The organism is Streptomyces sp. NPDC050535 (assembly GCF_044457665.1).
In the GTDB taxonomy this organism is placed as follows: domain Bacteria; phylum Actinomycetota; class Actinomycetes; order Streptomycetales; family Streptomycetaceae; genus Streptomyces.
Genome location: NZ_JBITHE010000001.1, coordinates 115343 through 230685 on the forward strand (window position 1 = coordinate 115343; position 115343 = coordinate 230685).

The following is a 115343-nucleotide window of genomic DNA, read 5'->3' on the forward strand; positions in this document are numbered from 1 at the left end:
TACCGCACCGGGGGCAGGGCGGCGACGAGAGTGGGGATGAGGGTGCGCGCCGTGCCGAGCACGGCGTTCTCGGAGAGGTCGAAGCGCAGTGGGTCGTTGACGGACGCGGCGATCGTGGCGACCCGCAGCCGGTCCGTCGGGCCGCTGTGTTCGGGCAGCGCGTCGACCGCGTGGCGGGCGGCGGTCACGGCTGCCTCCGGCGCGCTGAACAGGACGCCGGGGCGCAGCTCTCCGGTCCACAGCCACTCGGCGATCTCCTCGTAGGAGTGCCGTGCCGCCAGTTCCGTCGCGTCCACGCCGCGGTAGTAGTACCGGTCGTCTTCGATCAGGGTGATGCCGGTACGGACGGACAGCTCGCCGCCGGTGCTCGAACTCCCGCCGGTCTCCCGCCTGTTGCGCCGGGCGAGCGCGGCGACCTCCTCGGCGTCGAAGGTGCTCCCGCGGCCGCCGGGTTCGCGCCGGCTGCCGAGCTGGCCGCGGCTCACGTACGCGTACACGGTCTCGGGCTTCACTCCGAGCAGGTCCGCGGTCTCCCTGGTGCTGAGCCGCCGACCTTCGTGCTCTGGTGCTGCCGCTTCCTGATCCCTCATGTGCGCCACCGTATCCGTGGATCGATATATTGATTCAATCAATATTGACAGAGATTGAGTCAATCATGGACAGTCTGATCAAGTCCAGGGAGGAAACATGTCGATCAACCGGGCCGCGAACACCTCCGTCGACGTATCGCGAGGACTCGCGGGCGTCGTCGTCACCGACACCGCACTGGGGGATGTAAGAGGGCTGGAGGGCTTCTACCACTACCGCCAGTACTCGGCCGTCGAACTCGCGCGGACCCGCGGCTTCGAGGACGTCTGGTACCTGCTGGTCCACGGCGAACTGCCGGGCTCGGTGAGGCGCGCCGACTTCATGGGGCGGACCGCTGAGCTGCGCCGGCTGCCGGACGGGGTCCGGGCCGCGCTGCCGGCCATCGCTGAGGCGACCGGGCACTCCGGGCCGCTCGCCGGACTGCGCACCGCACTGTCGCTGCTGGGTGCCTCGCTGGGGTTCCGGCCGGTGTACGACATCGACGCCGGCCGGCGTCGCGCGGACACCCTCGCCGCCTGTGCGGCCGTACCTACGCTGCTCACCGCTCTGTACCGGCTGGGGCAGGGGCTGGAACCGGTGGAGCCGCGCGAGGATCTCGCGTACGCCGCCAACTATCTCTACATGTTGACTGGTTCGGAGCCGGACGCCGTGCGGTCGAGGGCGGTCGAGCAATACCTCATCTCAACCATTGACCACGGATTCAATGCATCAACATTCACGGCGCGGGTGATCGCGTCCACAGGGGCGGACGTGGCTGCCTGCCTGGTCGGTGCCGTGGGAGCTCTGTCCGGCCCCCTCCACGGTGGTGCCCCGAGCCGTGCCCTGGACACTCTCGACGCGATCGGCACCGCTGACCGTATCGACCCGTGGATCCGCGAGCGCGTCCTCGCGGGCGATCGCATCATGGGCTTCGGGCACCCCGTCTACCGCACGGAAGACCCGCGTTCGCGCATGCTCCGCGGGATCGCCCGGCAGTTCGGCGGCCCCTTGGTGGACCTCGCCGTCGAGGTCGAGCACCAGGTGGAAGCGATCCTGGCCGAGCTCAAGCCCGGCCGCGAACTGCACACCAACGTGGAGTTCTACGCCGGTGTGGTCATGGAACTGTGCGGCCTGCCCCGCGAGATGTTCACCCCCACCTTCGCCGCGGCACGGGTCGTCGGCTGGAGCGCCAACATCCTGGAACAGGCGGAGGACCGGAAGATCATCCGACCGGCGGCCCGGTATGTGGGACCGGTGCCGCCGGTGGCGGTGCCGGAGGATGCGTAATCGGGCGTCGTTTACGTTGTCGGTGGGGTACCGCGTCCCAGGTCAGTGAACGCCTGGTCGAAGATCCGGAACACGCGGCCCTCCGCGCCCTCTGGGGGCAACTCGCTCTTGTGGGCTCGCGTGGCGTTCCAGTATCGACAAAACGCCGCGCTGCTCAGCAAGTTTCGCGCATGCACCAACAGTTCGGCTTCTGTGTGGCTGCCCCAAGTGTGGGCCAGGACGAAGTGGCTGAACGTCAGGTTGGCGAAGAGATTCTGGCGCAGAGTCGACTCTGGCTGGCCCTGGAAGTCGTTCCATACCGGGGCCAGCGAAGGGTCGTCCATCACCATCTGAGTCAACTGCACATGCAAGGCACGCATATCCGCCTCCGCGCTGCGGTGCAGTTCGGCGCGGGAGGAGGAGAGCTCATCGCGCTGCAGAGCTAGTTCCTGGCGCTGCAGTCGCAACTCACGTTGCTGAAACAGGAGAGTGATGACCAGCAGCAGGAGGGCCAGCCCAGAGAACACGGCGCTCACGCCACCGAAGTAGTCCCCGATGGCGCTGCGTTCTGCCGCCTCGCGCGTTCCGCCGTTGGCCCGCTCCACACCACTGACGAGCCAGCCGCTTACCACTACGGACGCTGCGGCAACGAGGGCGATGCCGACCGCTGCCACCGCCAGCCACATACAGGCCAAGAGCATTGGGCGCCAGGAACCATGACGAGCCATCAGTCTCCCACCCCCAGATGTCCGAGCAATTCTTCCCGGATGGCGTGGAGAGAAACGAATGTGCGAACCCTGCATCTGATGGGGCCGTCTGCGCCGGACCTCCGGCGCAGACGGCCTAGGCTCAGTGGTCTGGAATGAAGGGCCTTGCGCAGATAAGAGTCCCCCGATCGACGACCACGATGACCTCGAACGGGCGAAGCTCTCGGACTTGCGGGTGCTGTTTCTGGACACCCACTGTCCGCTCGGCGCCGATTACCGCGAAGCGGCCGTCGCCTAGCTCGAAGACGTCAGGACAGGTCTCGCCGAGCATGCTGCCCCGCAGGTGTGGGGCCACTCCCACGCGCCGGGCTATCGACAGTTTTCTGGCGACCAACTTGCAGGCGCTCTTGCGCCCCAGGTGTACGGCCAACTCTGGGCTCCTATAGAAGTCAATTATCTGGGACGGAAAAAGCGGAGGGTATCCGCACTACTGCATAGCGTGACAAGTTACGTGCGCTGTGCAGCGAACTCCGAGGCTGGACTGTGGATGGTGTCGCGGCATCGGGCCTGGTAAGGGTCAGGCTTCGGGGATGTCGACCTTGGCCCGGATGAGGGTTTCCCGGCTGATCACGACGATCCGCTCGTATTCGGCGCGGGCAGCGTCGGCCGGGAGCTCGCTGTCGAGCCTATCGGTGGCATCTGTCCCGATGACGGCGAAGCTGCCGTCGTTGAGCTCGAAGATGTCGGGGCAGGTCTCCGCGGTGGCACTACCGCGTTCGCGTGGTGACGCACCGATGCGGCGCACGATCTTCAAAGGGGATCCCGGTCCTCTGGACAGTAGGGCTTTACGGCGAAGACAGGGTATTCCTTTGGGGTGGCCGGTGTTGCCGGTGTGACCATGGTGTAGCCCAACCGGCCCTATTCGGCGGGCGGTTCACCCACTACCCACCATTCCTCTGTGCTGGTCTCGCTCAGATCGCGCATGAGGCGGTCCACTAGGCGTCCCACCCGGGCTTCCTGTGAGGAGTGCGGGAGGCTTTCGCGATGATGCCGGGTGGCCTCCCAGTAGTCGCGAAAGATCCCGCTTTGGCAGATCACTCGAAGATGTCCATGCAGCTCCTGCGAGTTGACGTTTCCGGTTCGGTAGAGCTGCAACGTGTTTGTGTACCAGGCGTTGGCGAACAGGAACTGGCGTCGGAGGGTGGGCCTCTTTTCTGCAGGTTGGTCGCTGAAGTCCACGGTGCTCATTACGGCGGCTAGGTCGGGATCGTCCATGGCCCGGCTCAGCAGGTGAAAGTGCATACGCTGCTGCTCAACCCGCAGTCGCAGTTCGTTGTACTTGCGCTGCTGAGCGGTCAGGAGAGCGACGGCGCCTGCGGTGACGGCGAGCCCCGCGGTGACCGCGGAACCCCACCCCCGTATCCCAGAACTCTGTGTGACCATGTCAACCCCCGAATTAGGCGACCGTTTCGCCGGTCGTCGGTTGTGGGGCGACAGGGAGGACCGGCGAGCGGTGGGCGGCGCGCTGCCGTCTCCCAGTTTTGCTGAGCTGTGCTGATCGACAGGGAGGCGGAGAAGAGGCGCACGGAGGGATGTGCGGGCGGCGTTCACCGGCGCCATGTCCAACGTGTGCCCCGCGAGCGCCGCCAACAATCGTTCACTTCGCGGCGATTCCTCCCACTCGTATCCTGGGTCGGCATTCATTCCTCGTACGAGTGCCGGTGCGTGAGCCGCCCTCGTACGGGAGCCGTTCCCGAGCCGGTGCGTGCGCCGGTGTGAAAGAGGTCGCGCGTTGAGCCAGCCCAGTCCGCAGCCGATCCCCGGCGCGCAGTCGATGCCCGGCACGCAACCGCTTCCCGGCGTCCAGCCGATCCCTGCCACGAAGCCCGCACCCGGCACTCAACCCGCACCCGGCACTCAACCCACGTCCGGTACGCAGCCCGCACCTGCCACGCAGCCCACGCCCGCCACCCAGTTGGTCCCTGACGCGCACTCAACCTCCGGCACGCGGCCCACCGACGTGGAGACCGCGGCGCGGCAGATCCCGGTCATCGTCCTCGCAGGCTTCCTCGGCTCCGGCAAGACCACCCTGCTCAACCATCTGCTGCACCGCGGCGGAGGCAGCCGGATCGGGGCGATCGTCAACGACTTCGGCTCGATCGAGATCGACGCGATGGCGGTGGCGGGGGCGCTCGGGGACTCCACCGTCTCGCTCGGGAACGGATGCCTGTGCTGTGCAGTCGACGCGAGTGAGCTCGACGTCTATCTGGAACGGCTCGCTCGGCCCTCGGCCGGAATCGACGTCATCGTGATCGAGGCGAGCGGGCTCGCCGAGCCTGAGGAGCTCGTGCGGATGGTGCTCGCCAGTGAGCATCCGGGGATCGTGTACGGGGGACTCGTCGAGGTCGTCGACGCCGCCGAGTTCGACGGCACGCGGGAGAAGCACCCCGAGATCGACCGGCATCTCGCCCTCGCGGATCTCGTCGTCGTCAACAAGACCGACCGGGCGCCGGAGGGCGAGCGCGTGCTCCGAGTCGTCCGGGAACTCGCGGGCCGTGCCGCCGTCGTACCCGCCACCTACGGCCGGATCGACCCCGAGTTCCTCTTCGACCGCCGACCGACCGAGGAGCGCGTCGGCCAGCTCTCCTTCGACGATCTCCATGACCATGACCATGACCATGACCATGACCACGCCGGGCCCGACAGCCATGTCGTCGGCCACCTGCACTCCGCCTACGAATCCCTCTCCTTCACCTCCGAAGTCCCGCTCAGCCCCCGGCGGTTGATGGAGTTCCTCGACAGCAGGCCCGAGGGGCTCTACCGCATCAAGGGGTACGTCGATTTCGGTGTCCAGGACCGCGGCAACCGCTACGCCGTGCACGCCGTCGGACGGTTCCTGCGTTTCTACCCGGAGCCCTGGGCCCGCGCGGCCGGTGCCGGCGAACGGCTCACGCAGCTCGTCCTCATCGGCTCAGGCATCGACACGCCCGCCCTGGCCAAGGAACTGGAGGCGTGCAAAGAGGACGCCCCACACGCCGACGAGCACAGCATGTGGGGCGTCCTCCGCTACGTACAGGACACTCCCGTAGAGCCGGAGCAGCCGGAAACGGCCCTCTGACCTACACCGGACCCGCCACCACTCCCACCGTCTTCGCCAGGGACACGCCCGAGCCGTCACGGCGCGGGTCCATCTCCGGCAGCTCGGCCGGTGTGCCGTTCTTCTGCGAGGCGCGCGCCGGTGCCGGGCCCGCCCAGGCGAGCGAGAGGCAGTCCTCGCCCTTCAGGAACCGCTGGCAGCGCACGCCACCCGTGGCGCGGCCCTTGCGCGGGTACTGGTCGAAGGGAGTCAGCTTGGCCGTCGTCTGGACCGAGTCGTCCAGGGTGCCGCGCGAGCCGGCGACCGTGAAGACCACCGCGTCCACCGCCGGGTCGACCGCGGTGAAGGAGATCACCTTCGCGCCCTCGGTGAGCTTGATGCCCGCCATGCCTCCCGCGGCCCGGCCCTGCGGACGGACCTGGGACGCCTGGTAGCGCAGCAACTGGGCGTCGTCCGCGATGAAGACCAGGTCCTCCTCGCCCGTACGCAGCTCGGCGGCGCCGACGATCCGGTCGCCGTCCTTGAGCGTGATGACCTCCAACTCCTCCTTGTTCGAGGGATAGTCGGGGACCACCCGCTTCACGACGCCCTGTTCCGTGCCGATCGCCAGGCCCGGTGACGACTCGTCGAGCGTGGTCAGGCAGACCACCGTCTCCTTCGGCTCCAGGGTGGACAGGAACTCCGAGATCGGCGCGCCTCCGGAGAGGTTGGGCGCCGACGCCGTCTCCGGGAGCCGCGGCAGGTCGATCACGTTCAGCCGCAGCAGGCGGCCGGAGGAGATGACCGCGCCGATCTCACCGCGGGCCGTCGCGGGCACCGCGGAGATGATCAGGTCGTGCTTGGCGCGCCGGTCCTCCTCCGCTTCTCCGAAGGGGTCGCCATTGGCCGTACGGGCGACCAGGCCCGTGGAGGACAGCAGGACCCGGCACGGGTCGTCCGCCACCTGGAGCGGGACCGTCGCGGCGCTGGAGCCCGCGGACTCCAGCAGCACCGTGCGCCGGTCGGTGCCGAACTTCTTGGCCACCGCGGCCAGTTCGGTGGAGACCAGCTTGCGCAGCTCGGTGTCCGAGTCCAGGATGCCGGTCAGCTCGTCGATCTCGCCGTTGAGCCGGTCGCGCTCCGACTCCAGCTCGATGCGGTCGAACCTGGTCAGCCGGCGAAGCGGCGTGTCCAGGATGTACTGCGTCTGGATGTCGCTGAGCGAGAAGTGCTCGATCAGGCGCTGTTTCGCCTGGGCCGAGTTGTCGCTGGAGCGGATGAGGCGGATGACCTCGTCGATGTCGATCAGGGCGACGAGGAGACCCTCGACCAGGTGCAGCCGGTCGCGCTTCTTGGTGCGGCGGAACTCGCTGCGGCGGCGTACGACCTCGAAGCGGTGGTCGAGGTAGACCTCGAGTAGCTCCTTGAGACCGAGGGTGAGGGGCTGGCCGTCCACCAGCGCCACGTTGTTGATGCCGAAGGACTCCTCCATCGGCGTCAGTTTGTAGAGCTGCTCGAGGACCGCCTCCGGCACGAAACCGTTCTTGACCTCGATGACCAGACGCAGACCGTGCATGCGGTCCGTGAGGTCCTTCACATCGGCGATGCCCTGGAGCTTCTTGGCGCCGACCAGGTCCTTGATCTTGGCGATCACCTTCTCCGGTCCGACGGTGAAGGGCAGTTCGGTGACGACGATGCCCTTGCGGCGGGCCGTCACGTCCTCCACCGCCACCGTGGCGCGGATCTTGAAGGTGCCGCGGCCGTTCTCGTACGCGTCCCTGATCCCGGAGAGGCCGACGATCCGGCCGCCGGTGGGCAGGTCGGGGCCCGGGACGTGCTTCATCAGCGTGTCCAGGTCGGCGCCCGGGTGGCGGATCAGGTGGCGGGCGGCCGCGATGACCTCGCCGAGGTTGTGCGGCGGCATGTTCGTGGCCATGCCCACGGCGATGCCGGACGCGCCGTTGACCAGCAGGTTCGGGTACGCCGCCGGGAGGACGCCCGGCTCCTGCTCCTGGCCGTCGTAGTTCGGCGAGAAGTCGACCGTGTCCTCTTCGATGGACTCGGTCATGAGCGAGGTGGCGTCGGCCATCCGGCACTCGGTGTAACGCATGGCGGCCGGCGGGTCGTCGTTGCCGAGCGAGCCGAAGTTGCCGTGGCCGTCGACCAGCGGCAGGCGCATCGAGAAGGGCTGGGCCAGGCGCACCAGCGCGTCGTAGATCGACGCGTCGCCGTGCGGGTGGAGCTTACCCATGACCTCGCCGACGACGCGGGCGCACTTCACATAGCCGCGGTCGGGGCGCAGGCCCATCTCGTTCATCTGGTAGACGATGCGGCGGTGCACGGGCTTGAGGCCGTCGCGGGCGTCCGGCAGGGCTCGGGAGTAGATGACCGAGTACGCGTACTCGAGGAAGGAGCCCTGCATCTCGTCGACGACGTCGATGTCGAGGATGCGCTCCTCGAAGTCGGCGTCGTCATCGGGTCGCGGGGTCTTCGTGCTGCGGCGGGCCATCGCTGCTGCGGCTCCTTCACAGTCTCTGCCTGGGCATGAACGGGTTCTGACGCGCACCATTGTGGACCGCCGTACTGACAACGCGGACCACGACCCGTCTGTTGAGGGTCCCGGCGGGCCGTGCGGAGGGTCTCGCGCGGTGTCCGGGAAGCGCTCCGGGCGTACGAGGGCGGCCGGGAGTTCACCGCTCCCGCCTCGCGGAATCCGAACGCGATTCTCGCTCTCGGCGTACGAGGTGCGGGAACTTCGCCAGCGGTCCGCGCGCTTGCATACAGTGGCAGGACCGACAGGTAATCCGTAGTTTTCCGCGATCGAAGGGACGTACATGCCCATGGGTCACACGGCCACAGCTGAGGCAGGCTCCGGCGGGCTGACAGCGACCGAGCACCGCCTGGCCAACGGCCTGCGCGTGGTGCTCTCCGAGGACCACCTGACCCCGGTCGCCGCGGTGTGCCTCTGGTACGACGTCGGCTCGCGCCACGAGGTCAAGGGGCGTACGGGACTCGCCCACCTCTTCGAGCACCTGATGTTCCAGGGCTCGGGCCAGGTCAAGGGCAACGGTCACTTCGAGCTGGTGCAGGGCGCCGGTGGCTCGCTGAACGGCACGACCAGTTTCGAGCGCACCAACTACTTCGAGACCATGCCCACCCACCAGCTGGAGCTCGCGCTCTGGCTGGAGGCCGACCGCATGGGCTCGCTGCTCGCCGCGCTCGACGACGAGTCCATGGAGAACCAGCGGGACGTCGTCAAGAACGAGCGGCGCCAGCGCTACGACAACGTCCCCTACGGGACCGCGTTCGAGAAGCTGACCGCGCTCGCGTACCCCGAGGGCCACCCGTACCACCACACGCCGATCGGGTCGATGGCCGACCTGGACGCGGCCACCCTGGAGGACGCCCGCGCGTTCTTCCGCACCTACTACGCGCCCAACAACGCGGTGCTGTCGGTCGTCGGGGACATCGACCCGGAGCAGACGCTCGCCTGGATCGAGAAGTACTTCGGCTCCGTCGCGGGCCACGACGGGAAGCCCGCGCCGCGTGACGGCGCCCTGCCCGACATCATGGGCGAGGAACTCCGCGAGGTCATCGAGGAAGACGTCCCCTCGCGCGCGCTGATGGCCGCCTACCGGCTCCCGGAGGACGGCACGCGCGCGAGCGACGCGGCCGACCTGGCCCTGACCGTCCTCGGCGGCGGCGAGTCCTCCCGGCTCTACAACCGGCTCGTACGCCGTGACCGCAGCGCCGTGGCGGCCGGGTTCGGCCTGCTGCGGCTGGCCGGAGCGCCCTCCCTGGGGTGGCTCGACGTGAAGACCTCCGGTGACGTCCGGATCCCGGTCATCGAGGCCGCCGTGGACGAGGAGCTCGCCCGGTTCGCCGAGGAGGGCCCCACGGCCGAGGAAATGGAGCGCGCGCAGGCCCAGTTGGAGCGTGAGTGGCTGGACCGGCTCGGCACCGTCGCGGGCCGCGCCGACGAACTGTGCCGGTACGCCGTCCTGTTCGGCGACCCGCAGCTCGCCCTGACCGCCGTACAGCGCGTTCTGGACATCACGGCCGAGGAGGTCCAGGAGGTCGCCAAGTCCCGCCTGCGCCCCGACAACCGCGCCGTGCTGGTCTACGAACCGATTGCCGCTGAAGACGCCGAAAACGCTGAAGCCGCTGAAGACACCGACGAGGAGGCGGCGAAGTGACCGAGCTCGCCACCATGGAGTTCCACCCCCAGCCGCAGGCCGGCGAGGCCAGGCCGTGGGCCTTCCCCGCCCCCGAACGGGCCACTCTCGGCAACGGCCTGACCGTGCTGCGCTGCCACCGCCCCGGCCAGCAGGTCGTCGCCGTGGAGGTGCTGCTCGCCGCGCCGCTGGAGGCCGAGCCCGCGGGCCTCGACGGAGTCGCCACGATCACGGCGCGGGCCTTCTCCGAGGGCACCGACAAGCTCTCCGCCGAGGAGTTCGCCGCCGAGCTGGAGCGCTGCGGCGCCACGCTCGACTCGTACGCCGACCACCCCGGCGTACGTGTGTCGCTCGAAGTCCCCGTCTCGCGCCTCCCGAAGGCGCTCGACCTGCTCGCCGACGCCCTGAGGGCACCGGCGTTCGCGGACAGCGAGATCGAGCGGCTGGTGCGCAACCGGCTGGACGAGATCCCGCACGAGTCGGCCAACCCGGGTCGCCGCGCCGCGAAGGAGCTCTCCAAGGAGCTGTTCCCGGCCACCTCGCGCATGTCGCGACCGCGCCAGGGCACCGAGGAGACGGTCTCCGCGATCGACGCGGCGGCCGTACGCGCCTTCTACGAGAAGCACGTTCGCCCCGCCACGGCCACCGCCGTGATCGTCGGCGACCTCACCGGAGTCGACCTCGACGCGCTGCTCGCCGACACGCTCGGCGCGTGGACCGGCTCGTCCGCCGAGCCGCGCCCGGTGCCGCCGGTCACCGCCGACGACACCGGCCGGGTCGTCATCGTGGACCGTCCCGGCGCCGTCCAGACGCAGCTGCTCATCGGCCGGATCGGCGCCGACCGGCACGACCGTGTGTGGCCCGCCCAGGTACTCGGCACGTACTGCCTCGGCGGCACCCTCACCTCGCGCCTGGACCGTGTCCTGCGCGAGGAGAAGGGTTACACCTACGGGGTACGGGCGTTCGGCCAGGTGCTGCGTTCCGCGGCGGACGGCACGGGTGCCGCGATGCTCGCCATCAGCGGCTCGGTGGACACCCCGAACACCGGTCCGGCGCTCGACGACCTCTGGAAGGTGCTGCGCACCCTCGCCGCGGAGGGACTGACCGACGCCGAGCGCGACATCGCCGTGCAGAACCTGGTGGGTGTGGCACCCCTCAAGTTCGAGACGGCGGCGGCTGTCGCGGGCACGCTGGCCGACCAGGTCGAGCAGCACCTGCCGGACGACTACCAGTCGACGCTGTACCGGCAGCTCGCCGAGACCGGCACCGTGGAGGCCACCGCGGCCGCCGTGAGCGCCTTCCCGGTGGACCGCCTGGTGACCGTCCTGGTGGGCGACGCCGCGACGATCGAGGAGCCGGTCAAGGCCCTCGGAATCGGTGAAGTGACCGTCGTGGCGGCCGAGTAGGACCGAGCGGAGCGGATTTGATCAGTTCGCTCCCATGGGGGCCCAGGAGGCGGCAGAGCCTCCTGGGCCCCCATTTGTCCGTATTGGTAGAGAGGTTGCCTGTCTGCTCTGTGGCATGCGCTACAAAAGCCGTGTTCCGTTTGTCGATTGAAAGATGTCCCGTTTAGCGTCGGTCCGGCTGTTCGTCAGGCACTGCGCCGCGCCCGCGGCATCCGGACAGCCATCGCCTAATCCCCCTGTGGCGCGAGCCAGGGGAGCCGGGGACCCACACGCAGTCCCTGGGGTGAATCGGACGTCCTCTTCGGAGGTGGTCCGTAGGAGACCTTCCTGCTCCGAACCCGTCAGCTAACCCGGTAGGCGAGAGGGAAGGAAAGGATCAACCCCTACATGGCGTTCACCTGTGGCACAGGGAAGCACCGTCGCCCGAGCCGCGTGAAGCGCACGACCACGAACGCCATCGGCGTAGCGGCGCTCACCACCACCGGTGTCCTCGGCACCCTGGCGGTCCCGGCGCTCGCCGCGGACAACTCCGTCGAGCAGACCGGCCTCACCCGGGCCATCGCGATCGGTGACTCGATAGCCGACCAGATCGACGCGCAGGCCGCCGCCCAGCAGCACGCCGCCGACGAGGCCGAGGCGCTGCGGAAGGCCGAGGAGGAGCGCGAGGCCAAGGCACGTGCCGCCCGTGCCGCGGAGCGCAAGCGACTCAACACCTTCGTCACGCCGGTCAGCGGCTCGTACGTCTCCACCGGCTACAGGACCGGCGGCAGTCTCTGGTCCTCCGGCAGCCACACCGGCGTCGACTTCCACGCCGCGTCCGGCACCCCGGTCCACGCGGTCGGCTCCGGCACGGTCGTCACCGCCGGCTGGGGCGGCTCCTACGGCAACGAGATCGTCCTGAGGATGAACGACGGCACCTACACGATGTACGGCCACCTGTCGTCCATCGGTGTCTCCGTGGGCCAGACGGTGACCCCGGGTCAGCAGATAGCCCTCTCCGGGGCCACCGGCAACACCACAGGGCCGCACCTCCACTTCGAGGCCCGGACGACCGCCGAGTACGGCTCGGACATCGACCCCGTCGCGTACCTCCGCTCGCACGGCGTGAGCGTCTGATCCCGGTCCGGCGTCGACGTCCGGTCCTCGGCGCCGAGTGAACCTTTCACCGCTCGCTTACGTACTTCAGAAGGTCCCGGCTCGAACGAGCCGGGACCTTGTCGTTTCGAACGCCTTCCTGTCCAAAAAATATCCCTCGATTCCGGTCCGCCATCGGAAATTCCGAGTCTCTGCAATAGAGTCACTGGACAAGTGCCAATCGACGGCGTTTCACGGGGATTAAAGCGGAGGTCCGGTATGCGTGTTCCTGCGCACTCGGTATGCACGGCGATCCGTGACGACATCGTCGCGGGTGTCTACGAGCGCGGCAGCCGGCTCACCGAGGAACTGCTCGCGCGCCGCTACGGCGTCTCGCGCGTCCCCGTGCGCGAGGCCCTGCGCACGCTGGAGGCCGAGGGTTTCGTCCTCACCCGGCGGCACGCGGGCGCGTGCGTCGCGGAGCCGAGCGAGCAGGAGGCCGCGGACCTGCTGGAGATGCGCATGCTCCTGGAGCCGCTCGGGGCCGCGCGGGCCGCGCAGCGCCGCACCGAAGCTCACCTCAAGGTGCTCCGAGGCCTGGTCAGGCTGGGTCAGGAGCGGGCCAGGAGGGGCAACAGCGAGGATCTGCGCTCGCTGGGCGGCTGGTTCCACGAGACCCTCGCGCAGGCCTCCGGAAGCCCCGCGCTGACCTCCACGCTCGCCCAGTTGCGCCACAAGATCGCCTGGATGTACACGGTCGAGGCGCCGGCCAACCCGGCGGACTCCTGGGCGGAGCACGGCGGGATCGTGGACGCCGTCGCGCGTGGCGACAGCGAGCGGGCGCGGGCGATCACCGCCCTGCACACCGAACGCGCGACGGTCGCGCACCGGCTCCGGTTTCCCGGCGCGGGGGACCGGCAGGACCGTGTGAGGACTTCGCAACATCCCGTAAACATGACGGGCCTGCGGCATTAACATGAGCGCCGTATACAAAGAGGAGTAATTCGCGGGAGATTATTCATGCTGCCCGCGCAATGGAAATGCGAAGGGCCCACCCGATAATTCGGGCGGGCCCTTGCCGGTGTTTTCGAACGAGGAAAACGCCGAACCTCTGACGGTTTCGGGTCAGACCGTCTCGGGAAGCTCCTCGAGTCCCTCGGAGACCAGCTTCGCCAGACGGTCGAGAGCGGCGTCCGCTCCCTCGGCGTCGGACGCGAGGACGATCTCCTCGCCGCCCTGGGCGCCCAGGCCGAGGACCGCGAGCATGGAGGCCGCGTTGACGGGGTTCCCGTCAGCCTTGGCGATCGTCACAGGGACGCCGGAGGCCGTGGCCGCCCGGACGAAGATGGAGGCGGGGCGGGCGTGAAGGCCCTCCGCCCAGCCGACGTTGACGCGGCGCTCAGCCATGTGATGCTGCCCTTCAGATGTCTCAGGTTGTCTAGACCAGTGTCCCATAATGTCAAGCGTGCCCGGAGCGGGCCAGAGGGTGACAAACCCCTTGCTCCCGTCCCGGACCCGGCACCGGATCCCGGCCTGGATCCGGCTTCGGTTCCCCCCAAGACTGCCTCGCGCCGTTGTCAGACGCGAGCCGTACTGTGGGGCCCATGCAGACCTCGCCGGACCGGCACGAGTACCCCTCCCACTGGGAGGCGGACGTGGTGCTGCGTGACGGCGGCACCGCACGCGTCAGGCCCATCACCGTCGACGACGCCGAGCGCCTGGTCAGCTTCTACGAACAGGTCTCCGACGAGTCGAAGTACTACCGCTTCTTCGCGCCCTATCCGCGCCTGTCCGCCAAGGACGTCCACCGCTTCACGCACCACGACTTCGTGGACCGGGTGGGACTCGCGGCCACGGTGGGCGGCGAGTTCATCGCCACCGTGCGGTACGACAGGATCAACGCCGACGGCCGGCCCGCCTCCGCCCCCGCCGATGAGGCCGAGGTCGCCTTCCTGGTCCAGGACGCCCACCAGGGGCGCGGCGTCGCCTCGGCGTTGCTCGAACACATCGCGGCCGTCGCCCGGGAGCGGGACATCCGCCGGTTCGCCGCCGAGGTACTTCCGGCCAACAGCAAAATGATCAAAGTCTTCACGGACGCCGGTTACCAGCAGAAGAGGCACTTCGAGGACGGCGTCGTACGCCTGGAGTTCGACCTCGAACCCACCGACCGCTCGCTCGCCGTGCAGCGCGCCCGTGAACAGCGCGCGGAGGCACGGTCCGTGCACCGGCTGCTCGCGCCCGGCTCGGTCGCCGTCATCGGCGCCGGCCGCACCCCCGGCGGCGTGGGCCGCAGCGTCCTCACCAACCTCCGCGACGCCGGCTTCACCGGGCGGCTCCACGCCGTGAACAGGGCGGTCCAGGAGAGCGAGCTCGACGGAGTCCCCGCGTACCGCTCCATCGGGGACATCGACGAGCCCGTCGATCTCGCGGTCGTCGCCGTACCCGCGCCCTACGTCCCCGAGATCGTCGCGGAGTGCGGTGAGCACGGCGTGCAGGGGCTCGTTGTCGTAACGGCGGGGTATGCCGAAAGCGGCCCCGACGGACGGGAACGCCAGCGCGAACTCGTCCGCCAGGCCCGTACGTACGGCATGCGCATCATCGGCCCCAACGCCTTCGGGGTCATCAACACCTCCCCCGAGGTGCGCCTCAACGCCTCGCTCGCGCCGGAGATGCCGAGGCCCGGACGGATAGGCCTGTTCGCCCAGTCCGGGGCCATCGGGATCGCCCTGCTCTCCCGGCTGCACCGGCGCGGCGGCGGAGTCACGGGCGTGACCGGCGTGTCCACCTTCGTCTCCTCCGGGAACCGCGCGGACGTGTCGGGCAACGACGTCCTGCAGTACTGGTACGACGATCCGGACACCGACGTCGCCCTGATGTACCTCGAATCCATCGGCAACCCGCGCAAGTTCACCCGGCTCGCCCGCCGGACCGCGGCGGCGAAACCGCTGGTCGTCGTGCAGGGCGCCCGGCACGCCGCCACTCCGCAGGGGCACGCGGTACGGGCCACCCGGTTGCCGCACGCCACCGTGTCCGCGCTGCTCCGGCAGGCCGGGGTGATCCGGGTGGACACGATCACCGAGCTGGTGGACGCCGGGCTCCTGCTGGCACGCCAGCCGCTCCCGGCCGGGCCCCGGGTGGCGATTCTCGGGAACTCGGAGTCGCTGGGACTGCTCACGTACGACGCGTGCCTGGCCGAAGGCCTCCGGCCGTCACCGCCGCTGGACCTCACGACGGCGGCGTCGGCGGACGACTTCCGCCGGGCGCTGACGGGAGCCCTCGCCGACGACGGCTGCGACGCCGTGGTGGTGACCGCCATTCCGGCGGTGGGGGAGACCTCCGTGCGGGACGCCGCCCTGGCCGAGGCCCTGCGCGCGGCCACGGCGTCGGCCCCGGCCAAGCCGGTGCTCGTGGTGCACGTCGAACTCGGCGGACTCGCCGAGGCGCTGTCCGCCGCCGCGAGCACCGCACCACAGGCAGCCGCCCCGGCACCCGGCGCCGCCGGCAGCGCCGAGCCCCTCAGCCCGGCGGAACCCGCGCCCACCGCCGACAGCGACGAGTCCGGCTCCCGCCTCATCCCCGCCTACCCCGCCGCCGAGCGCGCCGTCCGGGCCCTCGCCGAAGCCGTGAAGTACGCCCAGTGGCGGCGGGACGCCGCCGAACCGGGCAGGGTGCCGGAGTTCGAGGACGTGGACGAGAAGGGCGCCGCCGAGCAGATCGACGCCCTCCTCGCGCGCGTGGAGGGCGTCGAGGGACTGACCCTCGACGCCGGAGAAACCCGCGAGCTGCTCGGGCGGTACGGCATCGGCGTACGCCCCGCCCTGCCCGCCCTCACCCCGGACGACGCGGCGCGGGCCGCGGGAGACCTCGGCTATCCGGTGGCCCTCAAGACCACCGCCCCGCACCTGCGGCACCGCGCCGACCTCGGCGGCGTCCGGCTCGACCTGGCGGACGAGGAGCAACTGCGCCGGGCGTACGCGGAGTTGACCGAGCTGTTCGGGAAGCCGGCGGAGCTGCGTCCGGTCGTACAGGCGATGGCACCGCGCGGGGTCGACACGGTCGTACGGGCCGTCATCGACCCGGCGGCCGGAGCGGTGCTCTCCTTCGGGCTCGCCGGGGCCGCCTCGGAGTTGCTCGGTGACACCGCGCACCGGCTGATTCCGGTCACGGACCGGGACGCGGGCTCGCTGGTCCGGTCGATCCGGACCGCACCGCTCCTCTTCGGCTGGCGCGGTTCCGCCCCGGTCGACACGGCGGCCCTCGAAGAGCTGATGCTGCGCGTGTCGCGGCTGGTCGATGATCACCCGGAGGTCGTCGCGGTGTCCCTGGAACCCGTGGTCGTCGCGCCGCAAGGCCTGAGCGCGCTCGGCGCCACCGTCCGGCTGGACCGCGCGCCCGTCCGCGACGACCTCGGTCCGCGGACGCTCCCCGTCTACTGACCTCCGCTGCCGGCCTCTGCCGGGTGGATCCGGATCTCCGCCCGGCAGACCCCCGCGAGCGGTGCCTCGCAGTCAGTGGGCGCCCGTAAGATGGACATCATGGCCAAGACCAGTACGACGACCCAGGGGCTGCGAGCGGCGATCGAGCGCAGTGGCTACTACCCGGCCCTCGTGGCCGAGGCGGTGGAGGCCGCGATCGGCGGCGACACCATCCGGTCGTACCTGGTTCATCAGGAGACGACGTTCGACACCAACGAGGTGCGCCGGCACGTCACGGTGCTCGTCCTCACGGGCAACCGTTTCATCGTGAGCCACACCGACGAGCAGGCCGAGGACACCACCTCACCGACGCCGTACGCCACGACGTCGACGGAGTCCGTGAAGCTCGGCCGTATCTCGTCGGTCGTCGTCAGCCGAGTCGTCGCCAACCCCGAGTCGTACGCACCGGGCACGCTGCCCCGTGAGGTCGTCCTCACCATCGGCTGGGGCGCCGTCTCCCGTATCGACCTGGAGCCCGCCGCCTGCGGCGACCCCAACTGCGAGGCGGACCACGGCTACACGGGCAACTCGACGGCGGACGACCTGAGTCTGCGTGTCAGCGAGGCCGGGGACGGCCCGGAGACGGTGCGCCAGGCTCTCGCCTTCGCGCAGGCCCTCTCCGAGGCGACCGCGGACGTCGCGCGCTGATGTCCCACCCGTTTCCCCCCGCCGCTCATGACCGAGGGCACTCGGTGCCCGCCCCTCCCGGTTCCGCCTGGGACCACCCGGAACCACTCGCCCTCGACTCCGCGCCCGTCCCCGAGTACGGCGTCGGTTCGCTCGCCGATCTGCTCCCCACCCTCGCCGCGGGCATGGACGTGCCCGGCATGACCGCCGCCATACCGGAACTGAGCGCCACCGACCGGAACTGCGTCTTCCTGATCGACGGTCTCGGCTGGGAGCAGCTGAAGGCGCACCCCGACGAGGCCCCCTTCATGACGTCGCTGCTGGCGTCCTCGCGCGGGGGCACGGGCCGGCCGATCACCGCGGGCTATCCGGCGACCACCGCGGCCTCGCTCGCCTCCGTCGGCACCGGCCTGCCGCCCGGCGCGCACGGCCTGCCCGGCTACACCGTGCGCAACCCCAGGACCGGCGAGCTGATGAACCAGCTCCGCTGGCAGCCGTGGACCGACCCGCGCGCCTGGCAGCCGTACCCCACGATCTTCCAGCTGGCCGACGCGGCCGGTGTGCACACCGCCCAGGTCTCGGCGCCCGCCTTCCAGAACACCCCGCTGACGAAGATCGCGCTCAGTGGCGGATCGTTCCACGGACGGCTGACCGGGGAGGAGCGCATGGACTTCGCCGCCGCCCAGCTCGCGGCGGGCGACCGCTCCCTGGTCTACACGTACTACGCCGAGGTGGACGGCAAGGGCCACCGCTTCGGCGTCGACTCGGACCCCTGGCGCGGCCAGCTGATGTACGTCGACCGGCTGGTCCAGCGCCTCGCGGAGCAACTCCCGCCGCGCGCCGCCCTGTACATCACCGCCGACCACGGCATGGTCGACATTCCCTTCGACGAGCAGCACCGCGTCGACTTCGACGAGGACTGGGAGCTGCGCGCCGGAGTCGCCCTGCTCGGCGGCGAGGGCCGCGCCAGGCACGTCTACGCCGTCCAGGGCGCCGAGGCGGATGTCCTGACCTGCTGGCGCGAGGTGCTCGGTGAGCAGTTCTGGGTGGCCTCGCGGGACGAGGCGATCGCGGCGGGCTGGTTCGGCCCGCGGATCGACGAGCGGGTGTACGCCCGGATCGGCGACGTCGTGGCCGCGGCCCATGACGACGTTCTGATCATCGCCTCCGAGCGGGAGCCGAAGGAGTCGGCCATGGTCGGCAACCACGGCTCGATGACCCCGGCGGAGCAGCACGTTCCGCTCCTGCAAGTACGTTCCTGAACCCCACTGCCCCCGTTGCCCGAAAGGTGCTCGACTCCCCATGCCCGAGCTGGTGTTCTTCTCCGGAACGATGGACTGCGGGAAGTCGACGCTGGCCCTCCAGATCGAGCACAACCGTTCGGCGAGGGGCCTTCAGGGCATGATCTTCACCCGTGACGACCGCGCGGGCGAGGGCAAGCTCTCCTCCCGCCTGGGTCTGGTCACGGACGCGGTGGAGGTGGCGGACGAGCAGGATCTGTACGCGTATCTCGTCGACCATCTCTCGCAGGGCGGCCGGGCGGACTATGTGATCGCCGACGAGGCGCAGTTCCTGGCCCCCGCGCAGATCGACCAACTGGCGCGGGTGGTGGACGACCTGGACGTCGACGTCTTCGCCTTCGGCATCACGACCGACTTCCGCTCCAAGCTCTTCCCCGGCTCCCAGCGCCTGGTCGAGCTGGCCGACCGGGTCGAGGTCCTCCAGGTCGAGGCCCTGTGCTGGTGTGGCGCGCGCGCCACGCACAACGCCCGCACCATAGGCGGCGAGATGGTCGTCGAGGGCGCCCAGGTGGTCGTCGGCGACGTCGACCAAGCGGACGACATCGGCTACGAGGTGCTGTGCCGTCGCCACCACCGCCGCCGGATGACGGCCGGCAGGTCCCACGCGGGCGCCCTGTCACCGGACGTACTGCCGATGACGTCGGCCTGAGGGCCTGGTCCTCCACGTCCTCCACGTCCTCCAGCTCCTCCGCGGCTGACCCGGCGCGGACGCGCGCGAGCGCCGGCCGACGCGTCTCGGAAGGCCGCGCGTCCCTTTTACGGGCATGGTGGAACGGTGACCGTGCTGGCTGTGCTGTTCGCTGTCCTGGGGGCCGCCAGTAACGCGGCCGGTACCGCCTTTCAGCGGAAGGCGGCGTCCACCGTGGCGCGCGGCGGTGGACTGCGCCTGATCCTCGAGCTGGCTCGGCGTCCGGCGTGGCTGATCGGCATCGCCGGGGTTGTCGCGGCCGCGGTCTTCCAGGCCCTGGCTCTGGTGAACGGGCCGCTGGCGCTGGTGCAGCCCCTGTTCATCCTGGAGCTGCCGTTGGCCCTGCTGATCGCCATTCCGCTGCTGCACAGGCGCCTCCCGGGTGCGGGCTGGTGGGCCGTCGCGGGTGTGGTCGTCGGCCTCGCCCTGGTTCTCGGCGCGGCTGCTCCCTCGGGGGCACGCGACCAGGCCCCCATGGTGAGGTGGATCCCGGCGCTGGTGCTGTGCCTGGGGGCGATTGGCGTACTGGTCGTCGTGGCCCGTCCGGGGCGTCCGCCGCTGTTCCGGGCGGCGGTGCTGGGATCGGCCTCCGCCATCGGCAACGCCCTGACCGCCGCGCTGCTGAAGTCGGCGACGGGCACGCTCGCCGACGACGGGTTCGCCGCGTTCCTCGGCACGTGGCAGACCTACGGCTTCGCGGTGACCGGCGTGAGCGCCGTCCTGCTGCTGGAGAACGCGTTGCAGGCCGGCGCCCTGGCTGCCTCGCAGCCCGCTCTGACCATCGGTGACGCGACGGTCAGCCTGATGCTGGGCATCACCCTGTTCGGGGAGACGGTCCGTACCGGGTGGTGGCTGCTCCCCGAGGCGATCGGGGCCGCGGCGATTCTGTGGGGCGTGCTGCGGCTGACCCGTGTGGTGCCGCACATCCGAGAGGTCACGGGGTAGCCGCTCACCTCACGGGCGGCCCGGCATCAGAACTCTTCGTGCACTTCGGGATCTCCGCCGATACGCCGCGAGGGTTGGCCGGAGACCGCGGCCATCTCGGCGGGAGTCAGCTCGAAACCGAAGATGTCGAGGTTCTCGCGCTGGCGACCGGGGTCCGCGGACTTGGGAATGGGGACCGCGCCGAGCTGCGTGTGCCACCGCAGTACGACCTGTCCCGGGGTCACGCCATGGGCCTCGGCGACCTTCACGACGGCGGGGGTGTCCAGCAGCTCGGTGCCGCGGCCCAGGGGACTCCAGCTCTCGGTGAGGATGCCCCTGTCCGAGTGGAAGGCCCGCAACCGCTCCTGCGGGAAGAAGGGATGCAGCTCGATCTGGTTCACACAGGGCAGGACGCCGGTCTCCTGCTCCAGCCGCGTGATGTGCTCCGGAGTGAAGTTCGAGACACCGATCGAGCGGACGAGGCCCTCCGCGCGGAGCTTGACCATCGCCTTCCAGGACTCCGCGTACTTGCCGACGCGGGGGAGCGGCCAGTGGATCAGATAGAGGTCCACGTACGCCAGGCCGAGACGGCCGCGGGACTCCTCGAAGGAGGCGAGGGTCTCCTCGTACCCGTGATGCCGGCCCGGCAGCTTCGTCGTGACGACGATCTCCTCGCGGGGGATGTCGCTGCGGGTGATACCGCGCCCGGTGCCGGTCTCGTTGCCGTAGTTGGTGGCCGTGTCGATGAGGCGGTAGCCGATGTCCAGCGCCTCGCCCACGGCCTTCTCCGCCTGCGCGTCATCCATCGGATAGGTGCCCAGGCCGAGGGCGGGGATCTTCGAACCGTCGTTGAGCGTGTGTCCGGGAATGCTGATCATGCTGGGTCCTTCCCACATTGCGGTGCGGTGCGTGCAGTATGTCGCTGCGCCGAGGTCCGGGGCTGGGCCGGGGCAGCCGGGCGGGGGACAACGCCCCGGCGACCCACCTTCCCGACGCCCCTCACGGAGACGGCGCACCAGCCTCTAGGCTGCGGCCGTGAACTACAGCGAACTTGAGGCGGACATACTCGAGTTGATCGTCGCAGCCGACGAAGGGAGCGTTCGCGCCTTCGGGGAGGAGACGGTCACCCGCCTCGTGCGGCCGGAGCTCCTCCGGTACGCCGATGAGGACGAGCTTGCCGAGGACGCCTGGGCGGCGCTCACGACCGCCCGCGAGAACGTCCTGACGATCAGCGCCGCCGACCTCGGCCGTGAGCTGTCGACCGTCTATGACGGCATTCTGGTCGACGACGATCTGGACAGAGGAGTCCTGACCGCCATCCAGGCGCTCGCGCACTGGCAGAGCTACCTGGAGCGCAACAGCCGCGGTGAGCTCTACGAGCTGGCCATCCGCTCGATCGAGGACGTCGACCACGAGGTCTCCGCCGACCTCGGCGACTTCCTCGCCACACCGCGGATGGCCGCGGAGTACGAGCGCATTCGTCGGCTGCTGGAAGCTCAGACGGGCGGCGGCGTCGACGGACGTACTGCCGATGACGCCTGAGACCGGCCCTCGGACCGCGCGTCCGTCACTCATCGCCCGTTCACCGGACGCTGTGGATCACGGAGAACAACGCGCCCTCCGGATCCGCCACCGTCGCCACGCGCCCGTACGGCGAGTCGTGGGCGGGCTTGAGGAGGTGTCCGCCGAGGCCCGTGACACGGGCGACGGTGTCGTCCACGTCCGCGGTCTCGAAGTACGTCATCCAGTGCGGGCCGCGGTCGCGTGGCAGGCCGTGGCCGACGCCGTGGATGCCGGCCACCGGACGGCCGTCGAGGTGCAGGGTCACGTAGTCGAAGTCGGCCGAGACGGCCGGCTCCGGTTCGTAGCCGAAGACCCCCCGGTAGAACTTGACGACGCTCTCGGTGTCGCGCGTCACCAGCTCGTTCCACGCGGGCGTCCCCGGTACGCCGGTGATGCCCGTGCCCAGATGGACGGCCGCCTGCCAGATGCCGAAGACGGCACCCGTCGGATCCGAGGCGATCGCCATGCGGCCGGCCTCGGCGGCGTCCAGCGGACCGACCCCCACGGTGCCGCCGCTGAGCCGTACCGTCTCGGCGGTCAGGTCCACGTCGTCCGAGGCGAGATACGGCGTCCAGGCGATCGGCAGATGACGGTCTGGCGGCAACTGCCCGATCCCCGCCACCTCGTGCCCGTCGAGCAGGGCACGTACGTACTGGCCGAGCTGATGCGGGCCCGGCTGGAACTCCCAGCCGAACAGCGCTCCGTAGAAGTCCTGGGTCGTGGCCATCCCGTGCACCATCAGGCTCACCCAGCAGGGTGCGCCGGGCGTGTGCCGGGCGTGCGTCGCGCCGTTCTGGCCGGCCGACCCCCGTGCCTCGGTCATCGTCACTCTCTTCTCGGCCCCTCGCGGTGGCCGGTCACCTTCCGCCTGCCCGCAGGCGTACCGCAGTCGTGTACCCATAAGCCCCGTGCCGATGTTCGCACCACCGGTCGCACCGTGCGTTCCGGCCGCGCCGTCGTTCGGCGGCCTACGGCCGGAGGATGCCCGATGAGCGGTTTCCCGTCCGTTTCCGCACCATTGCCACGTGGTGTCCATCGGCTGTACAGCATGTGCCCGGTCCTGTACGCCTCGTGATCGGACCTGCCCGGCGGGCACAGTAGCCCGGCCTGGACGAAGCGGCCACCCCGTGCGCAAGGATGGGGGCCATGAACGCCATCATCTCCGCCCCCGAGCTCGCGAGCGATCTGGCCGGTCCGAACCCTCCCGTCGTCCTCGATGTCCGCTGGCAGCTGGGCGGCCCGAGCCTGCGCTCCGACTACGAGAAGGCGCACATTCCTGGGGCTGTTTTCGTCGATCTGGATTCCGAACTCGCTGGTCCGGCGGGGGACGGCGGCCGTCATCCGCTGCCCGATCCCGAGGTCTTCGGCGCCGCGATGCGTGCCGCCGGGGTCTCGGCGGACCGTGATGTCGTTGTGTACGACGGCGGCCTCGGCTGGGGCGCCGCGCGTGCCTGGTGGCTGTTGGGCTATTCGGGTCATCCCGCGGTACGCGTGCTTGACGGCGGCCTGGCCGCCTGGAGCGGTCCGGTGTCGTCGGAGATCCCGGCACCCGCCGCCGGAAGCTTCGTGCCGGCGCCCGGCGCGCGGCCGGCGCTCGACGCGGACGGAGCGGCGGCGCTCGCCCGTACCGGCGTCCTGTTCGACGCCCGGGCCGGCGAGCGGTACCGCGGCGAGGTCGAACCGATCGACCCGGTGGGCGGCCACATCCCCGGCGCGGTCTCCGCGCCGACCACCCAGAACGTCACGGACGACGGACGGTTCCTGTCCGCCGCCGAGCTCGCCGACCGTTTCAAGTCCCTTGGCGCGACCGGCGCTTCCGAGGTCGGCGTCTACTGCGGTTCGGGCGTGTCCGGAGCCCACGAGGTACTGGCGCTCGCCGTCGCCGGCATTCCGGCAGCCCTGTACGCGGGTTCCTGGTCGGAGTGGACCAGGGACGGGAGCAGGCCGGTCGCGGTGGGACCCGACCCCCAGTGACGGCGAGGGGCCCGCGCCGGGTCGGCGCGGGCCCCATCGTCGTACGACTGCTCAGTCCTGCTTCTTCCGCCGTGTACCGAACACGATCTCGTCCCAGCTCGGGACCGCCGCGCGGCGGCCCGGGCGGACACCGTCGGCCTCGGCCTGGCGGTCGGTCGATCCGACGAGCCGGTCGCGGTGGCTGCCGACCGAGCGGGGCATGAGGACATCCGCGTAGGCGGAACCGGCACCGGCGGAGGCCGCGGGAGCCGGGGGCTCCTCGGCCTCGGGCTCGGGCTCGAGAGCGGGCTCCTCCGGGTCGGGCCGCTCCGTCACGGCGGGCCGCTCGGGCACCACCATGTCGCCCCGGAAGCTCGGCACCGCCTCCAGGAGGCTGGTGAGCGAGTCCCGCTCGGACTCCTCGACCGGCTCGGCGGACGGCGCGGGCAGGCCCGGCCGCTCCATCTGCCGGTCCAGGGCACGGTCCAGCGGCCTGTCCCGGGGCAGCCGCGCGATACGCGGCACGAACGGGAAGCTCGGCTCGGCGGCCGCCGAGAGGTCGTCGGACTCGCCGATCAGCGAGCGCGCCTCGTCGTCGACGGCCTGGACGAGCCGCCGCGGCGGGTCGTAGGTCCAGCTCGCCGAATGCGGCTCACCCGCCACCAGGTACACCAGCAGCACTTCCCAGGTGCCGTCGTCACGACGCCACGAGTCCCACTGGGCGGTTTCCTTCTCGGCGCCGCGCAGCGTCAGCCGCTCCTGCACGGCCTCGCCGAGCTGGGGTCCGGCGTTCTCACCGGGGCGGCGGACGGGGGTCTTCCTGGCACGCTCGGCCATGAAGGCGCGCTCGGCGAGGACGGGCCCCTCGAAGCGGCGCACCCGGTCGACGGGGATTCCGGCGAGCGAGGCAACCTCCTCGGCGGAGGCGCCGGCACGTATACGTGCCTGGATGTCTCGGGGGCGGAGATGGCTCTCCACCTCGATCTCGATCTGGCCGAGGCGGGGACGGTCGCCGCGAACAGCGGCGCGCAGACGCTCATCAATCGGAAGCGTGTACTCCGTGCTGTCCGCAGCCTTCAGCACCAGCCGTGTGCCGTCGTTAGAGACGGCCACGACACGCAGTTCCGGCATGGGGACCTCCCGGGTGGTGCCTGCCGACGTCACGTGCGTCGCTGCTTCCGCTAGTCGAGTGTGGCCTGCCCGGGTGCAGCCTGCCACAACCTTGCCCAGTTGCCCGGCGTGTCGGGCACAGGCCCGGGATCGCCGTTATGGCACGGTTACCTATTCGCAACGCTAAGTGACGAACTCCATCACCCTGTGCAACGAGCCCCCTCCCGGCGGTCCTGCAAGGCCCCGGACACCCTGGCGGGAGTCCGGACCCAGGGCTGGCAACAGTACTCCATTCGGGCCACTTGCGTGGATCGGCACGCCACCCAACTTCGGCCGTGCGGTGGTAGTTGGCCGACTTCCGCACGGTTTCCGTGACCATGAAAAGTGGCGCACTTCACGTAATCACCGCAAACGGAACTAATTACTTCGCCGGTACGTCCCCTTCTTGTGCGGTCAGACGATCCATTGGGTCAAGCCGATCAAGTACGGGAAAGGCAGGCAAGGTCCGGGAATGCGTGAAAAGCCGGATATCGGTGCGGAGTTGGATGTCCAGGAGGAGGCCGGCGGGAAACGACTGGATCTGAGCGTCCCGCAAGTGGCGGGCAGTGCGGTGGCCGCGGTGGTGGCCGCCAAACTCGCCTCCTACTTCGGGGTCTACGGGACGATGCTGGGCGCGGGCCTGGTCAGTGTGATCGCCACCTGCGGGGGCACGATCTTCCAGCACTTCTTCAAGCGCACCGGCGAACAGATACGCGACGTGAAGGTGCAGACCAGGCCGAGGTCCCAGCAGGTGTCGGCCGTCGGAGAGTTCACCGAGGGGACCGTCTACCGCGCGCGGGTCAGGAGCTGGAAGCGGCCGCTGGTCGCGGCGGCGCTCGTCTTCGGGGTCACCATGGCGGGCATCACCACCTACGAACTCGTGTCGGGCCGGAGTTTCAGCGGCGACGGCAGGGCCACGACAGTGGGTGACGCGATCGAGGGGAGCGGCTCCGACTCGACGCCGGAGCCCAGTACGCCACCCGCGTCCAGTACGACGCCGTCGGACGACCCCTCCTCCGCCGAGCCGTCCGGAGACAGCGACACCGGTACCGCCCAGGACGGGGAGAGTGCCGGTACGCCCACCCCGGCACCGAGTTCCAGTGCCACGCCGGAAGGCGGCGAGGACGCCGAGGGCGACCCGGACGGGAGCTCCACCCCCACTCCCGGCGGGACCACTACGACCCCAGCACCCTCCGCAAGTAGTCGTTCCCAAAGCGCCGATCCGGGTCAAGTCGATCCCTCAGCGCCGTGAACTCGCCGAAGCGCGGATAGACCTCGGCGAAGTAGTCCGCGTCGCGCGTATGCACCTTGCCCCAGTGCGGCCGGCCCTCGTGCGCGGTGAGGATCCGTTCGGCGGCGGTGAAGTACGCCTGGTAGGGGGTGCCCTTGAACAGGTGGACGGCGATGTACGCGGTCTCCCGCCCCGACGCCGTGGAGAGCGTGATGTCGTCGGCGGGCGCCGTGCGCACCTCCACCGGGAAACTCACCCGCAGGGACGACCGGTCGACCATCGTCTTCAGCTCGCGCAGCGTCTCGACGAGGGCCTCGCGCGGAACGGCGTACTCCATCTCCACGAATCGCACCCGGCGCGGAGAGGTGAAGACCTTGTACGGGATGTCGGTGTAGGTCCGCGCGGACAGCGCGCGACTGGAGATCTTCGCGATCGCCGGGATGCCGGCGGGCACGGCGCGGCCGAGCAGATTGGCCACCTGGAAGGCGCCGTTGGAGAGGAACTCGTCCTCGATCCAGCCGCTGATCCGCCCGACGGGCTTCTCGGGGCCCGCGCTGCGGTTGTTGCGCTTGGTGTTGCAGTTCCCGGTGTGCGGGAACCAGTAGAACTCGAAGTGCTCGTTCTCCGTGAACAGCTCGTCGAAGTCGGCGGTGACCCTGTCGAAGGTCATCGGCTCCTCGCGGGCCGTGAGCAGGAAAACGGGCTCCACGGAGAAGGTGATCGCGGTGATGATCCCCAGGGCGCCGATTCCGATCCGGGCGGCGGCGAAGACCTCGGGGTTCTCCTGCTCGGAACAGCTGAGGACCGAGCCGTCGGCGGTGACCAGCTCAAGGCCCTTGATCTGGGCGGCGATCGAGGCGGAGTCCCGCCCGGTGCCGTGCGTTCCGGTACTGGTCGCGCCGGAAACCGTCTGCTCCATGATGTCGCCCATGTTCGTGAGCGACAGTCCCTCGCGGGCGAGAGCGACGTTGAGACGCTTGAGCGGGGTGCCGGCCTCAACGGTGACGGTGCCGACATCGCGGTCGATCCGGCGGATACCGGTCAGCAGTTGAGGGCGGATCAACACGCCGTCCGTCGCGGCGGCGGCCGTGAAGGAGTGCCCGGCGCCGACGGCCTTCACCTTCAGACCGTCCTCGGCGGCGCTGCGCACGGCCGCGGTGAGCTCCTCCACGGAGGCGGGAGTGACCTCTCGTGCCGGACGGGCGGTGACCGTGCCCGCCCAGTTACGCCACGTTCCGCTCTTCCCGTTCGCTGTGCTGCTCATGGGTCCCTCCCCGATGCGGAACCGGCCTGTTCAGCCGGCGATACCCGAGGAAACCGACCGCGACCGCGACGGCCCCGGAAACCGCCGGAACCCCGTACCCGGCCTTCGCCCCGGCGGCATCGATCACCCAGCCGGCCACGGAGGAACCGAGCGCGACCCCGACCGCCAGTCCGGTGCTCACCCAGGTCATGCCCTCGGTCAGCTTCGCGCGTGGTACGTGCTGTTCGATGAGGGACATCGTGGTGATCATCGTGGGAGCGATGGACAGGCCCGCAACGAACAGCGTCACGGCCAGAAACGGCAAGTTTCCGACCAGTAGGAGGGGGATCATACTCACGGCCATCGCACATATGCCCAGCAGCCACCGACGTTCGGGCGCCCCCTTGAAGTGCAGCAGCCCGAAGACGGCCCCCGCCCCGCAGGAGCCCGCCGCGTAGATCGCCAGGACGATGCTCGCGGCGGCCTTGTGGCCCTGTTCCTCGGCGAAGGCCACCGTGACCACGTCGACGGCCCCGAAGATCGCTCCGGTCGCCACGAACGTCGCCACCAGGACCTGGAGCCCGGGTGCGGCCATCGCCGAGCCGCCGGTGTGGTGCGCGCGCGGATGCGGGGCGGGCTCGGTGCCGCGCTGGGCCGTCAGCCAGAAGACACCGACGGCGAGGAAACAGGCGGCGAGCAGCGGCCCGGCCTCCGGGAACCACACCGTGGACAGTCCGATGGAGATGATCGGTCCGAAGATGAAGCAGATCTCGTCCACCACGGACTCGAGGGAGTACGCGGTGTGCAGCTGCGGCGTCCCCGCGTAGAGGGCCGCCCAGCGGGCCCTGACCATCGCGCCCATGCTCGGGACGCAGCCGATGCCGGCCGAGCAGGCGAACAGCACCCAGTCCGGCCACTCGAACTTCGCCGCGAGGAGCAGCCCGGCGGCAGCCGTCAGCGCGAACAGTGTCACCGGCCGCAGCACCCGTCGCTGCCCGTGCCGGTCCACCAGCCGGGAGACCTGCGGGCCCATCACCGCGGCGGCCAGCGCCATAGTCGCCGACAGCGCGCCCGCGAGCCCGTATCGCCCGGTGAGCTGCGAGATCATCGTGACCACGCCGATGCCCATCATCGACAGCGGCATCCGGCCAAGGAAGCCCGCGGTGGAGAAGCCCTTGGAGCCTGGGGCGGCGAACAGGGCACGGTACGGGCTGGGCAAGGGGGGACTCCGGTCGGCTCGGCTCGGCCGCCCGGTCACCACGGGGGCCTGAATTCCGGTAAGGCGTGAATCTGGCCGATACAGCTTACGGGTGAGGTGACACTAACGCACTCGCTCGTGCCGTTCGGCACGTGGCCGCTGTCCGTCTGTCAGTCACGGGTGGCAGGATCGAAGGCATGCCAGATGCGCTCGATGCCCACCCCTACGACGCCCTGCTCCTGCTCTCGTTCGGCGGCCCGGAAGGCCCGGACGACGTGGTTCCGTTCCTGGAGAACGTGACGAGGGGCCGCGGTATCCCCAAGGAGCGGCTCAAGGAGGTGGGTCAGCACTACTTCCTGTTCGACGGGGTCAGCCCCATCAACGACCAGAACCGCGCGCTGCTCGACGCGCTCCGCAAGGACTTCGCCGACCACGCCCTGGACCTGCCCGTCCACTGGGGCAACCGCAACTGGGCGCCCTACCTGACCGACACCCTGCGCGAGCTGGTCGCCGAGGGCCGGCGGCGTGTCCTCGTCCTCGCCACCAGCGCGTACGCCTCGTACTCGGGCTGCCGTCAGTACCGCGAGGACCTCGCCGGGGCGCTGGCGACCCTGGAGGCCGAGGGTCTGGAGCTGCCGAGGATCGACAAGCTGCGGCACTACTTCAACCACCCCGGTTTCGTGGAGCCCATGACCCAGGGCGTCCTGAAGTCCCTGGCCGACCTCCCCGAGGACGTACGGGAGGGCGCGCACCTCGCCTTCACGACGCACTCGATCCCGGACTCCGCCGCCGACACCTCGGGGCCCGTGGAGGGCCATGGCGACGGCGGTGCCTACGTCAGGCAGCACCTGGACGTCGCCCGGCTGATCGTCGACGCCGTCCGCGAGGAGACCGGGATCGAGTACCCCTGGCAGCTCGTCTACCAGTCGCGCTCCGGAGCCCCGCACATCCCGTGGCTGGAGCCCGACATCTGCGACCACCTGGAGGAGCTGCACGGCGCCGGTGTCCCGGCCGTCGTGATGGCGCCCATCGGGTTCGTGTCGGACCACATGGAAGTCCTGTACGACCTCGACACGGAGGCCACGGCCAAGGCGGCGGAGCTGGGTCTGCCGGTGCGCCGATCGGCCACCGTGGGCGCCGACCCGCGGTTCGCCGCGGCGATCCGTGAGCTCGTTCTGGAGCGCGCCGCGACCGAGAGCGGGCGGCAGGTGACACCCTGCGCCCTGGGTGTTCTCGGCGCGAGTCACGACCTGTGCCCGGTGGGCTGCTGCCCGGCCCGCGCCCCCAAGCCCGCCGCCGCGGGCGCCGACAGTCCGTACGCCTGAGGAGCCCCGTGATCGACCCCCTGCACACCGAACTGCTCCAGCTCGCCCACCAGGCCGCCCGTAGCGCCGGTGAGCTGCTGCGGGACGGACGACCGGCGGACCTCACGGTCGCCGCGACCAAGTCCAGCCCGATCGACGTCGTCACCGAGATGGACATCGCCGCCGAGAAGCTGATCACCGACCTGATCGCCCAGCACCGCCCCGCCGACGGCTTCCTCGGCGAGGAGGGCGCTTCCACGGAGGGCACCAGCGGCATCCGCTGGGTCATCGACCCGCTCGACGGCACGGTCAACTACCTGTACGGCCTCCCGACCTGGGGCGTGTCCATCGCCGCCGAGCAGAACGGCGAGACCGTCGTGGGAGTCGTGGCGGCGCCGATGCGCGGCGAGACCTACCACGCCGTACGCGGCCGTGGCGCCCGGGCCACCGGAGCCTGGGTGGGCGAGCGCCGGCTGACCTGCCGTCCCTCACCGGACCTGGACCAGGCCCTGGTCTCCACCGGCTTCAACTACGTGACCGAGGTCAAGATCCACCAGGCCGATGTCGCCCAGCGGCTGATCCCGCTGGTCCGTGACATCCGGCGCTCCGGTTCGGCGGCGGTCGACCTGTGCGACGTCGCCGCGGGCCGCCTCGACGGCTACTACGAGCGCGGGCTGCACCCCTGGGATCTCGCGGCGGGAGACCTGATCGCCCGTGAGGCGGGCGCCCTGACCGGTGGGCGCCCCGGAGAGCGCCCCGGAGGTGATCTGGCGGTGGCGGCCTCCCCGGGCGTCTTCGAGCCCCTCCAGCGGCTCCTGGAGGAGTTCGGCGCCTGGCACGACTGACGGCGCGTACGACAGCACGCGCGGCAGGTGGGAACGGAGCGGGGCCCCGGCACTGGATCGATGCCGGGGCCCGCTCTCGTACGAATGAAGAATGGAGATGAAGAGCTGAAGAACTGATCAGACGCGAGTCGCGCCGACCTCCACACCGTGCTCGGCGGCGAGGCGGTGCAGGTCGTCGAGCTCGGCCTGCTCGACCTCCGCGAGGAAGTCGTCGCCTGTTTCGCGAGCCCGCGTCAGATCGGACTCGGTAGCCCTTATGCGCTGCAGAAGTCCTGCGGTGAAAGCGTCCATGCTGCGCCCCCTCGTCCTGGGTCGTGGGTCGGTGGCACGGGGGTGTGCCGTTCGGAAGGGGCGATCACGTCTCCAAGGGGTGCCCAGCGCTGCCCGGCTGGGCGGCGACGGTGCCGGACACCCACGCCCACTCTGCGGAAAGCGGATTGACGTACCACTGGGTGGCTTGCCACAAGCAGAGCGTGATCGCGGGGTGTAAAGCTGTCGTCCCCCCGCTCCCTTCCGTGGAAACCTCAACCGCACGAGAAAATCTGGCATTCCCAGGCGCTCTCACCCGCCTTACAGCCGACTTATGGCCGAAAAGGGCAGGATGGAGGTCTTACCCCACGACAGGACCCTGCCCGCGTGCGCCGAGGAGGCGCCGCGAGTGGACAGAGGAAGGACAAGCGACGTGCGCGTACTCGTCGTCGAGGACGAGCAGCTGCTCGCCGATGCGGTTGCCACCGGGCTGCGCCGGGAGGCCATGGCCGTCGACGTCGTGTACGACGGCGCGGCCGCCCTGGAGCGCATCGGCGTCAACGACTACGACGTGGTGGTCCTCGACCGGGACCTCCCCCTCGTGCACGGCGACGACGTCTGCCGCAAGGTCGTCGAGCTCGGCATGCCCACCCGCGTGCTGATGCTCACCGCTTCCGGGGACGTCAGCGACCGCGTCGAGGGCCTGGAGATCGGCGCCGACGACTACCTGCCGAAGCCGTTCGCCTTCAGCGAGCTGACGGCACGCGTGCGTGCCCTCGGACGCCGTACGAGCCTGCCGCTGCCGCCCGTCCTGGAGCGCGCCGGGATCAAGCTCGACCCCAACCGCCGCGAGGTCTTCCGCGACGGCAGGGAAGTCCAGCTCGCGCCCAAGGAGTTCGCCGTCCTGGAGGTGCTGCTGCGCAGCGAGGGCGCCGTCGTCTCCGCGGAGCAGCTCCTGGAGAAGGCCTGGGACGAGAACACGGACCCGTTCACCAACGTCGTGCGGGTCACGGTCATGACCCTGCGCCGCAAGCTCGGCGAGCCCGCTGTGATCGTCACCGTGCCCGGCTCCGGCTACCGGATCTGATCCACCGTGACCACGACCCCCGCGCCCCCCGCGGCGCCTCCGAAGCCCACGTGGGACCCGAGAAGGGTGGAACCACCGTTCCCGTGGCTGAGGCCGACCATCCGGATACGGCTGACGCTGCTGTACGGCGGCATGTTCCTGATCGCCGGCATCATGCTGCTGTCGATCATCTACCTGCTCGCCGCGCAGGCGTTGAACGTGGGCAGTGATCTGCCCTTCAGGATCGTCTCCGGCGGAGTGAGCAGCCAGAGCTGCAACTTCCCCTCGCAGCCCACGGCGACCGAGCTCAACAGCGCGATGAACGCCTGCGTCAACGAACAGCGCCAGCACGCCCTGGACGACCTCCTCAGCCGCTCGCTGCTGGCCCTGCTCGGCCTCGCCATCATCGCCTTCGCCTTCGGCTACGCGATGGCCGGCCGCGTGCTCGCGCCGCTCGGCCGGATCACCCGCACCGCGCGCGCGGTGGCAGGCTCGGACCTCTCCCGGCGGATCGAACTCGACGGCCCGGACGACGAGTTGAAGGAACTGGCGGACACCTTCGACGACATGCTGGAGCGGCTCCAGCGGGCCTTCACCGCGCAACAGCGCTTCGTGGGCAACGCCTCGCACGAGCTGCGGACGCCGTTGGCGATCAACCGCACGCTTCTCGAGGTGCACCTCTCCGACCCCGGGGCACCGACGGAACTGCAACAGCTCGGCAAGACCCTGCTCGCCACCAACGAGCGCAGCGAGCAGCTTGTCGAGGGCCTGCTGCTGCTCGCCCGCAGCGACAACCAGATCGTCGAGCGCAAGCCCGTGGACCTCGCCGAGGTCGCCTCGCAGGCCGTCGACCAGGTGCGCGCCGAGGCGGACGCCAAGGGGGTGGAGATCCGCGGGGAGCGCGCCCCGGCGGTCGTCCAGGGCAACGGCGTGCTCCTTGAGCGGATCGCCCTGAACCTCGTCCAGAACGCCGTCCGGTACAACGTGCCGGAGGACGGCTGGGTCGAGGTCACGACCGAGGTCCAGCACGGTCAGGCGGTCCTGGTCGTGTCGAACACGGGGCCGGTCGTTCCCGCGTACGAGGTCGACAATCTTTTCGAGCCCTTCCGGCGGCTGCGTACGGAGCGCACGGGCAGCGACAAGGGCGTGGGCCTCGGCCTGTCGATCGCCCGGTCGGTCGCCCGCGCGCACGGAGGGCATATCGTCGCTCAGCCGCGTGAAGGAGGTGGGCTCGTGATGCGAGTCACCCTGCCGATCTGAGACCATGTCGCCGACACGCGAGGATGTTCGCTTTGCGCGGAATTTTCTGGGCATACGTCCGGGAGGCTCGTGTGTGATCGATCACAAGGGCGAATTTCTGGCCATCTACTCTCCGTGATCAAGAAGACTGCCGGAAAGCCGGGAAAATCCGGGTTTTCGGGGGTCCGGATCACGGGAAGTACACGGTGGGACGCCTTTGAAGTGCGGCCTTCGGACCGTGTACGGTCCGCATCGCCATCCAAGCCGATCACTCTCGAGGTGTCCGGTTGGGTGTCGATTGAGTAACAGACCTTGATGTGAGGCAAAATCTCCGCCTCGGGTCGGGCACAAGTCCGGCCTCTCACGCGTTACGTGCGCTGAGACACCGCAGACACCCAGAGGGGGAGAGCGACATGGCAACGGATTACGACACCCCACGCAAGACCGACGACGACGTCGATTCCGACAGCCTTGAAGAACTGAAGGCTCGCCGGAACGACAAGTCGACGTCGTCTGTAGACGTGGATGAGTTCGAGGCAGCAGAAGGCCTGGAGCTGCCCGGCGCGGACCTCTCGAACGAAGAGCTGGCCGTCCGGGTCCTGCCCAAGCAGCAGGACGAGTTCACTTGCATGAGCTGCTTCCTGGTGCACCACCGCAGTCAGCTGGCCCGGGAGAAGAACGGCCAGCCGATCTGCCGCGACTGCGACTGAGGGGGGGTCGGCCGTGACTGGCTCGACCCCTCCCTGGAAGCGCCGCTCCTCCGGAGGGGGAGCGGACGAAGGGCCGTCAGACGGCTCTGAAGGCGTGCGTGACGACGAGCGGGGCTCTTCCGGACCAGGATCAGCCTCGCTCGACCCGGCGCCCGCCACGACGTCGGCAGGGGCTTCCTCGTCCGCCGGCGAACTGGTGCCCGCGGGCACCCCGGCGCCCGTGGCGAAGCGCCGTGCGGCCGCCGTCCGCGACGGAGTCAAGGAAGGCGTCCGCAAGGGCGGCAGCAGGGCCAGGGCAGGTCTGTCCTACCTCGCCGACCGCATCATCGACATAGCTCCGCGTATCCCCGTACGGGACCTCGCGGCCCTCCGTCGGCAGTTCCCCGGTCTCACCGCGGAACAGCTCGCGGACAAACTCGTCGCGGGCGCGGCCAACGCGACGTCCGCGGTGGGCGCCGGTATCGGCGCGGCCGCGATGCTGCCGGTGCCGCCCGCGATGCCGACGGAGATCGCCGCCGAGATCACCGGCGTCGCCGCGATCGAGTTGAAGCTGATCGCCGAACTGCACGAGGTGTACGGCGCACGGCCGCCCGGGAATCTGACGCAGCGCAGCACGGGCTACCTGAACTCGTGGTCCACCGAGCGCGGGATCGACGTCACGAAGGTGGCGACGCTCAACGCCGCTCTCGGCGGCCCGATGAAGCGTCAGCTGCGCCAGCAGATCATGAAGCGGATGGTCCGGGACCTGCCCAACCTGATGCCGTTCATGGTCGGTGCGGCGGTCGGTGCCGTCATGAACCGCCGTGACACCAGACGTCTCGCGGAGCACATCCGCAAGGACCTGCGGAAGACGCAGGTGCCGTGGGAGGCGCTGCCGGAGCTGCCTCCGCTGGACCGGCCCGCCGACCCCCTGCCCATGGGGGACGGTCCCAAGGAGCTCGGGAGCTGAGTTCGTCCCGCCGGGCCTGCGGCGACCGGTTTCCTAGGCCGCTGCCCGGGCGGCTACCAGTGCCGCCGCCAGGCGCTCCGGCTCCCGGGTCGACAGGTACAGGTACGGCGTCGGGTCCGCGGGGTCGGTGACCTGGACGCGCAGGGCGGTGGGGATGTAGGAGCGCAGGAGCATGAAGGCGCGGGTGTCCGCCTTGAACGTGCGCCAGGCGCGCGCCTCCTCCCGGTCCAGGATCTCGGCCTCGCCGAGCGCCGCGACCGGGATCTTCGCGTCGCCCGCGATCAGGGAGTCGCCCACGATCCGGATGCGGACCGAGCCGTACGAACTCGTCACGACCGCCGCGACCGCGGTGCCGCCCACCAGGCCGCCCAGCAGCGGCAGCGCACCGAACGGCAGGAAGATCAGGGCCATCGAGACCCCCACCAGGAAGCAGACCAGCCACCACGTCCGGGGGGCGTTGAGGCGTTCTTCGTACGGCGAGGCGGAGAGCTGCATGCGGTCAAGCTTGGCACGGGGCGTACGTTGCCCTGACGCGCGGGTAAGGTCTGCGGCTGTGAGTGGTACTTCCGCAGCTCTGAAGCCTCCCGCCGACGCCGTCCCGCCGGTGCGGCACCCCGACGCACCCCCACCGGGTGAACTCCTCGGCGCGCACTACGGACAGTGTTTCGGGTGCGGCGAGGGACAGGCCCATGGTCTGCACCTCGAAGCCCGCGCGGGGGAGGGGGTCCGGATCTCGGCGGAGTTCACCGTGCGGGCCGCCCACCAGGGCGCCCCCGGTCTCGCGCACGGCGGCGTTCTCGCCACCGCGCTGGACGAGGCGCTCGGCTCGCTGAACTGGCTGCTGCGGACCATCGCGGTGACCGGACGGCTGGAGACCGACTTCGTACGGCCCGTGCCCGTGGACACCGTGCTGTACCTGGAGGCCGAGGTCACGGCGGTGGCGGGGCGCAAGATCTACTCGACCGCCACCGGGCGGATCGGCGGCCCTGAGGGACCCGTCGCCGTCCGCGCCGACGCCCTCTTCATCGAGGTGAAGGTCGACCACTTCATCGACAACGGCCGCCGGGCGGAGATCCAGGCGGCCATGAACGACCCCGACCAGGTCAGGCGCGCACGCGCCTTCGAGGTGAACCCGTGACCCGTAATCCCCTCGATGTGCTGATCAAGCGCGTCGACCCGGAAGTTCCGCTTCCCGAGTACGCGCATCCCGGTGACGCGGGAGCGGATCTGCGCACCACCGAGGGATGTGAACTGAAGCCGGGTGAACGGACCGTTCTGCCCACGGGAGTGTCTGTCGCGCTGCCCGAGGGGTACGCGGCCTTCGTACACCCCCGTTCCGGGCTGGCCGCCCGCTGCGGTGTCGCTCTCGTGAATGCCCCGGGGACGGTGGATGCCGGGTACCGTGGGGAGATCAAGGTGATCGTGGTGAATCTCGACCCGCACGAGTCCGTGCGCTTCGAGCGCTTCGACCGGATTGCCCAACTGGTCGTCCAGCAGGTCGAGAAGGTCCGCTTCCAGGAGGTCGCGGAGCTTCCCGACTCGGCGCGGGCCGCAGGGGGCTTCGGGTCCACCGGCGGTCATGCCGCCGTGGGCGGCGGGGCGGGTGGGAATCGATACGCTTCGGTCGTATCCGACCGGGAAGGACAGTGACGTGTTCGGACGTCGCAAGAAGGGCAGTGCCGCCGAGGACGCGGCGGGCGAGGCCGAGCAGGTCGTCGACGATGTCGACACTGAGGCGGACGGTACGGAGCGGGAGCGCGTGAGGCTCGAGCCGGAGCCGCGGCCCGACGGACCCTGGGACGACTCGGAGGTACGCGACCCCGCCGAGGGGCGTGTGGACCTGGGCGGCATCCTGGTGCCCGGAGTCGACGGCATGGAGCTGCGGGTCGAGGTCGCGGGCGACGCGATCGTCGCGGCGACCGTCGTCCTGAAGGACAGCGCCGTTCAGCTCCAGGCCTTCGCCGCTCCCAAGCGCGAGGGAATCTGGGGCGAGGTCCGCGAGGAGATCGCCTCCGGCATCACCCAGCAGGGCGGTGTCATCGACGAGGTCGAGGGCCCGTTGGGCTGGGAGTTGCGCGCGCAGGTCCCGGTGCAACTGCCGGACGGCACTGGCGGTTTCCAGGTCGTGCGGTTCGTCGGTGTGGACGGCCCCCGGTGGTTCCTGCGCGGAGTGATCTCCGGGCAGGGCGCGGTGCAGCCGCAGGCCGCGGGGCTTCTCGAGCAGATCTTCCGGGACACGGTCGTGGTCCGCGGCGAGGGTCCGATGGCCCCTCGCGACCCGATCGTCCTGAAGCTGCCGAACGACGCGCAGATGGTGCCCGAGGGCGTCCAGCAGGAGGAGCAGGCCGGTTCCCGCTTCTCCGGCGGTATGGGGCAGTTGCAGCGCGGGCCGGAGATCACCGAGGTCCGCTGACGCTCCGCCGCACTCCAGAGGAACGTGGATCAGGGTCGTACCCCTTCACCGGGGTGCGGCCCTTTTCGTATGCCCAAACCCTTCTCCACGGAGGGTGGTTGAAGTGCGGTTCCGCCTTCGGGGGTTGACGGGGATTTGGTCTGGACCTATGGTCCCGCCAGCGCGTGTGTTCAGTCCCCAGTGTGTCGTTCACATACAAGAACGGATCCCCTCACATGCCCGAGTCCCCCACAGTTCACCGCCGCAGACGCCTCCCGGCCTTCCTCGTCACCGTCGCCACGACCGCCGCCCTGGTCGCCGGCTTCCTCGCCCTGCCCGGCGCCCAGCAGCAGGCCGAAGCCGCGCCGGCCACCTTCGTGCATCCCGGAGTCGGCGTCTCCACGGGGCAGTTGGACTTCGCCCGCACCCAGGTTCTGGCCGGCGCCCAGCCATGGAAGGGCGCCTACGACCAGATGCTGGCGAGCAAGTACGCCTCGCTGACGCGTACGCCCACACCGCGCGCGGTCGTCGAGTGCGGCTCGTACTCGAACCCCAACAACGGCTGTACCAACGAGCGTGAGGACGCGATAGCCGCCTACACCACTGCTCTCGCGTGGTACATCACCCGTGACGCCCGCTACGCGCAGAAGTCCATCCAGCTGATGGACGCCTGGTCGGCCACGATCACCGACCACACCAACAGCAACGCGCCTCTGCAGACCGGCTGGGCCGGCTCCTCGTGGCCGAAGGCCGCCGAGATCATCAAGTACACGTACACAGGCACGTGGGCCAACTCCGCGCGCTTCGGAACCATGCTGCGCAACGTCTACCTGCCCGAGATCATCAACGGCTCCAATTCCAACGGGAACTGGGAGCTGACGATGATGGAGGCCGCCATCGGCATCTCCGTCTTCCTTGAGGACAGGGGGGCGTGGGACTCGGCCATGGCGAAGTTCCGGACCCGTACGGCCGCGTACATCTATCTCTCCTCCGACGGCTCCGTGCCGAAGACCGTGCCGAGCCAGAACCTCAACACCACGGCCAAGATCGTCGCCTACTGGCAGGGGCAGTCCACCTTCACCACCGGGCTCACCCAGGAGACCTGCCGCGACTTCGTGCACACCGGGTACGGCATCTCCTCCATCTCGCACGTCGCGGAGACCAGCCGGATCCAGGGCATCGACCTGTACACCACCGACGTCGGCGAGCGGCTGCGTCAGGCTCTCGGCTTCCAGGCCAGGTACCAACTCGGCGAGGCCGTGCCGAGCTCCCTGTGCGGCGGGTCCCTCACGCTCGGGCTCGGCCCGATCACCGAGGTCGGCTACAACGCCATGCACAACCGTCTCGGCTACGCCATGACGAACACCCAGAACCTGACCCTCCAGAACCGCCCGTCCGGCACCAACAACCTCTTCGTGGCCTGGGAGACCCTCACCCAGGGGGACAACCTGAGCTGACAGGCGGGGACGATCCCATTAGCTCCCTTGCTTGGCCGGGTGCCCAGTAGCGATACGGGCGCTCGGCCATCAGGGTTTTGTCAAAACCCTCTCAGTCCGGCTTCCCCATCCCTTTTGTCAGGATTGTTGGCCGTAAGGTCGACGCTGCGTACACAGCGGTGACGGGAAGACAATAGGGACCATGGGACGCGGCAAGCTTCGGATCTACCTCGGCGCGGCACCGGGCGTCGGCAAGACGTACGCGATGCTCTCCGAGGCGCACAGGCGTGTCGAACGCGGGACCGACTGTGTGGTCGCGTTCGTCGAGCATCACAACAGGCCGCGTACCGAGGTGATGCTGCACGGCCTGGAGCAGGTCCCGCGCAGGGAGCTGGAGTACCGCGGCACGGTCTTCAGCGAGATGGACGTGGACGCGGTACTCGCCCGCCGCCCCCAGGTGGCCCTGGTGGACGAGCTCGCGCACACCAATGTGCCGGGTTCGCGGAACGACAAGCGCTGGCAGGACGTGGAGGAGCTTCTCGCGGCCGGCGTCGATGTCGTCTCGACGGTGAACATCCAGCATCTGGAGTCGCTGGGCGATGTGGTGGAGTCGATCACGGGGGTGCGGCAGCGGGAGACCGTTCCGGACGAGGTGGTCCGGCGGGCGGACCAGATAGAGCTGGTGGACATGTCGCCGCAGGCGCTGCGCCGTCGGATGGCGCACGGCAACATCTACAAGTCCGACAAGGTCGACGCGGCGTTGTCGAACTACTTCCGCCCGGGGAACCTCACCGCGCTGCGTGAGCTGGCGCTGTTGTGGGTGGCCGACCGGGTCGACGAATACCTGACCGAGTACCGCACCGACCACCGGGTGTCGAAGATCTGGGGTTCGCGGGAGCGGATCGTGGTGGGACTGACGGGCGGTCCGGAGGGCCGGACGTTGATCCGGCGGGCCGCGCGGCTGGCGGAGAAGGGTGCGGGGGGCGAGGTGATGGCCGTCTACATCGCCCGCAGCGACGGCCTGACCTCCGCCTCGCCCAAGGAACTCGCCGTCCAGCGCACCCTGGCCGAGGACCTCGGCGGCACCTTCCACCACGTCGTCGGGGACGACATCCCGGCCGCGCTGCTGGACTTCGCGCGGGGCGTCAACGCCACGCAGATCGTGCTCGGCTCCTCGCGCCGCAAGACCTGGCAGTACATGTTCGGACCCGGCGTCGGTGCCACGGTCGCCCGGGAGTCGGGCTCCGACCTGGACGTGCACATCGTCACCCACGACGAGGTCGCCAAGGGGCGCGGGCTGCCGGTGGCGCGGGGCGCGCGGCTGGGCCGCTCCCGGATCATCTGGGGCTGGCTCGTGGGCGGGCTCGCCCCGGTGCTTCTCGCGCTCTTCCTGAACACGGTGGACCTCGGTCTCGCCAACGACATGCTGCTGTTCCTGGCGCTGACGGTGGCTGCGGCCCTGCTGGGCGGCCTGTACCCGGCGCTCGCCTCGGCGGCCTTCGGCTCGCTGCTCCTCAACTACTTCTACACGCCGCCGCTGCACCGCATGACGATCGCCGACCCCAAGAACATCGTCGCCATCGCCATCTTCTTCGGCGTCGCCGTCTCCGTGGCGTCCGTGGTGGACCTCGCGGCCCGGCGCACCCACCAGGCGGCGCGGCTGCGTGCCGAGTCGGAGATCCTCTCGTTCCTGGCGGGCAGTGTGCTGCGCGGCGAGAACAGCCTGGAGGCGCTCCTGGAACGGGTCCGGGAGACCTTCGGGATGGAGTCGGTGGCCCTCCTCGAACGGGAGAGCGACGTCGATCCGTGGACCTGCGCGGGCAGCGTCGGCCCCCGTCCGCTGGTGGAGCGGCCCGAGGACGCGGACGTGGACATTCCCGTGGGCGACCACATGGCCCTCGCGCTGTCGGGACGGGTCCTGCCGGCTTCCGACCGCCGCGTCCTTGCCGCCTTCGCCGCACAGGCCGCGGTGGTCCTGGACCGGCAGCGCCTCCAGCACGAGGCGGACCAGGCCAAGGAACTGGCGGAAGGCAACCGCATCCGCACGGCGCTCCTGGCGGCCGTCAGCCACGACCTGCGAACCCCCCTCGCGGGCATCAAAGCGGCGGTCTCCTCCCTGCGTTCGGACGACGTGGCCTGGTCGGAGGAGGATCAGGCGGAGCTGCTGGAAGGCATCGAGGACGGCGCCGACCGGCTCGACCACCTGGTGGGCAACCTGCTGGACATGTCCCGCCTCCAGACCGGCACCGTCACGCCCCTCATCAGGGACATCGACCTCGACGAGGTGGTCCCGATGGCACTCGGCGGCGTACCCGAGGGCAGCGTCGGACTGGACATCCCGGAGAGCCTGCCGATGATCGCGGTCGACGCGGGGCTGCTGGAGCGGGCTGTCGCCAACCTCGTGGAGAACGCCGTCAAGTACAGCCCCGCCGACGAACGGGTCCTGGTGTCGGCGAGCGCCATGGCCGACCGGGTGGAGATGCGGGTGGTGGACCGCGGCCCCGGGGTTCCCGACGAGGCCAAGGACCGGATCTTCGCCCCTTTCCAGCGCTACGGTGACGCTCCGCGCGGCGCGGGCGTCGGCCTGGGCCTGGCGGTCGCCCGCGGCTTCGCCGAGGCCATGGGCGGCACCCTCGACGCCGAGGACACCCCCGGCGGCGGACTCACCATGGTGCTCACGCTCCGGGCGGTGTCCCCCGGCCCCGAACCGGCCAACGCGGTATCAACACCTCAGTCGGCATCATCAGCGGTGGATGCGTCAGCACCATCAGCAGTGGAAAGGCAGGCCTCATGACCCGGGTCCTCGTGGTCGATGACGAGCCCCAGATCACGCGTGCCCTCGTCATCAACCTGAAGGCACGCAAGTACGAGGTCGACGCGGCCCCGGACGGAGCCACCGCGCTCCAGCTCGCCGCGGCCCGCCACCCCGACGTCATCGTGCTCGACCTCGGCCTCCCCGACATGGACGGCGTCGAGGTGATCAGAGGGCTGCGCGGCTGGACCCGGGTGCCCATCCTGGTGCTCTCGTCCCGGCACTCCTCCGACGAGAAGGTCGAGGCCCTCGACGCGGGCGCCGACGACTACGTCACCAAGCCCTTCGGCATGGACGAACTGCTGGCCCGGCTGCGCGCCGCCGTCCGCCGCGCGGAGCCCACCGGGGCCGGCGAGGACGACGTGATCGTCGAGACCGACGACTTCACCGTCGACCTCGCCGCGAAGAAGGTCAACCGCGACGGACGTGACGTGCGCCTGACCCCCACGGAGTGGCACTTCCTGGAGGTCCTGGTGCGCAACACCGGCCGTCTGGTCAGCCAGAAACAGCTGCTCCAGGAGGTCTGGGGACCGTCGTACGGCACGGAGACGAACTATCTGCGGGTCTACATGGCACAGCTCCGCCGCAAGCTGGAGACGGACCCCTCGCATCCCAGGCACTTCATCACCGAGCCGGGGATGGGGTACCGGTTCGAACGCTGACCCGCACGGGTACGACGCTGTCAGCGAAACGTGGGTACGACGCTGTCAGCGCCCCCCGGTACCCTTTTCGGTATGAGTGCTGTTCCTCGTTCCGAAAAACCGGCGGGCCGGTTCCGGCGCATGCTGGACAGGCTCTCCTCGTCCCAGGAGGACCTGGAGTCCGAGGAGCTGCGCGAGGACGCCGAGACAGCCGGCTGTACACGTATCGGCGACTGCCACGACCGGCAGATCGTCACGGTTACTGGTACCTTGCGCACGGTCACTCTGCGGCCGAGAGCCGGAGTCCCGGCACTGGAGGCCGAGCTGTTCGACGGCTCGGCGGCGCTTGATGTGGTGTGGCTCGGCCGGCGTTCCATCGTCGGCATAGAGCCGGGGCGCAAGCTCATCGCATCGGGCCGCGTTTCCATGAGCCGGGGCCGTAGGGTGCTGTTCAACCCGAAGTACGAACTCAGACCGCTCGGACGGGAGTAGCCGGTGACGTCGCTCGACAAGCCGACCGAAGACCCCCAGCAGGACTCGAGGGCGGTGACGGAGGCCGCGCTCTTCGAGGCGTTCGGCGGTGTGCGGGGCATGGTCGAGACGGTCGTGCCCGGCCTCCTCTTCGTCACCATCTTCACGATCAACAAGAACCTGCACGCGGCGGCCATCGCCGCCCTCGCGGTGTCCGTGCTGCTCGTCGTGGTCCGCCTGGTCACGAAGGACACCGTCAAGCACGCCTTCAGCGGTGTCTTCGGCGTCGCCTTCGGTGTCGTCTTCGCGATGATGACGGGCAACGCGAAGGACTTCTACCTGCCGGGCATGCTCTACACGCTCGGCCTGGCCCTCGCCTACATCGTCACGACCCTCGCGGGTGTCCCGCTGATCGGCCTGATGCTCGGCCCGGTCTTCAAGGAGAACCTCTCCTGGCGCACCCGCAACCCCGGCCGCAAGAAGGCGTACGCGAAGGCCAGCTGGGCCTGGGGCCTGATCCTGCTCGCCAAGTGCGCGGTCCTCTTCCCGCTCTACTGGTGGGGCGACACCACCCAGTTCGGCTGGGTCCTGATCGCCCTGAAGATCCCGCCCTTCCTGCTCGCCGTCTGGCTCACCTGGGTCTTCCTCGCGAAGGCGCCGCCGCCGATCGACGTGTTCGCGGAGATGGAGGCCGAGGAGAAGGCCGAGAAGGAGCGCAAGGCCGCGCTCGCCGAGGAGCGCGGCGACACCGCGCCGACCAGCCACCGCCGAGAGGCGTAAGCATTTCGGTCCGTACGACGTTGGGGGCGCCCGGAGATCTCCGGGCGCCCCCAACGTCGTATCGGAAAGGGCTAGCCGGTCGCGTCCTCGCGGCGCACCGACAGCAGGTCCTCCAGCTGCTCCTCGCGGGCCTGCGCGGCCACGAACAGCAGTTCGTCGCCGGCCTCCAGGGAGTCCTCCCGGGAGGGCGTCAGGACGCGGGTGCCGCGGATGATGGTGACCAGGGACGTGTCCTCGGGCCACTCGACGTCACCGACGGTCGTGCCCGCCAGGGCGGACTCCGGCGGCAGGGTCAGCTCGACGAGGTTGGCGTCGCCGTGGCTGAAGCGGAGCAGGCGGACCAGGTCGCCGACGCTGACGGCCTCCTCGACCAGGGCCGACATCAGCCGCGGGGTGGAGACGGCGACGTCCACGCCCCAGGACTCGTTGAACAGCCACTCGTTCTTCGGGTTGTTGACCCGGGCGACGACCCTCGGGACGCCGTACTCGGTCTTCGCGAGCAGGGAGACGACGAGGTTGACCTTGTCGTCGCCGGTGGCCGCGATGACCACGTTGCAGCGCTGGAGCGCGGCCTCGTCCAGGGAGGTGATCTCGCAGGCGTCGGCGAGCAGCCACTCCGCCTGCGGGACGCGCTCGACCGAGATGGCGGTCGGCGCCTTGTCGATCAGCAGGATCTCGTGCCCGTTCTCCAGGAGCTCGCCCGCGATCGAGCGACCCACGGCGCCGGCACCGGCAATGGCGACTCTCATCAGTGTCCGGCTTCCTCTTCGGGGCCCTTGGCGAAGGACGCCTCGACCTTGTCCACGTCGAAGGTGCGCATCATCACGTGCACCAGGTCGCCTTCCTGCAGCACCGTCTGCGAGGTGGGCAGGACCGCCTCGCCCAGCCGGGTGAGGAAGGCCACGCGTACGCCGGTCTCGTCCTGGAGGCGGCTGATCTTGTGGCCGACCCAGGCGGTGGAGGCGTGCACCTCCGCGAGCTGGACACCGCCGGTGGGGTCGCGCCACAGCGGCTCGGCGCCCGAGGGCAGCAGCCGGCGGAGCATCTGGTCCGCCGTCCAGCGGACGGTGGCGACGGTCGGGATGCCCAGGCGCTGGTAGACCTCGGCGCGGCGGGGGTCGTAGATGCGCGCCGCGACGTTCTCGATGCCGAACATCTCGCGGGCCACCCGGGCGGCGATGATGTTCGAGTTGTCGCCGCTGGAGACCGCGGCGAACGCCCCGGCCTCCTCGATGCCCGCCTCGCGCAGGGTGTCCTGGTCGAAGCCGACTCCGGTGACGCGACGGCCGCCGAACCCGGAGCCGAGGCGTCGGAAGGCGGTGGGGTCCTGGTCGATCACGGCGACCGTGTGCCCCTGTTGCTCCAGGGTCTGGGCAAGAGCGGAACCGACTCGTCCGCAGCCCATGATGACAATATGCACGGCCTTACCCCGCACTCCCCGCTAGGCCTCTGACCTGCGTAAATGTCCTGCTCATGTCTCTCTCTCGGCTCGCCGGGCGATACGCTGCGGCCAGTTTTCGGCCTGCCGGGCAACATCATGCCGGTGAATCCCGATAGTGATCCCGCGCAGGTGTGAGCCGTCGGCCCCGCTTGCCCGCCTCCACCGTATCCGCAAAGCCCTGAGGGCCGACGGGAGGCCGTGGTCGGGGGGCCCGGCGCGGGCTCGCTTCTGTGATCCGGGTCACGTCAGTGTCATGTCGGGCAACTCCGCTGCCGCCCGGCGCGCGGCTGCGCCGGGCGGGCGTGCGGGACGTCCGGGGCATGTCGAGTGACCCCCCGGGTGGTTGACGCGGGGCAGGGCGGCGGGCAGGGCGGCGAGGGAGAGGTCAACGGCGGTTGATGCTGCGGACGCTCAGAAGAGTCAGGATTCCGAGGCCGACGAGCCCGGCGGCCGCGCCGATGAGCTCCGCGGTGGCGTGCATGGGACCTCCATAAGCGGGCAAGTGTGGATGTTTTTCATATAGGCACGCGGATCTGCGCGGCAGCGGAATCCGCAACGGGGAACGTGCCTGTTTTCACTCGTAGAGCAGATGCGGAGCAGATACAGGGCGGCAGGTGGGCGACCCACCGTTCGAACGCTTACGATCCTCTCCGTGTCCAAACTGACCGACGTGCCCAAACGGATTCTGATCGGGCGCGCACTGCGCAGTGATCGGCTCGGGGAAACGCTCCTGCCGAAGCGCATCGCACTCCCCGTCTTCGCATCCGACCCGCTCTCCTCCGTGGCCTACGCACCCGGAGAAGTGCTCCTGGTCCTCTCCATCGCGGGCGTGTCGGCCTACCACTTCAGCCCCTGGATCGCCTTCGCGGTCGTCGTGCTGATGTTCACCGTGGTCGCCTCCTACCGGCAGAACGTGCACGCCTACCCGAGCGGCGGCGGCGACTACGAGGTGGCGAACACCAACCTCGGCCCCCGGGCCGGCCTCACCGTCGCCAGCGCGCTGCTCGTCGACTACGTCCTGACCGTCGCCGTGTCGATCGCGTCCGGCATCGAGAACCTCGGCTCCGCGATCCCGTTCGTGATCGAACACAAGGTGCTCTGCGCGGTCGGCGTCATCGTGCTGCTCACCCTGATGAACCTGCGCGGAGTGAAGGAGTCCGGGAAGCTCTTCGCGATTCCGACGTACGTCTTCGTGGCGGGCGTCTTCATCATGATCGCGTGGGGCTCGTTCCGCGGGTTCGTACTGGACGACACGATGAAGGCGCCGACCGCCGACTACCACATCGAGGCCGAGCACCAGGGGCTCGCAGGCTTCGCCCTCGTCTTCCTGCTGCTGCGCGCCTTCTCCTCCGGCTGCGCCGCGCTCACCGGCGTCGAGGCGATCTCCAACGGCGTCCCCGCCTTCCGCAAGCCCAAGTCGAAGAACGCCGCGACCACCCTCGCGGCGATGGGCCTGCTCGCCGTCACCATGTTCTGCGGCATCATCGGTCTGGCCATGGCGACCAAGGTCCGGATGGCCGAGAACCCGGCCGTCGACCTGATCCACAACGGCGTCGCGGTCGGCACCGACTACGTTCAGAACCCGGTGATCTCGCAGGTCGCGGAGGCGGTCTTCGGCAAGGGCAGCTTCCTGTTCATCGTGCTCGCCGCCGCCACCGCGCTGGTGCTGTTCCTCGCCGCCAACACCGCGTACAACGGTTTCCCGCTGCTCGGCTCGATCCTCGCCCAGGACCGCTACCTCCCGCGCCAGCTGCACACCCGCGGCGACCGCCTCACCTTCTCCAACGGCATCGTGCTGCTCGCGCTCGCTGCCGCCATGCTCGTCTGGGTCTACGGGGCGGACTCGACGAAGCTCATCCAGCTCTACATCGTCGGTGTCTTCGTCTCCTTCACGCTCAGCCAGACCGGCATGGTCCGACACTGGAACCGGCACCTGCGCACCGAGAAGGACCCCACCAAGCGCCGCCACATGATCCGCTCCCGCGCGATCAACACCTTCGGCGCCTTCTTCACCGGGCTCGTCCTGGTCGTCGTACTCGTCACGAAGTTCACGCACGGCGCCTGGGTCGCGCTGCTCGGCATGGTGATCTTCTACGCGACGATGAGCGCGATCCGTAAGCACTACGACCGCGTGGCCGAGGAACTGGTCGCGCCCGAGGGGCCCTCCGACGACAGCGTCCGCCCCTCCCGCGTCCGCTCCATCGTCCTGATCTCCAAGATCCACCGCCCCACACTGCGGGCCCTCGCCTACGCCAAGCTGATGCGCTCCGACAGCCTGGAGGCGCTCAGCGTCAACGTCGACCCGGCCGAGACCAAGGCCCTGCGCGATGAGTGGGAGCGGCGAGGCATCGACGTACCGCTGAAGGTCCTCGACTCGCCGTACCGCGAGATCACCCGTCCCGTCATCGAGTACGTGAAGGGGCTGCGCCGGGACTCGCCGCGCGACGTGGTCTCCGTGATCATCCCCGAGTACGTGGTCGGCCACTGGTACGAGCACCTGCTGCACAACCAGAGCGCGCTCCGGCTCAAGGGCCGCCTGCTGTTCACGCCGGGCGTGATGGTGACGTCGGTGCCCTACCAGCTGCAGTCGTCCGAGGTCGCCAGGAAGCGGGCCCGCAAGCGGCAGGAGTGGAGCGCGCCGGGGGCGGTCCGGCGTGGTCCGGCCCACGACCGTCCGAAGGAGCCGTCGGGATCGACGGGGTCATCCGGTTCGTCGGGGTCTTCGGGCTCGGCGAAGGGCTGACGCGTCCCGGCGTGGTTGTGGTGAGCGGTCGGCCGTGGTGGTGGTGAGCGGACGGGCGGACTTGTGGTGAGCGGACGGGCGGCGGCCACGTAGACTGGACGGCTGTTGTCCGACCGTCCCGCCCTCCCGCACCTTTTCGCATCTGGAGTCACCCCGCCATGCAGGCAGAACCGAAGAAATCACTGGTGGGGGAGGAGTACGAGGTCGAGGTCGGCCCTGTCGCCCACGGCGGGCACTGCATCGCCCGTACGGCCGAGGGACAGGTCCTCTTCGTCCGGCACACGCTGCCCGGCGAGCGGGTCGTCGCGCGCGTGACGGACGGCGAGGAGGGCGCGCGGTTCCTGCGCGCCGACGCCGTCACCGTGCTCGAGCCCTCCAAGGACCGGGTCGAGGCGCCCTGCCCGTACGCCGGTCCCGGCCGCTGCGGCGGCTGCGACTGGCAGCACGCCAAGCCGGGCGCTCAGCGGCGGCTGAAGGGCGAGGTCATCACCGAGCAGTTGCAGCGGCTCGCGGGCCTCACCCCGGAGGAAGCGGGCTGGGACGGCACCGTGATGCCCGCCGAGGGCGACAAGCTGCCGGCCGGTGAGGTCCCGGCCTGGCGCACGCGCATGCAGTACGCCGTCGACCCGGACGGCAACGCCGGACTGCGCCGGCACCGCTCGCACGAGGTCGAGCCCATCGAGCACTGCATGATTGCCGCGGAAGGGGTCAGCGAGCTCGGCATCGAGCAGCGCGACTGGTCCGGCATGGCGTCGGTCGAGGCGATCGCCGCCTCCGGCTCCCAGGACCGCATGGTGATCCTGGAACCCCGGCCCGGCGCCCGGCTGCCCCTCGTCGAGCTCGACAAGCCCGTCTCCGTCATGCGCGTCGAGGAGCACGACGGCGGCATCCACCGCGTGCACGGCCGCGCCTTCGTCCGTGAGCGTGCCGACGGCCGCACCCACCGGGTCGGCAGCGGCGGCTTCTGGCAGGTCCACCCGCAGGCCCCGGACACCCTGGTCAAGGCCGTCATGCAGGGACTGCTGCCGCGCAAGGGCGATATGGCGCTTGACCTGTACTGCGGCGTCGGCCTCTTCGCCGGCGCCCTCGCCGACCGCCTCGGCGACAAGGGCGCGGTCCTCGGCATCGAGTCGGGCAAGCGCGCGGTCGAGGACGCCCGGCACAACCTCGCCGCCTTCGACCGCGTCCGCATCGAACAGGGCAAGGTCGAATCCGTCCTCCCGAGCACCGGCATCACCGAGGTCGACCTGATCGTCCTCGACCCGCCCCGCTCCGGCGCCGGCAAGAAAACCGTCGAACACCTCGCGTCCCTCGGCGCCCGCCGCATCGCGTACGTCGCCTGCGACCCGGCCGCCCTGGCCCGTGACCTGGGGTACTTCCGGGACGGCGGGTACAAGGTACGGACGCTGCGGGCGTTCGATCTGTTTCCTATGACGCATCACGTGGAGTGCGTGGCCATTCTTGAGCCTGCGGAGAAGGGCTCCTGAGCTGCTGTTTCTTCGCTCATGAGGTGGGGCGCGCCAGGGGGCGGTCGGTGTAGCGACGGGCACGTGCGGGCCGCTGCGGCGATGATCGGACGGAAGGCGCAGAAACCCGCGAGTGGTGGAGGAGCTGGACGTGGACGCTGGCCGAACCTCGGATACAGGCGGACTGCGGTGCCTGGTGACCGGTGCCTCCGGATATGTCGGGGGGCGGCTGGTGCCCGAGCTGCTGGAGGCCGGCCACCAGGTGCGTTGCGTGGCCCGCACTCCGGGCAAGCTGCGTGACTACCCCTGGTCGGGCGACGTCGAGGTGGTCAAGGGCGATGTCACGGACGCCGATTCGATCGCCGAGGCCCTGCGTGGCATCGACGTCGCCTACTACCTGGTGCACGCGCTCGGCACCGGCTCGAGGTTCGAGGAGACCGACCGCCGCGCGGCCCGGACCTTCGCCGAGCAGGCGCACTCCGCGGGTGTACGGCGGATCGTCTACCTCGGCGGACTCACACCCCGCGGCGTGCCCGAGCGGGAACTCTCCCCGCATCTGCGCTCACGCGCGGAGGTGGGCCGCATCTTCCTCGACGCCCCGGTCCCCGCGACGGTCCTGCGTGCCGCTGTGGTCATCGGCTCCGGCTCGGCCTCCTTCGAGATGCTGCGCTACCTCACCGAGAGGCTGCCGGTCATGGTCACCCCCAGCTGGGTGAACACCCGGGTTCAGCCGATCGGGGTACGTGACGTGCTGCGGTACCTCGTCGGCTCGGCCACCATGCCGGACGACGTCGACCGGGCGTTCGACGTCGGCGGCCCGGACGTCCTGACCTACCGGGACATGATGCTCCGGTATGCCGATGTCGCCGGGCTGCGGCGAAGGCTGATCGTGCCCGTGCCGGTACTCACCCCGCGGCTGTCCAGCCACTGGGTCGGACTGGTCACGCCGGTGCCCGCGTCCATCGCGCGGCCGTTGACGGAGTCGCTGCGCCACGAGGTCGTCTGCCAGGAGCACGAGATCGCCCGCTACGTGCCCGACCTGCCGGGCCGGCCCCTGCCGTTCGACGAGGCCCTGACCCTGGCGCTGCGCCGGGTGCGCGATGCGCAGGTCATCACCCGTTGGTCGTCCGCCGACCTGCCCGGTGCGCCGAGCGATCCGTTGCCCACCGACCCCGACTGGGCCGGCGGCAGCCTGTACGAGGACGAGCGGAAGCTGACGGTCGAGGCGTCCCGCGAGGCACTGTGGAAGGTGATCGAGGGCATCGGCGGCGACAACGGCTGGTACTCCTTCCCGCTCGCCTGGGCGGTACGCGGCTGGCTGGACCGCTTCGTCGGCGGTGTGGGGCTGAGGCGGGGCCGCCGCGACGCCGAGCGTCTGCGGGTCGGTGACTCGCTGGACTTCTGGCGGGTGGAGGAGATCGAACCCGGGCGTCTGCTGCGGTTGCGCGCGGAGATGCGGCTGCCCGGTCTGGCCTGGCTGGAGATGCACGCCGAGCAGGACGACGAGGGCCGAACCCGGTACCGGCAGCGTGCGTTGTTCCACCCTCGAGGTCTGTTCGGCCACGCGTACTGGTGGAGCGTCTCGCCGTTCCACGCCGTGGTGTTCGGTGGCATGGCCCGCAACATCACCCAGGCGGCGGCCAAAGGGATGAGTGCCCACGACAAGGCGGCGTCGGAACACGTCATCCGTGACCCGGACTCCGGCGGAAGCGTTCACCAGTAGTCCAGCACCCTGTAGTTCGGCTCAGCACCAGGAGTGGCGCATGACTGTCGCGGTCGTCCTGTTCACCTCGGACCTGCGTCTGCACGATCATCCCCCGCTGAGAGCGGCGCTGCGTGCCGCCGACGAGGTGCTGCCACTGTTCGTGCTCGACCCGGCCGTCCACGCCGCCGGCTTCGACGCGCCCAACCGGCGTGCGTTCCTGGCCGACAGCCTCGCCGACCTGGACGCCTCGCTGCGCGAGCGCGGCGGCCGGCTGGTGCTGCGCTCCGGGCCGGTGGCGCGCGAGGTCGGTGCGGTCGCCGCCGCTTGCGGGGCACGCGAGGTGCACATCGCCTCCGGAGTGACCCGGTTCGCGCACAGGCGTGAGGAGCTGCTGCGAAAGGAGCTGGCCGGGAAGGGCGTTGAGCTGATCGCTCACGACGCCGTGGTGACGGCCGTGGCGCCGGGGGCGGTGGTGCCGGCGGGCTCCGACCATTTCGCGGTCTTCACACCGTACTTCCGCCGCTGGTCACAGGTTCCCCTGCGTGCCCCGGAAGCCGCCCCGCGCAAGGTCCCGGTGCCGACGGACGTGCGGGGGGATCCGCTGCCGTCCCGCGAGTCGGTCGCGGGCGTCTCCCACGGGGTTCCATCAGGCGGCGAAAGCGAAGGGCGCCGGCTCCTGGCCGACTGGAGGCGCGGCGGCCTCGCCGACTATGAGGAGCGGCACGACGACATGGCCGGTGACGCGACCTCCCGGCTGTCGCCCTACCTGCACTTCGGAGTGCTCTCCCCGGTCGAGGTCGTGCACCGGGCGCGCGCCCACGGCGGCCCCGGCGCGGAGGCGTTCGTCCGGCAGCTCTGCTGGCGCGACTTCCACCACCAGCTGATGGACGTCCGACCGCAGTGTTCCGACCGCGACTACCGCTCACGCGACGACGACTGGCGCACCGAGGAGGAGGCAGCGGAGGAGATCACGGCGTGGAAGGAGGGCCGCACCGGCTACCCGGTCGTCGACGCGGCGATGCGGCAGCTCAGCCACGAGGGGTGGATGCACAACCGGGCCCGCCTGCTGGTGGCGAGCTTCCTGACCAAGACGCTGTACGTCGACTGGCGCGTCGGGGCACGCCACTTCCTGGACATGCTCGTGGACGGTGACATCGTCAACAACCAGCTGAACTGGCAGTGGGTCGCCGGCACCGGCACGGACACGCGCCCCAACCGTGTGCTCAACCCGGTGATCCAGGGCAAACGCTTCGACCCGCAAGGCGTCTACGTGCACCGCTGGGTACCCGAACTGCGGGACGTCGCGGCGAACAGGATCCACGAACCGTGGCGGCTGCCCGAGCACGAACGGGCCCAGCTGGACTACCCGAAGCCGCTGATCGAACTCGCGGACGGTCTGACGCGGTTCAAGCACGCCCGCGGCCGGACGGAGTCCTGACCCGGGCCTCCGGCATCGGCTGACGCGTGCGTGCCTGTGCCGTGGGCCGACGCGTGCGTGCCTGTGGCATCGGCTGACGCGTGCGGGTCGGCGCCGGTGAGGGCGCCGACCCGGACCGTGCTACTTGCTCACGGCGAAGCGCATCAGGGCCTTCTCGTCGCCCTGCTTGATCTTCCCGGTCTCGTTGATCACCTGGAGCTTCCAGGTCCCGCCGGCCCGCATGGCCTTGGCCACGGCGCAGCCGTTGTCGGCGCTGAGCAGGCTCGGCCAGATGTCGGCGACCTGCTGGGAGCTGCCGCCCGTAGCGTCGTACACCTTGAAACTGATGTTCCGCGCCTTCTGGAAGCTGCTGCCCTTCTTGTACGCGGCGGCGACGAACACGATGGACGTGATGTTGGCCGGCACGCGATCGAGCTGGACGGTCACCGTCTCGTCGTCGCCGTCCCCCTGGCCGGTCTGGTTGTCGCCGCTGTGCAGCAGCGAGCCGTTGCCCAGCGGGTCGGGGGAGTCGAGGCCGGCCAGCCGCACCGGATCCGCTCCCTGCATGGCGATGGCGATCAGGTCGAGGTCGGTACCGACTTTCTGCCGGATCTTCCCCATCAGACCGCCGCTGCTCCCGACGGTCGGGTCCCAGGACGCGCCGATGGTCAGGTGGGTTACCCCAGCCAGATCCGCCGGACCGTCTTCCTTGGTGAGTGTGATCATTCGTGAACCCCTTGGTGAGGCGACTTCGACACTCGAATTGTGTCTGGAGTGGTCAAGCCTGAGCACACCAGGTCCAGAAATGCCAGGACAGAGGGGCGAGAGGGCAGAATCGACCAAAGATGGTCACGCCGTGTGGGCGGACGGTTGCCCGCAGGCACACCACGGCGTCCAGGTCGTGAGTGGGCGTGAGGGGGGTCGTGATCGGGCCGACTGACCCCAACAGGCTGACCGCAACCGGATCAACGTCCCCTGCGTCGTCGTAGCGTGTGACGTCCATCGAATGGAGGCGGGGGCGCGTGGTCGCGCTGCTCGCCGTACTGGTTGCCCTGCTGTTGGTCTTTCCTTCCGTGGTTCCCAACACGCCCGGCCGGCTCGGCAGCCTGCTGGAGACCTTCCTTCCCTGGCTCGGTCTGACCGTTCCGGTACTGCTGGCCGTGGCAGTCCTGCGCCGCTCGTTCGTCGCACTGATCGCGTCGCTGGTCCCCGTCGCCGCCTGGACGAGTCTCTTCGGCGGTCTGCTGCTTCCCGGCCATGACCCGGCGGCGCAGGTCACCGCCGTTCAGCACAATGTCAGCGACGAGAACCCCGATCCGGCGGGCACCGCGCGGTCACTGGCCGGGACCGGGGCGGATCTCATCGCCCTGGAGGAGCTGACGCCTTCCGCGACGCCGGCCTTCGCGGCGGTCCTGGCGCCGGACTATCCCCACCACGCCACCAGGGGCACGGTCGGACTCTGGTCGAAGTTCCCGCTCTCCGACGTACGGCTGGTGGACGTCAGACCGGCGGGATTCGGGGAGGGCTGGAACCGCGGGCTGCGGGCGACCGCCCGTACGGCACAGGGCCAGGTCGCTGTGTACGTGGCTCACCTGCCGTCCGTACGCATCGGTCCGACGACCGGATTCAGCTCCTCGGCGCGTGACGAGAGCGCTGTGCTCCTCGGTGAGGTGATCGCGGCCGAGCGGCTGGACCAGGTGATTCTGCTCGGGGATCTCAACAGCACCGTGGACGACCGCGGCCTGGATCCGGTCACTTCGCGGATGAGGGCGCCGGAGTCGGGATTCGCGTTCAGCTGGCCCGCGGGGCTGCCCATGGCGCGCATCGACCAGATCCTGACCCGCTCGGCGACGGTCACCGACGTCTGGTCGCTGCCCGCGACGGGGAGCGACCACTTGCCGATAGCCGCCCGGATCAAGTTCTGACGCTCGCATCAGGCTCTGACGCCCTGCCCGCACCGGACTCTCACGCCCGCAGCAGGCTCCGACGCTCAGGCCGGGTTTCAGGCGGCACCCCATGGCTCCATGACCTGGCACGGCATCCGCTCGCCGGAAACCTGCCGAGCGGTGACTGCTCGCCGCCCGCTCAGCCCTGCGGCGGCGCCGGATGCACCAGGCCCGACTGGTAGGCGATCACGACCAGTTGGGCCCGGTCGCGGGCGTTCAGTTTCGTCATCGCGCGGTGCACATGGGTGCGTACGGTCAAGGGGCTGACGAAGAGCTGCTCGGCGATCTCGGTGTTGGACCGGCCCTCGGCGGCCAGGGCCATCACCTCTCGTTCGCGGGCGGTGAGGGCGTCGAGGGCACCGGGGAGCGCGAGCGGGGCGCCGGGGGCCGGGGTGGCGAGGAAGCGGGTGATGAGCGCGCGGGTGGCCAGCGGGGAGAGGAGGCTGTCTCCGGAGGCCACAGTGCGGATGGCGTCCAGGAGTTCGTCGGCGCGGACGTCCTTGCCGAGGAAGCCGCTCGCGCCCGCGCGCAGCGCCTGGGCGACGTACTCGTCGATCTCGAACGTGGTCAGGATGAGGATGCGGGTGGCGGACAGGTCCGGGTCGGCGCAGATGGCGGCGGTGGCCGCGAGACCGTCCGTGCCGGGCATCCGGATGTCCATGAGGACGAGGTCGGGGCGGTGGACACGGGCGAGCTCGAGGGCTTCCCCGCCGTCGGTGGCCTCGCCGACGACGGTCAGGTCGTCGCAGGAGTCGATCAGGATCCGGAACGTGGCCCGCAGCAGGGCCTGGTCGTCGGCGAGGAGGACGCGGATGGTCATCTGGGGCTGTCTTCTTCCGAATCTGGGGCCGGCCGGAAGCGGCTGGACGTGAACTGGTCGGACGTACGGAGTTCGGACGTACGGAGTACGGGGTTCGGAGGTGCGGGGTTCGGGCGTACGGAGTGGGGTGGAAGTCCGGGTTCTAGGCGCGGATCGGCAGTTCCGCCGTCACGCTGAAGCCGCCGTCGGGGCGGTGGCCCGCCTGGAGACGGCCGCCGACGGACCGGGCGCGCTCGTGCATACCCATGACTCCGAAGCCGCCGCTCGGCGAGGGAGCGGCGGGCGCCGCCGCGTCGCTGTCGTCGCTGACCGTGATCCTGAGCCAGTCGTGGGAGTAGCCGAGGTGGACGCGTGCCGTCCGCGCGGCGGCGTGCTTGGCGACGTTGGTGAGTGCCTCTTGCACGATCCGGTACGCCGTCACGTCCACGCCCGGTGAGAGCGGCTGTTCCGTTCCGTCGGCGGTGACGGTCACCGAGAGCCCGGCGGCGGCGAACGCGGTGGTCAGGTCGGAGAGCCGGCCCAGGCCGGGGGCCGGTTCGAGGGGTGCGCCGGGGTCGTCCGGCTGACGCAACAGGCCGACGGTGGACTTGAGTTCACGCAGTGCCGAGGACGTCGTACCGGCCAGGTCGTCGAGCATGCGCGGGACCTGGTCGGGGTGGGTGCGCGCGAGGTGTGCGGCGGTGCCGGCCAGCGCGTTGGCCAGGGCCATGTGATGGGCGACCACGTCGTGCAGTTCGCGGGCGATCCGCATGCGTTCCTCGGCGACACGGTGCCGTGCCTCCTCCTCGCGGGTGCGCTCGGCGTACTCGGCGCGAGCCTGCGCGGCCTCCAGGTAGGCGTGCCGCAGGCGGGTCGCGGTGCCCCAGGCGAGCGGAGTCAGCACCCAGAAGACGGGGCCGATCGTCTTGAGGGGCCATGGGTGGTCGTAGTGGTCGCCGATCATGGCTGTACCCACCAGCAGGACGACGACGGCGAGGAGGGCGGCGCGTCCCGTCCTGCGGTCGGTGTACATGGCCAGGGCGTACAGCGCGACCATCAGGGGCGCGAGGAGCAGCGGAGTGAGCAGATAACCCACCGCGCTGCCGGTGTTGACGGTGACCGCGGTCAGCGCCACGACGGTGCGGGGGTGACCGCGGCGCCACCACAGGGCGAGCGAACCGATGAAGGCCAGCAGCGTTCCGGGCCACCAGGGGATCTCCACTCCCGACGCTTCCCGGAGGCTGGTCGCGCTGCCCAGGAGGGAGAGGAGCAGCACCTGGACGATGACCATCAGATCGACGAAGCGGGGATGGTCCTTCACGTATCTCTGCAAACTGGCGATCATCGGTTCTCCGGTCGGGGCGAGCTGGGTCCATGGTGTGCGCCGCCGCGGACGAACCGCCGACGAGGGCCGCCCGTGTCACCACGGGCGGCCCTGGCCTTCCCGACTCGGAAGACCGGGCGCGGGGTCCTCAGACGCGAGCCGACTCCAGGCCGGCCGGGTCCGGCCGCGCCGGGGCGCCGACGGTGTGCCGGCCGAGCGCCTCGCCCTCCACGTCGACGCGCGGCAGGATCCGGTCCAGCCAACGCGGCATCCACCAGGCCGCTCTGCCCAGCAGCGCGAGGACCGCGGGCACCAGCGCCATCCGGACGACGAACGCGTCGAAGAGTACGGCGATGGCGAGGCCGAAGCCGATCATCTTGATCATGGATTCGCCGGCGCCGATGAATCCGGAGAACACCGCCATCATGATCAGCGCGGCCGCCACCACGACCCGGGCGCTGTACCGGAACCCGGTGACCACCGCCTGACCCGGCCCGTCCCCGTGGACGTACGCCTCCCGCATCCGGGCGACGAGGAACACCTCGTAGTCCATGGCGAGACCGAAGACGATGCCCACCAGGAAGATCGGCATCATGCTCATGATCGGGCCGGTCGACTCGACGCCGAGGAGATCCGCGCCCCAGCCCCACTGGAAGACCGCGACGACGGAACCGAGGGCCGCGAGGACCGACAGGAGGAAACCGAATGCGGCCTTGACCGGTACCAGGATCGAGCGGAAGACCACCATCAACAGCACGATGGCCAGGCCCACCACGACGACCAGGTACGGGATCAGCGCGTCCTGCATCTTCCGCGCGACGTCGATGTTGAGCGCGGTGGTGCCGGTGACCTCGAACTCCGCGCCGGCCGAGGACTCGGTCGCGGGCCGGTCGTCGCGGATGGTCTGGACGAGGTCCTTGGTCTTCTCGCTGGTCGGCGCGTCGGCCGGGACGGCGGAGAAGACCGCCGTGTCGCCCGCGGGGTTGAAGCGGGGGGTCGAGACGGAGACGACTCCCGCCGTGTCACCGATCTTCTGTCCGATCGTCTGGACCGCGGCCTTCGCGTCCGTGGCGCCCATGGCGTCCACGACGATGGTCAGCGGGCCGTTGAAGCCGGGGCCGAAGCCCCGCGCGAGGTCGTCGTAGGCGCGGCGCTCGGTGGTCGAGGTGGGCTTGGCCTCGTCGCCGCTGGTGCCGAGCTGGAGACCCGTCACCGGGATCGCGAGGACGCCGAGGCCGGCCACCGAGAGGAGGAGCACCGGCAGCGGGCGGCGCAGGACGAACCGCGCCCAGCGGGTGCCCCCGTTGTTCTCACTCGCCTCCTTGACCCGGCCGTGCCTGCGGGCCGAGCGGGACAGCACGGCGTTCGGCCAGAAGCCGAGCAGGGCCGGGACCAGCGTCAGCGCGATCAGGACGCCGACGGCGACCGCCCCGGCGGCGGCCAGGCCCATCTTGGTGAGCATCGGCACGCCGACGACCGCGAGGCCGGCCAGCGCGATGACGACGGTGAGTCCCGCGAAGACGACCGCGGACCCGGCGGTACCGGTGGCCAGACCCACCGCCTCCTGGGGCGGGTGGCCCTTGGCGCGCTCCTCCCGATAGCGGGAGACGATGAACACCGCGTAGTCGATGCCGCACGCAAGACCCAGCATCGTGGCCAGCGTGCCCGTCGTGGAGGACAGGCCGAACGCACTGGCCAGCGCCATGATCGCGGCCATGCTGACGCCGACCCCGATGATCGCGGTCAGCAGCGGCAGCCCCGCGGCGGCCAGCGAACCGAAGGTGATCAGCAGGACGACGGCCGCGATGGAGACGCCGATCACCTCGGCCGTACCGCCCGCCGAAGGCTGGGTCGCCAGCGCCGTTCCGCCCACCTCGACGGTCAGATCCGCGCCCTGGGCCTCCCTGACGGCGGACTCCAGGGTGTTCTTGGCGGTGTCGGTGAGATCGTCCGCCGTCACCTTGTAGGTGACGGTGGAGTACGCCGTCGACGCGTCCTCACTCACCGCCTTCGCCTGGAAGGGGCTCACGGCACTGGCGACCTGCGAACCGTCGGACGCCTCGGCCACGAACTTCTCGATGACCGCGCGGTTCTCGGACGAGGTGACCTTCTGCCCGTGGGGCGCGACGAACACGACACGGGCGCTCGCCCCGTCGGCGGTGGCGCCGGGGAAACGTTGCTCCATGAGGTCGAACGCCTTCTGGGACTCGATGCCCGGCATGGCGTTGCTCTGGTCGGGGGCGGCCGGTGCGGTGGCCGCGCCGAAACCGACGCCACCGAGCACCGCCACCCACAGGAGGGCGGCGAACCAGCGCCGCCGAAAGGCCAGACGGCCCAGTCGATAGAGAAAAGTAGCCACGGGCGGAGGTCTCCACATCTGATCTCGGATACCTGCCAAGACTCCCGGCGAGCGGGGTGCCCCGTCGTCGTGCGGCTGCCGACAATCCGGACTACTCAGAACGCAGTACGCCCGGCCGGCGTGTGGTCCTCGGGAACGACGGAGCCTGGGGACCACGACACGGCCGCCTCGGCCTCACCGGGTCAGACGGCGGCCCAGCCGAGTCGACCGGCCGTACGTCGCCACGGGCGGCCGGTGTTCGCGGTGCGCGCCGGGTTCACCGCGTTGTCCTGAGGGTGCGCAGGACCGCGTCGGCCATGCCGCGCTCCCCGCGCTCGTTGGGGTGGACGGGTGCGGCGGGGCTCGCCGGAAGGAGGGGCTCCACCCAGCGGGTCCTCAGCGCGGAACAGGCGTCATGGCCGGTGGAGGGGGTGTACGTGTCGGCGTATCCGGCCCCGGCGGCCTGCGCCCGGTCCCGCAGGGTGCTGTTGAGCAGGCGCTCCTCGGCATCGAGGAACGTCGAGTCGGCGGGGGCGAGAGTCATGTCGTCGTCGCAGCCGACGCCCTCGGCGGGCAGGATCGCCGGGTATCCCACGACGTAAACCTGGGCCCGCGGGGCACGGCGCTCGATCTCGCGCAGCGCGCTGGTCAGGGATTCCCCCGCCGTCCGGATCCGCTGCCGTATCTCGTCGGTGTCCCCGGAGACGTACTGACCGCGGCAGGGCGCGTCGTCGCCGGTGTACTTGCCGCTGCCTGTCGCGACGAAGAGGGCGCCCTGCTGGACACACTGTTTGACCAGCGAAGCGAAGCCGATGTCGTTCCCGCCGATGCCGATGGTGACCAGCCTGGTCGAGGCCGACAGCGCCGACAACTGGGCGGGGTTGACCCCGTCGCCGGTGGTCTGCGGCGCGGACAGGTCGGCGAGGGTGGCGCCACCGCAGCTCATGTCGCGGAAGTCGGCCGCCTTGATCTCCAGCTCCTTGGCGACCAGCGCCGGGTAGTTGCGGTCGGAGCGGTCGCACCCGGCGGGCCTGCCCGTCTGGGCGGGGATCCGCGGGCCGGAGGTGTAGGAGTCGCCCAGCGCGACGTACGGGCCGGTCGGGGGTGTCATGGCCGCGCTTTTAGGCCGGGTGGAGGCGGCGGGGTCGTCGTCGCCGTTGTGCCCGACGCTGACCACGAGGAGCAGCAGGCCGCAGGCGATACCCGCGCCGGCGAGTCCTGTCCGTATGTACGTTCCCATCTTGGTGTCCCGCTCTTCCGTCTCGGATGGTCCCTGCGCGGGTGTTCGCCTGATGCGCGCCGGGGCTCGGCTTCGCAGGGTCTCCGGGGGCGGGGTGTCCCGTCGTCGTGCGCCTGCCGACACATCCGCTACTGAGAGCGCAGTACGCCTGGCCGACAATTAACTTACTTGAGTCAGGCAACTAGATGTAGCCTCCGACCATGCCCGCCCCACCGCCGTCAGGCGCCCCGGCCTCGACGGACATCCCGGAGATCGAGGGCGCTCTCAACCGCATCTCCTATCTGACCGGCCGGGTCCGGGAGCACGGCATGGAGGGTCTGTCCCGCGGACACCGGCTCACCCCCGGGGCGGCGGGACGGCACGCCGTACCACGGTGATCTCGTCCTGGACGACAGCGCCTGCCAGGCGCGGCGCGGGCGCCTGGCCTCGATGTCACGCCTGCGGAGTAGCGGTTGCCGCGGTATGCGCTGGTCAACGCGGAACAGGTGATCTCGAAGGCAGGGCGGCCGGCACGTCTGGGGCGAGGCCCGCGCCGACAACGCGGTCGACGCGAGAATGAGGTGATCCGGCGGCTACTGGGCGCAGTTGAATCGCTCGGACTTGCTCCGCGAGTGTCTAGACGCTGTATCCGCCGTCCACGCCCAGCGCCTGCCCGGTGATGAAACCGGCCCGGTCGGACGCCAGGAACGCGACCGCCTCGGCGATGTCCCTCGCGTCGCCGAACCGGCGCAGCGGGATGTTGCGCCGGGCGATCTCCAGTGCCCCGGCGTCGAGTTCGCCGGAGCTGATAAGACGTGCGGCGTTGCCGTCGGTCAGCATGCCGGGGCCGACGCAGTTCACGCGTACCCCGTACCGCCCCTCTTCGGCGGCCAGTGCCCGCGCGACCGCCTCGACCGCGCCCTTCGTACCCGAGGAGAGCCCGTCGCGGACCGGATACCGGCGGGTGGCCACGGTGGTGACGGCGACGATGTTGCCCCGGCTCTCCCGCAGCCTCGGCAGCGCCGCGTGCACCAGGTTGAAGAACCCCCCTGCGTCCGCGTCGAGTTGGGCGCGGTACCGGCTCGGCGTGACCTCGCTCAGATGCACCATCGGGACGTGCGGGCCCGCCGCGTACACCAGGGTGTGGATGCCGCCGAACGCCGAGGCTGCCTCGGCCACCACCCCCGCCGTGGCCGCCTCGTCGCTCAAGTCGAGGCGCCGCGCGAGTACTTGGCGGCCGGACGCCTTCACCTCGCCGGCGAGAGCGTCGGCCGCGGCCTGGTTGGCGCGATACGTGAACGCCACGTCGCTGCCCCGCTCGGCCAGCATCCGCACCACCGCCGCGCCGATGCCACCCGTGCCGCCCGCGACGAACGCGGCTCCCGTGCTGTCGGCGAAGTCAGACATCACAGCATTCCAGCACGCACCCTTACCCGCCGAACAGCCTCGTGCGGCGAAGGGACTTCAGTCGGTCGACTCCGCCGGTCCACGCGGCTCAGGCGTTGGAGAGTGACACCTCGGTGGCCTTGATGAGCGCCACGACCGGGGAACCGGTGGCCAGGCCGAGTTCCGTGACCGCGTCCCTGGTGATCGCGGAGGTCAGTTCGCCGCCCGCCACGTCGACCTTGACGCGGGCCATGGCGCCACCGGTGGTGACGTCGGTGACCGTGCCGGGGAGCTGGTTGCGGATGCTGACCCCGCTCACCGGGCCGGTGGCCAGCGACACCTCCGTCGACTTGATCAGCGCGCGGACCGAGGAGCCCGCGGCCAGTCCCAGGTCCTCGACAGCTTCCAGGGTGACGGCCGCGGTGAGGTCCTGACCGCCGTCGAGGCGGACCTTCACCGTCGCCATCACCTCACCCGGGGTGACGGACGCGACGGTGCCGGGAAGCTGGTTGCGGATGCTCAGACTCATCTGGAACGCCTCGATCACTGTGCGGGGTTGGAGGTTTGAGTCATTATGTCCGCACTGTTGTCGTCGCGGTGCTCGCGGACGGGTCGCCGACCGTGTCGAAGTTGAGCCGAACGGGTGACCATGCGTAAGAATTGCCCGGTGCAGACAACGAGTGCGAGCCAGGACGGGGTGGATCTGTGAACGGCCACGACGCCACCGATGAACAGTGGGAGGGGCTCGCCCAGGTTGTCCCCCTACGGGGCCGGGACGCCTGGCCCTCGGCGGTCGACCACCGGTCGATACCCGAGGCCCCGACAGAAGCGCGCCGCCGCTTCGTCGTCCTGCGTATCAACGTGTTCGGCGACGCTCGCGAGGTCGCCGAGACACTGATGGCGGGAATACCCGTCCTCCTCGACCTGACCGGGGCCGAGACGGACGTCGCCAAGCGGGTACTGGACTTCAGTACGGGGGTGGTCTTCGGACTGTCGAGCGGCATGCACCGCGTCGACCGGAACGTGTTCCTGCTGACGCCGCCCGGGACCGAGGTGCGGGGGCTGATGGAGGGCGCGGGGGTTCCCGGGGCGTGAGGCGGGACTCGCGGCGCGCGGCGGCTCTCCGGAGTGCGACAGCCCCTCTCCGGCGCGACAACTCCTCGGGGTCGGGGCACGGTAGTCCTTCGGCGTGCGTGGTGGTTCCTCGGCCGTCCCTGGGTGGTCGGTCGGTGTCCCGTCCCTCGATCGTAGGAAGATCCCCCAGGCGTAACGGTTCGCCTGGCCGCGGAGGCCTACCGTCCGGATATGACCCTGTCATCCCTGGAGGCCCCCGCGGTGGTGCGGGCGCGCCCCGACCGCCCGGGCGTCACCGAGCTGCGGCTCGCCGCGTTCGCCACCCACCGCCGTGTCCGGTTCCCGCTCGGACCGCTCACCCTCGTCGCCGGGCCCAGCGGCAGCGGTAAGACCAGCGCGCTGCGGGCGTACGAGGCGCTGGCCCGGCTCGGCAGCGGCGCCGAGCTGGGAGAGGTGTTCCCGGCCCCGGCCGCCTGTGTGCCCGAGCGCGCCCGGCCCGACGCCCAGCGCCGGCGCGGCTTCCGCATCGGCTGCACCGTCGACGGTCCCGAGGGCCCCGTCCGTCTCGACGTCGCCGTGCAGGCCGAGCCCGAACTGCGCATCGTGGGCGAGCGGTTGACGATGGGCGGCCTGACCCTCCTGGAGACGGCACTACGGGATCCGGGGCGCCCCGTGGTCCAGGCCGCCTGGCACACAGGGGGCTCGTCCGCGGTGACCCGGGGCCCGCTCCCCGACGACCGCCTCGGCACCGCGCTCCTCCCACTGCGCGTCTCCGGCCGGACGGCCGGCGAGCGCCAAGTCCTCGCCGCCGCCGAGCAGATGGTGCTCGCGCTACGGTCCGTCTTCGTCTGCGACCCGAGCCCTCGGCTGATGCGCGCCGCCGCCCCTGTCGGCTCCGGTCTGCTGCTGCGCGGCTGCGACAACCTCGCCGAAGTGCTGTGGCGGACCCGCGCGGAGTGCGGCCGACGCCACGCGCAACTGGTCGCCGCGGTCGAGGCCGGCTGCGCGGGATCCGTCACGGACGTTCTGGGCGAGCCCTTGCGCGACGGCACGATCCGGGCGTTCCTCGACCGCGGCGACGGCGTACGTACGGAGCTGGGGCTGCTCGGGGACGGCGAGTTGCGGTATCTGGCGCTCGCCCTGGTGCTGCTCACCGGACCGGGCGTGCTCGCGGTCGACCAGGCGGGCGAGGTGCCCGCGGCGCTCCAGACGCTGACCGTCCTGGCCGACGGTCTCGACCGCTGCCTGGACGCCCGGCAGGCGGGGGAGCTGGTACGGCTGGCGGCGCGGATGTGCGAGCGTGGGCACATCCGGCTGGTCGGCACGATGAGCGACGCCTCCTGGGCCTACGGGGTGCCCGGCGCGACGGTGGTGGAACTCTGACCGGGGCGACGGTCATTTACCCTCGGTCGGGCCGATGGTCGATGAGATCGACGGCGATAGACCTTGGCCGTGACAGGGGTCGGACCCCGGCCGTGCAAATACACGGGGTCCGATCCGGGCTGTGCAAGCCGTGAGTGAAGCTGGACGTGAGCCGTGACCGAACTGGACGTAGCGAAGCTGCAACACCGCCTTGCCGAGTTCGCGGCCGCGCGGAACTGGCAGCCGTACCACACCCCCAAGAACCTCGTCGCCGCGCTGAGCGTCGAGGCGTCCGAACTGCTCGAGATCTTCCAGTGGTTGACGCCGGAGCAGTCGGCCCGGGTGATGGACGACGCCGACACCGCCCATCGAGTCACCGACGAGGTCGCGGACGTCCTGGCCTATCTGCTCCAGCTGTGCGAGGTACTCGGCATCGACCCGCTGGCGGCCCTCGACGCGAAGATCGACCGGAACGAGCGGAGATTCCCGCCCTCGGAGAGTGTGTGACAGCCGCGGAGTTCGAAAAATGTCACTCTCCGGAGTCTTCGAGTTGTCCACACTCAACTCCGTGTCCACAGATTTCGGGCTACCTCTGGCTTTTCGTCCTGTCTGACCTCACTCTGGGTAGTGGACGGCGGAGTTCGGGTGGACGCGTGTGGTGAGCGCGTCGGGACAGACGGGGACAGCGCATGGAGGCGGTGCGGCTCATCATGGCGAGCAGGCGTGCCCTGGCGGGGACGGGCGAGGCCCCGGAGGTGATGACAGAGGCGTGGCAGGCACACGCCCTGGCGCAGGCGATCGGCAGCCGTCTCGCCGTCTCAGGACCGCCTGAACTGCGGGGCGAGGCCCTCGGTCTGACCGAGCTGGCGGGGCGGGGCTGCGGCGTCCTCGGCGCCCCCGCTCTCGACCTCGGCGCCTTGCGGGCCGCCCAGCTCACCGAGTTGGGCGACGCCCGCGAGGCGCTCCTCTGCCTCGGGTGCCTCCTCGGCGAGGTCGGGATAGCCCTCGTCGGAGTCGCCTGCGCGGCGGACGACCAGGGCACGTACTGGCAGTGCATGGAAGCCATCGACGCGGCGGACGAGTCCCGGGACCGGGTACTGGAGATGCTGAGACGGCTGACGGTGCGCGATCAGCGGGTGGTGGAGCGGGATGGGGCGGCCTGGTGACGCCGCCCTGGTCCTCGCCTCCACCACCGGGCGTCAGTCGTGGTCAGCGTCCTCTCTCCGCCTCCCGGCGTCGGCCCTGGCCGGTGTACGCGTTCCGCCTCCCGGGGGCAGCCGGGGTCAGCGTCCTCGTTCCGCCTCTTGGCGTCTGACCTGGTCGGTGTGCGGGCTCCGCCTCCGGGGGGCAGCCGGGGTCAGCTTCCTCGCTCCGCTCTCTTGGCGTCAGCCGCGGTCGGCGTGATAGCTCCGACTTCCCGGCGTCGGCCGCAGCCGGCGTCTCCGCTCCGACTTCCTGGCGTCGGCCGCGCAGTCGGCGTCAGCGCCCCGCTCTCCCGGCGTAAGCCGTGGTCGGTGGGTTCGCTCCGACTTCCGGCCGTCGACCGGGGTCGGCGTGTTGGCCGGGTTCGCCCGGCGTCAGCCGTGGTCGGCCTCGGCTTCGGTCTTGTCCGTGGCGGCGCCGGGCCGCGGCCCGGAGAGATCCGCGTCCAGTTGGGACAGATCGGCGTTGAGCGCCGCCATCAGCTCCTCCATCTGCTGGAGCAGCCCTTTCGGCGGTGCGGACGCGCCCGCTTGCGGCACGACTTCCTGGGACACGACGGCCTCCTCGGCCCTCGTGCGGGAGGGCCACTGACGGGAGTGACGCCCCGGCGACCGCCGGCGACGGGGGCCGGCGGTCCGGCTCCGCCCGAGCCAACGATCACCACCGACCCCGGTCACTGGTCCGGACCCGTGCCACACGCGGGGTTGACGGATTTCACCCGCCAGGGAGCGGGAGCGCCCGGGCACTCAGGTGCGGGTTGACGACCCGGGGCGCGGGAGAGCCAGCGGTTCAGTAACGGTGACCCGAAGTGACCGGTGCATGATGGATGCATGGATCTTCGAGTGTTCACAGAACCGCAGCAGGGAGCGACCTACGAGACGCTGCTCCGCGTCGCAAAGGCCGCCGAAGACCTCGATTACGGAGCGTTCTTCCGCTCCGACCACTACTTGCACATGGGCTCCGCCGACGGGCTCCCCGGCCCCACGGACGCCTGGATCACCCTCGCCGGTCTCGCCCGCGAGACCAGTACGATCCGGCTCGGCACCCTGATGACAGCGGGCACCTTCCGGCTGCCCGGCGTCCTCGCCATCCAGGTCGCCCAGGTCGACCAGATGTCGGGCGGCCGGGTCGAACTGGGCCTCGGCTCCGGTTGGTACGAGACCGAGCACGAGGCCTACGGGATCCCGTTCCCCAAGGAGAAGTTCGGCAGGCTGGAGGAACAGCTCGCCATCGTGACCGGGCTCTGGAAGACCCCGGTCGGCGAACGCTTCGACTTCGACGGGAAGTACTACCAGCTGAAGGACTCTCCCGCGCTGCCCAAGCCGGCGCAGCAGCCGGTCCCCGTCCTCATCGGCGGTCACGGCGCGAAGCGGACGCCCGCCCTCGCGGCGCGCTTCGCCGACGAGTTCAACATTCCGTTCGCGTCGATCGAGGACTCCGAGCGGCAGTTCCAGCGGGTCGCGGAGGCGGCGAGGGAGCACGGCCGCGCCGCCGACGACCTCGTCTACTCCAACGCCCTGGTCGCCTGCGTCGGCAAGGACGACAACGACGTCAAGCGGCGCGCCGAGTCCATCGGGCGTGAGGTGGACGAGCTGAAGGCGAACGGCCTGGCGGGATCTCCCGCCGAGGTCGTCGAGCGGATCGCCCAGTACCAGGCCGTCGGATCACAACGCATGTATCTCCAGATCCTGGATCTCGACGACCTGGACCACCTGGAACTGATCGCGGCCGAGGTCATGCCCCAGCTCGGCTAGCGCGACCTCCGTGGTCCGCGCTCTCCCGCGGACCACGGTCAGGCCAGCAACTCGGCCAGCCGCCGCCAGGCCTCACGGGGGAGCGCGTCACGGGACCGGCCGTCGACCAGTTGCAGGGCCACGTGGTCCGCGCCCGCCGTGCGGAAGGCCTCGATCCGCGCGCGGATCCGGTCCTCGTCACCCCAGGCGAAGAGCGCGTCGACCAGCCGGTCGCTGCCGCCGTCCGCGAAGTCGTCGTCGGTGAAACCGAACTTGAGCAGCGCGTTCGTGTAGTTCGGCAACCCCAGGTAGGGGGCGAGACTGCCGCGGGCCGTCGAGCGGGCGCGCTCCGGGTCGGTCTCCAGGACCACCTTCGTCTCGGGCGCCAGCAGCGGGGCGTCGCCGAGGATCTCGCGGGCGACCGCGGTGTGCTCGGGAGTGACCAGATACGGATGCGAGCCGGCGGCCCGGTCACGCGACAGCTCCAGCATCTTCGGGCCGAGCGCGGCCAGCACCCGGCGCTCGGCGGGCAGGCCGGCGGCGTCCAGCGCGTCGAGATAGCCGACCATGGCCGAGTAGGGGCGGCGGTACTGGTCCGCCAGCTGGGCGTGGCTCACCCCGAGGCCGAGCAGGAAGCGGCCGGGGTGCGCCGCCTCCACCTCGGCGAAACGGGCCGCGGCGCCGGCGGCCTCGTACTGCCAGATGCTCTGGATGCCGGTCGCGACGGTGAGCCGCGAGGTTCCCTCGATGAGAGGTACGGCGTGCCGCACCTCGCTGTTGCCGCCCAACCAGACGGCGCCGAAACCGAGTTCCTCCAGTTCGGCCGCGGCCTCGGCGAGCTCGCCGCGTCTGGCGGGATCCTCCGAGCGCAGCCCGACACTCCAGACGCCGTACGGTCCGACGGTCTCCTTCAAGGAGCCGGCGCGGTCCACGGCCCTGACCTCGTTCATCGGTGGGGATCCCTCCGGGTGGGGTGCGGGTTCATGCCGATGTGCGGCAGTGGCGGCAACCGGCGGCTCCCCGGGGCTATTCCTCGGCGGTCCGACGCCGGAAATTCCCGGGTCCGCCCGGGACGTTCGCTGTACGTTGAGCGGGCGATATGCGCGGCGATGCTCCGCGCACCCGGTTTCCCCAGCTCAGCAGATGTTTCGAGGCTACCCACCGTGTTCCTGACGATCACCGCCACCGGCTCCCCGGAGCGCCCCGCGACCGACCTCGGCTACCTGCTGCACAAGCATCCCGACAACGCGCAGGCGTTCTCGACGTCCTACGGCACGGCGCACGTCGTCTACTCCGAGGCGTCCGTCGAGCGGTGCACGGCCGCGCTGCTCCTCGAGCTCGACACGGTCGCGATGGTCCGGCGCGGCAAGGGCAAGGGCCGCGGCGGCGCCCCCGACGCCGCGCTGGCGCAGTACGTCAACGACCGCCCGTACGCGGCTTCCTCGCTGCTCGCGGTCGCGCTGAGCGCGGTGTTCTCCAGCGCGATGAAGGGCCAGTGCAACGCCAGGCCCGACCTGCCCGCCCGGCCCCTCCCGCTCCGTGTCGAGGTGCCCGCGCTGCCCGCCCGCGGTGGTGCGGACCTCGTACGGGGACTGTTCGAGCCGCTGGGCTGGACGGTGACGGTCGAGGCCGTGCCGCTGGACGTGGAGTTCCCCGAGTGGGGCGACTCGCGGTACGTGCGCCTCGTACTGGAGTCGGCGCGGCTGACCCTGTCCGAGGCACTGCGTCACCTCTACGTCCTCCTCCCGGTGCTGGACGACGCCAAGCACTACTGGGTCTCCTCCGACGAGGTCGACAAGCTGCTGCGCGCGGGCGAGGGCTGGCTGCCTGACCACCCGGAGCAGCAGTTGATCACCAGCCGGTATCTCTCGCGGCGCTGGTCGCTGACGCGCGAGGCGATGGAGCGGCTGGAGCTCGTCCGGCTCGCCGAGGCCGACGACAGCGCGGTCGAGGAGATCGACAACGCGGTCGCCGAGGAGAGCGGTCCGGAGGAGGACACCGAGGAGGCCGCGGAGGACACGGCGGACAAGGCCGTGTCGCTCGCCGTCCAGCGGCGGGACGCGATCCTCGCCGCACTGCACACGTCCGGCTCGGCACGGGTGCTCGATCTCGGTTGCGGACAGGGCCAGTTGGTGCAGGCACTGCTCAAGGACACGCGGTTCGACGAGATCGTGGGTGTCGACGTGTCGATGCGCGCGCTCACCGTCGCCGCGCGGCGGCTCAAGCTGGACCGCATGGGCGAGCGGCAGGCCGCGCGCGTCAAGCTCGTCCAGGGATCGCTCGCGTACACCGACAAGAGACTCAAGGGATACGACGCCGCCGTGCTCAGCGAGGTCATCGAGCACCTCGACCTGCCGCGGCTGCCGGCCCTCGAGTACGCGGTGTTCGGCTCCGCGCGCCCGAGGACCGTGCTCGTGACCACACCGAACGTCGAGTACAACGTCCGCTGGGAGACCCTCGCGGCCGGTCACTCCCGGCACGGCGACCACCGCTTCGAGTGGACGCGCGAGGAGTTCCGGACCTGGGCGGGACGGGTGGCCCAACGGCACGGATACGACGTGGAGTTCACGCCCGTCGGCCCCGACGACCCGGAGGTGGGGCCGCCGACCCAGATGGCCACGTTCTCGATCCGCACAGCCAGGACGACCGCGAAGGAGGAGAAGGCGGCATGACCGACACCAAGGGGCGCGTCCTGCCCGTCACCGACCTCTCCCTCGTGGTCCTGGTCGGTGCGTCGGGATCGGGCAAGTCCACCTTCGCCCGCAGGCACTTCAAGCCGACCGAGATCATCTCCAGCGACTTCTGCCGCGGCCTCGTGGCCGACGACGAGAACGACCAGAGCGCCAGCGGCGACGCCTTCGACGTGCTGCACTACATCGCGGGCAAACGCCTCGCGGCCGGCCGCCGTACGGTCGTCGACGCGACGAACGTGCAGCAGGAGAGCCGCAAGCAGCTCATCGAACTCGCCAGGCAGTACGACGTGCTGCCCATCGCCATCGTGCTCGACGTGCCCGAGGAGGTCTGCGCCGAGCGCAACGCCACGCGCGTCGACCGCGCCGACATGCCGCGCCGCGTCATCCAGCGCCACACCCGCGAACTCCGCCGCTCCCTGCGCCACTTGGAGCGGGAGGGATTCCGGAAGGTGCACGTCCTGCGGGGCGTCGAGGAGGCCGAGAGCGCCGAGATCCGCACGGAGAAGCGGTACAACGACCTCACCCACCTCACCGGGCCCTTCGACATCATCGGCGACATCCACGGCTGCGCCTCGGAGCTGGAGACGCTGCTCGGCAGGCTCGGCTACGTCGACGGGGTGCACGCGCGGGGACGTACGGCCGTCTTCGTCGGCGACCTCGTCGACCGCGGCCCGGACACCCCTGGCGTGCTGCGCCGCGTGATGTCCATGGTCGGATCCGGCAACGCCCTGTGCGTGCCCGGCAACCACGAGAACAAGCTCGGCCGTCACCTCAGGGGCCGCCAGGTCCAGCACACCCACGGACTCGCCGAGACCATCGAGCAGTTGGCGGGGGAGAGCGACGAATTCAGTGCGGAGGTGCGGGAGTTCGTCGACGGGCTGGTCAGTCACTACGTCCTGGACGGCGGGCGGCTCGTCGTCTGCCACGCGGGTCTGCCCGAGAAGTACCACGGCCGTACGTCGGGCCGGGTCCGCTCGCACGCCCTGTACGGGGACACCACCGGCGAGACGGACGAGTTCGGGCTGCCGGTGCGCTACCCGTGGGCGGAGGACTACCGGGGCCGGGCTGCCGTGGTGTACGGCCACACACCCGTCCCCACGGCAACCTGGCTCAACAACACCATCTGCCTGGACACCGGTGCCGTCTTCGGCGGCAAGCTCACCGCGCTGCGCTGGCCGGAGCGCGAGCTCGTCGACGTACCGGCGGAGCGGGTCTGGTACGAGCCGGCCAAGCCGCTCGCCTCCGAGGGGCCCGGCGGGCACGAGGGGCGCCCGCTCGACCTCGCTGACGTGCACGGCCGGCGGGTCGTCGAGACACGGCACGCGGGCCGGGTGTCTGTCCGTGAGGAGAACGCGGCCGCGGCCCTGGAGGTCATGAGCCGCTTCGCCGTCGACCCGCGGCTGCTGCCGTACCTGCCGCCGACGATGGCGCCGACCGCGACCTCGCACATCGAGAGTTACCTGGAGCACCCGGCCGAGGCCTTCGCGCAGTACAGGGAGGACGGGGTCGCGCGGGTCGTGTGCGAGGAGAAGCACATGGGGTCGCGGGCGGTGGTGCTGGTGTGCCGGGACGCGGAGGCCGCACGGGAGCGGTTCGGCGTGGACGGCCCCACCGGCGCGCTGTACACGCGTACCGGGCGTCCCTTCTTCGATTCCGCCGAGGTGACGGAGGAGATCCTCGGCCGGGTGCGGGCGGCTGCGGACGCGGCGGGGCTCTGGGCGTCGCTGGAGACCGACTGGGTGCTGCTCGACGCCGAGTTGATGCCGTGGTCGCTGAAGGCGTCCGGGCTGCTGCGGACGCAGTACGCCGCTGTGGGCGCCGCGTCCGGGGCGGTGTTCCCCGGGGCGCTGGCCGCGCTCGAGGGGGCGGCCGCGCGCGGTGTCGACGTGCGGGAACTGCTGGGCAGGCAGCGGGAGCGGGCCGCCGACGCGGCGGCGTTCACCGACGCCTACCGGCGGTACTGCTGGACCACCGACGGCCTGGAGGGTGTGCGGCTCGCGCCCTTCCAGATCCTCGCCGTGCAGGGGCGCAGCCTGGCCGCCCTCCCGCACGACGAGCAGCTCGGCCTGATCGACCGGCTTGTCGAGCACGACGGGAGCGCGCTGTTGCAGACGACCCGGCGGCTGTTCGTGGACACGGCGGATGCCGAGTCCGTGCGGGCCGGCGTCGACTGGTGGCTGGAGATGACCGGGCGCGGGGGTGAGGGCATGGTCGTCAAGCCGCTCGGCGCGCTGGTGCGTGGCGAGAAGGGACGGCTGGTGCAGCCCGGCATCAAGTGCCGGGGGCGGGAGTACCTGCGGATCATCTACGGTCCCGAGTACACCCGGCCGGAGAACCTCGCCCGGCTGCGTGGCCGTTTCCTCAACCACAAGCGGTCGCTCGCGATCCGGGAGTACGCCCTGGGGCTGGAGGCCCTGGACCGGCTCGCGGAGGGCGAGCCGCTGTGGCGGGTCCACGAGGCGGTGTTCGGGGTGCTGGCGCTGGAGTCGGAGCCGGTGGATCCGCGGCTGTAGGGGTTTTTCGCCCCCTCCGCCCCTACCCGTCCCTTGTTCCTGGGGCTCCGCCCCAGACCCCGCTCCTCAAACGCCGGAGGGCTGAAATTCTTCAGCCCTCCGGCGTTTGAGGACGAGGCCGTCCAAGGCGAAGAACCTCACCCCACCAACCGCAACCGCACCGCCGCCACCCCCACCCGCACGGTCTGCCCCCAGACCAGCTCCACCGCATCGCCCTCCATCCCGTCCCCGAAGGCGATGAGCCGATCCGACTCCACGGTGAGCTGAAGCCGCGCCCCCACGGCGAGATGCCCGGCCACCAGCGAGGTCCCGGTGACCGGGGAGGGCCACGCCTCCCGTACGAACCACAGCAACCGCTCCTCCGTGGCCCCGGGCAGCACCAGCCCCGCACCCCGCTCCTGCCACACGGACCGGAGCCACCCACTAGCCCCGGTCCCCGTGCCCACGAGGACCCCGGACGAGGCCTGGGGCTCGACGACACCCCTGTCGTCGTCGAGCCCCAAGCGGTACCGGACGGTCTGGTGTCCGGCCGCCCCGAGATAGATCTCGTTCAGCGCCAGCAGCCGCTGGGTGTCGTCGGCCACGGCCTCGACCATGGTGAGTTCGTCGACCGCCCCGCCCCTGGCGACCGCCGAGGCGATCAACGCGCCCGCGTCGCCGGCCCGATGCCGCACCAGCACTCCCGGATTGCGCCCGGGATCGGTGTCGATCCCGACAACGGGCTGCCCCGCCAGGTACTTGGCGACGTTGGCGACAAGACCGTCCTGCCCGACGACGACCACGACGTCCTCGGGTGCGAACAGGAAGCGGTCCAAGTCGGCGCGCTCAACACGAGCCTGACGCCACGTCAGAGGAATGTCGGCGGCGATCTCGGCCAATGCCCGCCGCGTGCGGTGGCTCCGCTCCGCAACCTCGGCGATGTCCCGCCCCCGGGAGGCGAGAAAGAACGCCGCCTGTCCGTGCGTGCCGTGCCGGGCCACCAACTCCTCGTACTCCGTGGTGCGGTGGACCAGCACGACTCGTGGCGCGAGGCTCACGCCGAACCCTCCGAGGTCCCGTCCAGCCGGGAGAGCAGCCCCGTCAGGACGTCCGGCGACACGGTGACGCTGTCGATCCGCGGCAGGTTCTCGGCGAGCCGCGTGCCCGTGAGGGCGTGCAGGGTGGCGACGTCGACGTCCGCGTGGACCCGCAGCCAGGCGGCCTGCGCCTCGGCCCGGGCCGCGCCGAGCCCACGCGCGGCCTCCGCCTCGGCCTTGGCGAGCCGCACGGCACGGGTGGCCTCCGCGTCCGCGAGGCGTACCGTCCGCGACGCCTCCGCCGTGGCGCGCACCGCGTCGGCCGCCGCGTGTTCCTCCGCCTCGCGCCGCGCGTTCGTGCCGCGCTGGTCGACCAACTGCTCCTCGCGCCGGGCGAGTTCGATCTGGCTGGCGAGTTCGTTCTCGGCGATGGCGCGCTCCCGCTCGACCGCGACGGCACGGCGTTCGTACGTCGCCTTGTCCGCGTCCTGCTGGATCTGCTCGCGCGCGGGAGTACGCAGGGCCCGCTCCACCTCGGGCTCGGGGCGCAGCGCGACGACCCGTACGGCGACGACCTCGATCCCCGTCGCGGGCAACCGGGGTTCCGCGTCGAGCCCACCCGCGATCCGTTCCCGTACCGCCGCGACCCCGTCCATGAGGGCGGCGGCCAGTGACGTACGGGCCAGCACGTCCAGCGCGTGCTGCTGAGCCGTCTCCGTCAGCAGTGACCCGAGCTGTTCGAGGGGTGCGCCGCGCCAGGCGCCCGTGTCGGGGTCGATGGAGAAGTCCAGGCGGGCGGCGGCGATCGCGGGGTCGCTGACGCGGTAGGTGACGGTCGCCTGCACCGCGACGTCCTGGAAGTCGGACGTACGGGCGTGGAAGGTCATCGCCAACTCACGGTCGTCGACCGGCACTTCGGAGAGCGCGGCGGTCAGGGACCGGTACCAGAAGCTGAGCCCGGGACCGTCGTGCACCAACTGGCCCGACCGGTGGTGCCGGACATGGGCGGTCGGCGCTCCCCGCAGATGGCGCCAGCCGAGACGGCGGGTGATGTCGGCCATGGGTAACCCCCTCGTCGTCGCGGCCCGGAGGCCGGGACGACCCTCGTCGGTCGTTTTCGTCAACACGACGATAACGCGGAAGGCGGCTTATCGTCAAGAGGACGAAATCAAACGACGTGGGCTGCTCGGCCCGATCGGTGGGTGAACACGCGTCCGGATGGTCAGGATGGAGACATGGGATTCCAAGTCGACTCCGAGGCCGGGCGGCTCCGCCGCGTCATCCTGCACCGGCCGGATCTAGAGCTCAAAAGGCTCACCCCCAGCAACAAGGACGCTCTGCTCTTCGACGACGTGCTCTGGGTGCGCCGGGCGCGCGCCGAGCACGACGGGTTCGCGGACGTGCTGCGCGACCGCGGGGTAGCCGTCCATCTCTTCGGTGATCTGCTGACCGAGGCCCTGGAGATCCCGGCGGCCCGATCGCTCGTCCTGGACCGGGTCTTCGACGAGAAGGAGTACGGACCGCTCGCCACCGACCACCTCAGAGCCTCCTTCGAGGCCCTGCCCGCCCCTGAGCTGGCCGCCGCGCTGGTCGGCGGCATGACCAAGAGGGAGTATCTGGACGCCCACCTGGAGCCGACCTCCGTTCGCTTCCACGTGATGGACCTCGACGACTTCCTGCTCGGCCCGCTCCCCAACCACCTCTTCACCCGGGACACCTCCGCCTGGATCTACGACGGGGTCTCCATCAACGCCATGCGCTGGCCGGCGCGGCAGCGCGAGACCGTGCACTTCGAGGCGATCTACCGGCACCACCCGCTGTTCCGCGACGAGACCTTCGGCCTCTGGTCGCAGGGGCAGGCGGACTACCCCTCCACCATCGAGGGCGGTGACGTGCTGGTCATCGGCAACGGCGCGGTGCTCATCGGTATGAGCGAGCGGACCACGCCGCAGGCCGTCGAGATGCTCGCGCACAAGCTGTTCGAGGCTGGGTCCGCGAGCACCATCGTGGCGCTCGACATGCCCAAGCGGCGGGCCTTCATGCACCTCGACACCGTGATGACGATGGTCGACGGCGACACCTTCACGCAGTACGCGGGCCTCGGCATGCTCCGCTCGTACACGATCGAGCCGGGTGTGGGGGACAAGGAACTGAAGGTCACCGACCATCCTCCGGAGCACATGCACCGCGCGATCGCCGGGGCGCTGGGCCTGAGCCGGATCCGTGTCCTCACCCCCACCCAGGACGTGCACGCGGCCGAGCGCGAGCAGTGGGACGACGGCTGCAACGTCCTCGCCGTCGAGCCGGGGATCGTGGTCGCGTACGAGCGGAACGCGACCACCAACACGCATCTGCGCAAGCAGGGCATCGAGGTGATCGAGATTCCGGGGAGTGAGCTTGGGCGCGGGAGGGGCGGACCGCGCTGTATGAGCTGCCCGGTCGAACGAGAGGCCGTATAGAGGTCCGCACCGCTGGAGATCCTCGGCGCCGTATATAAATGCCAATCATCGTATAGAATTTCAAAGTCCTTCCGTCTTCACCCCTTGTAATCCTGGAGCGCTTCCATGGCGACAGCCCCGACCGCCCTCACCGGCCGCCACTTCCTCAAGGAGCTGGACTTCACGGAAGAGGAGTTCCGCGGGCTGATCGAGCTGTCCGCCGAGCTGAAGGCGGCCAAGAAGGCCGGGGCCGAGACCCAGCACCTGCGGGGCAGGAACATCGCGTTGATCTTCGAGAAGACCTCGACGCGCACGCGCTGCGCGTTCGAGGTCGCGGCGGCGGACCAGGGCGCCTCGACGACGTATCTCGATCCGTCCGGTTCGCAGATGGGGCACAAGGAGTCGGTGAAGGACACCGCGCGGGTACTCGGTCGGATGTTCGACGCGATCGAGTACCGGGGGGACAGCCAGGCCGCCGTCGAGGAGCTCGCCGCCCATGCCGGTGTGCCCGTCTACAACGGTCTGACCGACGACTGGCACCCCACCCAGATGCTCGCCGACGTGCTCACGATGACGGAGCACAGCGACAAGCCGCTGGGTGGGATCGCCTTCGCCTACCTCGGCGACGCCCGCTTCAACATGGGCAACTCGTACCTGATCACCGGCGCGCTGCTCGGCATGGACGTCCGCGTCGTCGCCCCGCGCGCGTACTGGCCCGCCGACGAGATCGTCGACCGGGCCCGCGAGCTCGCCGGGAGAAGCGGCGGCCGCGTCACGCTCACCGAGGACGTCCCCGAGGGCGTCCGGGGCGCCGACTTCGTCGCCACCGACGTCTGGGTCTCCATGGGCGAGCCGAAGGAGGTGTGGGACGAACGGATCGACGCGCTGTCCCCGTACGCCGTGACGATGGACGTGCTGCGCGCCACCGGCAACCCCGACGTCAAGTTCCTGCACTGCCTGCCGGCCTTCCACGACCTGGGGACGAGGGTCGGGCGGGAGATCCTCGAGCGCCACGGTCTCGAGTCGCTGGAGGTCACCGACGAGGTCTTCGAGTCGGCGCACTCGGTCGTCTTCGACGAGGCCGAGAACCGGCTGCACACGATCAAGGCGGTCCTGGTGGCGACTCTCGCCTGAGCGTCGTACGGCGGGTTTCTGGTCGTGATGCCCGCTGATCGGTCGTATGCCGGGTTTCTGGTCGCGACGCCGGCCTGAGAGGTCGTACGCCGGGGGCTACGCGGGTCGCCGCTGCGGCGGTACGACGGGCAGCCTGAACCAGACCGCCTTGCCGGAGCCGGTGGGACGGTGGCCGCAGGACGAGCTGAGGGTGCGGATCAGCAGCAGGCCGCGCCCGTGCTCCTGCCAGGGGTCGGGCTCGCGGGCCGGGTCGGGGACCGTGAGATCGCCGGGCGGCGCGGGGTCCGGGTCGTGCACCTCGACCTTGCAGCCGGTCGGGACCAGTTCCACGACCAGCTCTATGGGGCCGTTCCCCGCGGTGTGCTCCACGGCGTTGGCCACCAGCTCCGCGGTGAGCAGCTCGGCGGTGTCGCTGTCGGCCGCGTGCTCCAGCTCGGCCAGTGCGGTGCGGACCAGCGCACGGGCGACGGGCACTGCCGCGGCGGTGTGCGGCAGTGCGATCCGCCAGGAGGCGGAGGCGAAGGCGGGAGTGTCGGGCAAGGCGGGTCCGTTCATGGAGCAGGATGTCCTGCTTTCAACTTTAGAGATGGTACGACCTGACCGGACAGAGGCGCCCGGCGGGCCTATTCCGGGACTTTCGGCCCGGCATCAGGCTGTGTACCCAGGTGAACGGCCGGCCTCCCACGCGCGGCTCCCGCCGTTACGGGGCTATCGACGATCCGTGACTCCATGACGGGTCTGTCGTGCATCTATGGCGCGCCCGTGACGGCAGTGACAGGCGGGGCATAGGTTCACGAGGTAGCTTCAGCCCGACATCGAGGCGGCCGGACGCACGGACGCCCCCGTGCACACCGGCTCACACCGGGTGCCCAGGGGCGTCGGACGCTCTTCTACGTCGGATGCTCCTCTACGAGGAGAGCTCGGCCATTCCCGCCGTCAGGGTCGAGCCGTCCGCCGGGTCGATAAGGAGGAACGCGCCGGTGCGGCGTACGTCGGCGTAGTCGTCCAGCGCGAGCGGCTCGGCGGTACGCAGGGTGATCGTGCCGAGGTCGTTCGCGGTCAGCTCCGCCGCGTCGCCCAGGTCCCTGACGATCGCCTTCACGGTCCGCGTCGTGTGCCTGACGAGGACCCGGTCGCCGACGCGCAGCGCCCGGTCGGCCAGATGGCAGACGGACCCCCGTACGTCCTGCGTGAGCGCGGGCGCGTCCGGTCCCGCCGTGATCATGTCCCCGCGCGAGATGTCGCGCTGGTCGGCCAGCCGCAGGGCCAGCGACTGGGGCGCGTACGCGAAGTCCGCTTCCCTCCCGAGTACGTCGATGCCGGTGATCTCCGAGTTCTCGCCGGACGGGTGGACCGTCACCCGGTCGCCGACCCGCAGCGTGCCGGACACCAACTGGCCCGCGTAGTGGCGGGTTTCGTCGTGCCGGATCACGTACTGCACCGGGAAGCGCGCCGGGGCGGACGCGGGGTCGGAGCCGACCGGCACGGTCTCCAGGAACTCCAGGAGCGCCGGCCCCTCGTACCAGTCCATGTGCGCCGAACGCTCCACCACGTTGTCGCCGCACAGCGCGGACACCGGGACGGGCGTGAAGCCGGGCAGGCCCAACTCGGCCGCGTGGCCCGCGAAGTCCTCGACGATGCGGTCGAAGTCCTTCTCGTCGTACCCCACGAGGTCCATCTTGTTGACGGCGAGGACGACGTGCGGGACGCGCAGGAGGGCGGCGACTGCGGCGTGCCGGCGGGTCTGCTCCACCACCCCGAGCCGCGCGTCGACCAGGACGACGCCCAGGTCGGCGGTGGAGGCGCCGGTGACCATGTTGCGGGTGTACTGCACGTGTCCGGGGGTGTCGGCGAGGATGAAGCGGCGTCGGGGGGTGGCGAAGTAGCGGTAGGCGACGTCGATGGTGATGCCCTGTTCGCGTTCGGCGCGGAGGCCGTCGGTGAGGAGGGCGAGGTCGGGGGTGTCCTGGCCGCGGCTCTGCGAAACGCGCTCCACGGCTTCCAACTGGTCGGCCAGGACGGACTTCGAGTCGTGCAGCAGACGTCCTACGAGGGTCGACTTGCCGTCGTCGACGGAACCGGCCGTCGCGAACCGCAGCGTGTCGATGGTGAGGGGTGCGCCGACCATGGCGGAGGTGGTGCTGGTCATGGTTAGAAGTACCCCTCGCGTTTGCGGTCTTCCATCGCGGCCTCGGACATTTTGTCGTCGGCGCGGGTGGCGCCGCGTTCGGTGAGGCGGGAGGCGGCGATCTCGGTGATGACGGCGTCGAGGGTGGTGGCGTGGGAGTCGACGGCGCCGGTGCAGGACATGTCGCCGACGGTGCGGTAGCGGACGAGTCGTTTCTCGATGGTTTCGTTGTCGCGGGGGCCGCCCCATTCCCCTGCGGTGAGCCACATGTTGGAGCGTTGGAAGACTTCGCGTTCGTGGGCGAAGTAGATGTCGGGGAGTTCGATGTGTTCGCGGGCGATGTACTGCCAGACGTCGAGTTCGGTCCAGTTGGAGAGGGGGAAGACGCGGACGTGTTCGCCGGGTGCGTGGCGGCCGTTGTAGAGCTGCCAGAGTTCGGGGCGTTGGCGGCGGGGGTCCCATTGGGAGAATTCGTCGCGGAGGGAGAAGACGCGTTCTTTGGCGCGGGCTTTCTCTTCGTCGCGGCGTCCGCCGCCGAAGACGGCGTCGAAGTGTTCGGCCTGGATTTTTTCGGTGAGTGGCAGGGTCTGGAGGGGGTTGCGGGTGCCGTCGGGTCGTTCGCGCAGGATGCCGCGGTCGATGTAGTCCTGGACGGAGGCGATGTGGAGGCGCAGTCCGTGGCGGGCGATGACGCGGTCGCGGTAGGCGAGGACTTCGGGGAAGTTGTGGCCGGTGTCCACGTGCAGGAGGGTGAAGGGGATGGTGGCGGGGGCGAAGGCTTTGAGGGCGAGGTGGAGCATGACGATGGAGTCCTTGCCGCCGGAGAAGAGGATCACCGGTCGTTCGAACTCGCCCGCGACCTCGCGGAAGATGTGCACCGCCTCGGACTCCAACGCGTCCAGATGCGAGATCGTGCGGGACCGTTCGGCCGTCGCGGAAATCACAGGAGCCCCCTCGCCGCGAGCACCGCGTGCACCGAGGCCGCGCACTCCTCCGGAGTCCGCGCGTGCGTCTCCAGCGTGAGAGCCGGGTCGCTCGGCGGCTCGTAGGGATCGTCGACACCGGTCAGCCCGCTGATCTCGCCCGCGGCCTGCTGGGCGTACAGCCCCTTCACATCGCGCTCGCCGCACACCTCGACCGGGGTGGCTACATGCACCTCGACGTACGGCGTCCCGCTCGCCTCGTGCCGCTTGCGGACGGCCTCGCGGCTGTCGGCGTACGGCGCGATGACGGGGACGACGGCGAGGACCCCGTTGCGCGCGAGCACCTCGGCGACCAGACCGATGCGCTGCACGTTCGTGTGGCGGTCCGCACGGGAGAAGCCGAGGCCCGAGGAGAGGAAACGTCTGATCTCGTCACCGTCGAGGACCTCCACGCGGTGCCCCTCGGCTCTCAGACGGGCGCTCAGAACGCCGGCGATGGTCGTCTTGCCCGCGCTCGGCAGACCCGTGAGCCAGACGGTGGCTCCCTGAGCCCTTGCCGTGGTGGTCATACGTGCGGTCCTCTTCCTGTCCTGGCGTCGTGCGGCTCACGACGCTAGGTAAGAAACATGAGAAGAGGGACGGAGGAGGCTGAGCGTTCCCTTAGTGACCGATGATGTAACTGAGGTCACACCTCGCGCGGGCTCCCGGGCCCCTCCGGCCGGCCCGGGCCCGGTTCCCCGGCCCGCTCGGGTACGTCGGCGAAGGCCGCCCCCGCGTCCCGCAGCCGCTCGTGCAGTGTGCGGAAGACGGCGGCCGAGCGGACGCCCGGCCAGTCCTGAGGGAGCAGTGCGGCGGGCAACCCCGGGTCGGCGTAAGGGAGATGGCGCCAGGAGTCCAGGGCGAGCAGATAGTCGCGGTAGGCCTCCTCCGGAGGGGTGTCCGCACGCCGCTCCCAGTTGTGCAGCACGTGCGCGTGCTCGTCGAGGAACTCCTCGTGCTGCTTGGCGATCGAGGCCAGGTCCCACCAGCGTGCCACCGCGTCCGCCGTCGCGGCGAAACCCAGATGCTCCCCGCGGAACAGGTCCACGTACGTGTCGAGCCGCAACCGCTCCAGCGTGTGCCGCGCCTCCTCGTAGAGCCGCGCGGGGGCCAGCCACACTCCGGGGGCCGCCGTGCCGAAGCCCAGGCCGGCGAGCCGCGAGCGCAGCACGTGCCGCTTCTGCCGCTCGGACTCGGGGACGGAGAAGACGGCGAGCACCCAGCCGTCGTCCGGGGGCGAAACCGCCGCGTACACCCGGCGGTCGCCGTCGTCGAGCAGCTGTCGGGCGTCCGGCGACAGCGCGTATCCGGCCGCACCCGCCTCCGTACGCACCGGTTCCAGCAGGCCGCGACGCTTGAGCCGGGACACCGACGACCGTACGGAGGGTGCGTCCACGCCGACCGCGGCGAGGAGCCGGATCAACTCGGACACCGGCACGGGGCCGGGTGCGAAACGGCCGTACGCGCCGTAGAACGTGACGATGAGGGACCGGGGGGCGTGCTGCTCTGACACGTTGATCACTCTAGTCCGCGAAGATCACTTGGGATCGCCGCAGGTGGACCCGGTCCGGTCCGGCGGTCTCGCGGAACTGCCCGGTGCCTGGGCCCTGTCGGGCCGGGACGGGCCCGGGATGCGCCCGGAACCGCTCAGGCGGCGACGGCCAGCTGTCCGGCGAACGCACGGCGGGGAGCGATCACGCTGCCGTCGGGGTGCAGTTCACCGGTGTCGTCGAAGACGATCGCGCCGTCGCACAGGAGGTTCCAGCCCTGCTCGGGGTGGGCCGCCACGATGTGCTGGGCGTTGCCGTCCGCGGACGGGGACGAAGGCTGGTGGGAACACATGGCGCACCTCCACGTCGTATGCGATGAGTGCCGACGGCGTCGTCACCGTCCTCGCATACCTAGACCATGCTCGCGCGGCGAACTCATCGGAACAGCCGGTCGTGAAGCGTGACAACACGCGGACAACACTTGGACGTCCCCATGACGGACGGTGCCGAGTCGCCACCAAAGGGGTGATGATCCACCGCCGTCGGGGTGCCGGACGCCGCCCCCGGGGCCCAGGACCGGTACCTGTGGAGCGCCCTCTTCCAGGCCCCGTTCCAGGAGGTAACCCCATGTCCGTACGCCAGGCCCTCGGCGCGGCCACCGCCGCCGCGCTGCTCCTGCTCCTCGCCCCGTCCGCCGACGCCCTGTCAGGACCGTACGACCAGGTGACCGTCGACCCGACCGGTCACGTAGGGGCCGACGGAACCGTCAGTCTCTCGGGCACCTACCGCTGCCTGAGCGCCACCGGACCCGTGTTCGTGTCCTCCTCGGTCTCGCAGGGCGACCCCCGGGTGCGCCACGGCATCGGCGGCACCTCGGCGGTCTGCGACGGCGCGGTGCACCGCTGGACCAACTCGGAGAAGCGCGAGCCCGGCACCCTCACCCCGGGCGCCGCCCACGTCGAGGCCACCCTGATGGAACTGCGCCCGGGCGGGGGCGGTTTGCCGCTGCCGGCCTTCCACGCGCAGCGGCAGCAGGACATCTCCCTCACCGAGAACTGAGCGCGGTCCAGGTGCCGCGGGGCCGACGAGCGGTGCGGCGGAGGCGTCTGCCGTGCCGCTCGACGGCTACCGGTCCGGACCCTCAACTGCCGTAGTTTGACGGATATTTCCGGAGGACGCCTGCCAGGACCGGTTCGCGGGGAGACTGGCGGGGTGTCTGACCTACGAGCGGTCGTGGACCGCGCACTGCTGCGCTGTGCGGCCAGTTGGTCGCCCGAGATGGAACGGCTCGTCGCCAAGTCCGGCGACGACCCCGCGCGCGGGCTGCCGACAGCGGCCCGACTGCTGCACCTCTCCTGGGACGGAGGCGAACGCGCGCCCGCCGTCGCGGCCGTGGCCGTGATGGAGTACGCGCTGGACGTCGGCCCCCGGGACCACGCGCTGCGCCCTTCCTGGGTGCTGCACCTGTGGCTCGCCGAGCGCACCCTCTCCCACCACCACGCCGACCACCAGCTCTCCGGAGACGTGCGGCACCACCTCGCGGCGCAGCTTCAGGGACGCCACCCTGACGACCCGGTCGCGGTCGCCGCCGCCTATCCCGACCGGCCGTTGCCGCGTCACGGCCAGGCCGTCGACCCGATCGAGCAGCACGTGACCCGGCTGGCCGCCGAGTTGCCGCCGGGCGACCTGGGCCGGTGCAGCCTGTTCGTCCGGCTCGCCCAGGCCGCCGCGTTCCGCCACGAGTCCGGGGACACCGGGGCGCTTCCCGCACTCTGGCGCTGGGCACGCGCCGCCCACGACGCCGTCACCCCCGACCACCTCGAAGCCGAACTGGTGGGGCGTACGGCGGTACACGCGGGGCTCACCTGGTTCCGTGCCCACGGACACGACCGCGACGCCGTCGACTTCGCCGTGGCCGCCGGCCGGACCGCGCTCGACGCCGTGGAGCGGGCGCACAGCCAGGGCATCCGGCACAACCCGCTCGACGTCGCCGCCGTACACCTGATGCTCGCCATGGCGCTGATGGCCTCGCTGGCCCGGACGCTGGACATCGCGACGGTCGACGAGGCGATGGACCACCTCGAGCAGTTCCGGGCCATGGGACCGCCCGACGACCGGGGCACGTACGCCGCGAACATGGCCTCCCTGCTGGCCGGCCGGGCCTTCATCTGCGGCTCGCGCGAGGACGTCGCCCGCGCGGACAAGCTCTGGGAGGGGCTCCAGCGGGACCTGCCGCCCGGTCACCCGATGCTGCCGCACATCGCGCAGAAGCGGGAGGCGTGCGCGCGGCTGCCCGGTCTGATGAAGTTACTGCCCTTCAACAGCGCCGCCCTGCTGAAGCGGCTGAGCCCGATGATGGGGCCGATGTTCCCCGTCCCCGACCTGCCGCCGATCACGGTGAGCGCGCCGATGAGCCCGCCCGGATACACGTCACCGGGGGCGGGCCCCGAGGAGATCGCCCAGTTCCTGCGCACCGGGGCGCGTCCGCCCGGCGGTCGAGGAGCAGCCTCCGGTGCCTTCGCGGGCACGCCGGAGGGCGGGCCGGGTGGCCTCGGGGGAGCGGAGGGCGGAGCGTTCGGCGCGTCGTCGCCGGGTGCGTCCGGAGCGCCGTCGTCCGGCGTTTTCGGTGGGCCGGAGCCGGGCGCTTTCGGCGCGCCCGAGCCGGGTGCTTCGGGCGGGCCGGAGTCGCGTGCTTTCGGTGGCCCGGGGCCCGGCGTCTTCGGCGCGTCGGAGTCGGGCGCCTTCGGTGGCTCAGAGCCGGGCGACGAGTTCCACTGGCCGCCGGGCCCGCCCGCCGGGGCGGGTCCTCCCGACCCGGCGCTTGCGTCCGACATGACGGGCCTGCCCGCCGAGGCCGAGGCGGTCTTCCACGGCCTGACCGGAGAGACCGACGCAGCCCTCGACCCGCGTCGGCTGGCCCTGGCCATCAGGCAACTCCGCGACCAGCTGGGCGATCCCGCTCTGGACGACGGACGGCGCGGCTGGGCGGGGACCGTGCTGGTGTCGCTCCTGGTCGCGCGGTACACCTTCAGCGAGGACACCGCCGTCCTGCTGGAGGCCGTCCACGAGGGCGACGGGATACTCGCGACGCTGCCGCCGACCAGCTCCCGCTACGTCGAGTTGCTCTGCGCCGTGGAGGACAAACGCAGCACGATCGGCGCCCTGAACCAGCACGGAGCCACCCTGGTCCGTGCCTGCGACGCCCTGGGCTGGGCCCTGGACCGGGTGCCCGAGGAGTCCCTGACCTGGGTCGGCATCGCCATCCCCTATGCCCAGGCCCTCATGCATGTCGCCATGGTGCGCCGGGACACCGGCCGGGTCCGGCTGGCCCGCCGGATCCTGGACACGGTCGAGGCCCGGCTCGACGCGCTGGTGAACGAGGGCGGACCGGCCGCGGAGCAGATGCGCCGGGTGCGCGTCGCGCTGAGCCAGATCAGCGACCTCGTCCGCATCGCCGACGCCGAACTCAAGGGCGATCATCTCGCCGTCGAGGAGCGGGACATCGAATGGCGGCCGGCGGAAGAGGTCCGGCTGCCGCCGGTCGTCCGGTTCGAGAACGCCAGGAACGCGCTGGGCCGCGCGATCGAGCTGCGCGACTGGGACCGCGCCACGGACGCCGCCGCCGTCGCCCTGGAGATGCTCCCGCTGCTCACCTCGCCGGCGCTGCACCGCGACGACCGCCAGGACGTGGCGCGCAGAACCCTGCTCGGCAGCCGCTACCCCGGCACGTCCTCGTCAGGTCCGGCCGCCGAGGTGCCGGACCGGCTCACCGGTACGAGCCTGGGCCGCACCGGGTGCGCGGTCGCCCTCGCCGCCGGACGGACCGAAGAGGCGGCGGTGCTGCTGGAGTTGGGCCGTGCCGTGCTCATGAGCCAGGACCTGGAGGCCCGCACCGACGTGTCGGACCTGGCCGCCGTCCACCCCGGCCTGGCCGCCACCTACACCGAGCTGTCGGACCGCATGCTCGACCACCAGAACACCGCGGACGGCCGGCAACCGGAGCGGGTCCGTGAGCAGCACGCGGTCGTCGGGCGGTGGCGCGAGCTGCTCGACGACATCAGGCGGCAACCCGGTTTCGAGACGTTCCTACGGCCGCCGGCCGTCGAGCGGATGCGCGCCGAGGCCGCCCAGGGGCCCATCGTGCTGATCAACGTCGACCGGCTGCGCTGCGACGCGCTCGTCGTCACCCGCGACACCGTCCTGTGCGTGCCGCTCGACATCACGGAAGGGCTGCTGGCCCACACCGCACGGGACTTCCTCGCCGCCGCGGCCGTGGACCGCGACAAGTCCCCCGAGCGGCAGGAGGAGGCACGGGAGACGGTGTTCCGCACCCTCGAACTGCTGTGGGACCGGATAGCCGAACCGGTGCTCGACGCCGCCGGACTCACCGAACCGATCCCGGACGGCACCCCGCGGGCCGAGGTGCCCCGGCTGTGGTGGTCGGCCTCCGGCCCGCTGGCCCACCTGCCGCTGCACGCCGCCGGGTACCACCGCGAGGAGGCGCTGACCGCACGGCGCTCGGTGCTGGACCGGGTGGCCTCCTCGTACACCCCGGGAATCCGGGCCCTGACCCACGCCCGGCAGGCACCTCAGGCCGGCAGGCTCACCGGGCCGAACCTGGTGATCGGTCAGCCGACCGGCGAGAACGGATCGCCCGGGGCCTCGGCGCGCGAGATCGCGGAGGTCACCCGCACCCTGACCGGGCTGGTCATCCTCGACGGGGACGCGGCCCGCGTGGACAGTGTGCTGGCCGCCCTGCCGTCCGCCGTCATCGTGCACTTCGCCTGCCACGGCATCAGCGACCCCGTCGACCCGTCGCGGAGCCGGATGGAACTGGCCGACGGTCCGCTGGAAGTGACCGGAGTCGCCCGGCAGCGGCTGCCCCGGGCGCAGCTCGCGGTGCTGCTCGCCTGCCACACCTCGCGCACCGACCGCCTGCCCGACGAGGCGATCCACCTGGCCTCCGCGTTCCAGACCGCGGGATATCCGCAGGTGGTCGGAGCGCTCTGGGAGGCCGCCGACCTGGTGTCGGTCCGGCTGGCCGGGCGCTTCTACCGGGCGCTGCGCGGGTACGGCGGTGGACTCGACGTCACCGACGCCGGACGGGCCCTGCACGCCGTGGTCCGCGGCCTTCGCGAGCGCTACCCCGCAAGCCCGGCCGTCTGGGCACCGTACGTGCACACCGGCCGCTGACAGGACCAACAGCACGAGCAGAGAAGAGGACCAGGGATGGGCGCATCGATCGGACGGGACTTGGCGTGGGACGTACGCCAGGCGCTGGACGCCATGCTCGACTGGCGTCTGCCGCCCGAGGCCTGGGTCGAGACCGGCCGGCTGCTGGACACACTCGGCGAGGCCCTCGAGGCCGGCGACGCGAAGACGGTGGACCGGCTGACCGCAGACCTGGAGACCAGCGGGCGGCGGGTCACGCGGATGGGGCCCCCGGCCCTCGACGGCAAGGTGCCCGCGCCGCCCGTGGTGCGCGAGCGGACGGTCGCCCTCCTGCACGCCGTCGACCGGCAGTCCGCCGCCGGGCGCGGCAACACCGGGTCCGCCGCGGGTGGCGGGCAGCCGCCCGCGCGGTGAACGCACCCGCGGGAGCCGGTCGTACGGTGAACACGTGGGCGGGACAGGGCAGTTCGGGCGGAGAGGTGCGGCGATGTTCCCGGAGCTCCTGAACGTCGGGATCGGCCTGGCCACCAGCCTCCTGGGCGCCGTCCTCGGCCGGCTCTGGGAGCGCGGGCGCCGCCGCCGGGGGCTGAACCGCAAGGCGGTCTTCTTCGGGGTGCGGCCGGGGGAGGACTGCCTGATCGTCCTCGGCAGCAAGCACGGTACGCCGGGCAGCGCACACCACCGCGACGCCCGCGCCGGCATCGAACTCGCCGTGCTGCTCGCCGAGTTCGGATGTCGGGTGGCGGTCGAGCCGGGAACTCTGCGTGGAGGGAACGGAGACCGCACGGAGTTCTGTATCGGCGGACCGGTCGGCGGCGCGAACCCCCGCACCGGCGGTCATCTGGCCGCCCATCTGCCGGGGGTGGCCATCCGGCCGTTCGGCTCCGGCGACGACGCGGTGGCCTTCGCGGTCGGCGGGCAGCAGTACGACTTCGACCGCGGGGTGCAGGAGTACGCCCTGGTGGCCCGGTTCACGCCGGTGGAGTCCACCCGGCCGGTGATCCTGGTCTGCGGGCAGAGTTCGGTGGCCAACCAGGCCGCCGTACAGTTCCTGCGCCGCGACTACGCGCAGGTGGCCGCGTCGGTCGCGTCGGTCCACCGGTTCTGCGTGCTGATCAGGGTCGGCCACATCGGCACGTACCTCTTCCACCGGGCGTCCCTCGAAGGGGATGTGTCGGCGGCGGCCTTCGGGCATGGATGACCCGGGCCGGACTCCGCGGCGCGGGTGAGTACGGGCGTGACCTCACGGGCCCGGGTGGCGCGGGCGCGGCCTCGCGGACACGGCTGAGCACGGCGCGAGTCGGGGACCCGCGGACATGGATGAGCACCCGGTCATGGACCGGGTGCTCACCCGACGGGCCGGCGAACGGCTCGGTGGCCTCCCCGTGTTCGCTCAGAGACCCGTGTATTTGGCGGAGGGGTCGATCTCCTCCAGGGCGGCGACGAACCGCCGGATCTTGTTCTTCGCCTTGAATCCCAGCGCGCCGAGATTGCGTGCGACGCCGAGTCTGATCTCGCGGCGGCCCCTTCTGTCCCACACGTACATGTGGACGGCGGACTTCTGGATCTCCGCCCCCCGGCCGCCGAGTACGGCGACCACCGCGAAGTCCGGTGGGTCCTGGTTGAGGTTGTCGAAAACGGAACCCCGGGGTTCGTCGAAAACCGTTCCGGCACCGGTGATGTTCTCGCTGAACCAGCTCACCCGCATGGCTCTCCGGAAAAGCGCGGCGGCGTCCTGCGTCGACGCCTCGGTGACTATTTCCACCGTCTGTTTCGCCATGTTGCTCGACTCCTGTTTCGAACGCGTCCGCCGGCTGCGGCGGTTGTACTCATAGACGGGAAGGGGGCAGCGGAATGAATGGTTCGAGTTCACCGGCGGCCCAGTGCACGGGCACCTGGAACGCCTCGCCGATCTGGGTGTAGAGGTCGTGCAGCGTGGCGGCCCCCAACCAGTCGAAGTGGCCCCGGGTGGGGTCGGTGTCGCTGGTCCGCGCCTCGACGACGGCTCGGTAGCCACCGTCCGGACCGCCCTTCACCAGGACGACGTTGGCATCGGCCTCGGCGGTGATACGGGCGACGGGACGGACTTCGCCGGGGGTGAGCGGGGTGATGCCGGCCTTGTCCGGCGCGGGCCGGGGGCGTCCGACGAGCCACGGTTCGTCCCGCAGCTCGCGCCAGAAACGCAGGTCGTCCGAGGAGAGCCGGCTGCTGGGCACCCCGTTGGACCGGAGGAACTCCAGCGCGGCCATCCGCACGCCGTCGTAGGAGGGGCTGCGGAAGTCGGAACCGGCCAGGCTCCAGATCGTCCGGGCCGCGCCGAACAGCGCGAAGCCACCGGCCGGTCCGACCGCCTCGGCCAGTTCGTCGGCGAATCCGCCCGGATCGGACCGGGCGAAGTCCACGAACGGGGCCTGGAGTTCGCTCCACACGTAGGAGGCGTCGATTCCGCTGTTCGACGGATCGAATTCGAAACGGCCGAACTTTTCCATCCTGGAGGCCATGTCGGCCGGCAAGCGGCTGGATTCCGAGAGCCTGCGGAAGAGCGACATCGATTCTCCTGGCGCGAAAAAACCGGAACGCGTTGGCGACCGTGCGTCGATCGTGGGCTCTTGTCTAGCAACGTGTGGAGAAGCGGGACAACGGATCTCCGGGAATCCGGACGATTCCCGGAAAACCCCCGCGCGGCCCACGACTCCCGTCCCACCGGCCCGCCTTGCCGATATTCGGACGTGATCGCCTTTCCCCGTGGGAGACTTGGGGCGACGGGCCGGGGCAGGGAACGGGGGGTCGTGTCATGGGGCGTCCCGTGAAGGACATCGAACTCGACGGCTCACCGGTCCGGTTGTTCGCCTTCTGGCTGCGCGACCTGCGCGGCACGGCGGACCTGACCCTCCAGCAACTGGCCCGTCGCACCGGATACGGCCGCACCACGGTGAGCGACGCGATGGGGGGCGTCACCTTCCCCTCCCGGCGGGTCACGCTCGCCGTCGTCGAGGCGTGCGAGGGCGACCTGAGGCGGTGGGCCGAGTTCTGGGGCCAGGTCCGGCGGGCCCTCGACGGCGGCACCGCGGCCGGGCTCGCCGACCTCACCCCGCCGCCCTGGGAGGGGCCGCCGACCCCGTCGGCCGGTGAGGGCGCCACGGTGTGCCCGCCGGGCTGCGCACGCACCGACCCGCACGGCTACTACACCGAGTCGGTCGACACCCGGCTGCGGCTGGACACCCCGGCCCCGGAGGCGGTCGAGCGCCGTGTCGTCGTCTCCACCTGCGACGGGCTGGCCCGCATCCCGCTCGCGTTCAGCGTGCCCCGGCACACCGACGACGGGCGCGCCGAGCACGGGCTGCACGTCTCCGTCGTCCAGGGCGGACGGCTGCGAAGCCCCGAGCACCCCTACGAGAGCTACTTCCGCCAGGAACTCGCCCTGCGCACCCCCGTCCCGGCCGGCGCCCGCCACACCTACGTCCTGCGGCTGCGCATACCGTCCGAGCAGCCCATGGCACCGCACTTCGTCCACATCCCGCTCACCCGCAGCGAGCGGTTCCGGCTGTACGTCCGCTTCGACCCGGCGCGCCCCCCACGGGCCGTCTGGCGGCTGGACGGCGTACCCACCGCCGTGATCTACCAGCGCGCGGCCGGCACCCCGCCGCTGACCGTGCCCCCGGACGCCACGGTGGCCGCCGACTTCACCGAGATGAAGGTCGGCTACGGCTATGGGCTGCGCTGGGAGGACGCCTGAGGGTCGTCGCCGTCGGCCGGTGCTCCGTCGGCGTCCGCGGGTGTTCCGTCGGGGGGACCTGACAGCGGCCCGGCGTCCGGTTCGGGGGGTTCGCCCCCGTCCGGGCCGAGCTTCGCGCGGACGGCGCGTGCGTCGGGATGGTGCAGCTCTTCGAACACCGCGAGGGCTTCCTCTCGGAGACCGCGGGCCTGCCGGTGCCGGCCGAGTGCCGCGTGGGCGTCCGCGAGGTGGTCCAGGGCGTGCGCCTCCCGGTAGCGGTCGCCCAGCGCGCGGTCGAGGGCGAGCGACGCCTCGTAGTGCCCGACCGCCCGCGCGTGCCGGCCAAGTCCCTGTTCGGCCCGCCCCACGCAGAGCAGGATTCCCGCCCGGCCGTCGAGATGCCCGAGCCCGGTGTAGAGCTCCAGCGCCCGCTGCCCGTGCTTCAACGCCACTGTGTGGTGGCCGAGTTCCTCCTGCTGCTGGGCCACCGACGTGAGACCGTCCGCCAGCGCCCACGGGTCCCCGGTCCGCTCAGCCATCGCGAGGCCGAGCCGGGCGTGCGGCAGCGCCCGCCGGTGGTCGCCGCGGGCGGCGTGCACCCGCACCAGCGACAGCCGCACCGCGCGCGTTCCCTCGCAGTCATCCAGCGCCCGGCAGGTGCGCAGGGCCGTACGGAGCAGTTCAAGGGCCTCTTCGGAGCGGTGCAGCCGGGACAGTGCGTCGGCGTGCCTGCGCGTGGCGGACGCCCAGGCCGGCCGGTTCCCCGCCCGCTCGGCCGCGGCGCGGGCCAGACCGTGCACGGCGGCGCGCTGGTGACGCCGGCCCGACCGGCGCAGGTGCACCGCCAGGGCCTCGGCCAGTCGCCAGGCGTAGTGCTCCAGACCCTCGGAAGCGGCGGCCTGTGCGATCACGGCCTGGAGGACCGCCAGTTCGCGTTCGAACCAGTCCGTGGCGTCCCGGTGGTCCTCCAGCTCGGTGAGCGTCGCGGGTGCCTGGGCGGCGGAACCGGGCCGCCACGGCTCCAGTCGCAGGTCGGCGTACCGGGCGGCCTCGACGTAGTGCCGCAGCAGCCGCTCGGTGGCCGCGCGCCGCTCGTCCTCGGGTCCGGCGTCCGCCCGTTCCTTCGCGTACAGCCGCAGCAGGTCGTGCAGGACGTACCGGCCGGGCGCGTGCTGCTGGACCAGGTGCGCCGAGGTGAGGGTGTCGAGCAGGGCACGCGGTACGGCCGGTGTGCCGAGCAGCGCGGCACAGGCGCCGCCGTCCAGATCGGGCCCCGGATGGCAGCCGAGCAGCCGGAACAGCCTGGCCGCGGGCGGGGGCAGCAGGGCGTACGACCGCTCGAAGACCGTCCGCAGGTCGACGTCGGCGTCCTGGAGCCCGAGGACGTCCAACCGGGCGTGTGCCTCGCGCAGTTCGGTGACCAGGTGGCCGAAGGCGTCCTCGGGACCGGCCGCGACCCGGGCCGCGGCGACGCTCAGTGCCAGGGGCAACCGGGCGCACAGGTCGACCAGTTCCGCTGTCGCACGTGGTTCGCGGGCCACCCGTTCGGTGCCTATCCGCCGGGCCAGGAGGGTGTGCGCGTCGTACCGGGTGAGCACGTCCAGCGTGATGCGGCGGGCGCCCTCCCGTACGACAAGACCGTCGAGCCGGGTCCGGCTGGTGACGACCGCCAGGGAGCCCGGACCGCTCGGCAGCAGGGGCCGTACCTGCTCGGCGGAGCGGGCGTTGTCCAGCACCAGCAGGACCCGCCGGTCGGCGAGTACGGTGCGCAGCAGGGCGGAGGCCGCGCTCCGGTGTGCCGGGACCGCCGCGGGGGCGACACCCAGGCCCTGGAGGAAGCCGTGCAGGGCCTCGCCGGGGTCCATCGGCTCCTCGGCTCCGAACCCCCTCAGGTTGACGTGGAGTTGACCGTCCGGGAAGCGGCCCCGGACACGGTGCGCCCAGTGCAGGGCCAGCGACGTCTTCCCGACCCCGGCGGTGCCCTCGACGGTGGTGATCACCATCGGCCCGGCGACGGGTGCCGAGCCCTTGCCCAGTAGGGCGTCGAGTTCAGCCAGTTCGACTTCGCGGCCTACGAACTCCGGCGTGTCCGTCGGAAGTTGATGCGGAACACGGCGGCGCGGGGGCGCCGTGGCGGAGGCGTGGGCGAAGGCCTCGGCGCCGGTCCCGGAGGCGGTCCCGGCGGAGGTCTCGGTGGAGGGGGAGCGCACCCGGCGGGCCGTCTCCGCGGTGTCCCGCAGGGTGCCGAGCCGGCCGGCCTCCCGCCCGGTGACGCCGAGTTCGGCCAGCAGTCCGTCGAGGACATCGGCGCCGGGGAGGGTCGTCCCGTTGAGGTAGGCGTACAGGCTGCTGGCCGAGACGTTGAGGCGGCGGGCGAGTTCGGCGCGGTCCAGGGCGCGGCCGCGCCGCTTCTCGGCGCCGAGCACGGCCCTGGTCAGCTCGGCCGCCAGCCGTCGCCGTAACTCCGAGGGGTGGTCACCGGTGGGCCGGGGTTCCTCGTTCGACACCGTTCCTCCATGCGCCGGTCGTCGTTCCGCGCCGCGGTTCTCAGACCTTTCCAGTGTGTTCCAGAGCAACGGTCGTCAGGGCCGGACCGCGTGTTCCGCTGAGGTGTCTCCGTCGGTGGGGGCCAGCCCCGCCGACCGACCCGCAGGAGGGCAGAAGCCGTGCAGACCCACTGAGTTCGGCCAACGGTCCTGTCGAGTGCGAGTGCGAGTGCGAGTGCGAGTGCGAGTGCGAGTGCGCGGTCGTGTTCGCGGTCGTGTTCGCCTTCGGCCACCGGTTCCGGTGAGGGGGCTCCCGGTCCCGGTGAAGGGCGGCTCAGGCCTCGTCGTCTCGTCCTGACGACGGGGCCGGCCGTGTGAGCCCCGCGGTGCCGTTCCCGCGTCTTCCACGGCTCACCCCCGCCGCTCCGACTCCCGCGCGCACGCCAGCACCCGCCGCGCCGCCACGCTCCAGGGCAGCCGGGACGCCATCCTCTTCTGCAACTCCTCGGCGCGCACGAAAGCCCCGCGCAGGTCGAACATGACCTTGGAGACGGCGTCGGCCCACCGCGTGACATCCTGGTCGACCCGCTGGCGGAACGCCTCGACGTCGACCACGACGCGCTCCGCCTCGTGCTCCGGCAGTACGCCGCGCAGCAGCCCACCGAGCCCGCTGCGCCCGCTGACCAGCACCGGCACACCCGCGACGATCGCTTCGAGGCCCACGAGCCCGAACGCCTCCGCCCGTGAGGGCATCAGCACGAGGGCGGCTCCCGCCACATCCCGCTGGATCTGGGCCGGGTCGGGGCTGTACGGCAGGACATGGAGGTCCACGGCGGACCGGTCCACCCACTGCGCGGCCTCGTCGTACAGGTCGGGCGACCGGCCGTCCCGCGCTCCCCGGATCACGAGCTGCCACCGCCCGGGCCGCGACCCCTCCGGCGCGGCCCGCCCCACCGCGCCGCAGGCGATGTCCAGCCCCTTGCCGATCGCTTCGCCGAGTCGCCCCATGACCAGGATCTGCGGCACCTCGTCCGGCGGCGGCGCACCCTGCGAGGTGGGCCCCACGTCGAACCCGGGGTCGAGCCGCAGCGGCGGCGCCAGGTCCTCGAAGCCGGGGACGCGCCGCCGTCTGTTGAGCGCCGACTCCAGGCGTGGCCCGACGGCCACCGTGCGCCACGCGCCGCGGCAGAGGTCGAATTCGAGCTCGGTGCGCTCCTCGGCGCGGGCTCCGATGTCCCCCTCGGGGTGCGTACGGTGCCATTCCGCCTGGTCCGGCTCGACGTGCAGGAACTGGAGCCGCCGTGCGCCCGGGAAGTGGTCCTGCGCCAGGGCGCGGGCCGCCGGGCCGGTGACGCGGCCGTGCCCGACGACGAGTTCCGGCACCCACCCCTCGGGCAGTCGCGGACGCCGCATCAGTGACTCGCGCCCGGTGTGCCCCAGCTGTCCGCTGTCGAGCAGCCGGATGCCGTGGCGGCGCGCGTCCGCCCGCTCCTGCTCGCTGGACGCCACCACCAGCACCGCGACGTCGGCCCCCGCCTCGGCGAGCGCCGTGCACAACCGCCGGTTGAGCGTGCTCAGACCGCCGTGAGCGGGAAACCACTCGTCCGCGACGGCAAGCACGCGCACCGGATCGTCCCCCGCCCCGGCCGACGAAGCCGCCCCGGCCGCCGTAGCCGCCGTAGCTGTCCGCCGCCTCTCCGACGCATCGGTGTTCTCCGGCTCCGGCTGTCGCTTGCCCAGTTCGGCGTGGGTCACGTCGTCCTCCAGCACGTGGGTGAACCAGGCGACGAGCCTGCGGTCGTCGGCGAGTACGGCTGAACGGGCCGGTCCGTCGTCACTCTGGGCGCCGCAACCCTCCAGCGCCTGACAGGCGTTGTGCCACGCGCCCTCCACGTAGTGCTGCATGGCCCGCAGTTGCTCGACCGGATCCACCAGCTCCCGGTATCCCGAACCGGTCGCGAACGGCACCCGGATCCGGGCGCGCGGGGGCGGCCCCTCGGTCAGCGCCCAGCCGCCGCGAAGCCCACTGTGCACGGCGAGTTGGTAGCGGATGCTGGTCATGTGCATCAGGTAGCGGACGAACAGCGGCATCTCCGCCCCGTCGCCCTCGGACCAGGCCCAGGTGCCGAGCCGGTGGTCCTGCCCGGCCGGGACGACCAGCCGCAGCCGGCGCACCGGATCCGTGTCGTCCGTCCGGACCGTCGACGACAACTCCGCGGCATCCGTGTCGGGGCCGGTCCTCTTCCCCAACAGCAGGGTCACCGAGCCGAGTTGGGACGGACCCGGCGGGCCCACGATCTCCGCCACCCGCCGCTCCAGGTCCGGCCAGGTCCGGTCCGGGGCCGCGCCGAGCAACAGGGACAGGTTCAGCACTTCCTGGTTGCGACGCAGGACCGCCTGGTCGAGCCCGCCCCGGGACTGCACGGCCGCCAACGGAACCGACCCGTGCAGCGACGCGGCGGGCAGGACGTCCGGCAGGGCGACGGGGACTCCCGCGAACACCGGTTCGTCGGCTCCCTGGAGTGCGCGGAACCGGTCCCACATCCCGGCGAGCGAGGTCAGGCCGGCGTCGGCGGGCACCCCGTCGAGAGGGGCGAACACATGAGTGGCGATTTCCTGTTCCGCCACGACGGATTCGGGCACGTCGCGATTCACTCCCGTGTCGGGCGAATCTCTCGCTTCAGTAACGCCACGCATTCTAGGGGCACTTCGGCCGAAAGGGGCATCTCTCCAGGGAGTGTCGCCGCGGCCCGCCCGCTCCTCGGGGAGGTCCCGGGCCGGTTCAGGAGCCTTCGCTGCCGAGCGTCCTGAGAATGCGTTCGGCGGCGAGCGTCGCCGTCAACTCGCCGTTCCTGACCTGTCGTTCGAGGTCGGGCGTGATGGCTCGTACGGCCGGGTCGGCGTGCAGGCGGCCGAGGAGTTCGTCGCGGACCATCGCCCAGGTCCAGTCGACCTGCTGGTCACGACGCTTGGCGGCCAGACGTCCGGTCGACTCGAGGAGGGTGCGGTGCTGTTCGAGGCGGTCCCAGACGGTGTCGAGGCCGGCCGACTCGCGGGCGCTGCAACTCAGCACCGGCGGCGTCCAGGCCGCGTCGCCGCCGTGCATGAGCCGCAGCGCGCCCGCCAACTCCCGTGCCGCACCCTGCGCGTCGCGTTGGTGCGGCCCGTCCGCCTTGTTGACGGCGATCACGTCGGCCAGTTCCAGGACGCCCTTCTTGATGCCCTGAAGCTGGTCGCCGGTGCGGGCGAGGGTCAGCAGGAGGAAGGAGTCGACCATGTTGGCGACCGCCGTCTCGGACTGGCCGACGCCGACAGTCTCCACCAGCACCACGTCGTAGCCCGCGGCCTCCATCACCACGATCGACTCGCGGGTCGCCTTGGCGACCCCGCCGAGCGTGCCCGCGGTGGGGGAGGGGCGGATGAAGGCGGCCGGGTCCACGGCCAGTCGCTCCATACGGGTCTTGTCGCCGAGGATCGAGCCGCCGGTCCGGCTGGACGACGGGTCCACGGCCAGCACCGCCACCCGATGACCCAGCGCGGTCAGCATGGTGCCGAAGGCGTCGATGAACGTCGACTTGCCCACGCCCGGCACCCCGCTCACCCCGATCCGCCGTGCCCGGCCGCTGTGCGGGAGCAGCTCGGTCAGCAACTCCTGCGCGAGCGAACGGTGTTGGGGCCGGGTGGACTCCACGAGAGTGATGGCGCGGGCGACCAGCGCGCGCTTCCCGTCGAGTACGCCCTTGACGTAGGTGTCGAGCGCGATCACAGGTCGTGCCCGAGACCGGCCGAGAGCCGCTGGACGAGGTCGTGGGCCGCGTCCGGGATCACCGTCCCGGGCGGGAAGACGGCCGCCGCTCCCATCTCCAGCAGCGTGGGCACGTCCTGCGGAGGGATCACCCCGCCGACGACGATCATGATGTCCTCGCGGCCCTCCGCCGCCAGTTCCTCCCGCAGCGCCGGTACGAGGGTGAGATGGCCGGCGGCCAGGGAGGACACGCCGACGATGTGCACGTCCGCCTCGACGGCCTGCCGGGCCACCTCGCCCGGGGTCTGGAACAGCGGGCCGACGTCCACGTCGAAGCCGAGGTCCGCGAAGGCGGTGGCGATCACCTTCTGGCCGCGGTCGTGACCGTCCTGGCCCATCTTGGCGACCAGGATGCGCGGGCGGCGGCCCTCCGCCTCCTCGAAGGCGTCGACCAGCGTGCGCGTGCGTTCGACGGACGGCGACTGCCCGGCTTCGTTGCGGTACACACCGGAGATCGTACGGATCTGGCTCGCGTGCCGCCCGTACACCTTCTCCAGGGCGTCGGAGATCTCGCCGACGGTGGCCTTCGCACGGGCCGCGTCCACGGCCAGCTCCAGCAGGTTGCCCGTACCGCCCGCCGCCCGGGTCAGGGCGTCCAGCGAGTCCTGGCACGCCCGCTCGTCGCGCTCGGCGCGCAGCCGCCGCAGCTTCTCGATCTGCTGGGTGCGTACGGAGGAATTGTCGACCTTGTGGACGTCGATCTTCTCGTCGGTCTCGACGCGGTACTTGTTCACGCCGATCACCGGCTGGCGCCCGGAGTCGATCCGGGCCTGGGTGCGGGCCGCCGCCTCCTCCACGCGCAGCTTCGGGATCCCGGCGTCGATGGCCTGCGCCATGCCGCCCGCCGCCTCGACCTCCTCGATGTGCTGCCAGGCCCGGCGGGCGAGGTCGTACGTCAGCTTCTCGACGTACGCGCTGCCGCCCCACGGGTCGATCACCCGGGTCGTGCCCGACTCCTGCTGGATCAGCAGCTGGGTGTTGCGGGCGATGCGCGCGGAGAAGTCGGTGGGCAGCGCGAGCGCCTCGTCCAGGGCGTTGGTGTGCAGCGACTGGGTGTGGCCCTGGGTGGCCGCCATCGCCTCCACGCACGTACGCGTGACGTTGTTGAACACGTCCTGCGCGGTGAGCGACCAGCCGGAGGTCTGCGAATGGGTGCGCAGTGAAAGGGACTTGGCGTTCTGCGGGTCGAACTGTCTGACCAGCTTGGCCCACAGCAGGCGCGCCGCCCGCATCTTGGCGATCTCCATGAAGAAGTTCATGCCGATCGCCCAGAAGAAGGAGAGCCGCGGCGCGAACGCGTCGACGTCCAGGCCCACCTCCCGGCCCGCGCGGATGTACTCCACACCGTCCGCGAGCGTGTACGCCAGCTCCAGGTCGGCCGTCGCGCCCGCTTCCTGGATGTGATAGCCGGAGATGGAGATGGAGTTGTAGCGCGGCATCCGCTGCGAAGTGAAGGCGAAGATGTCGGAGATGATCCGCATCGAGGGCTTCGGCGGATAGATGTAGGTGTTGCGGACCATGAACTCCTTGAGGATGTCGTTCTGGATGGTCCCGGCCAACTTCTCGGGCGGCACGCCCTGTTCCTCGGCGGCCACGATGTAGAGCGCGAGGACGGGCAGCACCGCGCCGTTCATCGTCATCGACACCGTCATCTTGTCCAGCGGGATGCCGTCGAAGAGCTGCCGCATGTCGTAGATGGAGTCGATGGCCACGCCCGCCATGCCGACGTCACCGGTCACGCGCGGATGGTCGCTGTCGTAGCCGCGGTGGGTGGGCAGGTCGAAGGCGACCGACAGACCCTTCTGGCCCGCCGCCAGGTTGCGCCGGTAGAAGGCGTTGGACTCCTCGGCCGTCGAGAAGCCCGCGTACTGGCGGATCGTCCAGGGCTGGTTGACGTACATCGTCGGGTACGGGCCGCGCAGATACGGGGCCACGGCCGGGTAGGTGTCGAGGAAGTCCAGGCCCTCGAGATCCCGCCCGGTGTAGAGCGGCTTGACCGCGATGCCCTCCGGGGTCTCCCAGAACGTCTCGTCCCCGCCGAGCGCCTTGCGCCACTCGTCCGGGCCGCCGTCGGCGGTGGGTGTCCCCAGCTCGATTCCGGAGAAGTCGGGGATTCCCATCAGGACACTCCCATGCGGTCGAGGGTGGCGGAGAGCACGGCGACGGCGTCGCAGCCCGTGAAGACGTACGCGTCGACGTCGGTGTACTGCCCGGGGCGGCCGGCGAGGAACACCTGCCGGGCGCCCGCGGCCCTGAGGGTCCGGGCCGTGCTTTCGGCCCGCTCCTCGTAGAGCGCGTCGCTGGAGCACAGACAGACCTCGGTGGCGCCGCTGTCCTCGAAGGCGCCCTCCGTGACGGGTTCGATGCCGCCGGCCTGGAAGAGGTTGGCGGCGAACGTCGTCCGGGCGGTGTGTGCGGCGGCGGGACCGATCGCCACCAGGTAGATACGCGGCCGGGTTCCGGTGGCGGCGAGGTGCGCGTCGGAGCGGGCGCGCAGCGCCTCGTACGCCTCGTCGCGCCGAACTCGCGGGAGCCCGCCGGGCGGTGGCTCCGGCGCGGGCTCGCGCCGCACGGGACGCTCCGCCAGATGCGGGAACTCGCTGACGCCGGTGATGGGTTCGCGCCGCTTGGCCAGCTTCGCGCTGCGCGCCTGCCAGGTGCTCGCGAGCTCCTGCCCCAGGCTGCCCGAGCGCAGCGCGGCCGCCTGGCCGCCCATGCCCTCGATCCGCTGGAAGAACTCCCAGCCCGCGTGGGCGAGTTCGTCGGTGAGCCGCTCCACGTACCAGGAGCCGCCCGCCGGATCGATCACCCGCGCCAGATGCGACTCCTCGACCAGCACGGTCGAGGTGTTGCGGGCGATGCGGCGTGCGAACGCGTCGGGGAGGCCCAGCGCGTGATCGAAGGGCAGCACGGTGACCGCGTCGGCGCCGCCGACCCCGGCGGCCAGCGTGGCGATGGTCGTGCGCAGCATGTTCACCCACGGGTCGCGGCGCGACATCATCACCGGCGAGGTGACCGCGTGCTGCACCTGCGCCCCCGTTCCCGGCGTGCCGCAGGCCTCGGCGACCCGTGCCCACAGCCGGCGGGCCGCGCGGAGTTTGGCGATCGTCAGGAACTGGTCGGCGGTGGCCGCGTACCGGAACGCCAGCTGGGCACAGGCCCGTTCGACGGGCAGTCCGGCCGCGGTCAGCTCCCGCAGGTAGGCGACACCCGTCGCCAGGGAGGCGCCCAGCTCCTGCGCGGCCGAACCGCCGGCCTCGTGGTACGGCAGCGCGTCCACGGTCAGCGCCCGCAGTCCCGGGTACTCCTCGGCACACAGCCGCGCGAGACCGGCGGCGGGAGCGAAGTCCAACGCCTCACCCGTACGCGCCTCGTGGCCCAGCGGGTCCGCGCCGAGAGAGCCGCGCGCCGCGTCCTTCGCGACGCCTCGCTCCTCGTACAGCCGCAGCAACTCCCGTGCGGCGGAGTCGACTTCACGTCCCGCGTCGAGGACGACGGGCGCGAGGTCGAGGTAGACGCCGTCGAGGACCCGGCCGAGGGACGACACGGGGATCCCGCGCTCGCCGACGAGGAGCCAGAGCGAGGTGACGCCGTTCTCCAGATCGGTGAGCACCGCGCCGCCGTCGGCCGTGGAGTGCTGTTGCCGTACGTCCCAGCCGCCGGCGGTGCTGCCCTGGGGCCGGGAGCCCCGTACGAAGGGCGCGAAACCGGGAAAGCCCGGGTCAGGAGCCTCGTCGCGGGCCGTGTAGAGGGGCCGGGTGGTGAGACCGTCCTCCAGCGGGGTGGAGAGCGCGGCTTCGGCTGCCGCGCCCGAGACGTCCTTGCCCGACTTGCGCAGCACGCCTTCCACGAGACGCTGCCACTGCTCATGGGAGGCAGGGGGGAACTCCGCCGCGAGAGATAGCCCGTCGTTGGGCAGGACTGTCATGCTCGGATGCTAGGTCAGATCTCGGGAGCCGCAGCAGAGGCGGAGCCTGTGACCTTGCCCTCGCGAGGTCTGTGACCTCGGCCTCACCGATCATGACCGGTGGAACGCCGACCGTCCGTGGCGGCGTGGGAGCCCGGTCGCCGCAGGTCGATCCGTCGAGGCGTCGTTGCCTGCGAGCATGTTCGACGCTACGGTCCTGGCCGATCACCGGCGGACGCCGGCCCGGGCCACTCATGGGGAAGAGGACGAGAAACCACGTGCTTGGGCAGAACACGCGTGTCATAGGCAATCCGGTCATACGCAACCCCGCCCTGGCCGGCTCCCACCCCGATCCGTCCATCCTGCGGGTGGGTTCCGACTTCTATCTGGCCACCTCGACGTTCGAGTGGTGCCCAGGCGTACGGCTGCACCACTCCCGCGACCTGGTGCACTGGCGTCCACTCGGCGGAGCGCTGGACAGCACGCGGCTGCTCGACCTGACCGGATGCCCGGACTCCGGCGGGGTGTGGGCACCCAACCTGAGCTACGTGGACGGCCTGTTCCACCTCGTCTACAGCAACGTGTCGACCTACGCGGGCGGCTTCACCGACAGCCCGAACCACCTGACCACCGCGGAGTCGATTCACGGCCCCTGGTCCGATCCGGTGCCGCTGCACGCCCGCGGCTTCGACGCGTCCCTCTTCCACGACAGACTCACGAGCTGGCTGGTGAACCTGGTCCACGACTGGCGCCCGGGCCACGGCGGATCCGCGGGCCTGGAAGCCACCCGGTACGACCGCGCCGCGCGCCGCCTGACCGGTGAACCGATCCCGATCCGGCTGCCGCCGGGGGCCGGCTGGATCGAGGGGCCGAATCTCTACCGGCGTGGCGCCTGGTACTACCTGCTGACCGCGGACGGCGGCACGGGGTACGACCACCAGGTCACCGTCGCCCGTTCGGCCACCCTGAGCGGGCCCTACCAGCGCGACCCGGACGGCCCACTGATCACCGCGCGCGACCACCCGGAGCTGCCGCTCCAGAAGGCCGGGCACGGCAGCCTGGTGGACACCGGCAACGGCCGGTCCTACCTCGCCTACCTCGTGGCCAGGCCCCACGGCCGGCACGGACCGTGCGTCCTGGGCCGCGAGACCGCGCTGGCGCCCATCACCTGGACCCCCGACGGCTGGCCGCGCACCCCGACCGGCCTGCCCGCTCTCGAGGTACCCGCCCCCGACCTCCCCACGGCCGCGGAAGCCGCGAACCCGGACGGCACCGACGCCGACGACTCCGGCGGGTCCGACGGCTCCGGCAACCTCGGCGACTCGGACGGCTCCCGCGGCTCCGGCGACTTCGACGGGTTCGACCAGCCGGCCCTGGGCCCCCACTGGTCCACCCTGCGCCGCCCGCCGGCACCCGAGTGGCTCTCCCTCACCGAACGCCCGTCCCACCTACGCCTGCGCGGCGGCCGCTCGCCGCAGAGCCTGACCGGCCCCAGCCTGGTGGCCCGCCGGGTGACCTCTCCGCGCTGTTCCTTCGAGGCCCAAGTGGAGTACCGCCCAAGGCACTTCCAGCACCTGGCCGGGATCACCGCGTACTACAACACCCGCAACTGGTACTTCCTCAGCATCACCGCCGACGACCAGGGCCGCTCGGTCCTGTCCGTGGCGAGCTGCGACCGGGGCACGACGGCCGTCGACGAATCCGGCCGGCACCCCCTCGGCGACCTCGCCCGGCTCCGCCTCGGACTCGACATCGACGGACCCGTTCTGCGTTTCCGCTACGACACCGGCTCCGGCTGGTGTCCCATCGGCCCGCCTCTCGACGCCACCGTGCTGTCCGACGAACACGCCGTGGACATGGAGGGCGGCCGGATCCGGGCCATGGGATTCACCGGCGCGTTCGTCGGCCTCTGGTCCTGGGACCTGTCCGGAGCGGGGCGACCGGCCGACTTCGACGAGGCGGCGTATCGCGTGACGCCCTGACGGCGGCGGGCGCCGTCGTGCCCTTTCCGCCGCCGGGATCACGTGAGGTCCGGGTTGGCCGGCGGCTCCTGCCGGTGGGCGTCCAGCGCGGACAGGGCTTCACTCACGCCGGTGGCGCGCGGGGAACCGAGGGCGTTGTAGAGGGCGAGCGCCTCCTGCCAGTGGGTGCGGGCCGCCGACAGGTCCGCGCCGGTCTGGTGGATGCGGGCCAGGCCGATGTGCGCGCGGGCCTGCTCCTCCTTCTCCTCGATCTCCGTGGCCAGGGCGAGGGCGGAGCGGTGTGCGGCCGCGGCCTCGTCCTGTCGGCCCGAACCGTGCAGGGCCTCGCCGAGACCGTTGAGGCTGCCGGCCTCGCCGTAGCGTTCACCGGTCCGCTGGAACAGGGCGAGGGCCGCCCTCTGATGGGTGGCCGCCTCCTCGTGCCGGCCCAGCCGGTGGTGGGCGTCGCCGAGGTTGCTGAGGGCGTGCGCCTCGCCCCCGCGGTGGCCGAGCTGCCGGAACAGGGCGAGGGCCTGCTCGAAGTGGCCCGCCGCCGTGCCGTGCTGGTCGAGCCGGGAGAGGACGATGCCGAGATTGCCCAGGGCACTGGCCTCGCCGAAGGTGTGGCCGGTGGCACGGTAGAGGGTGAGTGCCTGCCGGTGTTGGACGGCGGAGGTGTCGTAGTCCTCGAGCAACTCGTGCACGATACCGAGGTTGTTGAGCGCGTCGGCCTCGCCGCCGATGTCGCCGACCTTCCGGAAGAGGACGACCGCCTCGCCGTGACGCCCGGCGGCCTCGCGGTAGCTTCCCCGCAGTTCGTGCAGGACACCGAGGTTGGTGAGGTTGCGGGCCTCGGTGACAGGCAGCCCGATTCTCCGGCAGAGATCGAGTGCCTCCGTGTGATGCGCGACCGCTTCGTCGTACCGCGCCAGCCGCCGGTGGGTCGAACCGAGGCAGGTGAGTACCTCCGCCTCACCCTGCTGGTCACCCGCGGCGCGAGCGGCACGCAGCGCGTTGCCGTGGACGACGAGCGCGTCGGTGAAGAGGCCGCGGCTGTCGAAGTGGCGATGCAGGGTGGTGGCGATGCCGACGGCGTACTCCGCCCGGCCGCGCGCGGCCTCGGTCGCCGTGACGGCCGACAGCACGCCGTGCTCGGCCGCCAGCCACTCCTGGGCATGGGTCGCTGTGGAGAACGGCGGCAGCTCGGTCGCGGGGGCCTGGATCCGCGGCCGCAGATGACTCTCGGCCGGCATCAGCACGTCCATGGCGGCGCGGGACGCCGCCAGATAGTGGGTCAGCAGACGGTCGGACGCCGCCTCGCGGTCGTCCGCCCCGTCGTGCCGTTCGCCCTGCCAGGCCGCGTACACCCGCAGCAGGTCGTGCATGCCGTAGCGGCCGGGCCGGGTGGGCTGGATCAGATGGCTGCGGGCGAGCAGGTCCAGCGTCTTGCGGGTGTCGGCGACGGACCGACCGCACAGGGCGGCCGCCGCGTACGCGTCCACATCGGGTCCCGGGTGCAGTCCGAGCAGCCGGAACGTGGTGGCGGCCTCGGCGGGAAGGCGGTCGTAGGACCAGGAGAAGACGGCGCGTACGGCCGCGCGGGGATCGTCGTCGGAGTCCAGCAGCTCCAACCGCCCGCGCCGGTCCTCCAGTTCGGCGGTGAGGGCGCTCAAAGGGGATGTGAGCCGGGAGAGAGCCAGCTCCGCGGCGATGCGCAGTGCGAGGGGCAGCCGTCCGCACTGTTCGGCGAGAAGGGCCGCGGCCTGCGGTTCGGCCGCGGCCCGGGGGCCGATGAGCCTGTAGAGCAGCCGTACGGCGTCCTCGGGCGGCAGCACGTCCAGTACGAGCCGGTGCGCGCCGTGCAGGGACACCAGTGAACTCAGCGTGTCCCTGCTCGTCACCACGGTTCTGCACAGGGGCGCGCCCGGCAGCAGCGGGCGTATCTGCTCGCTGGAGGCGGAGTTGTCGAGCACGACGAGCATGCGGCGCCGGCTCAGCTCGGTGCGGTAGCGGGCGGACCGGTCGTCCAGGCGCAGCGGGATCTCCGGGCCGGGTACGCCGAGGGCCACCAGGAAGCCGGTGAGGACGTCGGCGGCGGACACCGGTTCGTCCGTGTTGTAGCCGCGGAGGTCGGCATAGAGCTGGCCGTCCGGGAACTGCTCGCGTATGCGGTGCGCCCAGTGGACGGCCAGGGCCGTCTTGCCGACTCCCGCGGTGCCGGACACGGCGGAGACCACGACCGTGGTGGTCGGGTCGGCCTCGTCCCTGACGGCGAGCAGGTGCCGGGAGAGTTCGTCCAGTTGTGCCTGGCGGCCCGTGAACGCCCGTACGTCGGAAGGTAGTTGCGCGGGACGCGAGGACGGAGTCCGCGAGCCGCCCGAAGTGGCGCCGGATTCCTCGGCGGTGCTGGACAGGGGACGGTCGCGCAGGGTCTCGTCGTAGGCCCTGCGCAGTTCCTCCCCGGGGACGGCGCCCAGTTCGTCGGCCAGCAGACGGCGTACCTCGGCATAGTGGTCGAGGGCCTCGGCGGTCCGGTCCGTCTGGGCGAGGGACCTGATGAGCAGGGCGGCGAGGGGTTCCGCCAGCGGGAACTCGTCGCTCAGGGACCGCATCCGGCCGATCGCCTGCGAGGCGTGTCCCGCCGCCGACTCGGCCCGGGCCCACAGCAGGGCGGCGTCGAGCCGCTCGTTCCGCCAGGCCGTCCGGGTCCGCTCGGCCCAGGAACCCGGCAGGTCGGCCAGCGGGGAGCCCCGCCACAGGTCCAGGGCGTCTCGCAGGAGCCGGCCGCGTTCGGCGTCATCGGGACGCAGACCGCGTGCCTGAGCCACGAGCGCGCGGAAACGCAGTAGGTCGATGCTGTCGTCCGCCGCCTTCAGAAGGTAGCCGCCCGACACCCGGACCAGTTCAAGCGGCGGATGCCCCGCCGTGCCGCCCTCGCGCCGCGTCGCCCCGTCCAGGACCCGCCGGATCCGGCTCACATGGGAGTACAGCGTCGAGCGGGCGGAGTCGGGAGGAGTGTCGTCCCAGATCCGGTCCACCAGGGAGCCCATGGTCATCAGACGGCCGGAATTGGCTGCCAGGGCCGCCAGCACCACGCGCTGCCTGGGCTGCCCCAGCTCGATGGGGCGACCACCGGCCCACAGTTCCAACGGGCCCAGTAATCGAAGCTCCACGTCCCCACCCACGATCGGCCGCTCCACCTGCTTCAACCCCCCGATCCTGCCCAGGATTTCACAATTGTGGGGTCGATGCCGCCGCGACGGTGATCGCCGCGGAACGTACGCGCGCCCGGCTCCGCCCCGGGCTGCGAGCGGGTCCCAAGAACTACCGTGCCGGAGCATCGGAGCGCGACAAGGTTTTCGCAAGGTTCGTCCTGCAGGCTGAGAACAGTCGCTCGATCTTCCCGGTGGGTCGCACCCCCTTCACACCGTGGCGGTCGGCTGCGACGACGGCCGGTCCGATGCGGGGCCGTGCCCGTCCGGGGGGTCCCGATCCGTCGCCGCTGAACGGGGGTCAGCAGCGCCGGATCGGGCGCCGGACGCGGCGGAGCGCGCCTTCCACGGTCCGCCGGTCAGATGTCCCGGAAGATCTCGATCTGCGCGCCGATCGAGTTGAGGCGCTCGGCCAGGTCCTCGTAGCCGCGGTTGATGACGTACACGTTCCGCAGGACGGAGGTGCCGTCGGCGGCCATCATGGCCAGCAGGACCACCACGGCGGGGCGCAGCGCGGGCGGGCACATCATCTCGGCGGCGCGCCAGCGGGTCGGGCCCTCGACGAGCACCCGGTGCGGGTCGAGGAGCTGGAGCCGGCCGCCGAGGCGGTTCAGGTCCGTCAGGTAGATCGCGCGGTTGTCGTAGACCCAGTCGTGGATGAGGGTCTGGCCCTGCGCGGAGGCGGCGATGGCCGCGAAGAACGGGACGTTGTCGATGTTGAGGCCCGGGAACGGCATCGGGTGGATCTTGTCGATGGGCGCCTCAAGCTTGGAGGGCCGGACGGTCAGGTCCACCAGGCGCGTACGGCCGTTGTCGGCGAAGTACTCCGCCGTGCGGTCGTGGTCGAGGCCCATCTCCTCCAGGACCGCGAGCTCGATCTCGAGGAACTCGATCGGCACCCGGCACACCGTCAGCTCGGACTCGGTGACCACCGCGGCGGCCAGCAGGCTCATCGCCTCGACCGGGTCCTCGGACGGCGAGTAGTCCACGTCCACGTCGATGTTGGGCACGCCGTGCACGGTGAGCGTCGTGGTGCCGATGCCCTCGACCCGTACGCCCAGGGCCTCCAGGAAGAAGCACAGGTCCTGGACCATGTAGTTGGAGGAGGCGTTGCGGATGACGGTCACGCCGTCATGGCGGGCGGCGGCGAGCAGCGCGTTCTCGGTCACCGTGTCGCCGCGCTCGGTCAGCACGATCGGGCGGCCGGGGGAGACCGAACGGTCGACCTGAGCGTGGTAGAGCCCCTCGGTGGCGGCGATGTCGAGCCCGAACCGGCGCAGCGCGATCATGTGCGGCTCGATCGTCCGCGTACCCAGGTCGCAGCCACCCGCGTACGGCAGCCTGAAGGTGTCCATGCGGTGCAGCAGCGGGCCGAGGAACATGATGATCGAGCGGGTGCGGCGGGCCGCCACCTCGTCGATCGCCTCCATGTCCAGCTCGCTCGGGGGCACGATCTCGAGGTCGACCCCGTCGTTGATCCAGCGGGTGCGGACGCCGATCGAACCGAGTACCTCCAGAAGGCGGTACACCTCTTCGATGCGGGCGACGCGCCGCAGTACCGTGCGCCCCTTGTTGAGCAGCGTCGCGCACAGCAGCGCGACGCACGCGTTCTTGCTGGTCTTGACGTCGATCGAACCGGACAGACGACGTCCGCCGACCACGCGCAGATGCATCGGACCGGCGTAGCCCAGAGAGACGATCTCACTGTCCAGGGCTTCACCGATTCGAGCGATCATCTCAAGGCTGATGTTTTGGTTGCCGCGCTCGATGCGATTGACGGCACTCTGACTGGTGCCGAGCGCCTCGGCAAGTTGCGACTGTGTCCAGCCCCGGTGTTGCCGGGCGTCACGGATGAGCTTGCCGATACGTACGAGGTAGTCGTCTGCCATGGCGCGACCGTATATCTCCTGTGAGATAAAGAAAAACGGAACGCACCCATCCGGGTGCCGGCCCCCGACGGGGGCCGGTCACCGGAGGAGACATCGCGTGCGGGGCTTCAGCTGTCCCGCTTCGTCCGGGTGCGCCGCCACCCGAAGGGGCCCGGCAGGTTCTGGGACGTCGTCCGGCGTCCGGTGGTGCTGCGTGTGTGCCGGGGTCCGCGGCCCTCACCCGTGGTGATGGACATCGACTTCTTGTTGATGTTCAACCGCACCCCGGGAAAGATTTTGAAGCTCTTGCGGAATGTGAGCGGCATGGGTGCCTCCTCCTGTGGTGACTGCGCCGGGTGGCTCCCGGTCGACACCGGATACCCACGAAGAGCGTTCTGAATCCGCACCGCCGATCAACGAGCGGCTCCCGACCTGGAGTTGGCCCCGCTCGGCCTGGCATCGGCGCTGTGGGGGCATCGCGAACCGGGCTCACGGATACATCACAGGGGCGCCCGGGCATGACCATCCCGCGCCCATGTACTAGAGTTATCTCGACATCGAGATATCTGCCGAGGCGCACCGAGAGCCGCCACTCCAGTAAGGCCTACCTAACTTAGCCTTACCTTAGCTGATCGTCGAGACGCCGTGGCGGCAGGATGCGGTAGCAAGCGCACATATATGCATGAAGGAGACTGTCGTGTCGGCGAACAGCTTCGACGCCCGCAGCACGCTGCAGGTGGGCGACGAGTCGTACGAGATCTTCCGGCTGGACAAGGTGGAAGGCTCGGCTCGCCTTCCGTACAGCCTGAAGGTGCTGCTGGAGAACCTCCTCCGCACCGAGGACGGCGCGAACATCACCGCCGACCACATCCGGTCCATCGGAAGCTGGGACTCCCAGGCGCAGCCCAGCCAGGAGATCCAGTTCACGCCCGCCCGTGTGATCATGCAGGACTTCACCGGCGTGCCCTGTGTCGTGGACCTCGCCACCATGCGTGAGGCCGTCAAGGAGCTCGGCGGTGACCCGGCGAAGATCAACCCGCTGGCGCCGGCCGAGCTGGTCATCGACCACTCCGTGATCGCCGACAAGTTCGGCACGAGCGACGCCTTCGCGCAGAACGTCGAGCTGGAGTACGGCCGCAACAGGGAGCGCTACCAGTTCCTGCGCTGGGGCCAGACCGCGTTCGACGAGTTCAAGGTCGTCCCGCCGGGCACCGGCATCGTCCACCAGGTGAACATCGAGCACCTGGCCCGCACGGTCATGGTCCGGGGCGGTCAGGCTTACCCCGACACGCTCGTCGGTACCGACTCGCACACCACCATGGTCAACGGCCTGGGCGTGCTCGGCTGGGGCGTCGGCGGCATCGAGGCAGAGGCCGCGATGCTCGGCCAGCCCGTCTCGATGCTCATCCCGCGCGTCGTCGGCTTCAAGCTCACCGGTGAGCTCCCGGCCGGCACCACCGCCACCGACCTCGTGCTCACGATCACCGAGATGCTGCGCAAGCACGGCGTCGTCGGCAAGTTCGTCGAGTTCTACGGCGAGGGCGTCGCCGCCACCTCGCTCGCGAACCGCGCCACCATCGGCAACATGTCGCCGGAGTTCGGCTCCACCGCCGCGATCTTCCCGATCGACGACGAGACCCTTAAGTACCTGCGCCTGACCGGCCGCGACGCCCAGCAGGTCGCGCTCGTCGAGGCGTACGCCAAGGAGCAGGGCCTCTGGCTCGACCCGGCCGCCGAGCCCGACTTCTCCGAGAAGCTGGAGCTGGACCTCTCCACGGTCGTCCCGTCCATCGCCGGACCGAAGCGCCCGCAGGACCGCATCGTCCTCGCGAACGCCGCGCAGCAGTTCGCGCAGGACGTCCGCAACTACGTCGAGGACGACGACGAGGCGGGCAAGGAGTCCTTCCCGGCCTCCGACGCCCCGGCCGCCACCAACGGCGTACCGACCCGCCCGACCACCGTCACGGCCCCCGACGGCTCGACGTACGAGATCGACCACGGCGCCGTCACCGTCGCCGCGATCACCTCCTGCACCAACACCTCGAACCCGTACGTCATGGTCGCCGCCGCGCTCGTCGCGAAGAAGGCCGTCGAGAAGGGCCTGACCCGCAAGCCGTGGGTCAAGACCACGCTCGCCCCGGGCTCCAAGGTCGTCACCGACTACTTCGACAAGGCGGGGCTCACCCCCTACCTCGACAAGGTCGGCTTCAACCTCGTCGGCTACGGCTGCACCACCTGCATCGGCAACTCGGGCCCGCTGCCCGAGGAGGTCTCCAAGGCGGTCAACGAGCACGACCTGGCCGTGACTTCGGTGCTCTCCGGCAACCGCAACTTCGAGGGCCGGATCAACCCCGACGTCAAGATGAACTACCTGGCCTCCCCGCCGCTGGTCGTCGCGTACGCCCTCGCGGGGTCCATGAAGGTGGACATCACCAAGGACGCGCTCGGCGTCGACCAGGACGGCAAGCCGGTCTACCTGGAAGACATCTGGCCGACCGAGGCCGAGGTCAACGACGTGGTGGCGAACGCCATCGGCGAGGATATGTTCAACAAGTCCTACGCCGACGTGTTCGCGGGCGACGCCCAGTGGCAGGCGCTGCCGATCCCGACCGGCAACACCTTCGAGTGGGACCCGCAGTCCACCTACGTCCGCAAGCCCCCCTACTTCGAGGGCATGGCGCACGAGCCGTCCCCGGTCACCGACATCACCGGTGCCCGCGTCCTCGCCAAGCTGGGCGACTCGGTCACCACCGACCACATCTCCCCGGCCGGCGCCATCAAGGCCGACACCCCGGCCGGCAAGTACCTGACCGAGCACGGCATCGAGCGGCGTGACTTCAACTCCTACGGCTCGCGCCGGGGCAACCACGAGGTCATGATCCGCGGCACCTTCGCCAACATCCGCCTGCGCAACCAGATCGCGCCGGGCACCGAGGGCGGCTACACCCGCGACTTCACCCAGCCCGACGCGCCGGTCGCCTTCATCTACGACGCCTCGCGCAACTACATCGAGCAGGGCACCCCGCTGGTCATCCTGGCCGGCAAGGAGTACGGCTCGGGCTCGTCCCGCGACTGGGCAGCCAAGGGCACCGCGCTGCTCGGCGTCAAGGCCGTCATCGCCGAGTCCTACGAGCGCATCCACCGCTCGAACCTGATCGGCATGGGCGTCATCCCGCTCCAGTACCCGGCCGGCCAGTCCGCCGAGACCCTCGGCCTGACCGGCGAGGAGGCCTTCTCCTTCGCCGGCATCACCGAGCTGAACGACGGCACCACCCCCCGTACGGTCAAGGTCACCACCGACACCGGCGTGGAGTTCGACGCGGTCGTCCGCATCGACACCCCCGGCGAGGCGGACTACTACCGCAACGGCGGAATCCTGCAGTACGTGCTGCGCAGCCTGATCCGCAAGTAAGCGGTCCGGCAGGGCAGTTGAGGGCCGCATCCCCGGGAACGGGGGTGCGGCCCTTCGCATGTCGTCAGCCAACGCGGCTGCGGCTCCTCGGTATCGCGCCCGGATCACGTTTTCGGGACATGGGTTCATCTCAGGCGGAACACAGGGTTCCCCCAGCGAACCGGGACAGGATCGTCATATGTCTGGCACCCGAAGCGACCGTGTGCGCGTGCTGATCGTCGACGACGAACCCGGCCTCACGGAGTTGCTCTCCGTGGCCGTCACGGAGGCGGGCTGGCGGCCCTATCCGGCGGCCGACGGGGAGAGCGCGCTGCGCGTCGCGCGCGGCTGCGCACCGCACGCCGTCGTCCTCGACGGGATGCTCCCCGACCTGGACGGCATCCAGGTACTGCGGAGGCTGCGGTACGAGCGGCCGAAGCTGCCCGTCCTCATGCTGACCGCGCGGGACGCGCTGGAGCACCGCCTCGACGGACTGGAGGCGGGCGCCGACGACTACGTGACGAAGCCCTTCTCGCTGGAGGAGGTCGTCCTGCGGCTGCGCGGACTGCTGCGCCGCTCCGGCGCCGAGGAGAGCCGGCCCGAGGGGTCCGCGCTCGTGCTCGGCGGCCTGGTGCTCAGCGCGGACACCCGCGAAGTGCACCGCGACGGTACGCCGGTCCAGCTCACCGCCAAGGAGTTCGACCTGCTCAGCCTGTTGCTGAGCCACCCACGCCAGGTACTGAGCAAGGCCCAGATCCTCGACCACGTCTGGAGCAGCTCCTTCGACGGCGGCGGAAACCTGGTCGAGGTCTACATCTCCTGCCTGCGCCGGAAGATCGACAAGGGCCGGACGCCGATGATCCACACCGTGCGCGGGGTGGGGTACGCCATCAGGCCGCCGGAGGAGGGGAGATGAGCCCCCGGACGCTGCGGCACTCGCTGTGGGCACCGCTGCGGGGGAGGTCCCTGCGCACCCGGCTCCTGGTGTTCATCAGCGCCACGCTCGTCGCCGTCGGCGTGGCCATGGCACTCACCACCGTTTTCGCCCAACGTGCCAGTCTGCTCGACCACTTGGACCAGCGGGTCGCCGACAGCGCCGAGCGCAGCCAGGGCGGCGTGCAGGTCGGCCCCCGCCTCGGCACGGACCTCGCGTTCCTCGGGGAACAGGGTCAGTCCGTCGGTACGATCGGCGCCCGGCTCGGCAGCGACGGTGATGTCGTCGCCGCCGAGGTCGTCACCGGCAACGGTACGCGGAAGTCGCTCACCGCCGCCCAGCGTGCCGCCCTCGACGGGATCACGGCCGACGGCTCGCTGCACACCCGGACCGTGCCAGGGCTCGGCACTTACCGGGTCACCGCTCTCCGGACCGACGGGAACCCCGTTCTCACCGGCCTCCCCATGGACGACGTCCAGGACCTGATCAGCAGCCTGGTGGTGGTCGAGGCCGTCGTGGCGGCCGTGGGTCTCGCCGTCGCGGGCTGCGTCTGCGCCGTCGTCATCCGGCGCCAACTGCGCCCGCTGGGAAGGGTCGCGGCCACCGCGGTCGAGGTCTCGCGCTCACCGCTCGGACACGGTGAGGTCATCGGCCTGACCCGGGTGCCGGAGCGCGACACCGACCCCGGCAGCGAGGCCGGCCAGGTCGGCGCCGCGCTCAACCGGATGATCGACCACGTCGAGTCCTCGCTCAGTGAACGGCAGCGCAGCGAGGAACGCATGCGCCGCTTCCTGTCGGACGCCAGCCATGAACTCCGTACGCCGCTCGCGTCGATCGCCGGATACGCGGAACTGATGAACCGCGGCACCGAGCGGATCGAACCCACCCTGGCCTGGCGGCGGGTCTCCGCCGAGTCGGCGCGGATGACCGGGCTCGTCGAGGACCTGCTGCTGCTCGCCCGGCTCGACGAGGGGCGGCCGCTGGAGTCCGCCGAGGTGGACCTCGCCGCGCTCGTCGCGGAGTCGGTCTGGGACGCGCGGGCGGCGGGCGACAGCCACCACTGGCAGTTGGAGCTGTTCCTGGACTCCCCGGCTCTCGTCCTCGGGGACCAGGCGCGACTGCACCAGGTGGTGGCCAACCTGTTGGCCAACGCCCGTATGCACACACCTGTCGGCACCACCGTCGTCGCCTCGGTGGAGGCCACGGAGGCGTACTGTGCCGTCCGCGTGAGCGACGACGGCCCCGGAATCCCGCCGCACCTGCTTCCCTCCGTCTTCGAGCGCTTCACCCGGGGCGACGTCTCCCGCGCCCGCAGCGGACCGGCGGCCGGCGGTTCCGGCCTCGGGCTCGCCATCGTCGAGGCCATCACCGCGGCGCACGGAGGCCTGATCGAGGTCCAGAGCGAGCCGGGGCGCACGGAGTTCGCCGTCTTCCTGCCGCCCGCGGGCCGACCGTCGCTGATCCCGCCCGGAACGATTCCGGTCACCCAACTCCCTCCCGCCGTGCCGCCGATCCCGGACGCTCCACTGCCTGCGGGTGCGGGTGCGGGTGCGGGTGCGGGTGCGGGTGCGGGCCGGGTCGCCGCGCCGGGGCCGTCCGTTCCCGGCCGTCCGTAGCTGGGGTTACCTGTCCCCGGCCGCGTGCAGTGGGCTGGCCGTCCCCGGCTGCCCGCCGGTCTCCGCTGGTGACGTTCGCCCACGGCTGGTGTCCGCCGGTGACGTTCGCCCACGGCCCGGTCTCCGGCGAAGACGTTCGCCCACGGCCCGGTCTCCGGCGAAGACGTTCGCCCACGGCCAGCCTCCGGCGAAGACAACGCCCCCGCACGGCGCCCCCTGGTGGAGTCGCCGGCCCACGGCCCCCCTGGCGGCGGAAGCGCCCTGCCCATGACTGGTTCCGCGTCGCCGACGCCCAAGCCTGGCCGCAGGCGCAACGCCCGCCCGCTTCCGGACCGTCGCGAAGACGGACCCCGCCCGTGACGAGGGCTGACCCCGTCCCCGACGGGGCCGGCCCCACCCGCGAGGAGGACGCTCCCGCCAGGGATCGCACCCACACGCGGAAAGCGTTTACAGGGGTCCCCGTGCGCGCTAACTTCCGAAGGGGGTGGGAGCGCTCCCACCAAGGCGGACCGGAACCCGCCGCGGAGTCGCTCCCCCCTCGTCCACATCCCGCAGGACACTGAGCAAAGGAGCTCTTGTCATGCTCACGCCCGCACGCGTGCCGCGATTACCGCTGTCCACCCGCCACAGAGCGTTCCTCCTGGTGCTGCTCGCCCTCCTCGTCACCGTCCCGGCCCTCGGCCTGGTGGTCACGGCGGGCGGCGAGGCCGAAGCCCACGGCACCCCCATGAAGCCGGCCAGCCGCACCTTCCTGTGCTGGCAGGACGGGCTGACCGACACCGGCGAGATCAAACCCGTGAACCCGGCCTGCAAGGCGGCGCAGCAGGTGAGCGGCACCACGCCGTTCTACAACTGGTTCTCGGTGCTCCGCTCCGACGGCGCGGGCCGCACCCGCGGCTTCGTCCCGGACGGCGAGCTGTGCAGCGGCGGAAACGCCAACTTCACGGGCTTCAACCAGCCGCGCGCCGACTGGCCGCTCACCCACCTGACCTCGGGCGCGACGGTCGACTTCTCGTACAACGCGTGGGCCGCCCACCCCGGTTGGTTCTACGTCTACATCACCAAGGACGGCTTCGACCCGACGCAGACGCTGAACTGGGACGACATGGAGGACTCGCCGTTCCTCACGGTCGACCACCCGCCGCTCAACGGCAGCCCGGGCACGGTCGAGGCCAACTACTCCTGGTCCGGCACGCTTCCGTCGGGCAAGTCGGGCCGCCACATCGTGTACGTGGTCTGGCAGCGCTCGGACAGTGCCGAGACCTTCTACTCCTGCTCCGACGTCGTCTTCGACGGTGGCAACGGCGAGGTGACGGGCATCCACGACCCGGGTAACCCGACGGAACCCCCGCCCGGCGCCTGCTCCGCGACCCGCCGTACGACGGGCAGTTGGTCCGGCGGATACCAGTCCGAGGTGAGCGTCACCAACACTGGTGACGTACCGATGCTCGGCTGGATGGTCGACTGGACGCTTCCCGCCGGCCAGTCGGTCGCCAGCCTCTGGAACGGCAATCCGACGTACGAGGGCCAGGCGGTGATGGTGCACAACGCCGGCTGGAACGGGGAGTTGGATCCGGGCGAGAGCTCGACGTTCGGGTACGTCGTCACCGGCTCCGGCGGTGATACGTCAACAACCCTCCCGTGCCAGGTGGGTTGATCTCTGATCCAGCGTGCTCAGGGCGGACCGGGTGGGCATTCGGGACTCACCCGGTCCGCGAGCCCGAGCCGGATTCGGGGGAGGTCCGGCCCGGGTCGGTGCGTGGCTCTGCGTGTCGTGTCGCGTGTCGCTACGTGCGTCGCTGTACGTGGCTTGTGCTGATCGCGGTGCGCGACAACGTTGTCTGATGGTCCGTCCATGACTCTACCGCGCCAACAGACAACGATGTCAAGCCACTTGGCACGCAGTGATACACAGCCGTGCGCCGGGCGGCGCGTACGGCGCAACACGGCACGGTGCGCGGCGGTGTGCGCGCTGGGCCGTCGGAGTGTCCGGCGGGCGGTTCCGCGCCCCGTACGCGGTCTTCCGTGGTAACCGTGGCGCAGGTTACTGTCCCTGCGGCTTGTGCGACCTGTGGTGCGCGACCCGTCCGAAGGAGGAGGGGCGCGTCATGCGTTTCCGTCCGTCATCCATCCTGCTGGCCGTCGCCCTGGCGGCCGGCGGGATCACTCCAGCGGTGGCAGCGACCACCGCCGCACCGGACCTCGTCCGGGACCCCACCGCCTACGTCG

The 115343-nt window shown here is 70.9% G+C and carries 96 protein-coding genes and 1 riboswitch (2 of these 97 running past the window's edge); of the genes, 54 read left to right on the forward strand and 42 right to left on the reverse strand.

Annotated elements, in window-relative coordinates:
* Positions 1 to 590: the start of a citrate synthase gene (locus tag ACIBLC_RS00480; RefSeq protein ID WP_399208348.1), read on the reverse strand. It extends 670 nt beyond the left edge of the window; only the first 590 of its 1260 coding nucleotides appear in the window; it begins with the start codon at positions 588 to 590; its stop codon lies beyond the left edge, outside the window.
* Positions 591 to 687: 97 nt separating this feature from the next.
* Here ACIBLC_RS00480 and ACIBLC_RS00485 point away from each other — a divergent pair, with 97 nt between their 5' ends.
* On the forward strand, positions 688 to 1854 hold the full coding sequence (locus ACIBLC_RS00485; RefSeq protein ID WP_399208350.1) for a citrate synthase/methylcitrate synthase: 1167 nt from the start codon (positions 688 to 690) through the stop codon (positions 1852 to 1854).
* Positions 1855 to 1865: 11 nt separating this feature from the next.
* Here ACIBLC_RS00485 and ACIBLC_RS00490 read toward each other — a convergent pair whose 3' ends face one another.
* The 3 genes from ACIBLC_RS00490 to ACIBLC_RS00500 all read right to left on the reverse strand — a co-directional run bounded on the left by ACIBLC_RS00490 (position 1866) and on the right by ACIBLC_RS00500 (position 3983).
* Positions 1866 to 2519 (reverse strand): DUF6082 family protein, encoded by a 654-nt coding sequence (locus tag ACIBLC_RS00490; protein ID WP_399208351.1) that lies wholly within the window; start codon positions 2517 to 2519, stop codon positions 1866 to 1868.
* Between the two features lie 598 nt (positions 2520 to 3117).
* Positions 3118 to 3354 carry a hypothetical protein gene (locus tag ACIBLC_RS00495; protein ID WP_399208352.1) on the reverse strand — a complete coding sequence of 79 codons (237 nt, stop codon included), beginning with the start codon at positions 3352 to 3354 and terminating at the stop codon, positions 3118 to 3120.
* 104 nt (positions 3355 to 3458) lie between these two features.
* A complete protein-coding gene (locus ACIBLC_RS00500) occupies positions 3459 to 3983 on the reverse strand; it encodes a DUF6082 family protein (RefSeq protein ID WP_399208353.1) in 525 nt (174 codons plus the stop codon).
* 349 nt (positions 3984 to 4332) lie between these two features.
* Here ACIBLC_RS00500 and ACIBLC_RS00505 point away from each other — a divergent pair, with 349 nt between their 5' ends.
* Positions 4333 to 5658: a GTP-binding protein gene (locus tag ACIBLC_RS00505; protein ID WP_399208354.1), complete on the forward strand. Its 1326-nt coding sequence runs from the start codon at positions 4333 to 4335 to the stop codon at positions 5656 to 5658.
* A 1-nt stretch (position 5659) separates the two neighbouring features.
* Here ACIBLC_RS00505 and ACIBLC_RS00510 read toward each other — a convergent pair whose 3' ends face one another.
* Positions 5660 to 8125: a DNA topoisomerase (ATP-hydrolyzing) subunit A gene (locus ACIBLC_RS00510; protein WP_399208355.1), complete on the reverse strand. Its 2466-nt coding sequence runs from the start codon at positions 8123 to 8125 to the stop codon at positions 5660 to 5662.
* Positions 8126 to 8450: 325 nt separating this feature from the next.
* Here ACIBLC_RS00510 and ACIBLC_RS00515 point away from each other — a divergent pair, with 325 nt between their 5' ends.
* The 4 genes from ACIBLC_RS00515 to ACIBLC_RS00530 all read left to right on the forward strand — a co-directional run bounded on the left by ACIBLC_RS00515 (position 8451) and on the right by ACIBLC_RS00530 (position 13246).
* On the forward strand, positions 8451 to 9812 hold the full coding sequence (locus tag ACIBLC_RS00515; RefSeq protein WP_399208356.1) for a M16 family metallopeptidase: 1362 nt from the start codon (positions 8451 to 8453) through the stop codon (positions 9810 to 9812).
* A complete protein-coding gene (locus ACIBLC_RS00520) occupies positions 9809 to 11197 on the forward strand; it encodes a M16 family metallopeptidase (protein WP_399208357.1) in 1389 nt (462 codons plus the stop codon). The genes ACIBLC_RS00515 and ACIBLC_RS00520 overlap by 4 nt, the downstream gene beginning before the upstream one ends.
* 214 nt (positions 11198 to 11411) lie before the next feature.
* Positions 11412 to 11572: riboswitch (cyclic di-AMP (ydaO/yuaA leader) on the forward strand.
* 12 nt (positions 11573 to 11584) lie between these two features.
* Positions 11585 to 12313 carry a M23 family metallopeptidase gene (locus ACIBLC_RS00525; protein ID WP_399208358.1) on the forward strand — a complete coding sequence of 243 codons (729 nt, stop codon included), beginning with the start codon at positions 11585 to 11587 and terminating at the stop codon, positions 12311 to 12313.
* A 237-nt stretch (positions 12314 to 12550) separates the two neighbouring features.
* Positions 12551 to 13246: a GntR family transcriptional regulator gene (locus ACIBLC_RS00530; RefSeq protein ID WP_399208360.1), complete on the forward strand. Its 696-nt coding sequence runs from the start codon at positions 12551 to 12553 to the stop codon at positions 13244 to 13246.
* A gap of 150 nt (positions 13247 to 13396) precedes the next feature.
* On the opposite strand, the gene ACIBLC_RS00535 is transcribed toward ACIBLC_RS00530, so the two are convergent.
* The gene (locus ACIBLC_RS00535; RefSeq protein ID WP_138962230.1) at positions 13397 to 13678 is read right to left on the reverse strand and encodes an HPr family phosphocarrier protein; all 282 of its coding nucleotides are present in this window, start codon (positions 13676 to 13678) and stop codon (positions 13397 to 13399) included.
* Between the two features lie 197 nt (positions 13679 to 13875).
* Here ACIBLC_RS00535 and ACIBLC_RS00540 point away from each other — a divergent pair, with 197 nt between their 5' ends.
* The 5 genes from ACIBLC_RS00540 (at position 13876) to ACIBLC_RS00560 (ending at position 20307) form a co-directional block, all read left to right on the forward strand.
* Complete coding sequence (locus ACIBLC_RS00540; protein WP_399208361.1) at positions 13876 to 16707, forward strand: GNAT family N-acetyltransferase; 2832 nt, start codon at positions 13876 to 13878, stop codon at positions 16705 to 16707.
* Between the two features lie 99 nt (positions 16708 to 16806).
* Positions 16807 to 17394: a DUF5998 family protein gene (locus ACIBLC_RS00545; RefSeq protein WP_399208362.1), complete on the forward strand. Its 588-nt coding sequence runs from the start codon at positions 16807 to 16809 to the stop codon at positions 17392 to 17394.
* Positions 17394 to 18635, forward strand: a complete 1242-nt coding sequence (locus ACIBLC_RS00550) for an alkaline phosphatase family protein (RefSeq protein ID WP_399208363.1) — start codon at positions 17394 to 17396, stop codon at positions 18633 to 18635. The genes ACIBLC_RS00545 and ACIBLC_RS00550 overlap by 1 nt, the downstream gene beginning before the upstream one ends.
* Positions 18636 to 18675: 40 nt before the next feature.
* Positions 18676 to 19323, forward strand: a complete 648-nt coding sequence (locus ACIBLC_RS00555) for a thymidine kinase (RefSeq protein WP_399208364.1) — start codon at positions 18676 to 18678, stop codon at positions 19321 to 19323.
* 126 nt (positions 19324 to 19449) lie between these two features.
* On the forward strand, positions 19450 to 20307 hold the full coding sequence (locus ACIBLC_RS00560) for a DMT family transporter (protein WP_399208365.1): 858 nt from the start codon (positions 19450 to 19452) through the stop codon (positions 20305 to 20307).
* Between the two features lie 26 nt (positions 20308 to 20333).
* Here ACIBLC_RS00560 and ACIBLC_RS00565 read toward each other — a convergent pair whose 3' ends face one another.
* Complete coding sequence (locus ACIBLC_RS00565; protein WP_399208366.1) at positions 20334 to 21164, reverse strand: aldo/keto reductase; 831 nt, start codon at positions 21162 to 21164, stop codon at positions 20334 to 20336.
* 157 nt (positions 21165 to 21321) lie between these two features.
* On the opposite strand from ACIBLC_RS00565, the gene ACIBLC_RS00570 reads away from it, so the two are divergent.
* Positions 21322 to 21828 carry a hypothetical protein gene (locus tag ACIBLC_RS00570; RefSeq protein ID WP_399208368.1) on the forward strand — a complete coding sequence of 169 codons (507 nt, stop codon included), beginning with the start codon at positions 21322 to 21324 and terminating at the stop codon, positions 21826 to 21828.
* Between the two features lie 40 nt (positions 21829 to 21868).
* Here ACIBLC_RS00570 and ACIBLC_RS00575 read toward each other — a convergent pair whose 3' ends face one another.
* Positions 21869 to 22672 (reverse strand): VOC family protein, encoded by an 804-nt coding sequence (locus ACIBLC_RS00575; protein ID WP_399208370.1) that lies wholly within the window; start codon positions 22670 to 22672, stop codon positions 21869 to 21871.
* Positions 22673 to 22995: 323 nt separating this feature from the next.
* Between ACIBLC_RS00575 and ACIBLC_RS00580 the strand changes: the two genes are divergently transcribed.
* The gene (locus ACIBLC_RS00580; RefSeq protein ID WP_399208372.1) at positions 22996 to 23823 is read left to right on the forward strand and encodes a sulfurtransferase; all 828 of its coding nucleotides are present in this window, start codon (positions 22996 to 22998) and stop codon (positions 23821 to 23823) included.
* A gap of 51 nt (positions 23824 to 23874) precedes the next feature.
* On the opposite strand, the gene sepH is transcribed toward ACIBLC_RS00580, so the two are convergent.
* The gene (sepH, locus tag ACIBLC_RS00585; RefSeq protein WP_399208373.1) at positions 23875 to 24933 is read right to left on the reverse strand and encodes a septation protein SepH; all 1059 of its coding nucleotides are present in this window, start codon (positions 24931 to 24933) and stop codon (positions 23875 to 23877) included.
* Positions 24934 to 25423: 490 nt separating this feature from the next.
* Between sepH and ACIBLC_RS00590 the strand changes: the two genes are divergently transcribed.
* Entirely contained in the window at positions 25424 to 26203 is a 780-nt protein-coding gene (locus ACIBLC_RS00590; RefSeq protein WP_399208374.1) for a hypothetical protein, read from the forward strand.
* Here ACIBLC_RS00590 and ACIBLC_RS00595 read toward each other — a convergent pair.
* A complete protein-coding gene (locus ACIBLC_RS00595) occupies positions 26127 to 27446 on the reverse strand; it encodes a D-arabinono-1,4-lactone oxidase (RefSeq protein WP_399208376.1) in 1320 nt (439 codons plus the stop codon). The genes ACIBLC_RS00590 and ACIBLC_RS00595 overlap by 77 nt on opposite strands.
* Positions 27406 to 28644, reverse strand: a complete 1239-nt coding sequence (locus ACIBLC_RS00600) for an MFS transporter (protein WP_399208377.1) — start codon at positions 28642 to 28644, stop codon at positions 27406 to 27408. Before ACIBLC_RS00600 ends, ACIBLC_RS00595 begins: the two co-directional genes overlap by 41 nt.
* A gap of 176 nt (positions 28645 to 28820) precedes the next feature.
* Here ACIBLC_RS00600 and ACIBLC_RS00605 point away from each other — a divergent pair, with 176 nt between their 5' ends.
* Both ACIBLC_RS00605 and ACIBLC_RS00610 read left to right on the forward strand, forming a co-directional pair.
* Positions 28821 to 29948 (forward strand): ferrochelatase, encoded by a 1128-nt coding sequence (locus ACIBLC_RS00605; RefSeq protein ID WP_399208378.1) that lies wholly within the window; start codon positions 28821 to 28823, stop codon positions 29946 to 29948.
* An 8-nt stretch (positions 29949 to 29956) separates the two neighbouring features.
* Complete coding sequence (locus tag ACIBLC_RS00610; RefSeq protein ID WP_399208379.1) at positions 29957 to 30772, forward strand: inositol monophosphatase family protein; 816 nt, start codon at positions 29957 to 29959, stop codon at positions 30770 to 30772.
* A gap of 117 nt (positions 30773 to 30889) precedes the next feature.
* Here the strand turns inward: ACIBLC_RS00610 and ACIBLC_RS00615 are convergent, their stop codons facing one another.
* Positions 30890 to 31063, reverse strand: a complete 174-nt coding sequence (locus ACIBLC_RS00615) for a hypothetical protein (RefSeq protein ID WP_167459062.1) — start codon at positions 31061 to 31063, stop codon at positions 30890 to 30892.
* A 391-nt stretch (positions 31064 to 31454) separates the two neighbouring features.
* Between ACIBLC_RS00615 and ACIBLC_RS00620 the strand changes: the two genes are divergently transcribed.
* From ACIBLC_RS00620 to ACIBLC_RS00635, 4 genes are all read left to right on the forward strand, one after another.
* Entirely contained in the window at positions 31455 to 32108 is a 654-nt protein-coding gene (locus ACIBLC_RS00620) for a response regulator transcription factor (protein ID WP_399208381.1), read from the forward strand.
* Between the two features lie 6 nt (positions 32109 to 32114).
* Positions 32115 to 33347, forward strand: coding sequence for a sensor histidine kinase (locus ACIBLC_RS00625; RefSeq protein WP_399208383.1), 1233 nt, complete (start codon positions 32115 to 32117; stop codon positions 33345 to 33347).
* A 392-nt stretch (positions 33348 to 33739) separates the two neighbouring features.
* Positions 33740 to 34036 carry a DUF4193 domain-containing protein gene (locus ACIBLC_RS00630; RefSeq protein ID WP_003997302.1) on the forward strand — a complete coding sequence of 99 codons (297 nt, stop codon included), beginning with the start codon at positions 33740 to 33742 and terminating at the stop codon, positions 34034 to 34036.
* Between the two features lie 13 nt (positions 34037 to 34049).
* Positions 34050 to 34985, forward strand: a complete 936-nt coding sequence (locus tag ACIBLC_RS00635; protein WP_399208384.1) for a hypothetical protein — start codon at positions 34050 to 34052, stop codon at positions 34983 to 34985.
* A 33-nt stretch (positions 34986 to 35018) separates the two neighbouring features.
* Here the strand turns inward: ACIBLC_RS00635 and ACIBLC_RS00640 are convergent, their stop codons facing one another.
* A complete protein-coding gene (locus tag ACIBLC_RS00640) occupies positions 35019 to 35480 on the reverse strand; it encodes a DUF3093 domain-containing protein (protein ID WP_399208386.1) in 462 nt (153 codons plus the stop codon).
* A 58-nt stretch (positions 35481 to 35538) separates the two neighbouring features.
* On the opposite strand from ACIBLC_RS00640, the gene ACIBLC_RS00645 reads away from it, so the two are divergent.
* The 8 genes from ACIBLC_RS00645 (at position 35539) to ACIBLC_RS00680 (ending at position 43517) form a co-directional block, all read left to right on the forward strand.
* The gene (locus ACIBLC_RS00645; RefSeq protein ID WP_399208387.1) at positions 35539 to 36123 is read left to right on the forward strand and encodes a PaaI family thioesterase; all 585 of its coding nucleotides are present in this window, start codon (positions 35539 to 35541) and stop codon (positions 36121 to 36123) included.
* Positions 36120 to 36635 carry a dUTP diphosphatase gene (gene dut / locus ACIBLC_RS00650; protein WP_399208388.1) on the forward strand — a complete coding sequence of 172 codons (516 nt, stop codon included), beginning with the start codon at positions 36120 to 36122 and terminating at the stop codon, positions 36633 to 36635. Before ACIBLC_RS00645 ends, dut begins: the two co-directional genes overlap by 4 nt.
* A gap of 1 nt (position 36636) precedes the next feature.
* Complete coding sequence (locus ACIBLC_RS00655) at positions 36637 to 37398, forward strand: DUF3710 domain-containing protein (protein ID WP_399208389.1); 762 nt, start codon at positions 36637 to 36639, stop codon at positions 37396 to 37398.
* A gap of 215 nt (positions 37399 to 37613) precedes the next feature.
* Positions 37614 to 38834 (forward strand): alginate lyase family protein, encoded by a 1221-nt coding sequence (locus tag ACIBLC_RS00660; protein ID WP_399208390.1) that lies wholly within the window; start codon positions 37614 to 37616, stop codon positions 38832 to 38834.
* Between the two features lie 181 nt (positions 38835 to 39015).
* The gene (locus ACIBLC_RS00665) at positions 39016 to 41607 is read left to right on the forward strand and encodes an ATP-binding protein (protein ID WP_399208391.1); all 2592 of its coding nucleotides are present in this window, start codon (positions 39016 to 39018) and stop codon (positions 41605 to 41607) included.
* On the forward strand, positions 41604 to 42287 hold the full coding sequence (locus tag ACIBLC_RS00670) for a response regulator (protein ID WP_399208392.1): 684 nt from the start codon (positions 41604 to 41606) through the stop codon (positions 42285 to 42287). The genes ACIBLC_RS00665 and ACIBLC_RS00670 overlap by 4 nt, the downstream gene beginning before the upstream one ends.
* A 72-nt stretch (positions 42288 to 42359) precedes the next feature.
* On the forward strand, positions 42360 to 42758 hold the full coding sequence (locus tag ACIBLC_RS00675; protein ID WP_266474235.1) for an OB-fold nucleic acid binding domain-containing protein: 399 nt from the start codon (positions 42360 to 42362) through the stop codon (positions 42756 to 42758).
* Between the two features lie 3 nt (positions 42759 to 42761).
* Entirely contained in the window at positions 42762 to 43517 is a 756-nt protein-coding gene (locus ACIBLC_RS00680; RefSeq protein WP_399208393.1) for a DUF3159 domain-containing protein, read from the forward strand.
* Between the two features lie 71 nt (positions 43518 to 43588).
* On the opposite strand, the gene ACIBLC_RS00685 is transcribed toward ACIBLC_RS00680, so the two are convergent.
* On the reverse strand, positions 43589 to 44266 hold the full coding sequence (locus ACIBLC_RS00685) for a potassium channel family protein (RefSeq protein WP_383681044.1): 678 nt from the start codon (positions 44264 to 44266) through the stop codon (positions 43589 to 43591).
* Positions 44266 to 44937, reverse strand: a complete 672-nt coding sequence (locus ACIBLC_RS00690; protein ID WP_365426248.1) for a TrkA family potassium uptake protein — start codon at positions 44935 to 44937, stop codon at positions 44266 to 44268. Before ACIBLC_RS00690 ends, ACIBLC_RS00685 begins: the two co-directional genes overlap by 1 nt.
* 673 nt (positions 44938 to 45610) lie before the next feature.
* On the opposite strand from ACIBLC_RS00690, the gene ACIBLC_RS00695 reads away from it, so the two are divergent.
* The 4 genes from ACIBLC_RS00695 to ACIBLC_RS00710 all read left to right on the forward strand — a co-directional run bounded on the left by ACIBLC_RS00695 (position 45611) and on the right by ACIBLC_RS00710 (position 52310).
* Positions 45611 to 47701, forward strand: coding sequence for an APC family permease (locus tag ACIBLC_RS00695; protein ID WP_399208394.1), 2091 nt, complete (start codon positions 45611 to 45613; stop codon positions 47699 to 47701).
* 158 nt (positions 47702 to 47859) lie between these two features.
* A complete protein-coding gene (locus ACIBLC_RS00700; protein WP_399208395.1) occupies positions 47860 to 49188 on the forward strand; it encodes a class I SAM-dependent RNA methyltransferase in 1329 nt (442 codons plus the stop codon).
* Positions 49189 to 49318: 130 nt separating this feature from the next.
* The gene (locus tag ACIBLC_RS00705) at positions 49319 to 50890 is read left to right on the forward strand and encodes an SDR family oxidoreductase (protein WP_399208397.1); all 1572 of its coding nucleotides are present in this window, start codon (positions 49319 to 49321) and stop codon (positions 50888 to 50890) included.
* A gap of 40 nt (positions 50891 to 50930) precedes the next feature.
* A complete protein-coding gene (locus ACIBLC_RS00710; protein ID WP_399208398.1) occupies positions 50931 to 52310 on the forward strand; it encodes a cryptochrome/photolyase family protein in 1380 nt (459 codons plus the stop codon).
* A gap of 120 nt (positions 52311 to 52430) precedes the next feature.
* On the opposite strand, the gene ACIBLC_RS00715 is transcribed toward ACIBLC_RS00710, so the two are convergent.
* Positions 52431 to 53015: a TerD family protein gene (locus ACIBLC_RS00715; RefSeq protein WP_399208399.1), complete on the reverse strand. Its 585-nt coding sequence runs from the start codon at positions 53013 to 53015 to the stop codon at positions 52431 to 52433.
* A gap of 266 nt (positions 53016 to 53281) precedes the next feature.
* On the opposite strand from ACIBLC_RS00715, the gene ACIBLC_RS00720 reads away from it, so the two are divergent.
* The gene (locus ACIBLC_RS00720) at positions 53282 to 54214 is read left to right on the forward strand and encodes an endonuclease/exonuclease/phosphatase family protein (RefSeq protein ID WP_399208400.1); all 933 of its coding nucleotides are present in this window, start codon (positions 53282 to 53284) and stop codon (positions 54212 to 54214) included.
* Between the two features lie 160 nt (positions 54215 to 54374).
* Here ACIBLC_RS00720 and ACIBLC_RS00725 read toward each other — a convergent pair whose 3' ends face one another.
* The 4 genes from ACIBLC_RS00725 to ACIBLC_RS00740 form a co-directional block, all read right to left on the reverse strand.
* A complete protein-coding gene (locus ACIBLC_RS00725; protein WP_399208401.1) occupies positions 54375 to 55055 on the reverse strand; it encodes a response regulator in 681 nt (226 codons plus the stop codon).
* Positions 55056 to 55197: 142 nt separating this feature from the next.
* The gene (locus ACIBLC_RS00730) at positions 55198 to 56379 is read right to left on the reverse strand and encodes a sensor histidine kinase (protein WP_399208402.1); all 1182 of its coding nucleotides are present in this window, start codon (positions 56377 to 56379) and stop codon (positions 55198 to 55200) included.
* A 127-nt stretch (positions 56380 to 56506) separates the two neighbouring features.
* The gene (locus ACIBLC_RS00735) at positions 56507 to 58717 is read right to left on the reverse strand and encodes an MMPL family transporter (protein ID WP_399208403.1); all 2211 of its coding nucleotides are present in this window, start codon (positions 58715 to 58717) and stop codon (positions 56507 to 56509) included.
* A gap of 256 nt (positions 58718 to 58973) precedes the next feature.
* Complete coding sequence (locus ACIBLC_RS00740; protein WP_399208404.1) at positions 58974 to 59936, reverse strand: SGNH/GDSL hydrolase family protein; 963 nt, start codon at positions 59934 to 59936, stop codon at positions 58974 to 58976.
* Positions 59937 to 60136: 200 nt separating this feature from the next.
* On the opposite strand from ACIBLC_RS00740, the gene ACIBLC_RS00745 reads away from it, so the two are divergent.
* The gene (locus ACIBLC_RS00745; protein WP_399208405.1) at positions 60137 to 60313 is read left to right on the forward strand and encodes a hypothetical protein; all 177 of its coding nucleotides are present in this window, start codon (positions 60137 to 60139) and stop codon (positions 60311 to 60313) included.
* 238 nt (positions 60314 to 60551) lie between these two features.
* Here ACIBLC_RS00745 and ACIBLC_RS00750 read toward each other — a convergent pair whose 3' ends face one another.
* Together ACIBLC_RS00750 and ACIBLC_RS00755 are read right to left on the reverse strand one after the other, a co-directional pair.
* A complete protein-coding gene (locus ACIBLC_RS00750; protein ID WP_399208407.1) occupies positions 60552 to 61322 on the reverse strand; it encodes an SDR family NAD(P)-dependent oxidoreductase in 771 nt (256 codons plus the stop codon).
* Between the two features lie 88 nt (positions 61323 to 61410).
* On the reverse strand, positions 61411 to 61830 hold the full coding sequence (locus ACIBLC_RS00755) for a molybdopterin-binding protein (protein WP_399208408.1): 420 nt from the start codon (positions 61828 to 61830) through the stop codon (positions 61411 to 61413).
* 176 nt (positions 61831 to 62006) lie between these two features.
* Between ACIBLC_RS00755 and ACIBLC_RS00760 the strand changes: the two genes are divergently transcribed.
* The 4 genes from ACIBLC_RS00760 (at position 62007) to ACIBLC_RS00775 (ending at position 64903) form a co-directional block, all read left to right on the forward strand.
* The gene (locus ACIBLC_RS00760; RefSeq protein WP_399208409.1) at positions 62007 to 62396 is read left to right on the forward strand and encodes a cell division protein SepF; all 390 of its coding nucleotides are present in this window, start codon (positions 62007 to 62009) and stop codon (positions 62394 to 62396) included.
* A 210-nt stretch (positions 62397 to 62606) separates the two neighbouring features.
* Positions 62607 to 63758: an AAA family ATPase gene (locus ACIBLC_RS00765; protein ID WP_399208410.1), complete on the forward strand. Its 1152-nt coding sequence runs from the start codon at positions 62607 to 62609 to the stop codon at positions 63756 to 63758.
* A 153-nt stretch (positions 63759 to 63911) separates the two neighbouring features.
* Positions 63912 to 64244: a nucleotide pyrophosphohydrolase gene (locus ACIBLC_RS00770; RefSeq protein WP_399208411.1), complete on the forward strand. Its 333-nt coding sequence runs from the start codon at positions 63912 to 63914 to the stop codon at positions 64242 to 64244.
* A 182-nt stretch (positions 64245 to 64426) separates the two neighbouring features.
* The gene (locus ACIBLC_RS00775) at positions 64427 to 64903 is read left to right on the forward strand and encodes a DUF6099 family protein (protein WP_399208412.1); all 477 of its coding nucleotides are present in this window, start codon (positions 64427 to 64429) and stop codon (positions 64901 to 64903) included.
* A 411-nt stretch (positions 64904 to 65314) separates the two neighbouring features.
* On the opposite strand, the gene ACIBLC_RS00780 is transcribed toward ACIBLC_RS00775, so the two are convergent.
* A complete protein-coding gene (locus ACIBLC_RS00780) occupies positions 65315 to 65494 on the reverse strand; it encodes a hypothetical protein (RefSeq protein WP_399208413.1) in 180 nt (59 codons plus the stop codon).
* A 276-nt stretch (positions 65495 to 65770) separates the two neighbouring features.
* Here ACIBLC_RS00780 and ACIBLC_RS00785 point away from each other — a divergent pair, with 276 nt between their 5' ends.
* Positions 65771 to 66694, forward strand: coding sequence for an LLM class F420-dependent oxidoreductase (locus ACIBLC_RS00785; RefSeq protein ID WP_399208414.1), 924 nt, complete (start codon positions 65771 to 65773; stop codon positions 66692 to 66694).
* A 38-nt stretch (positions 66695 to 66732) separates the two neighbouring features.
* Here ACIBLC_RS00785 and ACIBLC_RS00790 read toward each other — a convergent pair whose 3' ends face one another.
* Entirely contained in the window at positions 66733 to 67623 is an 891-nt protein-coding gene (locus ACIBLC_RS00790; protein WP_399208415.1) for an LLM class F420-dependent oxidoreductase, read from the reverse strand.
* Between the two features lie 213 nt (positions 67624 to 67836).
* On the opposite strand from ACIBLC_RS00790, the gene ACIBLC_RS00795 reads away from it, so the two are divergent.
* Positions 67837 to 69345 carry a 3' terminal RNA ribose 2'-O-methyltransferase Hen1 gene (locus ACIBLC_RS00795; protein ID WP_399208416.1) on the forward strand — a complete coding sequence of 503 codons (1509 nt, stop codon included), beginning with the start codon at positions 67837 to 67839 and terminating at the stop codon, positions 69343 to 69345.
* A complete protein-coding gene (locus ACIBLC_RS00800) occupies positions 69342 to 71879 on the forward strand; it encodes a polynucleotide kinase-phosphatase (RefSeq protein WP_399208417.1) in 2538 nt (845 codons plus the stop codon). The genes ACIBLC_RS00795 and ACIBLC_RS00800 overlap by 4 nt, the downstream gene beginning before the upstream one ends.
* Positions 71880 to 72016: 137 nt before the next feature.
* Here ACIBLC_RS00800 and ACIBLC_RS00805 read toward each other — a convergent pair whose 3' ends face one another.
* A complete protein-coding gene (locus tag ACIBLC_RS00805; protein WP_399208418.1) occupies positions 72017 to 72916 on the reverse strand; it encodes a hypothetical protein in 900 nt (299 codons plus the stop codon).
* On the reverse strand, positions 72913 to 73956 hold the full coding sequence (locus ACIBLC_RS00810; protein WP_399208419.1) for an SPFH domain-containing protein: 1044 nt from the start codon (positions 73954 to 73956) through the stop codon (positions 72913 to 72915). The genes ACIBLC_RS00805 and ACIBLC_RS00810 overlap by 4 nt, the downstream gene beginning before the upstream one ends.
* 174 nt (positions 73957 to 74130) lie before the next feature.
* On the opposite strand from ACIBLC_RS00810, the gene ACIBLC_RS00815 reads away from it, so the two are divergent.
* Together ACIBLC_RS00815 and argF are read left to right on the forward strand one after the other, a co-directional pair.
* Positions 74131 to 75354: an arginine deiminase gene (locus ACIBLC_RS00815; RefSeq protein ID WP_399208420.1), complete on the forward strand. Its 1224-nt coding sequence runs from the start codon at positions 74131 to 74133 to the stop codon at positions 75352 to 75354.
* Between the two features lie 105 nt (positions 75355 to 75459).
* The gene (argF, locus tag ACIBLC_RS00820) at positions 75460 to 76467 is read left to right on the forward strand and encodes an ornithine carbamoyltransferase (RefSeq protein WP_399208421.1); all 1008 of its coding nucleotides are present in this window, start codon (positions 75460 to 75462) and stop codon (positions 76465 to 76467) included.
* 96 nt (positions 76468 to 76563) lie between these two features.
* Here the strand turns inward: argF and ACIBLC_RS00825 are convergent, their stop codons facing one another.
* From ACIBLC_RS00825 to ACIBLC_RS00850, 6 genes are all read right to left on the reverse strand, one after another.
* On the reverse strand, positions 76564 to 77022 hold the full coding sequence (locus ACIBLC_RS00825) for an ATP-binding protein (RefSeq protein WP_399208422.1): 459 nt from the start codon (positions 77020 to 77022) through the stop codon (positions 76564 to 76566).
* A 352-nt stretch (positions 77023 to 77374) separates the two neighbouring features.
* The gene (locus ACIBLC_RS00830; protein ID WP_399208423.1) at positions 77375 to 78616 is read right to left on the reverse strand and encodes a sulfate adenylyltransferase subunit 1; all 1242 of its coding nucleotides are present in this window, start codon (positions 78614 to 78616) and stop codon (positions 77375 to 77377) included.
* A 2-nt stretch (positions 78617 to 78618) separates the two neighbouring features.
* The gene (cysD, locus tag ACIBLC_RS00835; RefSeq protein ID WP_399209239.1) at positions 78619 to 79536 is read right to left on the reverse strand and encodes a sulfate adenylyltransferase subunit CysD; all 918 of its coding nucleotides are present in this window, start codon (positions 79534 to 79536) and stop codon (positions 78619 to 78621) included.
* Entirely contained in the window at positions 79536 to 80087 is a 552-nt protein-coding gene (gene cysC / locus ACIBLC_RS00840; RefSeq protein WP_399208424.1) for an adenylyl-sulfate kinase, read from the reverse strand. Before cysC ends, cysD begins: the two co-directional genes overlap by 1 nt.
* Positions 80088 to 80203: 116 nt before the next feature.
* Positions 80204 to 81079, reverse strand: a complete 876-nt coding sequence (locus tag ACIBLC_RS00845; RefSeq protein ID WP_399208425.1) for a PaaX family transcriptional regulator C-terminal domain-containing protein — start codon at positions 81077 to 81079, stop codon at positions 80204 to 80206.
* Between the two features lie 125 nt (positions 81080 to 81204).
* Positions 81205 to 81399 carry a DUF5999 family protein gene (locus ACIBLC_RS00850; protein ID WP_399208426.1) on the reverse strand — a complete coding sequence of 65 codons (195 nt, stop codon included), beginning with the start codon at positions 81397 to 81399 and terminating at the stop codon, positions 81205 to 81207.
* Positions 81400 to 81674: 275 nt separating this feature from the next.
* Between ACIBLC_RS00850 and ACIBLC_RS00855 the strand changes: the two genes are divergently transcribed.
* The 4 genes from ACIBLC_RS00855 to ACIBLC_RS00870 all read left to right on the forward strand — a co-directional run bounded on the left by ACIBLC_RS00855 (position 81675) and on the right by ACIBLC_RS00870 (position 87420).
* Complete coding sequence (locus ACIBLC_RS00855) at positions 81675 to 82106, forward strand: DUF6299 family protein (protein WP_399208427.1); 432 nt, start codon at positions 81675 to 81677, stop codon at positions 82104 to 82106.
* A 153-nt stretch (positions 82107 to 82259) separates the two neighbouring features.
* Positions 82260 to 86240: a CHAT domain-containing protein gene (locus ACIBLC_RS00860; RefSeq protein WP_399208428.1), complete on the forward strand. Its 3981-nt coding sequence runs from the start codon at positions 82260 to 82262 to the stop codon at positions 86238 to 86240.
* 36 nt (positions 86241 to 86276) lie between these two features.
* Positions 86277 to 86633 (forward strand): CATRA system-associated protein, encoded by a 357-nt coding sequence (locus ACIBLC_RS00865; protein WP_399208429.1) that lies wholly within the window; start codon positions 86277 to 86279, stop codon positions 86631 to 86633.
* A 73-nt stretch (positions 86634 to 86706) separates the two neighbouring features.
* Positions 86707 to 87420 carry a hypothetical protein gene (locus ACIBLC_RS00870; RefSeq protein ID WP_399208430.1) on the forward strand — a complete coding sequence of 238 codons (714 nt, stop codon included), beginning with the start codon at positions 86707 to 86709 and terminating at the stop codon, positions 87418 to 87420.
* Positions 87421 to 87612: 192 nt separating this feature from the next.
* Here the strand turns inward: ACIBLC_RS00870 and ACIBLC_RS00875 are convergent, their stop codons facing one another.
* Together ACIBLC_RS00875 and ACIBLC_RS00880 are read right to left on the reverse strand one after the other, a co-directional pair.
* On the reverse strand, positions 87613 to 87999 hold the full coding sequence (locus ACIBLC_RS00875) for a hypothetical protein (protein WP_399208431.1): 387 nt from the start codon (positions 87997 to 87999) through the stop codon (positions 87613 to 87615).
* Positions 88000 to 88048: 49 nt separating this feature from the next.
* On the reverse strand, positions 88049 to 88768 hold the full coding sequence (locus ACIBLC_RS00880; protein WP_399208432.1) for a hypothetical protein: 720 nt from the start codon (positions 88766 to 88768) through the stop codon (positions 88049 to 88051).
* A gap of 245 nt (positions 88769 to 89013) precedes the next feature.
* On the opposite strand from ACIBLC_RS00880, the gene ACIBLC_RS00885 reads away from it, so the two are divergent.
* Positions 89014 to 89955: a helix-turn-helix domain-containing protein gene (locus ACIBLC_RS00885; RefSeq protein WP_399208433.1), complete on the forward strand. Its 942-nt coding sequence runs from the start codon at positions 89014 to 89016 to the stop codon at positions 89953 to 89955.
* Here the strand turns inward: ACIBLC_RS00885 and ACIBLC_RS00890 are convergent.
* The 5 genes from ACIBLC_RS00890 to ACIBLC_RS00910 all read right to left on the reverse strand — a co-directional run bounded on the left by ACIBLC_RS00890 (position 89928) and on the right by ACIBLC_RS00910 (position 100153).
* Positions 89928 to 92441, reverse strand: coding sequence for an ATP-binding protein (locus ACIBLC_RS00890; protein ID WP_399208434.1), 2514 nt, complete (start codon positions 92439 to 92441; stop codon positions 89928 to 89930). The genes ACIBLC_RS00885 and ACIBLC_RS00890 overlap by 28 nt on opposite strands.
* 390 nt (positions 92442 to 92831) lie before the next feature.
* On the reverse strand, positions 92832 to 95063 hold the full coding sequence (locus tag ACIBLC_RS00895; protein WP_399208436.1) for a CATRA conflict system CASPASE/TPR repeat-associated protein: 2232 nt from the start codon (positions 95061 to 95063) through the stop codon (positions 92832 to 92834).
* A 139-nt stretch (positions 95064 to 95202) separates the two neighbouring features.
* Complete coding sequence (gene meaB, locus ACIBLC_RS00900) at positions 95203 to 96186, reverse strand: methylmalonyl Co-A mutase-associated GTPase MeaB (protein ID WP_399208437.1); 984 nt, start codon at positions 96184 to 96186, stop codon at positions 95203 to 95205.
* The gene (gene scpA / locus ACIBLC_RS00905; protein ID WP_399208438.1) at positions 96183 to 98345 is read right to left on the reverse strand and encodes a methylmalonyl-CoA mutase; all 2163 of its coding nucleotides are present in this window, start codon (positions 98343 to 98345) and stop codon (positions 96183 to 96185) included. Before scpA ends, meaB begins: the two co-directional genes overlap by 4 nt.
* Positions 98345 to 100153 carry a methylmalonyl-CoA mutase family protein gene (locus ACIBLC_RS00910; protein ID WP_399208439.1) on the reverse strand — a complete coding sequence of 603 codons (1809 nt, stop codon included), beginning with the start codon at positions 100151 to 100153 and terminating at the stop codon, positions 98345 to 98347. Before ACIBLC_RS00910 ends, scpA begins: the two co-directional genes overlap by 1 nt.
* A 257-nt stretch (positions 100154 to 100410) precedes the next feature.
* Between ACIBLC_RS00910 and ACIBLC_RS00915 the strand changes: the two genes are divergently transcribed.
* Positions 100411 to 102114 carry a family 43 glycosylhydrolase gene (locus ACIBLC_RS00915; protein WP_399208440.1) on the forward strand — a complete coding sequence of 568 codons (1704 nt, stop codon included), beginning with the start codon at positions 100411 to 100413 and terminating at the stop codon, positions 102112 to 102114.
* Between the two features lie 38 nt (positions 102115 to 102152).
* On the opposite strand, the gene ACIBLC_RS00920 is transcribed toward ACIBLC_RS00915, so the two are convergent.
* The 3 genes from ACIBLC_RS00920 to ACIBLC_RS00930 all read right to left on the reverse strand — a co-directional run bounded on the left by ACIBLC_RS00920 (position 102153) and on the right by ACIBLC_RS00930 (position 107499).
* The gene (locus ACIBLC_RS00920) at positions 102153 to 105266 is read right to left on the reverse strand and encodes an AfsR/SARP family transcriptional regulator (RefSeq protein ID WP_399208441.1); all 3114 of its coding nucleotides are present in this window, start codon (positions 105264 to 105266) and stop codon (positions 102153 to 102155) included.
* Positions 105267 to 105664: 398 nt separating this feature from the next.
* Positions 105665 to 107194, reverse strand: coding sequence for a helix-turn-helix domain-containing protein (locus ACIBLC_RS00925; RefSeq protein WP_399208442.1), 1530 nt, complete (start codon positions 107192 to 107194; stop codon positions 105665 to 105667).
* 107 nt (positions 107195 to 107301) lie between these two features.
* Complete coding sequence (locus ACIBLC_RS00930) at positions 107302 to 107499, reverse strand: DUF4236 domain-containing protein (protein ID WP_399208443.1); 198 nt, start codon at positions 107497 to 107499, stop codon at positions 107302 to 107304.
* A 371-nt stretch (positions 107500 to 107870) separates the two neighbouring features.
* On the opposite strand from ACIBLC_RS00930, the gene acnA reads away from it, so the two are divergent.
* The 5 genes from acnA to ACIBLC_RS00955 form a co-directional block, all read left to right on the forward strand.
* Positions 107871 to 110585, forward strand: a complete 2715-nt coding sequence (acnA, locus tag ACIBLC_RS00935; RefSeq protein WP_399208444.1) for an aconitate hydratase AcnA — start codon at positions 107871 to 107873, stop codon at positions 110583 to 110585.
* A 178-nt stretch (positions 110586 to 110763) separates the two neighbouring features.
* On the forward strand, positions 110764 to 111480 hold the full coding sequence (locus ACIBLC_RS00940) for a response regulator transcription factor (RefSeq protein WP_399208445.1): 717 nt from the start codon (positions 110764 to 110766) through the stop codon (positions 111478 to 111480).
* On the forward strand, positions 111477 to 113114 hold the full coding sequence (locus tag ACIBLC_RS00945) for an ATP-binding protein (RefSeq protein ID WP_399208446.1): 1638 nt from the start codon (positions 111477 to 111479) through the stop codon (positions 113112 to 113114). The genes ACIBLC_RS00940 and ACIBLC_RS00945 overlap by 4 nt, the downstream gene beginning before the upstream one ends.
* Before the next feature lie 580 nt (positions 113115 to 113694).
* Positions 113695 to 114771, forward strand: a complete 1077-nt coding sequence (locus ACIBLC_RS00950) for a lytic polysaccharide monooxygenase (protein WP_399208447.1) — start codon at positions 113695 to 113697, stop codon at positions 114769 to 114771.
* Between the two features lie 451 nt (positions 114772 to 115222).
* Positions 115223 to 115343, forward strand: partial view of a GH92 family glycosyl hydrolase gene (locus tag ACIBLC_RS00955; RefSeq protein ID WP_399208448.1) — the 5' end (the start) only. 3155 nt of this gene lie beyond the right edge of the window; the window shows 121 of its 3276 coding nt (coding positions 1-121); it begins with the start codon at positions 115223 to 115225; the stop codon falls past the right edge of the window.

Bases quoted from the DNA above. Each gene is read 5' to 3' on its own strand.
- ACIBLC_RS00555 (WP_399208364.1), top strand. From the start codon at position 18,676: ATGCCCGAGCTGGTGTTCTTCTCCGGAACGATGGACTGCGGGAAGTCG.
- ACIBLC_RS00755 (WP_399208408.1), bottom strand. From the start codon at position 61,830: ATGAGTCTGAGCATCCGCAACCAGCTTCCCGGCACCGTCGCGTCCGTC.
- ACIBLC_RS00885 (WP_399208433.1), top strand. From the start codon at position 89,014: ATGGGGCGTCCCGTGAAGGACATCGAACTCGACGGCTCACCGGTCCGG.
- ACIBLC_RS00940 (WP_399208445.1), top strand. From the start codon at position 110,764: ATGTCTGGCACCCGAAGCGACCGTGTGCGCGTGCTGATCGTCGACGAC.
- ACIBLC_RS00575 (WP_399208370.1), bottom strand. From the start codon at position 22,672: ATGACCGAGGCACGGGGGTCGGCCGGCCAGAACGGCGCGACGCACGCC.
- ACIBLC_RS00685 (WP_383681044.1), bottom strand. From the start codon at position 44,266: ATGAGAGTCGCCATTGCCGGTGCCGGCGCCGTGGGTCGCTCGATCGCG.
- ACIBLC_RS00740 (WP_399208404.1), bottom strand. From the start codon at position 59,936: ATGGGAACGTACATACGGACAGGACTCGCCGGCGCGGGTATCGCCTGC.
- ACIBLC_RS00660 (WP_399208390.1), top strand. From the start codon at position 37,614: ATGCCCGAGTCCCCCACAGTTCACCGCCGCAGACGCCTCCCGGCCTTC.
- ACIBLC_RS00665 (WP_399208391.1), top strand. From the start codon at position 39,016: ATGGGACGCGGCAAGCTTCGGATCTACCTCGGCGCGGCACCGGGCGTC.
- ACIBLC_RS00675 (WP_266474235.1), top strand. From the start codon at position 42,360: ATGAGTGCTGTTCCTCGTTCCGAAAAACCGGCGGGCCGGTTCCGGCGC.
- ACIBLC_RS00670 (WP_399208392.1), top strand. From the start codon at position 41,604: ATGACCCGGGTCCTCGTGGTCGATGACGAGCCCCAGATCACGCGTGCC.
- ACIBLC_RS00800 (WP_399208417.1), top strand. From the start codon at position 69,342: ATGACCGACACCAAGGGGCGCGTCCTGCCCGTCACCGACCTCTCCCTC.
- ACIBLC_RS00910 (WP_399208439.1), bottom strand. From the start codon at position 100,153: ATGACAGTCCTGCCCAACGACGGGCTATCTCTCGCGGCGGAGTTCCCC.
- ACIBLC_RS00485 (WP_399208350.1), top strand. From the start codon at position 688: ATGTCGATCAACCGGGCCGCGAACACCTCCGTCGACGTATCGCGAGGA.
- ACIBLC_RS00785 (WP_399208414.1), top strand. From the start codon at position 65,771: ATGGATCTTCGAGTGTTCACAGAACCGCAGCAGGGAGCGACCTACGAG.
- cysC (WP_399208424.1), bottom strand. From the start codon at position 80,087: ATGACCACCACGGCAAGGGCTCAGGGAGCCACCGTCTGGCTCACGGGT.
- ACIBLC_RS00830 (WP_399208423.1), bottom strand. From the start codon at position 78,616: ATGACCAGCACCACCTCCGCCATGGTCGGCGCACCCCTCACCATCGAC.
- ACIBLC_RS00540 (WP_399208361.1), top strand. From the start codon at position 13,876: ATGCAGACCTCGCCGGACCGGCACGAGTACCCCTCCCACTGGGAGGCG.
- ACIBLC_RS00880 (WP_399208432.1), bottom strand. From the start codon at position 88,768: ATGTCGCTCTTCCGCAGGCTCTCGGAATCCAGCCGCTTGCCGGCCGAC.
- ACIBLC_RS00525 (WP_399208358.1), top strand. From the start codon at position 11,585: ATGGCGTTCACCTGTGGCACAGGGAAGCACCGTCGCCCGAGCCGCGTG.
- ACIBLC_RS00715 (WP_399208399.1), bottom strand. From the start codon at position 53,015: ATGATCACACTCACCAAGGAAGACGGTCCGGCGGATCTGGCTGGGGTA.
- ACIBLC_RS00925 (WP_399208442.1), bottom strand. From the start codon at position 107,194: ATGGCAGACGACTACCTCGTACGTATCGGCAAGCTCATCCGTGACGCC.
- ACIBLC_RS00490 (WP_399208351.1), bottom strand. From the start codon at position 2,519: ATGTGGCTGGCGGTGGCAGCGGTCGGCATCGCCCTCGTTGCCGCAGCG.
- ACIBLC_RS00605 (WP_399208378.1), top strand. From the start codon at position 28,821: ATGCCAGATGCGCTCGATGCCCACCCCTACGACGCCCTGCTCCTGCTC.
- ACIBLC_RS00750 (WP_399208407.1), bottom strand. From the start codon at position 61,322: ATGTCTGACTTCGCCGACAGCACGGGAGCCGCGTTCGTCGCGGGCGGC.
- ACIBLC_RS00640 (WP_399208386.1), bottom strand. From the start codon at position 35,480: ATGCAGCTCTCCGCCTCGCCGTACGAAGAACGCCTCAACGCCCCCCGG.
- ACIBLC_RS00855 (WP_399208427.1), top strand. From the start codon at position 81,675: ATGTCCGTACGCCAGGCCCTCGGCGCGGCCACCGCCGCCGCGCTGCTC.
- ACIBLC_RS00500 (WP_399208353.1), bottom strand. From the start codon at position 3,983: ATGGTCACACAGAGTTCTGGGATACGGGGGTGGGGTTCCGCGGTCACC.
- ACIBLC_RS00865 (WP_399208429.1), top strand. From the start codon at position 86,277: ATGGGCGCATCGATCGGACGGGACTTGGCGTGGGACGTACGCCAGGCG.
- ACIBLC_RS00730 (WP_399208402.1), bottom strand. From the start codon at position 56,379: ATGATCGCCAGTTTGCAGAGATACGTGAAGGACCATCCCCGCTTCGTC.
- ACIBLC_RS00580 (WP_399208372.1), top strand. From the start codon at position 22,996: ATGAACGCCATCATCTCCGCCCCCGAGCTCGCGAGCGATCTGGCCGGT.
- ACIBLC_RS00775 (WP_399208412.1), top strand. From the start codon at position 64,427: ATGGAGGCGGTGCGGCTCATCATGGCGAGCAGGCGTGCCCTGGCGGGG.
- ACIBLC_RS00950 (WP_399208447.1), top strand. From the start codon at position 113,695: ATGCTCACGCCCGCACGCGTGCCGCGATTACCGCTGTCCACCCGCCAC.
- ACIBLC_RS00875 (WP_399208431.1), bottom strand. From the start codon at position 87,999: ATGGCGAAACAGACGGTGGAAATAGTCACCGAGGCGTCGACGCAGGAC.
- ACIBLC_RS00535 (WP_138962230.1), bottom strand. From the start codon at position 13,678: ATGGCTGAGCGCCGCGTCAACGTCGGCTGGGCGGAGGGCCTTCACGCC.
- ACIBLC_RS00630 (WP_003997302.1), top strand. From the start codon at position 33,740: ATGGCAACGGATTACGACACCCCACGCAAGACCGACGACGACGTCGAT.
- ACIBLC_RS00810 (WP_399208419.1), bottom strand. From the start codon at position 73,956: ATGGCCGACATCACCCGCCGTCTCGGCTGGCGCCATCTGCGGGGAGCG.
- ACIBLC_RS00815 (WP_399208420.1), top strand. From the start codon at position 74,131: ATGGGATTCCAAGTCGACTCCGAGGCCGGGCGGCTCCGCCGCGTCATC.
- ACIBLC_RS00615 (WP_167459062.1), bottom strand. From the start codon at position 31,063: ATGGACGCTTTCACCGCAGGACTTCTGCAGCGCATAAGGGCTACCGAG.
- argF (WP_399208421.1), top strand. From the start codon at position 75,460: ATGGCGACAGCCCCGACCGCCCTCACCGGCCGCCACTTCCTCAAGGAG.
- ACIBLC_RS00825 (WP_399208422.1), bottom strand. From the start codon at position 77,022: ATGAACGGACCCGCCTTGCCCGACACTCCCGCCTTCGCCTCCGCCTCC.
- ACIBLC_RS00725 (WP_399208401.1), bottom strand. From the start codon at position 55,055: ATGACCATCCGCGTCCTCCTCGCCGACGACCAGGCCCTGCTGCGGGCC.
- ACIBLC_RS00545 (WP_399208362.1), top strand. From the start codon at position 16,807: ATGGCCAAGACCAGTACGACGACCCAGGGGCTGCGAGCGGCGATCGAG.
- ACIBLC_RS00515 (WP_399208356.1), top strand. From the start codon at position 8,451: ATGCCCATGGGTCACACGGCCACAGCTGAGGCAGGCTCCGGCGGGCTG.
- ACIBLC_RS00595 (WP_399208376.1), bottom strand. From the start codon at position 27,446: ATGAGCAGCACAGCGAACGGGAAGAGCGGAACGTGGCGTAACTGGGCG.
- ACIBLC_RS00930 (WP_399208443.1), bottom strand. From the start codon at position 107,499: ATGCCGCTCACATTCCGCAAGAGCTTCAAAATCTTTCCCGGGGTGCGG.
- ACIBLC_RS00710 (WP_399208398.1), top strand. From the start codon at position 50,931: ATGACTGTCGCGGTCGTCCTGTTCACCTCGGACCTGCGTCTGCACGAT.
- ACIBLC_RS00530 (WP_399208360.1), top strand. From the start codon at position 12,551: ATGCGTGTTCCTGCGCACTCGGTATGCACGGCGATCCGTGACGACATC.
- ACIBLC_RS00790 (WP_399208415.1), bottom strand. From the start codon at position 67,623: ATGAACGAGGTCAGGGCCGTGGACCGCGCCGGCTCCTTGAAGGAGACC.
- ACIBLC_RS00850 (WP_399208426.1), bottom strand. From the start codon at position 81,399: ATGTGTTCCCACCAGCCTTCGTCCCCGTCCGCGGACGGCAACGCCCAG.
- ACIBLC_RS00745 (WP_399208405.1), top strand. From the start codon at position 60,137: ATGCCCGCCCCACCGCCGTCAGGCGCCCCGGCCTCGACGGACATCCCG.
- ACIBLC_RS00510 (WP_399208355.1), bottom strand. From the start codon at position 8,125: ATGGCCCGCCGCAGCACGAAGACCCCGCGACCCGATGACGACGCCGAC.
- scpA (WP_399208438.1), bottom strand. From the start codon at position 98,345: ATGGGAATCCCCGACTTCTCCGGAATCGAGCTGGGGACACCCACCGCC.
- ACIBLC_RS00870 (WP_399208430.1), top strand. From the start codon at position 86,707: ATGTTCCCGGAGCTCCTGAACGTCGGGATCGGCCTGGCCACCAGCCTC.
- ACIBLC_RS00565 (WP_399208366.1), bottom strand. From the start codon at position 21,164: ATGATCAGCATTCCCGGACACACGCTCAACGACGGTTCGAAGATCCCC.
- ACIBLC_RS00700 (WP_399208395.1), top strand. From the start codon at position 47,860: ATGCAGGCAGAACCGAAGAAATCACTGGTGGGGGAGGAGTACGAGGTC.
- ACIBLC_RS00590 (WP_399208374.1), top strand. From the start codon at position 25,424: ATGCGTGAAAAGCCGGATATCGGTGCGGAGTTGGATGTCCAGGAGGAG.
- ACIBLC_RS00765 (WP_399208410.1), top strand. From the start codon at position 62,607: ATGACCCTGTCATCCCTGGAGGCCCCCGCGGTGGTGCGGGCGCGCCCC.
- sepH (WP_399208373.1), bottom strand. From the start codon at position 24,933: ATGCCGGAACTGCGTGTCGTGGCCGTCTCTAACGACGGCACACGGCTG.
- ACIBLC_RS00945 (WP_399208446.1), top strand. From the start codon at position 111,477: ATGAGCCCCCGGACGCTGCGGCACTCGCTGTGGGCACCGCTGCGGGGG.
- ACIBLC_RS00550 (WP_399208363.1), top strand. From the start codon at position 17,394: ATGTCCCACCCGTTTCCCCCCGCCGCTCATGACCGAGGGCACTCGGTG.